Source organism: Diaphorobacter ruginosibacter (assembly GCF_014395975.1).
Lineage (GTDB): Bacteria > Pseudomonadota > Gammaproteobacteria > Burkholderiales > Burkholderiaceae_C > Diaphorobacter_A > Diaphorobacter_A ruginosibacter.
Genome location: NZ_CP060714.1, coordinates 1,306,858 through 1,420,910, shown reverse-complemented (window position 1 = coordinate 1,420,910; position 114,053 = coordinate 1,306,858). Strand labels below are relative to the sequence as shown.

At 64.2% G+C, this 114,053-nt stretch carries 102 protein-coding genes, 2 tRNA genes and 1 pseudogene (2 of these 105 only partly in view); 51 read left to right on the top strand and 54 right to left on the bottom strand.

Annotated elements, in window-relative coordinates:
- The 3 genes from H9K76_RS06515 to H9K76_RS06505 form a co-directional block, all read right to left on the bottom strand.
- Positions 1-1,173, bottom strand: the 5' portion of a protein-coding gene (locus tag H9K76_RS06515; protein WP_187598912.1) for an SWIM zinc finger family protein. 600 nt of this gene lie to the left of the window's left edge; the window shows 1,173 of its 1,773 coding nt (coding positions 1-1,173); its start codon is at positions 1,171-1,173; the stop codon falls past the left edge of the window.
- Positions 1,174-1,180: 7 nt separating this feature from the next.
- Positions 1,181-4,261, bottom strand: coding sequence for a hypothetical protein (locus H9K76_RS06510; protein WP_187598910.1), 3,081 nt, complete (start codon positions 4,259-4,261; stop codon positions 1,181-1,183).
- A gap of 136 nt (positions 4,262-4,397) precedes the next feature.
- Complete coding sequence (locus H9K76_RS06505) at positions 4,398-5,240, bottom strand: LysR substrate-binding domain-containing protein (RefSeq protein WP_246475346.1); 843 nt, start codon at positions 5,238-5,240, stop codon at positions 4,398-4,400.
- 177 nt (positions 5,241-5,417) lie between these two features.
- Between H9K76_RS06505 and H9K76_RS06500 the strand changes: the two genes are divergently transcribed.
- From H9K76_RS06500 to galU, 10 genes and pseudogenes are all read left to right on the top strand, one after another.
- Positions 5,418-6,620: a CaiB/BaiF CoA transferase family protein gene (locus tag H9K76_RS06500; protein WP_187598906.1), complete on the top strand. Its 1,203-nt coding sequence runs from the start codon at positions 5,418-5,420 to the stop codon at positions 6,618-6,620.
- A 52-nt stretch (positions 6,621-6,672) separates the two neighbouring features.
- Positions 6,673-7,734 (top strand): annotated as a pseudogene (locus H9K76_RS23400) (acyl-CoA dehydrogenase family protein); the annotation flags it as partial.
- 183 nt (positions 7,735-7,917) lie between these two features.
- The gene (acuI, locus tag H9K76_RS23395) at positions 7,918-8,886 is read left to right on the top strand and encodes an acrylyl-CoA reductase (NADPH) (protein WP_246475490.1); all 969 of its coding nucleotides are present in this window, start codon (positions 7,918-7,920) and stop codon (positions 8,884-8,886) included.
- Positions 8,887-8,981: 95 nt separating this feature from the next.
- Entirely contained in the window at positions 8,982-9,950 is a 969-nt protein-coding gene (locus H9K76_RS06490) for a tripartite tricarboxylate transporter substrate binding protein (protein ID WP_187598902.1), read from the top strand.
- A 219-nt stretch (positions 9,951-10,169) separates the two neighbouring features.
- Positions 10,170-10,802 carry a VOC family protein gene (locus H9K76_RS06485; RefSeq protein ID WP_187598900.1) on the top strand — a complete coding sequence of 211 codons (633 nt, stop codon included), beginning with the start codon at positions 10,170-10,172 and terminating at the stop codon, positions 10,800-10,802.
- Positions 10,803-10,916: 114 nt separating this feature from the next.
- A complete protein-coding gene (locus H9K76_RS06480) occupies positions 10,917-11,675 on the top strand; it encodes a gluconate 2-dehydrogenase subunit 3 family protein (protein WP_187598899.1) in 759 nt (252 codons plus the stop codon).
- A 5-nt stretch (positions 11,676-11,680) separates the two neighbouring features.
- Positions 11,681-13,468, top strand: a complete 1,788-nt coding sequence (locus H9K76_RS06475; protein WP_187598897.1) for a GMC family oxidoreductase — start codon at positions 11,681-11,683, stop codon at positions 13,466-13,468.
- An 11-nt stretch (positions 13,469-13,479) separates the two neighbouring features.
- Positions 13,480-14,958, top strand: coding sequence for a cytochrome c (locus H9K76_RS06470; protein WP_246475345.1), 1,479 nt, complete (start codon positions 13,480-13,482; stop codon positions 14,956-14,958).
- Positions 14,959-15,116: 158 nt separating this feature from the next.
- A complete protein-coding gene (locus H9K76_RS06465) occupies positions 15,117-18,023 on the top strand; it encodes a valine--tRNA ligase (protein ID WP_187598896.1) in 2,907 nt (968 codons plus the stop codon).
- 101 nt (positions 18,024-18,124) lie between these two features.
- Complete coding sequence (gene galU, locus H9K76_RS06460; RefSeq protein ID WP_187598894.1) at positions 18,125-19,012, top strand: UTP--glucose-1-phosphate uridylyltransferase GalU; 888 nt, start codon at positions 18,125-18,127, stop codon at positions 19,010-19,012.
- A 53-nt stretch (positions 19,013-19,065) separates the two neighbouring features.
- On the opposite strand, the gene H9K76_RS06455 is transcribed toward galU, so the two are convergent.
- Positions 19,066-19,950 (bottom strand): DMT family transporter, encoded by an 885-nt coding sequence (locus H9K76_RS06455; RefSeq protein WP_187598892.1) that lies wholly within the window; start codon positions 19,948-19,950, stop codon positions 19,066-19,068.
- Positions 19,951-20,051: 101 nt separating this feature from the next.
- On the opposite strand from H9K76_RS06455, the gene H9K76_RS06450 reads away from it, so the two are divergent.
- Positions 20,052-21,380, top strand: a complete 1,329-nt coding sequence (locus tag H9K76_RS06450) for an aminotransferase-like domain-containing protein (RefSeq protein WP_187598890.1) — start codon at positions 20,052-20,054, stop codon at positions 21,378-21,380.
- A 30-nt stretch (positions 21,381-21,410) separates the two neighbouring features.
- Here the strand turns inward: H9K76_RS06450 and H9K76_RS06445 are convergent, their stop codons facing one another.
- From H9K76_RS06445 to cysM, 3 genes are all read right to left on the bottom strand, one after another.
- Positions 21,411-21,638, bottom strand: coding sequence for a sulfurtransferase TusA family protein (locus H9K76_RS06445; RefSeq protein ID WP_187598888.1), 228 nt, complete (start codon positions 21,636-21,638; stop codon positions 21,411-21,413).
- Between the two features lie 485 nt (positions 21,639-22,123).
- Entirely contained in the window at positions 22,124-22,675 is a 552-nt protein-coding gene (locus H9K76_RS06440; RefSeq protein WP_187600485.1) for an NUDIX hydrolase, read from the bottom strand.
- Between the two features lie 83 nt (positions 22,676-22,758).
- A complete protein-coding gene (gene cysM / locus H9K76_RS06435; RefSeq protein WP_187598886.1) occupies positions 22,759-23,664 on the bottom strand; it encodes a cysteine synthase CysM in 906 nt (301 codons plus the stop codon).
- 53 nt (positions 23,665-23,717) lie between these two features.
- Between cysM and H9K76_RS06430 the strand changes: the two genes are divergently transcribed.
- Positions 23,718-23,802, top strand: a tRNA-Leu gene (locus tag H9K76_RS06430).
- Between the two features lie 299 nt (positions 23,803-24,101).
- On the opposite strand, the gene H9K76_RS06425 is transcribed toward H9K76_RS06430, so the two are convergent.
- The 3 genes from H9K76_RS06425 to H9K76_RS06415 are packed head-to-tail and all read right to left on the bottom strand — an operon-like array spanning position 24,102 to position 26,584.
- Entirely contained in the window at positions 24,102-24,494 is a 393-nt protein-coding gene (locus H9K76_RS06425) for a hypothetical protein (RefSeq protein ID WP_187598884.1), read from the bottom strand.
- A 3-nt stretch (positions 24,495-24,497) separates the two neighbouring features.
- Positions 24,498-26,231, bottom strand: coding sequence for an RHS repeat-associated core domain-containing protein (locus H9K76_RS06420; RefSeq protein ID WP_187598882.1), 1,734 nt, complete (start codon positions 26,229-26,231; stop codon positions 24,498-24,500).
- A gap of 8 nt (positions 26,232-26,239) precedes the next feature.
- Positions 26,240-26,584, bottom strand: a complete 345-nt coding sequence (locus H9K76_RS06415; RefSeq protein WP_187598881.1) for a hypothetical protein — start codon at positions 26,582-26,584, stop codon at positions 26,240-26,242.
- A 351-nt stretch (positions 26,585-26,935) separates the two neighbouring features.
- Between H9K76_RS06415 and H9K76_RS06410 the strand changes: the two genes are divergently transcribed.
- A complete protein-coding gene (locus H9K76_RS06410) occupies positions 26,936-27,367 on the top strand; it encodes a hypothetical protein (RefSeq protein ID WP_187598879.1) in 432 nt (143 codons plus the stop codon).
- Between the two features lie 102 nt (positions 27,368-27,469).
- On the opposite strand, the gene H9K76_RS06405 is transcribed toward H9K76_RS06410, so the two are convergent.
- Positions 27,470-27,829 (bottom strand): hypothetical protein, encoded by a 360-nt coding sequence (locus tag H9K76_RS06405; RefSeq protein ID WP_187598877.1) that lies wholly within the window; start codon positions 27,827-27,829, stop codon positions 27,470-27,472.
- Between the two features lie 108 nt (positions 27,830-27,937).
- Here H9K76_RS06405 and H9K76_RS06400 point away from each other — a divergent pair, with 108 nt between their 5' ends.
- Both H9K76_RS06400 and H9K76_RS06395 read left to right on the top strand, forming a co-directional pair.
- Positions 27,938-28,327 (top strand): VOC family protein, encoded by a 390-nt coding sequence (locus tag H9K76_RS06400; protein WP_187598875.1) that lies wholly within the window; start codon positions 27,938-27,940, stop codon positions 28,325-28,327.
- Positions 28,328-28,354: 27 nt separating this feature from the next.
- A complete protein-coding gene (locus H9K76_RS06395) occupies positions 28,355-28,786 on the top strand; it encodes a hypothetical protein (protein WP_187598873.1) in 432 nt (143 codons plus the stop codon).
- 38 nt (positions 28,787-28,824) lie between these two features.
- Here H9K76_RS06395 and H9K76_RS06390 read toward each other — a convergent pair whose 3' ends face one another.
- Together H9K76_RS06390 and H9K76_RS06385 are read right to left on the bottom strand one after the other, a co-directional pair.
- Positions 28,825-29,895, bottom strand: coding sequence for a linear amide C-N hydrolase (locus H9K76_RS06390; protein ID WP_187598871.1), 1,071 nt, complete (start codon positions 29,893-29,895; stop codon positions 28,825-28,827).
- Between the two features lie 47 nt (positions 29,896-29,942).
- Positions 29,943-30,347 (bottom strand): hypothetical protein, encoded by a 405-nt coding sequence (locus H9K76_RS06385; protein WP_187598869.1) that lies wholly within the window; start codon positions 30,345-30,347, stop codon positions 29,943-29,945.
- 260 nt (positions 30,348-30,607) lie between these two features.
- On the opposite strand from H9K76_RS06385, the gene H9K76_RS06380 reads away from it, so the two are divergent.
- The gene (locus H9K76_RS06380; protein WP_187598867.1) at positions 30,608-31,042 is read left to right on the top strand and encodes a tetratricopeptide repeat protein; all 435 of its coding nucleotides are present in this window, start codon (positions 30,608-30,610) and stop codon (positions 31,040-31,042) included.
- A gap of 109 nt (positions 31,043-31,151) precedes the next feature.
- Here H9K76_RS06380 and H9K76_RS06375 read toward each other — a convergent pair.
- The 3 genes from H9K76_RS06375 to H9K76_RS06365 all read right to left on the bottom strand — a co-directional run bounded on the left by H9K76_RS06375 (position 31,152) and on the right by H9K76_RS06365 (position 32,761).
- Positions 31,152-31,228: transfer RNA gene (locus H9K76_RS06375), tRNA-Met, on the bottom strand.
- 116 nt (positions 31,229-31,344) lie between these two features.
- On the bottom strand, positions 31,345-31,533 hold the full coding sequence (locus H9K76_RS06370; RefSeq protein WP_187598866.1) for a hypothetical protein: 189 nt from the start codon (positions 31,531-31,533) through the stop codon (positions 31,345-31,347).
- Between the two features lie 235 nt (positions 31,534-31,768).
- Positions 31,769-32,761, bottom strand: a complete 993-nt coding sequence (locus tag H9K76_RS06365) for a Bug family tripartite tricarboxylate transporter substrate binding protein (protein WP_187598864.1) — start codon at positions 32,759-32,761, stop codon at positions 31,769-31,771.
- Between the two features lie 283 nt (positions 32,762-33,044).
- On the opposite strand from H9K76_RS06365, the gene H9K76_RS06360 reads away from it, so the two are divergent.
- Positions 33,045-34,298: an NAD(P)/FAD-dependent oxidoreductase gene (locus tag H9K76_RS06360; protein ID WP_187598862.1), complete on the top strand. Its 1,254-nt coding sequence runs from the start codon at positions 33,045-33,047 to the stop codon at positions 34,296-34,298.
- A 17-nt stretch (positions 34,299-34,315) separates the two neighbouring features.
- Here H9K76_RS06360 and H9K76_RS06355 read toward each other — a convergent pair whose 3' ends face one another.
- On the bottom strand, positions 34,316-35,221 hold the full coding sequence (locus tag H9K76_RS06355) for a LysR substrate-binding domain-containing protein (protein ID WP_187598860.1): 906 nt from the start codon (positions 35,219-35,221) through the stop codon (positions 34,316-34,318).
- A 238-nt stretch (positions 35,222-35,459) separates the two neighbouring features.
- Here H9K76_RS06355 and H9K76_RS06350 point away from each other — a divergent pair, with 238 nt between their 5' ends.
- Positions 35,460-36,410: a Bug family tripartite tricarboxylate transporter substrate binding protein gene (locus tag H9K76_RS06350; protein ID WP_246475343.1), complete on the top strand. Its 951-nt coding sequence runs from the start codon at positions 35,460-35,462 to the stop codon at positions 36,408-36,410.
- Positions 36,407-37,867, top strand: a complete 1,461-nt coding sequence (locus H9K76_RS06345) for an amidase (RefSeq protein ID WP_187598859.1) — start codon at positions 36,407-36,409, stop codon at positions 37,865-37,867. The genes H9K76_RS06350 and H9K76_RS06345 overlap by 4 nt, the downstream gene beginning before the upstream one ends.
- A 218-nt stretch (positions 37,868-38,085) precedes the next feature.
- On the opposite strand, the gene H9K76_RS06340 is transcribed toward H9K76_RS06345, so the two are convergent.
- Both H9K76_RS06340 and H9K76_RS06335 read right to left on the bottom strand, forming a co-directional pair.
- Positions 38,086-38,307 carry a hypothetical protein gene (locus H9K76_RS06340; protein ID WP_187598857.1) on the bottom strand — a complete coding sequence of 74 codons (222 nt, stop codon included), beginning with the start codon at positions 38,305-38,307 and terminating at the stop codon, positions 38,086-38,088.
- 149 nt (positions 38,308-38,456) lie between these two features.
- Entirely contained in the window at positions 38,457-39,392 is a 936-nt protein-coding gene (locus H9K76_RS06335; protein WP_187598855.1) for a LysR family transcriptional regulator, read from the bottom strand.
- Between the two features lie 165 nt (positions 39,393-39,557).
- Between H9K76_RS06335 and H9K76_RS06330 the strand changes: the two genes are divergently transcribed.
- A complete protein-coding gene (locus tag H9K76_RS06330) occupies positions 39,558-40,754 on the top strand; it encodes an acyl-CoA dehydrogenase (protein WP_187598854.1) in 1,197 nt (398 codons plus the stop codon).
- Positions 40,755-40,900: 146 nt separating this feature from the next.
- A complete protein-coding gene (locus tag H9K76_RS06325; protein ID WP_187598852.1) occupies positions 40,901-42,154 on the top strand; it encodes a CaiB/BaiF CoA transferase family protein in 1,254 nt (417 codons plus the stop codon).
- A 62-nt stretch (positions 42,155-42,216) separates the two neighbouring features.
- Here the strand turns inward: H9K76_RS06325 and H9K76_RS06320 are convergent, their stop codons facing one another.
- Positions 42,217-43,464 carry a sugar transporter gene (locus H9K76_RS06320; protein ID WP_187598850.1) on the bottom strand — a complete coding sequence of 416 codons (1,248 nt, stop codon included), beginning with the start codon at positions 43,462-43,464 and terminating at the stop codon, positions 42,217-42,219.
- Positions 43,465-43,735: 271 nt separating this feature from the next.
- Positions 43,736-44,386 (bottom strand): NAD(P)-dependent oxidoreductase, encoded by a 651-nt coding sequence (locus tag H9K76_RS06315; protein ID WP_187598848.1) that lies wholly within the window; start codon positions 44,384-44,386, stop codon positions 43,736-43,738.
- 125 nt (positions 44,387-44,511) lie between these two features.
- Between H9K76_RS06315 and H9K76_RS06310 the strand changes: the two genes are divergently transcribed.
- The 3 genes from H9K76_RS06310 to H9K76_RS06300 all read left to right on the top strand — a co-directional run bounded on the left by H9K76_RS06310 (position 44,512) and on the right by H9K76_RS06300 (position 47,138).
- Complete coding sequence (locus tag H9K76_RS06310; protein WP_187598846.1) at positions 44,512-45,447, top strand: LysR family transcriptional regulator; 936 nt, start codon at positions 44,512-44,514, stop codon at positions 45,445-45,447.
- A gap of 193 nt (positions 45,448-45,640) precedes the next feature.
- Positions 45,641-46,303, top strand: coding sequence for a hypothetical protein (locus H9K76_RS06305; protein WP_187598844.1), 663 nt, complete (start codon positions 45,641-45,643; stop codon positions 46,301-46,303).
- Positions 46,304-46,409: 106 nt separating this feature from the next.
- On the top strand, positions 46,410-47,138 hold the full coding sequence (locus H9K76_RS06300) for a DUF4124 domain-containing protein (RefSeq protein WP_187598842.1): 729 nt from the start codon (positions 46,410-46,412) through the stop codon (positions 47,136-47,138).
- On the opposite strand, the gene H9K76_RS06295 is transcribed toward H9K76_RS06300, so the two are convergent.
- Entirely contained in the window at positions 47,135-48,133 is a 999-nt protein-coding gene (locus tag H9K76_RS06295; RefSeq protein WP_187598840.1) for an NAD-dependent epimerase/dehydratase family protein, read from the bottom strand. The genes H9K76_RS06300 and H9K76_RS06295 overlap by 4 nt on opposite strands.
- A 105-nt stretch (positions 48,134-48,238) precedes the next feature.
- Between H9K76_RS06295 and H9K76_RS06290 the strand changes: the two genes are divergently transcribed.
- Positions 48,239-49,300 (top strand): CDP-6-deoxy-delta-3,4-glucoseen reductase, encoded by a 1,062-nt coding sequence (locus H9K76_RS06290; protein ID WP_187600483.1) that lies wholly within the window; start codon positions 48,239-48,241, stop codon positions 49,298-49,300.
- A gap of 7 nt (positions 49,301-49,307) precedes the next feature.
- On the opposite strand, the gene H9K76_RS06285 is transcribed toward H9K76_RS06290, so the two are convergent.
- On the bottom strand, positions 49,308-49,658 hold the full coding sequence (locus H9K76_RS06285) for a four-helix bundle copper-binding protein (protein WP_187598838.1): 351 nt from the start codon (positions 49,656-49,658) through the stop codon (positions 49,308-49,310).
- A gap of 173 nt (positions 49,659-49,831) precedes the next feature.
- Here H9K76_RS06285 and H9K76_RS06280 point away from each other — a divergent pair, with 173 nt between their 5' ends.
- Positions 49,832-50,815: a Bug family tripartite tricarboxylate transporter substrate binding protein gene (locus tag H9K76_RS06280; protein ID WP_187598836.1), complete on the top strand. Its 984-nt coding sequence runs from the start codon at positions 49,832-49,834 to the stop codon at positions 50,813-50,815.
- A 108-nt stretch (positions 50,816-50,923) separates the two neighbouring features.
- Here H9K76_RS06280 and folK read toward each other — a convergent pair whose 3' ends face one another.
- Genes folK through hda form a run of 4 tightly spaced genes read right to left on the bottom strand, consistent with a single transcriptional unit; the run spans position 50,924 to position 54,527 of the window.
- Positions 50,924-51,451, bottom strand: coding sequence for a 2-amino-4-hydroxy-6-hydroxymethyldihydropteridine diphosphokinase (gene folK, locus H9K76_RS06275; protein WP_187598834.1), 528 nt, complete (start codon positions 51,449-51,451; stop codon positions 50,924-50,926).
- Positions 51,451-53,079: a polynucleotide adenylyltransferase PcnB gene (gene pcnB, locus H9K76_RS06270; protein WP_187598832.1), complete on the bottom strand. Its 1,629-nt coding sequence runs from the start codon at positions 53,077-53,079 to the stop codon at positions 51,451-51,453. The genes folK and pcnB overlap by 1 nt, the downstream gene beginning before the upstream one ends.
- Positions 53,076-53,777, bottom strand: coding sequence for a histidinol-phosphatase (locus H9K76_RS06265; RefSeq protein WP_187598830.1), 702 nt, complete (start codon positions 53,775-53,777; stop codon positions 53,076-53,078). Before H9K76_RS06265 ends, pcnB begins: the two co-directional genes overlap by 4 nt.
- Before the next feature lie 54 nt (positions 53,778-53,831).
- On the bottom strand, positions 53,832-54,527 hold the full coding sequence (hda, locus tag H9K76_RS06260) for a DnaA regulatory inactivator Hda (protein WP_187598829.1): 696 nt from the start codon (positions 54,525-54,527) through the stop codon (positions 53,832-53,834).
- Between the two features lie 409 nt (positions 54,528-54,936).
- Between hda and purM the strand changes: the two genes are divergently transcribed.
- The 3 genes from purM (at position 54,937) to H9K76_RS06245 (ending at position 57,791) form a co-directional block, all read left to right on the top strand.
- Complete coding sequence (gene purM / locus H9K76_RS06255; RefSeq protein ID WP_187598827.1) at positions 54,937-55,986, top strand: phosphoribosylformylglycinamidine cyclo-ligase; 1,050 nt, start codon at positions 54,937-54,939, stop codon at positions 55,984-55,986.
- Between the two features lie 20 nt (positions 55,987-56,006).
- On the top strand, positions 56,007-57,119 hold the full coding sequence (locus H9K76_RS06250) for an AI-2E family transporter (RefSeq protein ID WP_187598825.1): 1,113 nt from the start codon (positions 56,007-56,009) through the stop codon (positions 57,117-57,119).
- Positions 57,120-57,398: 279 nt separating this feature from the next.
- On the top strand, positions 57,399-57,791 hold the full coding sequence (locus tag H9K76_RS06245; protein WP_187598823.1) for a universal stress protein: 393 nt from the start codon (positions 57,399-57,401) through the stop codon (positions 57,789-57,791).
- A 101-nt stretch (positions 57,792-57,892) separates the two neighbouring features.
- Here the strand turns inward: H9K76_RS06245 and ppk2 are convergent, their stop codons facing one another.
- The 3 genes from ppk2 to murJ form a co-directional block, all read right to left on the bottom strand.
- Positions 57,893-58,807 (bottom strand): polyphosphate kinase 2, encoded by a 915-nt coding sequence (gene ppk2 / locus H9K76_RS06240; RefSeq protein WP_187598821.1) that lies wholly within the window; start codon positions 58,805-58,807, stop codon positions 57,893-57,895.
- Between the two features lie 124 nt (positions 58,808-58,931).
- Entirely contained in the window at positions 58,932-59,795 is an 864-nt protein-coding gene (locus H9K76_RS06235; protein ID WP_187598819.1) for a SirB1 family protein, read from the bottom strand.
- A gap of 109 nt (positions 59,796-59,904) precedes the next feature.
- Positions 59,905-61,470 carry a murein biosynthesis integral membrane protein MurJ gene (murJ, locus tag H9K76_RS06230; RefSeq protein WP_187598817.1) on the bottom strand — a complete coding sequence of 522 codons (1,566 nt, stop codon included), beginning with the start codon at positions 61,468-61,470 and terminating at the stop codon, positions 59,905-59,907.
- A gap of 232 nt (positions 61,471-61,702) precedes the next feature.
- Here murJ and rpsT point away from each other — a divergent pair, with 232 nt between their 5' ends.
- Positions 61,703-62,002, top strand: coding sequence for a 30S ribosomal protein S20 (gene rpsT, locus H9K76_RS06225; RefSeq protein ID WP_187598815.1), 300 nt, complete (start codon positions 61,703-61,705; stop codon positions 62,000-62,002).
- A gap of 189 nt (positions 62,003-62,191) precedes the next feature.
- Here rpsT and H9K76_RS06220 read toward each other — a convergent pair whose 3' ends face one another.
- Together H9K76_RS06220 and H9K76_RS06215 are read right to left on the bottom strand one after the other, a co-directional pair.
- Entirely contained in the window at positions 62,192-62,803 is a 612-nt protein-coding gene (locus H9K76_RS06220) for a nitroreductase family protein (RefSeq protein WP_187598813.1), read from the bottom strand.
- Positions 62,804-63,005: 202 nt separating this feature from the next.
- A complete protein-coding gene (locus H9K76_RS06215) occupies positions 63,006-63,320 on the bottom strand; it encodes a DUF3579 domain-containing protein (RefSeq protein WP_187598812.1) in 315 nt (104 codons plus the stop codon).
- Between the two features lie 330 nt (positions 63,321-63,650).
- Here H9K76_RS06215 and H9K76_RS06210 point away from each other — a divergent pair, with 330 nt between their 5' ends.
- The 5 genes from H9K76_RS06210 (at position 63,651) to H9K76_RS06190 (ending at position 68,394) form a co-directional block, all read left to right on the top strand.
- Positions 63,651-64,862 (top strand): aspartate aminotransferase family protein, encoded by a 1,212-nt coding sequence (locus H9K76_RS06210; RefSeq protein ID WP_187598810.1) that lies wholly within the window; start codon positions 63,651-63,653, stop codon positions 64,860-64,862.
- Positions 64,859-65,782 (top strand): ornithine carbamoyltransferase, encoded by a 924-nt coding sequence (gene argF, locus H9K76_RS06205; protein WP_187598809.1) that lies wholly within the window; start codon positions 64,859-64,861, stop codon positions 65,780-65,782. The genes H9K76_RS06210 and argF overlap by 4 nt, the downstream gene beginning before the upstream one ends.
- 18 nt (positions 65,783-65,800) lie before the next feature.
- Positions 65,801-66,085, top strand: coding sequence for a hypothetical protein (locus H9K76_RS06200; RefSeq protein ID WP_187598807.1), 285 nt, complete (start codon positions 65,801-65,803; stop codon positions 66,083-66,085).
- Positions 66,086-66,186: 101 nt separating this feature from the next.
- On the top strand, positions 66,187-66,543 hold the full coding sequence (locus H9K76_RS06195) for a YkgJ family cysteine cluster protein (protein WP_187598806.1): 357 nt from the start codon (positions 66,187-66,189) through the stop codon (positions 66,541-66,543).
- 189 nt (positions 66,544-66,732) lie between these two features.
- Entirely contained in the window at positions 66,733-68,394 is a 1,662-nt protein-coding gene (locus tag H9K76_RS06190) for a tannase/feruloyl esterase family alpha/beta hydrolase (RefSeq protein WP_246475341.1), read from the top strand.
- Positions 68,395-68,418: 24 nt separating this feature from the next.
- Here the strand turns inward: H9K76_RS06190 and H9K76_RS06185 are convergent, their stop codons facing one another.
- From H9K76_RS06185 to H9K76_RS06170, 4 genes are all read right to left on the bottom strand, one after another.
- Positions 68,419-69,243: a sulfite exporter TauE/SafE family protein gene (locus H9K76_RS06185; RefSeq protein ID WP_187600481.1), complete on the bottom strand. Its 825-nt coding sequence runs from the start codon at positions 69,241-69,243 to the stop codon at positions 68,419-68,421.
- 191 nt (positions 69,244-69,434) lie between these two features.
- A complete protein-coding gene (locus tag H9K76_RS06180; RefSeq protein WP_187598805.1) occupies positions 69,435-69,707 on the bottom strand; it encodes a hypothetical protein in 273 nt (90 codons plus the stop codon).
- A 28-nt stretch (positions 69,708-69,735) separates the two neighbouring features.
- Positions 69,736-71,646, bottom strand: a complete 1,911-nt coding sequence (gene feoB, locus H9K76_RS06175; RefSeq protein ID WP_187598804.1) for a ferrous iron transporter B — start codon at positions 71,644-71,646, stop codon at positions 69,736-69,738.
- 44 nt (positions 71,647-71,690) lie between these two features.
- Positions 71,691-72,002, bottom strand: coding sequence for a FeoA family protein (locus tag H9K76_RS06170; protein WP_187598802.1), 312 nt, complete (start codon positions 72,000-72,002; stop codon positions 71,691-71,693).
- A 195-nt stretch (positions 72,003-72,197) separates the two neighbouring features.
- Between H9K76_RS06170 and H9K76_RS06165 the strand changes: the two genes are divergently transcribed.
- Entirely contained in the window at positions 72,198-72,527 is a 330-nt protein-coding gene (locus H9K76_RS06165) for a YkgJ family cysteine cluster protein (RefSeq protein ID WP_187598800.1), read from the top strand.
- A gap of 81 nt (positions 72,528-72,608) precedes the next feature.
- A complete protein-coding gene (gene kynB / locus H9K76_RS06160) occupies positions 72,609-73,268 on the top strand; it encodes an arylformamidase (RefSeq protein ID WP_187598798.1) in 660 nt (219 codons plus the stop codon).
- Here the strand turns inward: kynB and H9K76_RS06155 are convergent.
- Positions 73,263-74,684: an L-lactate permease gene (locus tag H9K76_RS06155; RefSeq protein WP_187598796.1), complete on the bottom strand. Its 1,422-nt coding sequence runs from the start codon at positions 74,682-74,684 to the stop codon at positions 73,263-73,265. The genes kynB and H9K76_RS06155 overlap by 6 nt on opposite strands.
- A 72-nt stretch (positions 74,685-74,756) precedes the next feature.
- On the opposite strand from H9K76_RS06155, the gene H9K76_RS06150 reads away from it, so the two are divergent.
- On the top strand, positions 74,757-75,341 hold the full coding sequence (locus H9K76_RS06150; protein ID WP_187598795.1) for a helix-turn-helix domain-containing protein: 585 nt from the start codon (positions 74,757-74,759) through the stop codon (positions 75,339-75,341).
- A 74-nt stretch (positions 75,342-75,415) separates the two neighbouring features.
- Positions 75,416-76,273: a tryptophan 2,3-dioxygenase gene (gene kynA / locus H9K76_RS06145; RefSeq protein ID WP_187598793.1), complete on the top strand. Its 858-nt coding sequence runs from the start codon at positions 75,416-75,418 to the stop codon at positions 76,271-76,273.
- 51 nt (positions 76,274-76,324) lie between these two features.
- Here kynA and H9K76_RS06140 read toward each other — a convergent pair whose 3' ends face one another.
- A complete protein-coding gene (locus tag H9K76_RS06140) occupies positions 76,325-76,936 on the bottom strand; it encodes a TetR/AcrR family transcriptional regulator (RefSeq protein ID WP_187598791.1) in 612 nt (203 codons plus the stop codon).
- Between the two features lie 94 nt (positions 76,937-77,030).
- Between H9K76_RS06140 and H9K76_RS06135 the strand changes: the two genes are divergently transcribed.
- Complete coding sequence (locus H9K76_RS06135) at positions 77,031-78,242, top strand: MFS transporter (RefSeq protein ID WP_187598789.1); 1,212 nt, start codon at positions 77,031-77,033, stop codon at positions 78,240-78,242.
- Positions 78,243-78,251: 9 nt separating this feature from the next.
- Here the strand turns inward: H9K76_RS06135 and H9K76_RS06130 are convergent, their stop codons facing one another.
- The 9 genes from H9K76_RS06130 to H9K76_RS06090 form a co-directional block, all read right to left on the bottom strand.
- Positions 78,252-79,301 (bottom strand): adenosine deaminase, encoded by a 1,050-nt coding sequence (locus tag H9K76_RS06130; protein WP_187598787.1) that lies wholly within the window; start codon positions 79,299-79,301, stop codon positions 78,252-78,254.
- 2 nt (positions 79,302-79,303) lie between these two features.
- On the bottom strand, positions 79,304-80,290 hold the full coding sequence (locus tag H9K76_RS06125; protein WP_187598785.1) for an aromatic ring-hydroxylating dioxygenase subunit alpha: 987 nt from the start codon (positions 80,288-80,290) through the stop codon (positions 79,304-79,306).
- A gap of 237 nt (positions 80,291-80,527) precedes the next feature.
- The gene (locus H9K76_RS06120) at positions 80,528-80,881 is read right to left on the bottom strand and encodes a cupin domain-containing protein (protein WP_246475340.1); all 354 of its coding nucleotides are present in this window, start codon (positions 80,879-80,881) and stop codon (positions 80,528-80,530) included.
- A 133-nt stretch (positions 80,882-81,014) separates the two neighbouring features.
- The gene (locus H9K76_RS06115; protein ID WP_187598784.1) at positions 81,015-82,169 is read right to left on the bottom strand and encodes a BMP family ABC transporter substrate-binding protein; all 1,155 of its coding nucleotides are present in this window, start codon (positions 82,167-82,169) and stop codon (positions 81,015-81,017) included.
- A 289-nt stretch (positions 82,170-82,458) separates the two neighbouring features.
- Positions 82,459-83,610, bottom strand: coding sequence for a BMP family ABC transporter substrate-binding protein (locus H9K76_RS06110; RefSeq protein WP_187598782.1), 1,152 nt, complete (start codon positions 83,608-83,610; stop codon positions 82,459-82,461).
- A gap of 63 nt (positions 83,611-83,673) precedes the next feature.
- On the bottom strand, positions 83,674-84,594 hold the full coding sequence (locus H9K76_RS06105) for an ABC transporter permease (RefSeq protein ID WP_187598780.1): 921 nt from the start codon (positions 84,592-84,594) through the stop codon (positions 83,674-83,676).
- On the bottom strand, positions 84,594-85,685 hold the full coding sequence (locus tag H9K76_RS06100) for an ABC transporter permease (protein ID WP_187598778.1): 1,092 nt from the start codon (positions 85,683-85,685) through the stop codon (positions 84,594-84,596). The genes H9K76_RS06105 and H9K76_RS06100 overlap by 1 nt, the downstream gene beginning before the upstream one ends.
- Positions 85,672-87,186, bottom strand: coding sequence for an ABC transporter ATP-binding protein (locus H9K76_RS06095; protein ID WP_187598776.1), 1,515 nt, complete (start codon positions 87,184-87,186; stop codon positions 85,672-85,674). The genes H9K76_RS06100 and H9K76_RS06095 overlap by 14 nt, the downstream gene beginning before the upstream one ends.
- A 288-nt stretch (positions 87,187-87,474) precedes the next feature.
- Positions 87,475-88,407 carry a LysR family transcriptional regulator gene (locus tag H9K76_RS06090; RefSeq protein ID WP_187598774.1) on the bottom strand — a complete coding sequence of 311 codons (933 nt, stop codon included), beginning with the start codon at positions 88,405-88,407 and terminating at the stop codon, positions 87,475-87,477.
- Positions 88,408-88,663: 256 nt separating this feature from the next.
- On the opposite strand from H9K76_RS06090, the gene xdhA reads away from it, so the two are divergent.
- The 3 genes from xdhA to H9K76_RS06075 all read left to right on the top strand — a co-directional run bounded on the left by xdhA (position 88,664) and on the right by H9K76_RS06075 (position 93,846).
- On the top strand, positions 88,664-90,172 hold the full coding sequence (xdhA, locus tag H9K76_RS06085; RefSeq protein ID WP_187598772.1) for a xanthine dehydrogenase small subunit: 1,509 nt from the start codon (positions 88,664-88,666) through the stop codon (positions 90,170-90,172).
- Complete coding sequence (gene xdhB / locus H9K76_RS06080) at positions 90,169-92,511, top strand: xanthine dehydrogenase molybdopterin binding subunit (RefSeq protein WP_187598770.1); 2,343 nt, start codon at positions 90,169-90,171, stop codon at positions 92,509-92,511. Before xdhA ends, xdhB begins: the two co-directional genes overlap by 4 nt.
- Before the next feature lie 93 nt (positions 92,512-92,604).
- Positions 92,605-93,846, top strand: a complete 1,242-nt coding sequence (locus tag H9K76_RS06075; RefSeq protein WP_187598768.1) for a multidrug effflux MFS transporter — start codon at positions 92,605-92,607, stop codon at positions 93,844-93,846.
- Positions 93,847-93,865: 19 nt separating this feature from the next.
- Here the strand turns inward: H9K76_RS06075 and H9K76_RS06070 are convergent, their stop codons facing one another.
- From H9K76_RS06070 to H9K76_RS06060, 3 genes are all read right to left on the bottom strand, one after another.
- Entirely contained in the window at positions 93,866-95,956 is a 2,091-nt protein-coding gene (locus H9K76_RS06070) for a sensor domain-containing diguanylate cyclase (RefSeq protein ID WP_246475339.1), read from the bottom strand.
- A gap of 949 nt (positions 95,957-96,905) precedes the next feature.
- On the bottom strand, positions 96,906-97,628 hold the full coding sequence (locus tag H9K76_RS06065) for a class I SAM-dependent methyltransferase (protein ID WP_187598766.1): 723 nt from the start codon (positions 97,626-97,628) through the stop codon (positions 96,906-96,908).
- Positions 97,629-98,166: 538 nt separating this feature from the next.
- On the bottom strand, positions 98,167-98,790 hold the full coding sequence (locus H9K76_RS06060; RefSeq protein ID WP_187598764.1) for a Crp/Fnr family transcriptional regulator: 624 nt from the start codon (positions 98,788-98,790) through the stop codon (positions 98,167-98,169).
- Between the two features lie 265 nt (positions 98,791-99,055).
- On the opposite strand from H9K76_RS06060, the gene H9K76_RS06055 reads away from it, so the two are divergent.
- Complete coding sequence (locus tag H9K76_RS06055; protein ID WP_187598762.1) at positions 99,056-100,081, top strand: porin; 1,026 nt, start codon at positions 99,056-99,058, stop codon at positions 100,079-100,081.
- Between the two features lie 129 nt (positions 100,082-100,210).
- On the opposite strand, the gene H9K76_RS06050 is transcribed toward H9K76_RS06055, so the two are convergent.
- Positions 100,211-101,572, bottom strand: coding sequence for a glycerate kinase type-2 family protein (locus H9K76_RS06050; RefSeq protein ID WP_187598760.1), 1,362 nt, complete (start codon positions 101,570-101,572; stop codon positions 100,211-100,213).
- Positions 101,573-101,684: 112 nt separating this feature from the next.
- Here H9K76_RS06050 and H9K76_RS06045 point away from each other — a divergent pair, with 112 nt between their 5' ends.
- The 7 genes from H9K76_RS06045 to H9K76_RS06015 all read left to right on the top strand — a co-directional run bounded on the left by H9K76_RS06045 (position 101,685) and on the right by H9K76_RS06015 (position 110,995).
- Positions 101,685-102,149 (top strand): HIT family protein, encoded by a 465-nt coding sequence (locus H9K76_RS06045; protein ID WP_187598758.1) that lies wholly within the window; start codon positions 101,685-101,687, stop codon positions 102,147-102,149.
- 104 nt (positions 102,150-102,253) lie between these two features.
- The gene (miaA, locus tag H9K76_RS06040; protein WP_187598757.1) at positions 102,254-103,234 is read left to right on the top strand and encodes a tRNA (adenosine(37)-N6)-dimethylallyltransferase MiaA; all 981 of its coding nucleotides are present in this window, start codon (positions 102,254-102,256) and stop codon (positions 103,232-103,234) included.
- Positions 103,235-103,248: 14 nt separating this feature from the next.
- Positions 103,249-103,917, top strand: coding sequence for an ABC transporter ATP-binding protein (locus tag H9K76_RS06035; RefSeq protein ID WP_425489679.1), 669 nt, complete (start codon positions 103,249-103,251; stop codon positions 103,915-103,917).
- A complete protein-coding gene (locus H9K76_RS06030; protein ID WP_187598753.1) occupies positions 103,917-106,472 on the top strand; it encodes an ABC transporter permease in 2,556 nt (851 codons plus the stop codon). Before H9K76_RS06035 ends, H9K76_RS06030 begins: the two co-directional genes overlap by 1 nt.
- Positions 106,473-106,506: 34 nt before the next feature.
- A complete protein-coding gene (locus tag H9K76_RS06025) occupies positions 106,507-107,586 on the top strand; it encodes a PLP-dependent cysteine synthase family protein (protein ID WP_187598751.1) in 1,080 nt (359 codons plus the stop codon).
- The gene (locus tag H9K76_RS06020) at positions 107,586-108,773 is read left to right on the top strand and encodes a lipocalin-like domain-containing protein (protein WP_187598749.1); all 1,188 of its coding nucleotides are present in this window, start codon (positions 107,586-107,588) and stop codon (positions 108,771-108,773) included. The genes H9K76_RS06025 and H9K76_RS06020 overlap by 1 nt, the downstream gene beginning before the upstream one ends.
- Before the next feature lie 317 nt (positions 108,774-109,090).
- The gene (locus H9K76_RS06015) at positions 109,091-110,995 is read left to right on the top strand and encodes a PAS domain-containing hybrid sensor histidine kinase/response regulator (protein ID WP_187598748.1); all 1,905 of its coding nucleotides are present in this window, start codon (positions 109,091-109,093) and stop codon (positions 110,993-110,995) included.
- A gap of 76 nt (positions 110,996-111,071) precedes the next feature.
- Here the strand turns inward: H9K76_RS06015 and H9K76_RS06010 are convergent, their stop codons facing one another.
- The 3 genes in view from H9K76_RS06010 to H9K76_RS06000 are tightly spaced (at most 37 nt apart) and all read right to left on the bottom strand, a layout consistent with a single transcriptional unit that may run on beyond the window.
- Positions 111,072-112,070: a branched-chain amino acid ABC transporter permease gene (locus tag H9K76_RS06010; protein ID WP_187598746.1), complete on the bottom strand. Its 999-nt coding sequence runs from the start codon at positions 112,068-112,070 to the stop codon at positions 111,072-111,074.
- Between the two features lie 15 nt (positions 112,071-112,085).
- The gene (locus tag H9K76_RS06005; RefSeq protein ID WP_187598744.1) at positions 112,086-112,970 is read right to left on the bottom strand and encodes a branched-chain amino acid ABC transporter permease; all 885 of its coding nucleotides are present in this window, start codon (positions 112,968-112,970) and stop codon (positions 112,086-112,088) included.
- Positions 112,971-113,007: 37 nt separating this feature from the next.
- Positions 113,008-114,053 carry the 3' portion of an ABC transporter substrate-binding protein gene (locus H9K76_RS06000; protein WP_187598742.1) on the bottom strand. It continues 160 nt past the right edge of the window, so 1,046 of the gene's 1,206 nt are visible here — the last part of the coding sequence; its start codon lies beyond the right edge, outside the window — the gene reads right to left on this strand; it ends in the stop codon at positions 113,008-113,010.

The following is a 114,053-nucleotide window of genomic DNA, read 5'->3' as shown; positions in this document are numbered from 1 at the left end:
GTCGTTGGCGCTCCAGCCCGACAGACCGAGCGTGACCGTCACCAGCCCCATGTCGATCACCCAGAAACTCGGCATGCCGGTTCCCAGCAGGTGCACGCGAACGCTCCTGGCCTGCGAGATCAGGCGCTCGAGCATCAGCAGGCGACGGCGCCCCCAGATGCGGATGGTGGTGGGCGTCTGCGCTCCCTCGCCGGCACCTGCGCTGGCACCCGCACCGGCACCCGCATCACCCCCGCGGGAAACCACGCGCGAGCGCTTGGTCTGCAAACGCTTGTTCCATGGCTCGAAGACGATCTGCGGCGCCCCTTGCGGCGCAAGCTCGAATCGCAGCGCACGCGGGCCATGCTTTTCGCGCTGGCCTCGCAGCTGCGCGCAGATGTTGAACAGATCCATCGGATGCAGCTCGACCACCGTGGCCGGCAGCGCCATCGCGCTCGATACCTGCAGGAAGCCACGCAGCCAGCTGTCGGGCAGATCGATCTTTTCCTCGCGCAGCGCTGGATCGTTGCCAACGGCCACGTCGAAGCCCGAGGGATCGAGCTGCAGCCGCGTGTCCTTGTAGTTGCGGATCTTCTGGAACTCCTCGTACAGGCTGGCCGAGTAATCGATGTTGGTCGTGCCGCACACCATCTCGCCCGCATGGTCGAAGGCTTCGTGCCGGATGCTGACCGCGCAGTAGCTCGACTCGTCCTGGCTGAACGCCTCGAACAGCAGGCGGTCGGGATGCACGGTGATCACCGGATCGAGCACGTACCAGAGATCGCGGTTGTGCTGGTAGAGCCAGTCGAAATACTTGCGCTGCGCCTTGTAGAAAGGCCCCAGCACCTGCGCCTTGATACCGCGCAGTGATTTGAGCTCGGCCCAGATCTGTTCGGCGCGCTTTTGCAGGCCGCCGGTGTCGGCCATGAATCCGGCCAGCAGCTGCGATTCGTGTTCCGCAAGCCATTGCCGGTAGGCGCTCTTGTCGCGGCCGCGCGTGCGCATGTCGCTGACCACCACGCTGTGCAATGCGGAGAGCGCCTCGCGCACCTGCAGGAAGCCCTGGCCGTCGCGCCGCAGCGTGCCGTCGAACCGCGTGGGGGGCCTGAGCAGGTCCGGGGCGAACGAGAAGTTCTGCGCCTGCGCGGTATCGCTGACCTGCGTCGCGCCGTAGTACTGGTATTGGAATTCCATCGCCACCTCACATGCGCACGACGCCGCGCGCATGCGCCCGTCGCTCGCCATCCACTCTCTGCATGAAGCTCTGCGCCAGTTGCGGATGCCGCGCCACGATGTCGCGCAGCCCCGCCACGTAGTCGGGCTGATCCGTCAGGCTGGCGCTGACCACCTGCCGCGCGAAGATGCCTGCCACCACCCGGGCAGTGGCTTCCGAGTCGGTCTGTGCGCGCAGGAAGCCCAGCACCCGCGTCTTGCTGGCACGGGCACGATGCACCTGGCTCAGCACCGCCAGGAAATAGGGCTCGAGCTCCTGCAACCGCGCCGCGCGTTCAACGGCGGACTCATCCGGCAGGCTCAGCAGCCACTGCGTCACGAACAGCTGAACGCTGGTCGATGGATGCTGTGCGAGCCGACCAAGGCAAAGACTGGCCTCCGGCGCGCTCATGTGCTGCGTGAGACGCTGCCGGCCCAGCGCCTGCACCCAGGCCTGGGGATGGTCGACCCACGCAATCAGCAGCTCGGGCGAGAGCGCCGACGAGGGCAGGCGCTCACCGAAAAGGCTTTGCGCATAGCGCTGCGTATCGGCAAACTTCGCGTCGGCCAGCGGCAGCAACTGCTCGGCCTGCTCGGGCGTCGTCCGCTCCATGGGCGTCAGCCGGGTATCGAGGGTCGTTCGGCTGCGCGAGCGCACCTCGGTGTCGGCATGGCGTGCCAGCGTGGACCACTGGCGCAGTGTGTATGCGTCATCACCCAATGGTCCGAGCGCCCACGCACCGTAGCGCTGCGCACCGGTGGTGCGGGCCTGCAGCGCACGCCATACGCCCGAGGCATCACGAGCGGGTGCCACCCCTGCAAGCGGCCCGGTGAGCAGGGCCAGCACATCGGCATGCGCGCCCTCCCCGGCCTCGGCCCGGAACAGCGCGTCATGCAGTTGCACCGCGATACGCGCATTGCAGCGCGTATCGCCTGCCAGCCTCGTGATGAGCGGCGCCACGGCCTTGCGCAACTCCGGATGCGCAGACACGGCGAACTCGGCCAGGACATCGGCCTGCTCGGACAGCACATCATCGGACAGACTGTCCATGAGGCGGATGCCGCAGGCCACGCGCGCAGGTTCGTCCGATGCCAGCAATGCGCGCAGCGAGCTCGCTGGCAGCGTCGCCAATCCCGAAGGATGCACCAGCAGCCAGGCCGTGGCGATCTCGACCAGCGGCGTGAGCGAATGCTCGAGCAGGCGATGCAGCGGCAGCGGAGGAACACTGCCCGCATCACGCGACAGGGGTCCCTGGCGGTTCAACAGCGAGACCAGGTTGTCGCGAATCTCTGACAGTGCCGCGGTCGATTCATCCAGCGTCGGCACCACGGCCAGCAGGGCCAATGCCACCGCTGCGCCGTTGGCGAAGGCCAGCAGCGCAACGCCTTGCGTGCGCAGCACCGCCGCTGGCGAGACCAGCAATGCGGCCACCAGGTCGGCATCCGCAGCCGCACCCAGGCGGTCGCGCGTGAGCCAGTGGCTGAGATAGTCCGCAGCCGGACCATCAGGGCATTGGGCCAGCGCCAAGATCCAGGGGCGTAGCGCCTGCATGTCGCCGGACTGCGCCATGTGGTGCTGGGCAGTCTGCAGGCCAAGGGCTGCCGCAGGGGCGTAGGCATGGTGCAGCAGCGGCGCGATCTGCGGCGCCTCCTGCGCATGCAGGAAAACGGTCTGGTCGCTCAGCGCGCGTGTCAGAGACCACAGCAGGACGCGCGATTGCCCCTGCGTGACCAGCGCGAGCAGATGATGCGGATTCGCATCCCACATCTCGCCGAGGCCCTCCACGCGGTTTGCAGGAAGTTCCGCGAAATTCAAGGGCTCGTCCAGGCTCCAGCGCCACGCACGATGCGATGCACGCAGCCCTTCCCAGTGGGGCAGCAGCAATTTCTGGGCGAGCAGCCACTGGGTCTCGGGCAGGCGGCCATTCCTCTCCTGCCCCTGCGGACTGCAAAGCCGGTCGAGTTGCAGGAGCAGCGCCACCGCGAGCGCGGGTGCCTCGCTATGCTGTGCCGCCGCCAGGCGCCGCAGATGGCGCCAGCCACGAAGCCGCATGTACATCAGGGTGTCCAGCTGCATCGGTGCATTGCGGCGCCGGTCGTTGTCGCCATCGAACCGTGCGTGCAGGATGGCCAGGGTCGCGTGGTCGTTGCGCCACTGTGCGCGCTTGTAGATGCGCTTGACGACCGGCCACCAGTTGAAACCCAGCGCCACCTCGGCGAGGTGCTGGCGCACGGCCTGTGCGACCAACGGGTCGTTCAGGCCTTGCTCATCCGCCTGCAACAGCGCCTGCGGATCGGTGATCACGACAGGCGCCTGCGATGCATCTGCCGCGGCATCGCCCGCCTGCACCCCCTGTAGCGCGAGCCATGCCTGCCGGGCCATGTCACGCGTCGCGGCACTGCGCCCACGCCCGGACAGCGCCTGCATCGCCATCGCCGCGCCCGGATCGCCCAGCTTGCCGATCAGGGCAGCCAGGCAATAGTCGAGCAGATCCTCGCCGCGCTCGAGCAGCGCGATCAGGCGCGGAACCTGCGCATACAGAAGCTGCTGCGCCGCGCCACCGCGTGCGGGATCGGCCAGTTCGGAGAGCCGCCAGATCGCTCGCCCCTGCTGGTCCGAGGACAGCCGACGCCATGCATTGCCATCGAGCTTCGCGCACAGTGCGGCAATGGCCCGGGCCTGCGCGGGCGACTCCGGCATGCCTCCCTCGGCGGCCGTCGCCCGGTCGGGGAGCTGCTGCGCTTGTTCTGCGCGCGTGCCACCGGGAATGTGAATGGCATCGTCGAAGCCCTGCTGCGAGACCAGCCGGTCGCCCGCGGCGAGGCGCTGTTGCAGGTAGCCCACGGCCCGCTGGCGCGCGAGCGCCAGCGCCACCGGCATGGGAGTGAGCGTGCTTTCGTCCACGCGTTCGGCCAGCCCCGCCTTGAGGTGCGTGATCTGCAACGTGACGACATGCTGCGGGGCGGAACTGCCTGCCGCTGCATCGAGTGCCACCACGCGCAGCGTGCCGATGCGTTCATTGTTGGGGCCTTGCTGCCTGGACAGTACGGCTTGGGCAATCAGGTTCATGCGGTTGGCGTCATGGGATGCGAGCGGCGCACAGTCCGGCGGATCGGCACGCGGCTCGCTGGTGAAGGATTCGGAACGTCGTCTGGAGTGTAGTTCAGCTCCGAGACGTGCCTTGGCTCACTGCTCACTCTGGGGCTCATGCCGCAGCGGCCATCTGCGCATCGAATTCCGCGCCCTGCGCCAGAAGCCAGTCGCAGAATGTCTTGACCACGGGATCGTGCTGTCGCTCCGCTCGCGTGATCAGGAAATAGCCCGGCGTGGGCAGCACCACGGGGCCGAACGGAGCGACCAGCCGCCCCGCGGCAAGGTCCGTGGTGACCAGGGTGGAGTAACCCATCGCCACGCCGATGCCGTCAATGGCCGCCTGCAGGCAGAAATACAGATGCTCCAGCTCCAGCGACTGCGCGGGCACCACGCGGCTGTGGTGCGCCATGGTCAGCCACTCGTCCCATGCCGCGCGCCGCGCCGGGCAATGCAGGATGGTGTGATGCTGCAGATCGGCGATGTCCTTGAGAGGCAGGCGCTCGAGCAGCCCCGGCGCGCAGACCGGAAACGCGGTCTCCGACACCACGCGCGCCTTGTGCAATCCCGTCACGTCGTGCGGCTCCCGGCGGATCACCACATCGATGTTGGCGGGCAGCCTGCTCATCGGCTCCAGCCCGGTGCTGATCTGCACCTCGATGTGCGGGTGCAGCGCGCGAAACTGCGCGAGCCTCGGAAACAGCCAGCGCATCGTGATCGTGGGCAGCGCGTTCACCCGCAGCACCTCGTGCACGCTGATGCTGCGCGACGCCGAGGCGATCGCCGCCAGCGCGGGGCTGATCGAGTCCAGGTACAGCCGTCCCTGGTCGGTGAGCGCAATCGACTTGCCCAGGCGGCGGAACAACGGCACCCCCACCCATTCCTCCAATGCCTTGATCTGATGGCTGACCGCGCCGTGAGTGACCGACAGCTCATCGGCCGCACGGGAAAAGCTCATGAGCCGTCCGGCAGCCTCGAAGGCACGGATCGAAGACAGTGGCGGGAGCTTGTGCATGCTGTGAGATTTACTAACAAGACATCTCAGTTTATATCGTTTGATTTGCCAAATCTCTCGCTGTCTAATTTCCAAACAGCACTTCGATGTGAGTATTTTTATTAGTGGAGACAGGTTTTCATGCTTTCAGGCAAACGCATTCTCGATCTCAGCTGGGTGCTCGGCGGCCCGTTCGCGGGCCAGCTTCTGGCACAGCTCGGGGCGGAGGTCATCAAGGTCGAGGCGCTGGAGGGCGATTTCGCGCGACGCGTTCCACCGGTGCTGGAATCGGGCGACACGCCGTTCTTCCTGTCCGTCAACCGGGGCAAGCAGAGCATCGCGCTCGATCTCAAGTCGACCGAGGGCAAGCAGGCGCTCAATGACCTTGTGCGCGAATGTGATGCCGTCATCTATGGTTTCGCACCCTCGGTCCCCAAGCGGCTCGGCCTCGACTTCGAGACGCTCAGCGCGATCAATCCGCGCATCGTCGTGGGACAGCTCATCGGCCTGCACGACCAGGGCGAGTGGGCCGACGCGCCGGCGTTCGACCTGATGCTGCAGGCCATGAGCGGCGTGATGAGCATCACCGGCGAAGAGAACGGGAAACCGGTGCGCTTTGGCTACCAGGCAGCCGATCTCGTCGGGGGCCTGTATCTCGCGCTGGGCACGGCGGCCGCGCTCGCCAAGGCGCAAGCCTCGGGCAAGGGCGAGGCCGTCCAGGTCTCGCTGTTCGACGCGCAGATCGCCATGCTCACCTGGCAGGCCCAGGGCTGGCTCACGGGTGGTCCCCTGCCCAGGGCCACGGGCGCGCGCCACGCGATGATCGCGCCCAGCGATACCTACCTGGCCAAGGACGGCAAGTGGATCGCGCTGGCACCCACCGGCGAGCCCTTCTGGATCAAGCTGTGCGAGACCATCGGCAAGCCCCACCTGCCCACCGATGAGCGCTTCTCGACGGGCGCCGCGCGCATCGCCAACATCGAGGCATTGACGCAGGAGCTGGGCGAGGCCATCCGTACGCGCACATCGACGGAATGGCTTGCCGTCTTCCGACAGGCGCGCGTGCCTGCCGCCTTGGTCCACAACGTCGAGGAAGCACTCGAACACCCGTTGACGACCGCCAGGCGGATGGTGGAGGACGTGCCGCGCCCCGGCTCCGACGAGACGGTGAAGCTGCTCGGCAATCCGTTCAAGTTCACGGGCATGCCGGAGCTCTCCTACCCGCCGGCCTTCGCGCAGGACACGGCCTGCGTGCTGCAGCGCATCGCCGGCTATTCCGAGGAACGGATCGCGGCGCTGGCGCGCTCCGGCGCCATCCGCATGCCAGCCGCCGCCGAGGCCTGATCCCGCGGAAGCCTCCAGAGACCCAAGAGACACAAGACATACGAGAGACAAGATGACTTCAGCACACCGCATAGAGAGCAATGCACAGCTCGCTGCCGCCCTGCGCGCCTTCGCGGACCGCGTGGTGGCGCCCCTGGCCGCGCGGCCGGCCCACGAGCAGTCCTGGGCGGGCGACGCCATCCGCCAGGCCTGCCGCGAAGGCCTGGGCGGCATGGAGGTGCCCGCCGACCAGGGCGGGCTCGGCCTGCCGTTTCAGGCACGCATCGAGGCCGCGCAACTGCTGGCCGCCGTCGACTTCGGCTTTGCGTTCGGCTTCATCAACCACCACAACGCCGTGCTGCGCATCGCCGAGAGCGGCACCGACGCGGCACGCGCGAAATACGTCCCGGCCATGCTGCGCGGCGAGCTCATCGGCTGCACCGCGATGACCGAGGACGGCGCGGGCAGCGACTTCGCGGCCATCCGCATGACGGCGACAAGGGTGGACGGAGGATGGGAGCTGAACGGCGCCAAGCAATGGATCGCGAACGTACAGGGCTGCGAAGTCGCGCTGGTCTTCGCCCAGACCGACGCGGCGCAGGGTGCCGCTGGCATCGCCTGCTTCATCGTGCGGCTGGACGTGCCACAGTGCCGCCGCATCGTCGATCGCCCGATGGACGGCATCGCCATGGGCGGCGTGGGCGGTTTCGAACTGAGTGGATACATCGCGGCAGACAGCGACATGCTCTATGCACCGGGCTCCGGCTTCAAGCAGGCCATGGCGGGCGTGAACAAGGCGCGCGTGCATGTGGCGGCCATGGCGTCGGGCATGCTGCGCAGCGCGCTGTCGCAGGCCTCCGCGCATGCGGCAGCGCGCATGGTGTTCGGCCAGCCGGTGCTCAACCAGCAGGGGTTGCGCTGGTCGCTGGTCGATGTCTCGATGGTCGACGGCATCCTGCAGATGCTGATCGATCGCGCTGCCGCGCTGATCGCAAGCGGCAGCGAGGACGCCGTGGAAGCCGCCGCCATGGCCAAGCTGTATGCAGGCAACGAGACGCTGGACGCGATCGCGGCCTGCATCCAGGCGTTGGGCGCACGCGGCATGGCCCATGGCGAAGGACTCACGCGCAAGCTGCTTGCGGCCAAGGCGCTATGCCTCGCCGACGGCTCGAACGAAATCATGCGGGACCGGCTGGGCGTCACGCTGTCCCAGCGCTATGCGCGCAGCCACCTCCAGGCCCGGAGCACGCCACCCACGGTCACCGGCACCGTGACTGGGGCGGGCACGCAGGCCACGGACCAATTCAGGGCCGTCTTCATCACCAAGCCCGAAGGCGGCAGCCACCAGGCGGAGCTGCGCACGCTGGGCCAGGCCGACCTGCCCGACGGCGAAGTGCTGGTACGCGTGAGCCACTCGACGATGAATTACAAGGATGCGCTGGCCATCACCGGCAGGTCGCCCGTGGTGCGCAAGTACCCGATGGTGCCGGGCATCGACTTCGCAGGCGTGGTCGAGCGCAGCGCCGACCCGCGCTTCCAGCCGGGCGATGCGGTGCTGCTCAATGGCTGGGGGACCGGCGAGCTGTACTGGGGCGGCCTCTCGCAATATGCCACCACGCGAGCCGACTGGCTGATCCGCCAGCCCGAGGGTATGAGCGCCGAGCAGGCCATGTCGATCGGAACGGCCGGCTACACCGCCATGCTGTGCGTGATGGCCCTGCAGTCGCACGGCCTCACGCCCGAATCCGGCCCTGTGCTGGTCACTGGTGCCAATGGCGGCGTCGGCAGCATCGCGATTGCGCTGCTGTCGCACCTGGGCTTCATGGTGACTGCATCCACCGGCCGCATGGAGGAAGCCCCCCACCTGCAGGCGCTGGGCGCCAGCGCCGTCATGGATCGCCAGGCCTTGAGCGCACAGGGCAAGCCCCTGCAGAAGGAAAACTGGGCCGGCGCGGTCGACGCCGTGGGCAGCCACACGCTTGCCAACGTGCTGGCCACCATGCGCTACGGCGGCGTGGTGGCGGCATGCGGGCTGGCGCAGGGCATGGACCTGCCCGCCTCGGTGGCACCGTTCATCCTGCGTGGCGTCTCGCTGATCGGCGTGGACAGCGTGTATGCGCCGATGCCGCGTCGCCAGACCGCGTGGGATCGCCTCGCGAAGGAGCTGCCTGCCGAAGTGCTGGCCGGCAATACGCGCCTCATCGGCCTGTCGGAAGTGATTCCGCTGGCCGGCGAACTGCTGGCCGGAAAGGTGCGGGGACGCGTCGTCGTGGACGTGAACCGCTGAGCCCCATACCGCAATTCGGCCGAAGCCGGGAATACATACCGCTTCAACGATCGACCACGGAACACCCATCACAAGAAACCCAAGGAGACAACACCATGCAACGCAGCATCTTCACACGCAGCGCCATCGCGCTCGCCCTGTGCGCCACCGGCCTCGGTGCCTTCGCGCAAGGCAACTACCCCACCAAGCCGATCCGGCTGATCGTGCCCTTCCCGCCCGGCGGCTCGGTGGACTATGTGGCCCGCACCATCTCGCAGAAGCTTGCCGAGAACATCGGCCAGAGCGTGGTGGTGGACAACAAGGGCGGCGCCTCGGGCACCATCGGCACTTACGAGGCCTCACGCGCCGCACCCGATGGCTACACGCTGCTGCTGGTGTTCGATTCGCACGCGGTGAACAGCAGCCTCTATGACATCAAGTACGACACCTTCAAGTCGTTCGACTATGTGAGCCTGATCGGCACCATGCCGATGGCGCTGGTCACCTCGAAGAAATCCGGCTTCACCTCGGCCGAGGCGCTGATCAAGGCCGCCAAGGCCCACCCCGGCCAGATCAACTACGGCTCGTCGGGCGTGGGCGGCTCCAACCACCTGCAGCCCGTGGCGTTCGCGCGCGCGGCCGACGTGAAGCTCACCCATGTGCCGTACCGCGGCGGCGGCCCCATGCTGTCGGCGCTGCTCGGCGGCGAGGTGGACATGGTGATCGGCAGCCTGCCCACGGTGATCAACTACGCCAAGTCGGGGCAGGCCAACGTGGTGGCGATCGGCACCAGGGAGCGCATCAAGCAGTTGCCCGACCTGCCCACCATCGATTCCGCCGTCCCGGGCTACACCGCGCAGTCGTGGGTGGGCATGATGGCTCCCGCGGGCCTGCCCAAGCCTGTTTTCCAGCATGTCCAGGCGGCACTGCAGAAGACGCTGGCCGATCCGGCCGTGAAGACCAAGATGGAAAACGACGGGTTCAACATCGTCAACAGCAGCCCCGCCGACTTCGAAGGCCTGGTGCGCAGCGAATCCAGGCGCTGGGCGGAGATCATCAAGGCCGAGGGCATCAAGGTGGATTGATCGCGCAGGGCAGCAGGACCTCCAGTTCCTCACACGGCGTGCAACCCGGACATCCGCGGGTTGCACGCCGTTTTTTCGTCTGCGCCGGACGGTGCGGGAGGCAGGGCCGGTCTATCCAGCCGTGCGGCTGTCCACCACCCATGACCCCGTGTGATTTATTTCTCTTTCGTAAATCAATTTCGATTAGTAGAATAATCATCACCATCCAAGGAGCCATCCATGAACGCCCCTCTTTCCGCGGCCGCGCTGAAGCAACTTCCCGAGCCCGCCACCATCCAGCAGCTGCACCACTACGCCTACAAGGCCCGTGACGCAGAGGAAACCCGGCACTTCTACGAGGACATCCTGGGCCTGCCGCTCTACCACATCATCCAGAGCGACTACGTGCCGTCGACAGGCGAGTACTGCCCCTACACGCACTTCTTCTTCCGCCTCCAGGATGGGTCGTTCATCGCCTTCTTCGACATCGGCGACGACGAGAAGGCCCTGCCCTCGCCCAACACGCCGCTGTGGGTGAACCACATCGCCTTCCGCGTGGATACGGTGCAGGAACTGCAGAACACCAAGGCGCGGCTTGAGGCGCACGGCGTGGAGGTGCTGGGCGTCACCGACCACCACATCTTCAAGAGCATCTATTTCTTCGACCCGAACGGCATCCGCCTCGAGCTGTCGGCGCAACTGGCCAGCGACGCCCTGATGGCCCGCGAAAGCCGCACCGCGCACGCCCGGCTGGCCGAGTGGACGGCGCGCAAGCAACAGTGGCGCAAGGAGCGTGCCGCGGGTCTGGAGCAGGAGCCACTCAAGCCGCAAAGCAATGATCGACCGGAGTTCGTGCCGGACGCAGAGGCCTGACGCAGCCCTGGCTCCAGAGCACAGAACGTCCTACAGGACAAATTTGTCCGAACCTACATCAGGGGAGCGTTCACGGCGTCAATGATTCAGCCATTGGCCCCTACGAACGCCCCCATGATCCAGAACGAGAAGCCCGGCAACCCAGCGCGCCGGGCATTTTTTCGCAAGTCGCTGCCCATCGTCCCCGTCACCGCGCTTGCGGCAGCCGGCGGAGCCACCGCCCTGGTGGCTTCCAGCGGAAACCACCTTCCCGAGGTGCCCGGGCCCGCGGTGAACACCAGCCTCGCCAGGGCCGCCGACTACCACCCCAGCTACTTCAGCGCCGACGAATACCGCTTCGTGCAGGCCGCCGTCGCCCGGCTGATCCCCCAGGATGAACTCGGCCCCGGCGCGCTCGAGGCCGGCGTTCCCGAGTTCATCGACCGGCAGATGAACACGCCCTACGCCTCGGGTGCCAACTGGTACATGCAGGGCCCGTTCGAGCCTTCCGCGCCGCCGGAGCTCGGCTACCAGCTCAAGCTCAATGTGCGCGAGATCTACCGCCTCGGCATCAGCGCCGCCAACCAGTGGTGCTCCCGGAACCTGGGCAAGGCCTTTGCGGATCTCCCGCCCGAGCAGCAGGACAAGGCGCTTGCCGCCATGGAGCACGGAGCCGATGGCTTCGAGAACCTGCCCTCGCGCACCTTCTTCTCCATGCTCTGGGGCAATACCCGGGAAGGCTTCTTCAGCGACCCCATCCACGGAGGCAACAAGGACATGGTGGGCTGGAAGCTCATCGGCTTTCCCGGCGCACGCGCGGATTTCATGGACTGGATCGAGCGCGACGAAGCCTACCCCCAGCCCCCCGTTTCCATCGAAGGCCAGAGAGGATAAGCAAGATGGCAAAGACTCTGCCCAAGAAGGACGTGGTGGTGCTCGGGTTCGGCTGGACCGGCGCGATCATCGCCAAGGAACTGACCGAGGCCGGCCTCGACGTGGTGGCGCTGGAGCGCGGGCCGATGCAGGACACCAATCCCGATGGCATCTACCCCCAGACCATGGACGAGCTGACCTACAACTCGCGCAGGAAGCTGTTCGCGGATCTGTCCAGGGAAACCGTCACGATCCGCCACACGGCCAGGGACACGGCACTGCCCAATCGCCAGCTCGGCGCTTTCCTGCCGGGCAACGGCGTCGGCGGCGCAGGCTTGCACTGGTCGGGTGTGCACTTCCGCGTGGACCCGATGGAGTTGCGCATGCGCAGCCACTACGAAGAGCGCTACGGCAGGAAGTTCATTCCCGAGGACATGACGATCCAGGATTTCGGCGTGACCTATGACGAACTGGAGCCCTACTTCGACTTTGCCGAAAAGGTGTTCGGCACCTCCGGCACGGCCTGGACGGTCAAGGGCCGGAATGTGGGTGCAGGCCAGGGAGGCAATCCCTTTGCGCCCGACCGATCCCACCCGTTCCCGCTGCCTGCACAGATGAATTCCGTCTCGGCCAGGCTGTTCGGCCAGGCAGCCGAGGCGGTGGGCTACCACCCCTACAACATGCCTTCGGCCAACACCTCCGGCCCCTATACGAACCCGTATGGCGCACAGATGGGGCCCTGCAACTTCTGCGGCTTCTGCAGCGGCTATGCGTGCTACATGTATTCCAAGGCCTCGCCCAACGTGAACATCCTGCCCGCGCTGCGCATGGATCCGCGTTTCGAGCTGCGCACGCAATGCCAGGTCACGCGCATCAACCTGGCCGCCGACGGCAAGACAGCCACGGGCGTGACCTATGTGGACGCCGCCGGGCAGGAAACCATACAGCCCGCCGACATCGTGGCGGTCTGCATGTTCCAGTTCAACAACGCGCGCATGCTCCTGCTTTCGGGCATCGGCAAGCCTTACGACCCCGAAACCAACACCGGCGTGGTCGGCAGGAACTTTGCGTACCAGAACATGGCGACGATCAAGGTCTTTTTCGACAAGAGCCAGCACACGACCAACCCCTTCATGGGTGCGGGCGGCAACGGCATTGCCGTGGACGACTTCAATGCCGACAACTTTGACCACGGCCCCGCGGGCTTCGTCGGCGGATCGCCGTTCTGGGTGAACCAGGCGGGCACGAAGCCCATCTCGGGAACCACCGCGCCACCCGGCACGCCGAGCTGGGGCAGCGGCTGGAAGAAGGCCGTGGCCGAGGCCTATACGCACCACGTCTCCATGGATGCGCACGGTGCGCACCAGAGCTATCGTGCCAATTACCTGAGCCTGGACCCCACCTACAAGGACGCCTACGGCAACCCGCTGCTGCGCATGACCTTCGATTGGCAGCCCAACGACATCAGGATGAACCTCTTCATGCAGGACAAGATGAGCGCCATCGCCAAGGCCATGGGCGGCAAGGCCATGAGCCTCTCGGGCAAGAAGGACGGCTCGCGCTTCGACACCAACAGCTACCAGACCACCCACCTGAACGGCGGCGCGATCATGGGCTCCGACCCTCGCACCAGCGTGGTGAACCGCTACCTGCAGTCCTGGGACGTGCACAACGTATTCGTACTGGGTGCGTCCGCCTTCCCGCAGGGGCTGGGCTACAACCCGACGGGCCTGGTCGCCGCGCTGGCCTACTGGTCCGCAAGAGCCATTCGCGACCAGTATCTGAAACAGCCCGGCGCACTACTCAAGGCTTGAAGACGATGAGCATGAAACACAACACCCCGAGCTGGACGGTGGTGGCGCGCGTCGGCCTGGTGATGACCGTGCTGGCCGCGGGCGCTGCCGGAATCAGCGCCTGGGCGCAAAAGGACACCGCCGCCGCGCGTCCCGTGTCATCCAATGTCACCGCGCCCCTGGGCCAGGTGGGCCCGCAGCCCATGGTGACGGCCGAGCCGCATCGACCCGCGCCGCCCATCGAAGGCGCCACCTCCAGGGACCCGCTGGTGCGTGGGGAGTATCTCGCGCGCATGGGTGACTGCGTGGCCTGCCACACCGTGAAAGGCGGCAAGCCATTCGCGGGCGGCGCGCCCTTTGCGTCGCCCATCGGCACCATGTATTCGAGCAACATCACGCCGGACAAGGAACATGGCATCGGCAGCTACAGCTTCGAAGACTTCGACCAGGCCGTGCGCCATGGCGTTGACAAGAAAAAAGGCAGCCTCTACCCCGCCATGCCCTACCCGTCCTATGCGCGGGTGAGCGATCAGGACATGAAGGACATGTACGCCTATTTCATGCAGAAGGTGCAGCCGGTGGCATCGGACCCGCCGAGGAACGGCATCACCTGGCCGCTGTCCATGCGCTGGCCGATGGGACTCTGGCGCGCCATGTTTGCGCCGGACCCCGCCAAGGTCCAGGTCCAGGCGGCCGCCGTGGCGCCGACGGCCGACCCCAAGGTGCGCGGTGCCTATCTTGTCGAAGGACTGGGCCACTGCGGAGCCTGCCATACGCCGCGCTCCGTCACCATGGCCGAGAAGGCGCTGACCGATGCCGACCCGCTGTTCCTCTCCGGCAGCGACCAGCCCATGGACGGCTGGACCGCCAAGAGCCTGCGGGGCGATGCCTCCGGGCTCGCAAGCTGGAGCGCGGCGGACATCGTGGCGCTGCTCAAGACCGGCCGCAACGACCACACCGCCGTCTTCGGCGGCATGAGCGAGGTGATCGAGCACAGCACGCAATACGTGAGCGACAGCGACCTGCAGGCGATCGCCGCCTACCTGAAGAGCCTGGGCCCCGGCAAGGACGGCAGCGGCAACGCGGCGACCGCCTTCGCGGCCAGCCCGGACACCGCCAACGCGCTCTGGCGCGGCGACACCCGCCAGCGCGGCAGCGCCCTCTACCTGGACAACTGCGCGGCCTGCCATCGCAGCGACGGCAAGGGCTACAGCCAGGTCTTCCCCGCTCTCGCCGGCAACAGCGCGGTGCTTGCCAGCGACCCGCAGAACGTGATCGCCATCGTGCTCCAGGGCCACACCGTGCCGCCGACCACCACGCGGCCCTCCACCTTCACCATGCCGGCCTTCGCCTGGCGTCTCACGGACGAACAGGTGGCCGATGTGAGCACCTTTGTGCGCGGCAACTGGGGCAACAACGCTCAAGCAGTCACGTCGGCGCAGGTGGCCAAGGTGAGAAAACCGCTGGGCGAGCAGGCCAGGCCGGTCTCGGAGCGAGCAGCGGCCAAGTGAAAGGAACGGAAAGGGAGTGAACGGAGGCGAGAGGGCGAAGGTGAGAGGGGTGTTCAGCCGCAGGCAACAGGCACTTTCCAGAACGCATAAAATGGTGCCAACCCTCCGACCATTGCCACAACGGCATCCCACGGGATGCCGTTTTTCATTGCATTGCCATGAGCGACTCCAAGATTGCACAACCAGGCCTCGACAGCCTCTCCAAATCATTTGAACCCGCAGCCATCGAGGCCCAGTGGGGTCCCGAATGGGAAAAGCGCGGCTACGGCAGCGCGGGCTACCGCGGCACGGGCGCGCCGAATGCGGAGTCGGTCGCCGAACACAGGAATTTCTCCATCCAGCTGCCGCCTCCCAACGTGACGGGCACGCTGCACATGGGCCATGCGTTCAACCAGACGATCATGGACTCCCTCACGCGCTACTACCGCATGAAGGGCTACAACACGGCCTGGGTTCCCGGCACCGACCACGCCGGCATCGCCACGCAGATCGTGGTCGAGCGCCAGTTGCAGGACCAGGGCGTGAGCCGCTACGACCTGGGCCGCGAGAATTTCGTCTCCAAGGTCTGGGAATGGAAGGAAAAGAGCGGCAACACCATCACCACGCAGATGCGCCGCCTGGGCGACACCGTGGACTGGAGCCGCGAATACTTCACCATGGACGACAAGCTCTCCAAGGTGGTGACCGAGACCTTTGTGCGCCTGTACGAACAGGGCCTGATCTACCGAGGCAAGCGCCTCGTGAACTGGGATCCGAAGCTGCAGTCCGCCGTGTCCGACCTGGAAGTGGAAAACGAGCAGAAGGACGGCTCTCTCTGGCACATCGCCTATCCGCTCACCGACGGCTCGGGCCAGCTCGTGGTGGCAACGACCCGCCCGGAAACCATGCTGGGCGACGTGGCCGTGATGGTTCACCCCGAGGACGAGCGTTACCAGCACCTGATCGGCAAGACCGTGACGCTGCCGCTCGTGGGCCGCGAGATCCCCATCATTGCCGATGACTACGTGGACCGCGAGTTCGGCACCGGCGTGGTGAAGGTCACGCCCGCGCACGACAACAATGACTACGCCGTGGGCCAGCGCCACAAGCTGCCGATGGTCGGCGTGCTCACGCTCGCGGCCACCATCAACGAAAACGCGCCCGAGACGTACCGCGGCATGGATCGCTTCGTGGCCCGCAAGGCCATCGTGGCCGATCTGGAGGCCGCCGGCTTGATGGTCGAGATCAAGAAGCACAAGCTCATGGTGCCGATCTGCACGCGCACCGGCCAGGTCATCGAGCCCATGCTCACCGACCAGTGGTTCGTGGCCATGACCAAGGTGGGCGAAGGCGACCCGACCGGCAAGTCCATCGCCGCCAAGGCCATCGATGCGGTGGCAAGCGGCCAGGTTCAGTTCGTGCCCGAGAACTGGGTGAACACCTACAACCAGTGGATGAACAACATCCAGGACTGGTGCATCTCGCGCCAGCTCTGGTGGGGCCACCAGATCCCTGCCTGGTATGACGAGGACGGCAACTGCATCGTCGCTCGCAACGAGGCCGAGGCACAGGCCAAGGCTCCGGGCAAGAAGCTCACGCGCGACGCCGACGTGCTCGACACCTGGTACTCCTCCGCCCTCGTGCCGTTCAGCACCATGGGATGGCCCGAGCAGGGCACGGCCGCGGACTCCGACTACAACCTCTACCTGCCCTCCTCCGTGCTGGTGACGGGCTACGACATCATCTTCTTCTGGGTCGCCCGGATGATCATGATGACCACGCACTTCACGGGCCGCGTGCCGTTCAAGCACGTGTACATCCACGGCCTGGTGCTCGACGCACAGGGCAAGAAGATGTCCAAGTCCGAAGGCAACGTGCTGGACCCGGTGGACCTGATCGACGGCATCTCGCTGGAGCCGCTGCTCGACAAGCGCACGCAGGGCCTGCGCCGTCCCGAGACCGCACCTACCGTGCGCAAGAACACGCAGAAGGAGTTCCCCGAAGGCATTCCCGCCTACGGCGCCGACGCCCTGCGCTTCACCTTCGCCGCCCTGGCCTCGCTCGGCCGCTCGATCAACTTCGACTCCAAGCGCTGCGAGGGCTACCGCAACTTCTGCAACAAGCTCTGGAACGCCAGCCGCTTCGTGCTGATGAACTGCGAAGGCTACGACTGCGGCCTGAAGGAGCACACCAAGGAGCAATGCCAGCCCGGCGGCGAGTTCGCGGGCTACATGCACTTCAGCCAGCCCGATCGCTGGATCTCCTCGCAACTGCAGAAGGTGGAAGCCGAGGTCGCCAGGGGCTTCGCGGAATTCCGCCTCGACAACGTGGCGAGCACGCTCTATGAATTCGTGTGGAACGAGTTCTGCGACTGGTATCTCGAAATCGCCAAGGTGCAGATCCAGACAGGCAACGAATCGCAGCAGCGCGCCACGCGCCGCACGCTGATCCGCACGCTCGAAGCCATCCTGCGCCTCGCCCACCCCATCATTCCGTTCGTGACGGAAGAGCTGTGGCAGAAGGTCGCTCCCGTGGCCGGCCTGCAGGGTGAGTCCGTGGCGGTCGCCCGTTACCCGGAAGCCCAGCCGTCGAAGATCGACGAGGGCTCGATCGCCTACGTGGGCCGCATCAAGCAGATGGTGGACTCCTGCCGCACCTTGCGCGGCGAGATGGGCGTGTCCCCCGCACAGCGCCTGCCGCTGCTGGCGGTGGCCAGCTCCGAGGCCGATGCGAAGTTCCTGCGCGACAACGCCGCCGTGCTGCAGAACCTGGCCAAGCTCAGCGAGGTGAAGGTGTTCGACGATGAAGCCGCCTGGGCCGCAGAGGCGCAGAATGCGCCCGTGGCCGTGGTGGGCGATGCGCGCCTCGCGATGTTCGTGGAAGTGGACGTGGAGGCCGAGAAGGCCCGCCTGACCAAGGAGGCCACACGCCTCGAAGCCGAGATCGCCAGCTCCGAAAAGAAGCTCGGCAACGAGGCCTTCGTCGCCAAGGCGCCTGCCGCGGTGCTGGAGCAGGAACGCACGCGTGTTGCCGAGAAGGGCGCAACCCTCGGGCGCATCAAGGAACAACTGGCGCGCCTGGGCTGATATGCTTGGCCTGATTCAGTAAATAAAAGACAAAGGCGCAGCAACCACTGCGCCTTTTTTCCAGATTCTCCAGATTCGATTGAAGTTCAAGGTTAGCCTGCATGAGTAACAACACCCGCGTTCGCAAAGCCGTTTTCCCTGTCGCCGGATTGGGCACCCGCTTCCTGCCCGCCACCAAGGCATCGCCCAAGGAGATGCTGCCCGTGGTGGACAAGCCGCTGATCCAGTACGCCGTCGAGGAAGCCTACGAAGCCGGCATCCGCGACATGATCTTCGTGACCGGTCGCAGCAAGCGCGCCATCGAGGACCATTTCGACACGGCCTACGAACTCGAGAACGAGCTTGAAAACGCCGGCAAGCAGGCCATGCTGGAGCTGGTGCGCAGCATCAGCCCGGCGGACATGAACTGCCTGTTCGTGCGCCAGCCTCGCTCGCTGGGCCTGGGCCACGCCGTGCTGTGCGCGGAACCCCTCGTGGGCAATGAGCCCTTTGCCGTGCTGCTGGCCGACGACCTGATGCGCGGTGAACCGGGCGGCCCCGGCGTGATGAAGCAGATGACCACGGCGTTCCAGAAACAGGGCCGCTCCCTGCTGGCCGTGCAGGAGGTGCCACTGGAGCAGACCAAGCGCTACGGCATCGTCAAGGGTGAGGCCGCGGGCGGACCGCTGATGCGCATCGACGAGATCGTGGAAAAGCCCGCACCGGAAAAGGCCCCCTCGCGCATGGGTGTTGCGGGCCGCTACGTGCTCACGCCCGCGATCTTCGAGGAAATCCGCACGCAGCCCAAGGGCGCGGGCGGTGAAATCCAGCTCACCGACGCCATCGGCCGCCTCATGGCCACCGAGACCGTCTATGCATTCCAGTATGCCGGCAAGCGCTACGACTGCGGCAGCAAGGAAGGCTTCCTGGAGGCGACGGTGGAACTGGCCCTGCAGCACCCTGACGTGGGTGCGAGCTTCCGCGACTACCTGAAGACGCTGAGCCTCTGATTCGCAGGCACTCCGATCTCCATCCGAACCCGCCTCGCCTCATGACGCCCTCGTCATGAGGCGAATTTCTTGGCCCCTGCCACACACAGGACGACTGCAACGGTCACCCCGAGCATGGCCGCGCTCACAGGTTCGTGCAGCAACGACGCGGCCAACGCCAGTCCGAAGAACGGCTGCAGCAACTGCAGTTGCCCCACCGCCGCAATGCCCCCCAGCGCCAGCCCGCGATACCAGAACACAAAGCCCAGGAACATGCTGAACAGCGCCACATAGGCCAGGCTCAGCCAGCCCGCCGTGCTCACATCGCCCAACCCGGCCGGCCACCACCATAGCGTTGCCAACGCCATGAGCGGCAGCGACAGCACCAGTGCCCACGAGATGACCTGCCAGCCTCCAAGGCTGCGCGCCAGGCGACCGCCTTCCGCATACCCCAGGCCGCACAGCACGATGGCCAACAGCATGAGGGCATCGCCGGCCGGAGCCGCATGGACACCCTCGCGCACAGCAAAGGCGGCGACCAGCGCACTGCCGATCAGCGAAAAAACCCAGAAGGCCCGCTTGGGCCGCTCACCGCCGCGCAGCACGCCGAACAGGGCCGTCGCCAGGGGTAACAGCCCGATGAACACGATGGAATGCGCCGAGGTCACATGCTGCAATGCCATGGCCGTCAGCAGCGGAAAGCCCACAACCACCCCGGCTGCCACCACCGCGAGCGACAGCCATTCACCACGCCGCGGGCGTGACTCATTGCGCCACAGCACCATCACCAGCGCCAGCAGCCCGGCGATGCTGGCACGCGCCACGGTGAGAAACATGGGATCGAAATCCCGCAGCGCGAGCCGCGTCGCCGGCAGCGAGCCGCTGAATATCACCACGCCCAACAGGCCGCTCCACCACCCGCTGCCCGCTGAGTCCTTTGTTGCCGCCAAGGTCGTCATCTTGCTTTCCATAGAGAGTCCGCTGCACGATTGCAGCAGGCGCATGGTAGTGGCATCATTCAATACAATCAAAAAATTGTCATGCATACATTCATCACGCCATGGCTGATGCCCGATACAAGACGCTGGTAGACCAGCTCGCGCAGGAGATCCGCGCAGGCCGCCTGCCCGCGGGCACCCGGCTGCCCACGCATCGCAAGCTCGCCGCGCAGCACGGCCTCGCACTCGTGACCGCCACACGCGTCTATGCGGAGCTGCAGGCCATGGGCCTCGTCAGCGGGGAAACGGGGCGCGGCACGTTCGTGAAGGACCTGTCGCTGCCGCTCGGGCTGGGCGTGGACTATCCCGCGCAGGCCCCAGAGCACGCCGACCTCACCTTCAACAGCCCGCTCATCGCCGGACAGACCGAATTGCTGCGCACTGCGCTGCGCCAGCTGGCAAATGCCGGCGACCTGGAATCGCTGCTGCACTACCAGCCCCATGCCGGCCGGCCCCGCGACCGCAGCACGCTGGCCGAACACCTGGTATCACGCGGCCTGCAGGTCGATGCCTCGCAACTGCTGTTCGTGGATGGCGCACAGCACGGCCTCACGGTCACGGCCATGGGCCTGCTGAAGCCCGGCGACGTGGTGGCGGTCGATGCACTCACCTACCCCGGGTTCAAGCTGCTCGCCCAATCGCTGCGGCTGGAGCTGCAGCCGATTCCGGCCTCGGGGGATGGCCCCGACCTGAAGGCACTCGAAACCCTGTGCTCGCGGCGCAAGGTGCGCGCCATTTATGCCATGCCGACGCTGCACAACCCGCTCGGCTGGGTGATGAGCCTCACGCGCCGGCACAAGCTGGCCGCCATCGCGCGCAGGCACGGCCTGCTGATCATCGAGGATGCCGCCTATGCGTTTCTTGCCGATGCGCCGCCCCCGCCACTGGCCGCGCTGGCACCCGATATCACCATCTATGTGAGCGCGCTCTCCAAAAGCATCGCCACGGGCCTGCGCGTCGGCTTCATCGCCGCGCCGCAGCGGCTGATCCCCACGCTGGAGCGCGGCATCCGTGCCACCACCTGGAACACGGCAGCCATCATGACCACGCTGGGCTGCGGCTGGCTGGAGGACGGCACCATCGCCCGGCTCGAGGCCAGCAAGCGCGAGGACGCCATCGCTCGCCAGGCCATCGTGAGCGAGGTGTTCGCGGGAATGCGCACGGTGCGCCATCCGCATTCGTACTATGTGTGGATTCCGCTGGGCGAAGACCTGCGCGCCGATCAGGTAGCCGCCGCGCTGCTGCAGGAGCAACGCATCGCGGTATCGACGGCCGAACCCTATGCGACCACGGCCTCGGTGCCGCACGCGCTGCGGCTGGCGCTTGGCTCCATATCGCTCGCACAACTGCGCGCTGCGCTGATCAGCATACGCAATGCGATTGCGTACTGACGGAGCGAGCGGGAAAAAACCAGGATCAGATCAGCGGCGCTTGAGCACGTGGATGAATTCATCACCCACGGTCTGCTGCTCCACGAGTTCGTTGCCGGTCTGCTTGGCAAACGCCTGGAAGTCGCGGATCGATCCGGTGTCGGTGGACACGACCTTCAGCAACTGACCGCTCGCCAGTTCCGTCAGCGCCTTCTTGGCGCGCAGGATGGGCAGCGGGCAATTCAGGCCGCGGGTGTCGATTTCTTTGTCTACTTGCATTGTCTTCGTGTGCTGTTCTGTTCAGTTATCCATTGTGTTACTCGTATCGCCTGTGCGTGGGGAGTGGGCTTTTTGGGCGACGGGTCTTTTGCTTAAGGGCGGAGGCCGGGAGTGCCCCCGGCGGGGCAGTAACTTTTTGGTCTTGCCCAAAAAGTCACCAAAAATGCGCTTTCAATACGGGGGCACGCGGTAAAACTCACTTCGCGCTGCGCGCTCCGTTCAGACAGCCACCGCGAGTCAGTTGGGAAGAGGTGTATACGGCACGTCGCTGCGCTCGTGCAGGTCGGTTTCGGCACGCCTGGGTTGGGAATAGTATGCCCGCCACGTATTGCAGAAATTGAGCGCGCCCTAAAAAACTGGCGCGCCCCGCGCGAGAGCAGCCGTGCAAGGGCCGCCCCGCCGCACTGACTGCGTCCCCCTTCCCGGAGCGACGAAGTCGCGTAGAGAGAAGGGGGAAGGCGCAAAGCGCCTCAGGGGGGTGCCCTCTACCCCAATCCACGGCGACGCTCTGCGTTTTCCTCCTCGGTGAAAAACACGGGCTCATAGCCGCGCGATTTCAGCCAGTCGGCCAACGCATAGCCCGTTCCCGCAGGCCAGCACTTGAGCTCACCCAGGTTCACGAATTGGAAGTCGACCAGCTCGGGCGACAGTTTGACCTCACCCTCGGCCACTACGTGGTACGCGATGATCACCTGGTTCATGCGCAGGAACTCGTAGGCCCCGACGATGGAAATCGACTTCACATCGAGATTGGTTTCTTCCTTCACCTCGCGCGCAATGCCCTCCGTGGGCGACTCGCCGGCCTCCATGAAGCCGGTGATCAGCGCAAACATCTTCGGCGGCCACGCCGCATTGCGAGCCAGAAGGATCTGGCCGTTCACCTCGACAATGGCCGCCAGCACCGGCGTCGGATTGTTCCAGTGCGTGAAGCCGCAGGCCGGGCAGCGCAACCGCTCTTTCTCGCCGCCATCCTCCATCAGGATCACGGGTTCGAGCGCGGTGGCGCAATGGGAACAGAAACGTGTCTCGTATTGCATTGTCATTGCGGGATCATGGAGTGCCGTGCTTCTTCGCCCAGCCAAAGAGGTGCCACCGAAGCGATCGATGTCATCACATCAGGTCAGGCAGGAAACACGCCCGTGGAAAGGTAGCGGTCGCCGCGGTCGCACACCACGAACACGATGGTTGCGTTCTCCTCACGCTCGGAGATCTGCTGCGCGACCACACAGGCGCCAGCTGCCGAAATGCCGCCAAAAATGCCTTCCTCGCGTGCCAGGCGGCGCGCCATGTCCTCGGCATCGTCCTGCGTCACGTACACCAGCTCATCGACCAGCGAAGCGTCATAGATCTTGGGCAGGTATTCCTCGGGCCACTTGCGGATGCCGGGAATGCGCGAGCCTTCCGTCGGCTGGGCACCGATGATCTTCACGTCCGGGTTCTTTTCCTTGAGGAACTTCGCCACGCCGGTGATCGTGCCGGTCGTGCCCATCGCGCTCACGAAGTGCGTGATGCGGCCCTCCGTCTGCGCCCACAGCTCGGGCCCTGTCGTCTCGTAATGCGCGCGGGGGTTGTCTGCATTGGCGAACTGGTCGAGCACCACGCCCTTGCCCTGCGCCACCATGGTATCGGCCAGGTCGCGGGCATATTCCATGCCGCCGCTCTTGGGCGTGAGAATCAGTTCGGCACCATAGGCCTTCATGGTCTGCGCACGCTCGATCGACAGGTCTTCCGGCATGATCAGCACCATGCGATAACCCTTGATGGCCGCCGCCATCGCCAGCGCAATGCCGGTGTTGCCCGAGGTCGCCTCGATCAACGTATCACCGGGCTTGATCTCCCCGCGCTCCTCGGCACGCCGGATCATCGACACGGCCGGCCGATCCTTCACCGACCCTGCGGGGTTGTTGCCCTCCAGCTTTCCAAGAATCACATTGCCGCGTGCGGCGTTGTTGGGCGCTCCAATACGTTGCAGCGCAACCAGCGGAGTCTGGCCGATTGCGTCCTCGATGGTCGGGTAGGATTTCATACCCCAATACTGTGCCATAATTCACGCTTCAGCGAGTTCACGCGCCATACATAGCCCGAGTGGTGGAATTGGTAGACGCAGCGGACTCAAAATCCGCCGCCGCAAGGCGTGCCGGTTCGATTCCGGCCTCGGGCACCAACGGTTTGTTGCTATGAAACTTGATAGAGTTTCCGCATAGTTTCACCAACCGCTTCCCCTAAAAAGCCAGCAGATCAAATCAGGTCTGCTGGCTTTTTGCATTGGGGTTTAGGTAACTGGCCCTGCATCCAAGACCTTGGCCGGTACTAGCTTGAGGTGCTTGCTCTCTCACGCATTTCGACTGACGCAGCGCAGTTCGTAGCGAGTACACGGCGCAGGTACCAACAGCAAAGCCACCTGAACCCCAGCCCTTGCGGCTGACGTGGGGTTGCAGGTGGCTTTTGGTTGTAGGGAACGAATTATAAAAATGCGAACCTATTTGCCGTTATCTCCTGATGCAATCTCTTTCGCTCTGCCTCAATGTCCAATCGATCGAAGGATCGAACAAATCGTTCAAGCTTTTCTCCAATATTTATATGGTACTTCCATAACGCTTGTGCACCAATATCCTGGATAAATACCAAAAAATTTACGGCATCAGAGCTTTCATTAAAAGGGCTGTGAGATATTGAAATGCATGCATCGCAATAAGACTTTAAAAAATAGTCATCAGCAAAAAAGTCATTTAATAACTGCTCAGTGTTTGTTGAATTGAATGATTTTTTTGTCAGCATATGCTCAATCATCAAAGATGATGCCCCCCCTTGCGCCAAGTAGTTTTGATAAATTTTTTCAAGACTCATATTTTCCATAAATCATCTCGCAGGCATCAAATGCCACACCTCTTGTGTTGTGGGGTTGTAAACCATTTCCAGCGTGCCATTGAAGTACCTATAAAAACCCGCCATTCGATCTGGAGTAATTGAGGATGCAGTCCCCAACACCTCTTCTGCCTGGAGGAATGGAGCGCCTCTACCGGTATTCCATAGCTTTTTGTAATAGTATTCAGAGAATTTAAACGGAGAACCTGCGGCTTCATAAAATCCATTGGATAATTTGATGGTTCTTCCTGCATTAGCTGAGCAAAATGCACTAGCTTCAGTAGCAGCGGGAGCCTTTGACAAGCCAGCTATATACCTACCAGCACCTCCGACCATTGAAGCGCCGACGGGCCACGATTCAAGAGCACGCATAGCCGCGCTCCATGGCGTTTCTGACTGAAACCCTGCTACTGACGCATCCCACCAACTTTGCCACGTCATCAAACCGAGTGGGTCAGTGCCATTGAGCGGATTCCCCCCCACATAGGCAAACCGATTCCACCCGCCATCCAACCCAATCGGATCAGCCTGAATGTACCTGCCACTGCTCGCATCGTAGTACCGATTGATGTTGTATGCGAGCCCCGTCTCCTGATCCCATTGCTGGCCCGGATACCGCAGGTTGAACGTTACCGCTGGTGCATAGCTCGCCGCGGTGACTGTGCTGCCTGGCTGTAAGTAGCCACCTGCGCCGGTCGTAGGAGACACCTCGCCGAATCCAGTGATCAGCCATTGCCAGGCCACCTGCCCGTCAGCGTTGGTGAGGCGGCGCGGCGTGTTCAGATGGTCCGTGTCGATCGCATAGATGCGGCCATTGATCTGCGCGGCTATGGGCATCAGGCCATTCGCAGTGGGCAGGTACAGGAGCTCGGTCGAGTCATTCTCTCCAGCCGGTGCTGCCGAGTTGCTGCTGCGCTGGCTGCTGTAGAAGCCCAGGGGACTTGTCTCATCATCGTCAGAGTAGAAGGCATGCTCGGACGATGTTGTCCCTGCGGTGCGCGCATCGGTCTTGAGCACACGCTGGCTGGAGCTGTTGTACACGTAGCTGACTGCCAGCGGATCGGTGCTGCTGGAGGTGTTCGTCAGCTTTGCGACCCGGCCATTGGCGCCGTAGTGCAGATACTGCCCCGCCGCATTGGTGAGCGAGCCACTGGCATCGTACTCATAGGTCTTGGCCGGAATAGTGCCGCCTGCGCTGCTGGACGTTGTGACACTGGCCAGTCGATTGGTGCCCGTCGTAGTTGCATAGGTGCGTGTGAGCGTGAGAGGAGTCCCGGTGCCCGTAGCCTTGGTGAAAACTCCGCTCGTGCGGTTGCCATTGGCGTCGTAGCTGTATCCGAGGCTGGTGTAGCCGACCAAGTCGGGCAGCGTGACACCCGCAGGTAGCGTGACAGCCGGTGTGGCCATCAGCGCATGGGCACTCGCAGTGAGGTTGCCAGTGGCGTTGTAGTTGAAGCTGCTGGAGACCATGCCACGCTGCGCGGGATCACTACCGCTACCCGGAATCATGTGACTCTGTGCAATGGCGGTCACGCGACCTGCCGCATCCCATGTGAGGTCCAGCAAACCGCTATGGATGAGTTGACCTGCGGTGTTGTACTGGCGACTCTCCAGAAGAGCGGATGGATCCGTCGGCGACATCTTGATGCCCGGCCATGTCCACTCCGTGGGCACGCCCAGCGGGCTCCACTTGAGGGCAGAGACCAGCGGAGCTCCATTCCACGCCATGCCAGTGATCAGGCCGGTGCTGTCATAGCAGACTCTATCCAAGCATCCAGATTTAATGGCTCAACAGCAGAGTCGACAGTCCAGAAAACTGAGCATATATTTGTTCTATCCTTTGAAAAATACGCAACAGTGGCATCCATGGCTTCTGAAATGCTTCCTCTGTGATTGCCTTCATAGCCGGTTGAGTAAGTAAACTCAGAGAAAAATCGAGGCTTTAGTAGGCAAGTATTTTCTGACTGCCATCCCGTTGGTGGATTGTCCATGCAAATACTCGCATAGGTTTGCGCAGAGGCATTCACAGAGAGTAATAAAAGAGTGGCAATGAATATTAATATTTTCTTTGATATTTTCATTTGTAAAAATCTCCTAATGATTAAGGTAATTATTAATATTCCTCGGAGGCATGAACAAATTACCTACAATATTTTTGCACAATCCTATTTCAAGATGATTTCTTCTGACGCGGGAGGAACCCCTACTAGCCCTAGAGCCGCCAACACGACCACTCAATGAACCGTTGCTTGTAGTTGTAGCCCTTGTTTGCACGCAGCTTGCTTGGTCAGCGCCGTGGTCTACCGCTCAGTCCTTTGACAGCAGACAGGCTCTATATTTTTTTGCAAGCGTTTTCCACCAGAAGTCATGCCGGTTTGCATCGCTCTGTCCTGCAGGTCGCAGGTTCTGTATATTGGGGCCCAGGAGGGTTTATGACGAGATACCGTCGAAGAAACGAGAATGCTGCCACCTGGTTTGGTTGGACCGCGGCGTCCGTGGTTTTTGCGCTCGCAGCCTATGGCATCTACTATCAATTCGTAGTCCATGCTGTCAACAAAATGAGCCAGGATCTCATCGAGTCGAGCAGCAATGCCTCCCAAAAAGCGCTTGCCCGCTCGCGCGAGCTGCAGTTGGAGCAGCAACGCCAGCGAGAAGAGAAGGAAGCAAAAGAGGCCGCTGCCGTCGAAGCCCAGCTACGCATCCAGCGCTTGGTTCAGGCCAAGCTGCAGCAAAAAGAAAAGGCATGGGAGGCTTACTACAAGCCGACACGAAAGTGCATCGAAGACCCCATCACCACAGAATGCGCCAACGCTCATATCCGAGCGAGGAATGCCTTCGAGGCGTCCTATAAAGATCCGGACTGACAGACAGAGAAAGACAGAAGAAAGAGAAAGAAAGAAAGAAAGAAAGAAAGAAAGAGAGAAAGAGAAAGAAAGAGAGAAAGCGAAGGGCAGGCCCCGCTATCCCTATGCCTCATCCCTCGGCATCCCATCAACTCCAAACACCGCCCCGCGCTCTTCCAGCTTTTCGCGCGCCGCGTGGTGCACCACTCCTCGCTTGCGGACATCCGCCTCCAGCAGCCTGCGCAATGTGACCTCGCTGACATTGGCGTTGCCCACCACTTCCATGCGTACGCCCCAGAACCTGTCGTTGGCAAAGCGATCCAGAATCTCCGCGTCCGCATCCGGGTTCATGGCCGCCGTGGCGCGTATGCCCTGGTTGGGGTCGGTCAGGAAAGGCTCCAGTTCCTCCGCGTTGGCCGCGCCGCAGGCTGCGACGTAGCGGCGCTCTTCTGCGGCCTTCTGTTCAGGTGTTTTCTTCGCCATGGTTCTTCCGGGAGTGTGCAATCTGGCACTTCGCTCCCATTGTCAATCAGCGCGCCGCTCCACGTCTTGAAACCGTTGGCCGCCGCGCACGCGTCTATCATCGCCAGCATGAAACTCGGCTACACCATCATCTACGTTCCCCAGGTATCCAAGACACTCGAATTCTTCGACAAGGCGTTCGGGCTTCGCACGAAGTTTCTTCATGAGTCCGGTGACTACGGTGAACTGGACACGGGAGAGACCACGTTGGCATTCGCATCGCACGAGCTGGGCCAGGCCAACCTCCCCAAGGGGTATGTTGCAGCGAGCGATTCCCTGCTGCCATTGGGGTTCGAGGTGGCGCTCACGACGGATGACGTTCATGCCGCCTACGAAACGGCGGTGTCCGCGGGCGCGGCCAGCCTCAAGAAGCCTGAGCTGAAACCGTGGGGGCAGACGCTGGCCTATGTCCGCTGTCCGGATGGAACGCTTGTCGAGTTATGCACGCCCATGGGCTGATCCCCTGCCCTTCACTGCCAGAATCCCATGATGATCTCCTCTTCACTTCGTTCCATTGCCGCGGCGCTCCTGCTCGCTGGTGCAACTACATCCGTCCTTGCCGAGCCCACGGCCCCGCAACGGGAATTTGCCGACACCATGATGCTCTGCAACTCCCACGCGTTGCTCCAGCATATGTATGCCCATGGCAAGCAGCTGCCGGGAGTGCCCAAGGCCGCGGACTACCGGGAGCTGGCCTACCGAGCTGCGGGCAAGGAGTATGTCGATCCCCTGCTCGAATCCAGGGCGGTGCGTGACAAGGCGGTCGAACAGCTGGAAGCGTTGCTGAACACCAAGCCCTATGACGGCTTGAGCGAGAAAGAGCGGGATGACCACATGAACGCCACCTGGTCCAAGGTCATCTCCACCTGCAATGAATGGGCTTCGGCCGGCGTCGGCAAGGCACCGAAGGGAAAGTAGCAAGCAGTGAGCAGCAGGGACGCACGTCCCTGCCTTTCTCAGATTCCCAGGAACTGGAAGGGCTGCGCAGGCTTGAACGCAGCCGTTGCGTCGCCCGCAAAGGGATGGTCCTGGTTCGGCCCGAGGTCCAGCTTGAGCACCTTGCCCTTTTCCCGGCTGAAGTCGATCTTCTTGAGGTCCACCCAGAACGTGTTGGGTGTGAGGGCCGATTCGAAGAAATACAGCTTCCGCTGGTGATCAAAAACGGTACGCCAGCGTGTCGAGGAGATGTTGGGTTCTCCCGGCGTCGTCAGGCCGTAGGGCACGGAGACATTGCGGATGACGCTGAACACGCTGGCCAGCGTCTTGTTCGGCTCCTGGTCCTTCGGGATGGCCTGGATGTAGAACGATGCCCGCGCAAATCGGTCCGCGGCACGGTTGGTGCCCGGCAGCATGGTGGTGCCGCCGATCTGCTTCCAGTAGGTATTGAGTGCCAGTTGCTGCTCGAAGATCGGCGAGTTGGTCATGACCTGGTACTCGCGGCTGTGGTGAATGACCTGCTTGCCTCCGATGTATTCCACGATGGCGCTGTCGCCGCTGGCATCCGAGATGGACAGGTGCAGCGTGGTCAGCCGGTTCTCTCCGGGCACGTTGTCCGAGACGATGGTGAAGGGCTGCTCCTTCAATGCCGTCACCGCTTCCTGGACTGTCGAGAAATTGTCCAGCACATACTGAGCCCATGCCGCAATCGTCAGGCCCGGCTTGCTTGAAGCATCGAATTCAGGATATTGCGACTCCACCAGCCACAGCAGGTTTGCGGCAAGGCCTGCCTCGTTGACGCCATCGGTCGTGGAAATGTCGTAGCCCGAGGTGACGACACTGCCATATTTGGAAGTCCAGCGCAGCGTGTTGGGCCCGGTCTGCCCGGTACGTTCCATGCCGCGCGGCCAGACCCAGAGGTTGCTGACGATGTCGCTTTTCCAATCCATGGAGCGCGCCGTGAGCACCTGTGCATTGTCTCCCACGAAAACAAGCCTCGTGCAGGCAAGCGCAGCAGGGGCCACCTGGGCAACCACCAGACCGACGAGCACCGACCTGGCCAGCGTGGCCAATACCTTGGGTGATTTCATGACAGACATCCTTGGTTGATTGAACTCCATGGCGTAACTATCGAAGCTCAGCCGGGCAGAGAGCTGCCGCTCGCCTTCCAGGAGCCGTCCTCCTGCTGGCAGAACCAGAATTGCCACGTCTCGGACTCACGGCTTCTCGTGACGTCCGCCTTGACAAGGCGGCATGTGTTGGCCGATCGGGTCTGCGCCGTCTGAAGCGACCGGAACTCCACGTTGATCGTCTTGGAGGGCACGGTATGCGCACTGCTCCAGCGCAGTGCGAAACCGTCACTCGAGCCATTCAGGACACTGCCCAGGGCGCTGCGGAACGAAGGCAGGTCCTTGGAGGGAATGTGCCGGATGATGGTGTCGTTCAGAAAGAATGCCGGGGCGGCATGACCCACCAGCGGCAACGCGGCGAGTGCCACTGCGAATGTGGCGACGTGTTTCTTGCAAAAGGTGGTTTTGTTCATGTGAAGAGCTTGATGCGGCTGGGGAAGCAATGAGAAGGTGGGCGATGGGGTTGCGGCGAATGCATGCCCCGTTTTCCATTGCGAAGGGCTTCGGGCCATCGCCATTGAAGCCAATTGATACACATACGTTACCACATGGAAGTCTCATATCTCCCCTTGGTCCACGCACTGCCGCTCGGTCACTTTGTCATGGGTATACGGGAACAGCGGCACCCTGCTTGCATCCCTATGATGGCGGCTCTGCCATCATGAACATCCGCATGCACCCTCTCCATCTCGCACCACTGGCCATGTTGCTCGTGTTGAGCACCGTTTCCTGCACCAGCATCCCCATCCCCTATATCGCGCAATCCCCTCCGGAGACCGGCATTCGATACGACGATGCCCCGTTCTCGGTAGGTATCCGCAGGATGTCGGATGCGGAATTGCACCGCCAGGAGAGTCTGGCGCGCGCCGGTGACAAGAGGGCTGCGTTCAATGTGTATGACCACTACTGGGCCGAGAACGACCGTGCCAGGGCCCGGCAATGGTTGCTGTTCGCCGCGGAGCTGGGGCATGGCTCCGCACAGTACATCCTGGCGCAGAACTACCTGCACGAGAACGATAACGAGAAGGCCATCTACTGGGCGCGGCGATCCCGAGACAGTGGATATCCGAACGGAGCGGAGTTGGTGCAGCGGTTGGAAAATCCATGAAAACCGTGTCTGCAACCATGGCGGCACCATCCCGTGTGCTCCCACTGAATAAGAGGAGCAAAGCAAAGTAAAAGAGCCCTGGCTGTCTCCAGCCAGGGCTCTTTTAACTTGGTTGCGCGAGAAGGATTTGAACCTCCGACCTTTGGGTTATGAGCCCAACGAGCTACCAGACTGCTCCATCGCGCGGTAATTCTTTTGCTGCATCCTGCAAGCCCTTGCTGGCCTGCGATCAACAGAGGCTGGATATTAGCACAGTATGGGTATCCCTGGCCGGGTCATGGCAGTACGGCGGCCGATCGGCGTCAGGGACGCGTCTCGCCCGTGCCGCCGTTACCCGGTCCCGGCATGCCGCTGTTTGGGTTGGCGGAGCCCGGTGCCGGCTGTGTCGTGCCCTCGGGTCCCACGGCCTTCGGACTGGGAGTGGTCTTGGGCTCGCATGCGCTCAACATCGCAGCAACTGCGAGCACGCCCAACATGGTCAGCGTCTTCATGCTCTTTTCTCCTGAACATCAAATGAACATGAAGGCATGGTAGGCCCGGGAAAATGCCTGCCGGGCCGCGTTGTTGCAGCATCAACATTCCGTTGCACGCTTGCGCCAAGGCCGATGTCACCACATAGCGTGCAATGGGACGGTACGGGCGATTTTCCAAACGGCCAGATTGAAGGCTGTTTCGGCTATTTCGTAAGAACCCGGCCAAAGCGTAACCAGGATGGGCTGGTGCGCCTCAATCGCTCTTGTAGCCCGTGGCCTTCACGACGGGTGTCCAATGCGCGCTCAGCCGCTCGCGCAGGCGGGTGACCTCCTCGGGCGTGGAGCCGTTCAGGGGTTCATAACCGATGAGCTGGATCTTCTGCTTTACCTCGGGCCGCGCCAGCACCTTGCGCATGGCGGCGTTCCAGCGCTGGATGTGGTTCGCGGGCGTCTGGGCCGGTGCATAGAGCGAGTAGCCCGAATCGACTACCAGCGTGGGATATCCCAGCTCCGTGAATGTCGGCACGTCGGGCAACTGGCTCACGCGCTGCTTGCTCGACACCGCAAGAATGCGCAGCTTGCGATTGCGGTGGTGCTCCAGGAAAACGCCGATTCCGTCGATGGCCGAGCCGATCTGGTTGCCGATCAGATTGGTCACCATGATCGGCCCACCCTGAAACGGGATGATGGACATGTCCGCGCCGGACTGGCGCGTGAAATCGTAGGCCAGGAAATGCAGCACCGAACCCAGGCCCGACACGCCGAGAGCGGCCACCTGGCTGTCGGCCTTCGCTGCCTTGAGATAGTCGGCAAGCGTCTTGTAGGGAGAACTCGCATTCACCGCGATGCCGTAGGTGAGCTCGGCCACCGAGGTGATGGGCGCGAAGTCCTTCTCGGGGTTGTAGCGCAGGTTGTTGTAGACCAGCGGCGCAATCACCATGGTGTCCATCAACGTCATCAGCACGGTATTGCCGTCGGGCGCGGCGTTCTTCAGGGTCTCTGCGGCAACGCGCGTGCTGGCTCCCGGCCTGTTTTCCACGATCACCGTCTGGCCGATCTCATCCCTGAGGGCATCCACGATCACGCGTCCCATCACGTCGGCGGCGCCCCCTGCGGGAAATGGCACGATGAAACGCGCAGGCACATTGGCCGCGAACGCCTGGGGAGCAAGCTGTGCCGATGCACATGCCGCAGCGCCCAGCGCGACGAACCGACGACGATTCAAAGAAGTGTTCTGAACTGACATGGAATCTCCGGAGCCAATTCCGTCCCCATCGCGCAGCGGGCGTTTGGACGGAACTGAAGATGAACGGGTGTGACGGCCTGATTTGGATACTGCAGCCCGATCATCTGCACGGTGCGCCTGCATGTCGAATCACGATTTCAAATAGCCTATCAGCAAATCGAATTGGCGCTGCCGGTGCTGCATGGGCAACATGACGGCACACACGACATTGCTGCTTGTTCGCCTTTCACCCCCTGCCCTCTTCACAGTCCCCATGCTCCGCCCCACTTCAGACTCCATACCCATGAACACCACGCCGGCGGACATCGTCGTGATCGGCGCGGGCATCGTGGGCCTGTGCTGCGCCCTGTCACTGCAGCGCGCCGGCCTGAAGGTGCTGCTGCTCGATGGCACCGGCGCGGGCAGCGGCGCATCGTTCGGCAATGCGGGGCTCATCAGCACCGGCAGTTGCATACCGATCGCGCTGCCCGGCATGATCCGGCAGGTTCCCGGCTGGTTGCTGGACCCTCGCGGTCCGCTGTCCGTGCGTCCGGGACATGCACTGAAGGCGCTGCCCTGGCTGCTGCGCTGGCTGCGCTCCGCATCTCCCGACAACGTGAGACGCGCATCGGCTGCGCTGAGCGCACTGCACGCACCCGCGTTGCGCTGCTATGAAACACTGCTGGGCCGCGAGCAGTGCGATCAACTCATCGCGCGCAACGGCCAGCTGCATCTCTGGTCTTCTTCGTCGGCAAGGCCATCGCGCGCCGACCGCCTCGTGGAGCAACTGCGCCGCCAGCACCATGTCGCGACGGTGCCCGTGGATCAGGCGGACATACGCCGGCGCATGCCCGCCATCGCGCCCCATGTCCAGGCAGGCATCTGCTTCACGGAACACGCCAACACCGTCAATCCCCAGGCACTCACGCAGGCGCTTCTCGGGCAGTTCCTGGCGTCAGGCGGTACGTGGCAGATTCTCAGGGTCCAGAAGATCGAACGTAGCGCCCGGGGGTTCCGCCTGTGGAGCAGCGCGGGCGACCTGTCCGCCCCGCGTGTCGTGGTGGCGGCAGGGGCACATTCCGCCGAGCTGGTCCGCGGCCTGGGAATGCGCATTCCGCTCGAATTCGAGCGCGGCTACCACGTCGAGCTTCCAGCCCCCGGCGTGCATGTGCCGCAGCCGTTCATCTACAAGGATCGTGCAGTGGCGGTCACGCCCATGCAGCATGGCCTGCGGTTCGCGGGCACGGTGGAGATCGCGGGACTGCACCATCCTCCCGATGCGCGCCGCATCGATGCGATTCTCGATGCAGCCCGCGATCTGTTCCCCGGTATTCGCACGCAGGGCGCGCGCTCATGGTTCGGGCTGCGGCCGTCCACGCCGGACAGCCTGCCGGTCATCGATGAATCACCAAGTCTTCCGGGCCTGTATGTCGCCTGCGGCCACGGACACACCGGCATGACGGGCGCACCGATGACCGGAGAGCTGATCGCGCAGCTCGTCGCGGGCACGCCCACTTCATTGAAGCCCGCGGACTACGCGCTGAGCCGTTTCGACTGAGCTCCGGCGCCACAGGCTCATGCCGCCGCGATGCGCTGCATCTCCTCGCGGGCCAGCGCAATCAGCCGATCGATTTCGTCATGGGGAGCCCGGCCCTTGAGCCGGTAGGCACGGTAGGTGAGCCGGCTCTGCGATACAAAGGGTCGCATCGCCAGGCGCGCCGGGTCGCATACCAGTGAAGGCAGCGCATCGAACAACACAAAGCCGAGCCCCTGCCCGACCATCGCGCAGGCAGAGATCGCGGCCGGGCACTCGATGACCGAGACCGGCATGCGCTCGCAATCACGAAATGCAGCAGTCGCCACCGTGTCGACACCCTCCACGCTGCTGAGCGCGATCATCGGCTCGTCCAGCAGGTCTTCGGCGTGAATCCGCGCCTTCGAGGCAAGAGGGTGCGATGCCGGCAGATAGCACATGATCGGCAGCTCGCCGATCACCATGCTCTCCACGCCGGGCACCTCGGGCACCTCAAGGCCCAAGCCAAGGTCGCACTTGCCCGAACTGACCAGTGCGGCGACATGGTGAGCCACCCGCGAATGCACGGACAGCAGGCTATGCCGCGCCGACTCTCCGGTGGAAGCCACCATGCGAGGCAGCACCGATGCCCCGAAAGCGGGCGTGCACACCACCGACAGCACCCTGTGCCGCTCCATATGCAGCCGCGACGCGAACGCATTGATGGACTCCAGGCCGATGAAGGACCGCTCGATCTCGTTGAACAGGGCCTCGGCGTTGCCGGTCGGAATCAATCGGCCGCCACGCCGCTCGAACAGCACCATGCCGAGACGCTCCTCCGCGTCCTTGAGCACATTGCTCACGGCCGGCTGCGTCACATGCAGGCGCGTCGCGGCGCCCGTGACGGAGCCGGTCAGCACGATGGCATGGATGGTCTCGATGTGGCGAAAGCCCAGTTGTCTGCGCATGGAAGTAGAAGAAAGACGGAGTGCGCGCAGGGCGTGCCGCGCTGGATGAATTGTCTCCTGCATCGGCCGCTCCGCGCAGCTTCGGCGTTCCATCGCGGCATAGGGATATCCATACCGGGCAAGGCCTGTGCATCGACCTAGCATTCCCTCGGAAGCGAATTCGGCGGAGTCTCATTCACCTCGACACATCCTGCGCACCATGTCTTCGGACCTGCGAGCAGGCGAAAGGGAGTCTTTCATGCGCAAGTCACTGGCCATGTTCGCCATGGCACTTACCTGCCTTTCCGCCAGCGCGGACAACTTCCCGAGCCAGCCGGTCAAGCTGGTGGTGCCGTGGCCGCCCGGGGGCTCCACCGACGTCGTGCTGCGCGCCTTCGCGAGCGAGGCGGCCAAGCACCTGGGCCAACCCATCGTCATCGAGAACAAGGCGGGTGTCGGCGGCACCCTGGGACCGCAGATCGTTGCGCGCACGGCGAAGCCCGACGGCTACACCATCACGCAGCATTCGGTCGCCGTCATACGCATGCCCTACATGCAGGACGTCCAGTACGACGCGGTGAAGGACTTCACGCCAATCATCGGACTGACCGGGTACACCTTCGGCATCGTTGCGAACAAGGACTCCAGGTACAAGACATGGGATGACGTCGTGGCCGACGCCAAGAAGAATCCCGGCAAGATCACCTACGGGAGCCCGGGCGTGGGCACCAGCCAGCACCTGGCCACCGAGGCCATTGCCGAGAAGGCCGGCATCCAGCTGCAGCACGTTCCCTTCAAGGGCAGCAGCGAGGTCATGGCGGCGCTGCTGGGCGGCCATCTGGACCTCGGCGTGGACTCCTCCGGCATGGCGCCCCACGTCGACGCCGGGCGCATGAACCTGCTGATCACCTTCGGCAGCGAACGCACGAAGAAATGGAACACGGTGCCCATCCTCAAGGAATACGGATACGACCTGGTGTTCGAGTCGCCCTGGGGCCTTGCGGGACCCAGGGGCATGCCGCCCGAGGTGGTGCAGAAGCTGCACGATGCATTCAAGAAGGCGCTGTTCTCGGACAACATGAAGAGGGTGCTCGAGTCGGTGGACCAACCGCTGGTCTACCTGAATGCGGAGGACTACCGCAAGTTCATCATCGCCACCAACCAGTCAGAAGGCGAGACCTTGAAACGCCTGGGAGTGTTGAAGAAATGACCCACCAAGGAAAGTACGTCCATGCGCTGGCGCGCCAGATCGCCGCCGGCGACATGAGCGCCACCGAAGCATTCCAGGACAGCCTCGCCAAGGTGCGGCGCGATGACGTGCAGGTGAACTGCATGGTGCATGTGAACGAGGAACTGGGACTCGGAAATGCCCGGCGGATCGATGAGGAGCTTGCGCGGCTGAATGGCGAGCAAAGAGCGCAGCTGCTGCGCGACAGGCCCTACCTTGGCGTGCCCTTCGCGGTAAAGGACCTGGGGTTCGGGGTCGAGGGACTGCCATCGAGCTCGGGCTCGCAGCTGTTCAAGGACACCCCATGGAACACCGACAGCGAGCTGGTGCGCCGCTACAAGCGGCTCGGCCTGAACATCTTTGCCCGGACCACCACGTCTGAACTGGGCACCAGCCCCACCACCGAGGCACCGGTCTACGGGCCGCCCACGCGCAACCCGCGTTCCCTCGCGCACAGCGCCGGTGGGTCGAGCGGCGGCGCCGCGGCCGCAGTGGCCGCGGGCTTCATCGAGCTGGCGCATGGCGGAGACGGCGCGGGCTCCATCCGGATCCCGGCGTCGAACTGCGGGCTGTTCGGCTTCAAGCCTTCGCGCGGAATGATGCCCGGAGGGCCGCACAAGGGTGAGGGTTGGGCGGGTCTGGCGGTGGACCATGTGATCACGCGCACCGTCATCGACAGCGCCGTGGTGCTCGACGGCACCTATGGCGCCGATGCCGGCTGCCAGTACATGAACCCCGTCTTTTCGAGATCGTTCGAGGATGTCGTCACGCAGGGGTATGCCACACCAGCCAGGCGGGTCGCATTTCTGCCCGAATCGCATCCGCTCTATCCGAGGAACGAGGAAGTTCGGCAGGCCTACGAAGGTTTCAGGTCGTCGCTGCTTTCGCTGGGATTCGGCGTCCGGGACGCGTTTCCAGCCATCGACCTGAAAGCCATGGTGGCCAGCATGCTGCCGCTGATTGCAGCCAATGCGGCCCACGCGGTGATGAAGAAGGTTGGAGAGGGAACCTATGCCGGGCTCATGCAGCCCACAGGGGTGTCGATGGTCGACTACGCCATGCGACTTGGCGCGATCGACTATGCCCGGTCCATGGATGCAATGAACACCGTCGCGCGGGCCTACGGTCGCTTCTTCGAGGACGAGGGAATCGACATCATTGCCCTGCCCGTTCTGAGCACGCCCCCGGCATTGATAGGAGCCTACGCGGCCAATAACCCGGACTATCTCGATTACCGTCTCGGGGAGCATGGCATCTTCGATTACTCGCCCTACACGCCCCTCGCCAACATGGCGGGTGCGCCGGCCGCATCACTGCCGGTGCATGTGACGCGCGAAGGGCTGCCTGTCGGTATCCAGATCATGGCACCCATCGGCAGGGATGATGTGGTGTTCGAGGTATCGGCGCTCTTCGAAACCAGGGTGGGTTTCAGCGCGTGACTTCAGTGTCTGGCAGGCATGCACGGAATCAAAAATACCCTGCATGCCCGGATCGCAGTGCGCAGGCCGGTGCCGAACCGCCAGCGAATCATTGCCTCGCGCCGCCTGTTGCTGTGCAACGCGGCCGGCCAATCGATTCCCCGGTAATCCGCAGTTGAGGCACGTCGCTCAGCCCAATGCCGCGCGTGGCCTGCCGGAAACGGCGAGGTATCGGGGGGTCAGGTAGCGCGGCGGATCTGCTGTCTTCCAAGATCGGTGATCGTGAACTTGCCGTCGAATGTCTTGCCGACCATGCCCCACTCGAGCAATCGGCCGGAGAGGTGCGTCTTGAGCGCCTCGGTCATGCTCACCAGCTCGCCCATCTCCAGGCGCTTGAGCGTGCTGAGCTCATCCACGGTAGGTTCGAAAGTGCTTGCATGAAAAACAGCATCCAATGCCATGGCAGTACTCCTTGCGTTGTTTGTTGGATTCGAGTGAGCCCGTTCCACGCGGTTCCGAAGGGATGCGCAGACGGGCTGTTCTCCTACAAACCCCATCCACCTTGCAATGCGTTGCAACTGCAGGCTATTCCTTTGTCATGCACCGTCAATCAGGGTAATTGCGGATCACCGGCCATGCGCGCCAGCCAGTCGCCGAAGGCGGTGAGCACGGGGGCTGCAGGCTGGGCAGGTGTCACCAGGTAGTACGCGCGCTCTCCCTGCAGCAGCCTGTCGCAGGCAATGACCAGATCGCCGCGCTCCATTTCCGCCTCGATCAGCATGGGCGGCATGAGCGCAACGCCGAGTCCCATCGTGGCGGCCACGGCCAGCATTGAGAAAAGCTCATACCGGGGCCCATCGAGCGCACGCGGCGCGTCGACCTCCATGGCATGGAACCACTGCTGCCAGCCATAGGGGCGCGTGCTTTGCTGCAGCAGCGGCATCCGCGCGATCGTTGCCGGAGCGACCGGCTGGTGCGCTCGCCCCCTTGCGCGCGGCACGCTCTGCTCGAGCAGGCGCGGGCTGCAGACGGGCACCACGTCTTCCTGCATCAGCATGCGCACATGCACGCCCGGCCAGTTCGCCACCTGCTCCTCGGTACCCGCGTAGAGCGCCGCATCGAAGCCCGTGTCGGAAAAGAGGAACGGACGCGTCCGGGTTTCGATGTGCACGACGATGTCGGGGTGTTCCCTGGCGAGCTGCGGCAGGCGCGGAATGAGCCACCGGGTGGCGAACGTGGGCACCGCGGCAAGTGAGAGCGAACCGCCATGGCCCTGGTGCGCCATCACGTCGAGCGTGTCGCGCTCCAGGCCCTGCAGCCAGCGGGCCACCTGCTTGCTGTAGTGCCGCCCCGCCTCGGTCAGCGTGACGCCATGGCGCGTACGGCGAAAGAGCTGCACACCAAGCTGCTCCTCCAGCGCAAGGATCTGCCGCGACACCGCGCTTTGCGTGAGTGCCAGCTCCTGCGCCGCGCGCGTATAGCTCTCGTGGCGGCCTGCCGCCTCGAAACAGGCGAGTGCCTGGGTGGAAGGAATGTGTCTGCGCATGGGATCGCATTCTATTCATGTATGAGTATTTTGCATTTCTGGATGAAATCAAATCGTTTGCCCCAGGCACATCCCGGGGACTAACATGCGTCCATCGTCCAAGGTCCTGCATGCAGGATCCAGACCCGAATCCCCTCTTTCTTCCTCACTTCGGAGACACGACACATGGCCCACGCACGCTTCCAATGGGACGACCCCTTTCTGATCGAACAGCAGCTGACCGACGACGAGCGCGCGATCCGCGATGCCGCCGCCGCGTACTGCCAGGACAAGCTGGCTCCGCGCGTGCTCGAACAGTTCCGCCATGAGAAAACGGAGGCAAGCATCTTCCGCGAGATGGGTGAAGTCGGCCTGCTCGGCCCCACCATCCCCGAGCAGTACGGCGGCCCCGGCCTGAACTACGTGGCCTATGGCCTGATCGCGCGTGAAGTCGAGCGCGTGGACTCGGGCTACCGCTCGATGGCCAGCGTGCAGAGTTCGCTCGTGATGGTGCCGATCTACGAGTTCGGTAGCGAAGCGCAGAAGCAGAAGTACCTGCCCAAGCTGGCAAGCGGCGAATACATCGGCTGCTTCGGCCTGACCGAACCCGATCACGGCTCCGACCCCGGCAGCATGGCCACGCGCGCCTACAAGGTCGATGGTGGCTACAGGCTCAAGGGCAACAAGATGTGGATCACCAACAGCCCGATCGCCGACGTGTTCGTCGTCTGGGCCAAGGAAGTGAGCGAGGGCGGTGCCGTCGGCCCGATCCGCGGCTTCGTGCTGGAGAAGGGCATGAAGGGCCTGACCGCACCCGCCATCCATGGCAAGGTCGGCCTGCGCGCATCGATCACCGGCGAGATCGTGATGGACGACGTGTTCGTTCCCGAAGAAAACGCCTTCCCCGAAGTGCAGGGCCTGAAGGGTCCGTTCACCTGCCTGAACAGCGCACGCTACGGCATCGCCTGGGGTGCCATGGGTGCGGCGGAGTTCTGCTGGCACACGGCACGCCAGTACACCCTGGACCGCAAGCAGTTCGGCCGCCCTCTTGCCGCCAACCAGCTGATCCAGAAGAAGCTGGCCGACATGCAGACGGAGATCGCGCTCGGCCTGCAGGCAGCGCTGCGTTTCGGCCGCATGAAGGACGAGGGCATCGCATCGGTCGAGGGCACCTCGATCATCAAGCGCAACAACTGCGGCAAGGCCCTGGACATTGCCCGCATGGCGCGCGACATGATGGGTGGAAACGGCATCAGCGACGAATTCGGCGTGGCCCGCCATCTGGTGAACCTGGAAGTGGTGAACACCTACGAAGGCACTCACGACGTGCATGCGCTGATCCTCGGCCGCGCGCAGACGGGCCTCGCGGCGTTTGCCAACTGATTGATCGATTGATCAACGGTTTGACCGGCTGGCGGATTGCCATGCGGTCCCATCCGGTGCACCGCGCCGGCGGGGCTGCAGGCATGCCGGCCTTTCCGTGATGGACCCGGTGCCGCCGCAGGCTGCATCAAGAAACACAACGAGACATGACAACCCATCCAAGAAGTGCGCTTTCCGGCATCAAGGTGCTCGACCTGTCCCGGGTGCTGGCAGGCCCCTGGTGCACCCAGATGCTGGCCGATCTCGGTGCCGACGTGGTGAAGGTCGAACGCCCCCTCGCCGGGGATGACACCCGCCAGTGGGGCCCTCCCTTCCTGCGCGACGACGATGGGGAGGTCACGCAGCAGGCAAGCTACTACACGTCCTGCAACCGCAACAAGCGCTCAATCACCATCGACATGGCAACGCCCGGCGGCCAGCAACTGATACGCCGGATGGCGGCCGAAGCGGACGTACTGGTGGAGAACTTCAAGGTCGGCGGCCTGCGGCAGTACGGGCTGGACTACGAGAGCCTTCGCGAGATCAATCCGCGCCTCGTCTATTGCTCCGTCACCGGCTTCGGCCAGACCGGGCCGTACGCGGAGCGCGCGGGCTACGACCTGATGGTGCAGGCCATGAGCGGCCTCATGAGCATCACCGGCCATGCCGACGGCGAGCCCGGCGGTGGGCCGCTGAAAGTGGGCGTGGCGGTGATCGACGTGCTCACCGGGCTCTATGCCGCCAACGCTGTGCAGGCCGCCCTGCATGCGCGCAACGCGACCGGAGAAGGCCAGCACATCGACATGGCGCTGCTCGACGTTGCCATGGCAATCCAGTGCAACCAGGCATCGGGTTATCTCGCCAGCGGCAAGGCGCCCACGCGTGCCGGCAACCAGCACCCCAGCCTCACGCCCTACCAGGACTTCCCATCCGCCGACGGCAACGTGCTGCTGGCCATCGGCAACGACGGCCAGTTCGCGCGGTTCTGCTCGGCGGTGGATCACCCCGAATGGTCGGCCGACGAGCGCTTTGCCACCAACCGCAACCGCGTCGCCAACCGCCAGGCCCTGCTTGACCTGATGACTCCGGTGATGAAGACGCGCACCACCGGCGAATGGGTGGCATTGTTCGAAGACAAGGCCGTCCCCTGCGGCCCGATCAACACGCTGGCCGATGCATTCGAGGATCCTCAGGTGAAGGCGCGCGGCCTGCGCATCGACCTGCCGCGCTGGGGCGATGCACCGGCACCCGACCATGTGAGCAGCATTCCTGGCGTGGCCAACCCCATCCGCATGTCGGGCACGCCCGTCACCTACCGCAATGCGTCACCAGCGCTCGGGCAACACACCGACGAGGTGCTGCTGGAAATGGGATTCGGCGCTGAGGAAATAGCCCGCCTCAAGGCGGAAAAGATCGTCTGACGAGACGGTGGCGCCAGCGGCTGCATGGGCAGAAGGGATCGCCGGTACAGTCACCGGCCCGCTCACTTCTGCGGCGCAGGGGAAAAGCTCGCGGCCCATTTCCAGCTCGCGAAGACGCACCACACCAGCCCGAGCAGCGCCAGGCTGCCGCCGACCACGCCCAGGTGTTCAAGGCCTGCATGGGTGCCGACCTGGCTGCCGAGCAGCGCACCAGCCCCGATCCCCACATTGAAGAGACCCGAGAACAGGGACATGCCGACGTCCGTGGCGTCGGACGCAAGCCGCAGCACCTTCGCCTGCAGCGTCAATGCCATGCACAGCATGGCCACGCCCCAGACGGCGCAGACGATGTACAGCGCCGGCAGCGATGCCGCACTGGGCAGGAATGCCCACAGGCAGGCCGTCAGCGTGGTCAGCGTGGCCAGCAGGAACGCGCGGGGCCAGCGCAGGCCGAACGCGCTGAAGAACACGCTTCCCACAATCCCCATTCCGCCATACAGCAGCAGCACCCAGGTGGTGGTCTGCGCGCTGAGTCCGGCCACGTTCTGGATCAGCGGCTCGATGTAGCTGTAGACCGTGAACTGCGCGGTCACCATCAGGATGAGCAATGCATAGGTGGCGACAAGGGCCGGCCGCCTGAGCAGCATCGGCACGCTGCTCGCCGAACCCGCATTCTCGCTGGGAAGCGCGGGCAGCAGGCGCCACAGCGCCAGCATGACCGTCAACGCCACCACGCCGATCAGGCCGAACGTCGTGCGCCAGCCCAGCGCCTCGCCCACCACGCGGCCCAGGGGAATGCCAAGCACCATGGCCAGCGTCGTGCCGGTGGCCAGCAGGCTCAGTGCCGGCGCCTTCTTGCCTTCGGGCGCGACACGCACGGCCAGCGCGGCCGTGATCGACCAGAACACCGCATGCGAGAGCGCAATGCCCACGCGGCTGAGCATCAGCGTGAAAAAGCTCCATGCCACCGCCGACAGCACATGGCTCACGATGAACAGCGCAAACACGCCCATCAGCAGCTTGCGCCGCTCCATGTGGCTGGTCATCAACATGCAGGGCAGCGACGTGAGCGCGACGATCCACGCGTAGATGGTGAGCATCAGCCCGACCTGCTCGGTACGCATGCCGAAACTGTTGCCGATATCGCTCAGCAGGCCCACGGGCACGAACTCGGTGGTGTTGAAGACGAACGCGCCGAGTGCCAGTGCGATCACACTGAGCCATGCCTGGCGGTTCGAGCGCTGCGCGCCGCTCCCGGCGACGGAACTGGATGCGATGGAAGGTGACGGGAGTGAATCAGTCGAAGACATGGAAGGAGAAAAAATTCGGCGCCGGCAGCCCGATGGATGGAGCAATGCTGCAGCGCAGCATGCGATTGTGCTCGCATGCCGCAGGTTCTTCATCCCGTGCGCACGATGGCCCTGATGCGGGCCCAGGGATCTTCCGGGCCCTCCCCTGTCTCATGCCTCCGGGGGTATGGCACACCGCCTCGATGTTGTGCCCGTCCGGGGCGAGCACGGAGGCTGCGTAGTCACACTGCCTGCATGCAGATCGCAACGGCCTTGCGGTCCTCTATTACCGTCAATAGGCCACGGTGAAACGTTCGCGCGGATGGAGATGCTTCTCCAGCGCATCCACCAGCGCCACCGCGAGATCGGCCGCGGAGATCGTGCCCGGCTGACCGTCGGGCTGCATCAGCGGTGCGTCCTGCCCCACGCGATACCGGCCCGTGCGCTCGCCGTGCGCGCCAAGCTGCATCGCAATGGGTGGGCTGAGCAATGTCCAGTCGAGCGAGGATTCCGCCTGCAGCTCGGTGAGCATGTCGCGCGCAGCGCTGGCGCCGGGGTAGATGGCGGCCGGAAAGTCCGGCGAATCCACCAGTTGCGCGCCGTTGACGTACAGGCTGCCTGCGCCACCCACCACCAGGTAGCGCTTGACGCCCGCTGCCTTGACCCCGGCGACGATGGCACGCGAGCCCTTCATGAAATCGTTGTAGATGTCCGGGTTGCCCCATCCCGCGTTGTAGGCACTGACGACGGCATCGCTGCCGCTCACGGCGCTCTTCACATCCTCGGCGTTCAGCACGTCGGCCTTCACCACCTTCAGGTGATCGCGCAGAGCGATCTTTTCAGGATGGCGAACGAGCGCCGTTACCTCGTGCCCACGACGCAGAAGCTCCTCCAGCAATGCCGAACCCACAAAGCCTGTTGCGCCAATCAATGCGACCTTCATGTCCTGTCCTTTCAATTCGATGGAAATCATCAATCAATTCAGGCATCAAGGTTACGCACTTATCAATTCAATGATAATCCTGCAAATTCAACCATCACCTTGAAGTATCACTTCACAATTGCGGCATGGATGATTTCAAACGCATGGCCGTCTTCGCCGCCGTGGTGCGCGAGGGATCGATGACGGCCGCCGCCCGCGTCATGGGAATGACGCCCTCGGCCGTGAGCCAGCAGGTCCGCCAGCTGGAGCGCGAGGGCGGCGTCACGCTTATGCACCGCACCACGCGGCAATGGGCGCTCACCGATGCGGGCCAGCGTTTCTATGCCGAATGCGCGCGCATGGTCGAGGCCGCTGCGAATGCCCGCGCCGAGCTGCAGGCGGAACTCCAGGAGCCGGGTGGCGAGCTGCGCATTTCATCCACCGTGGGCTTTGCCAGGCACATCGCTCCCGCGCTCGGCCCCCTGCTGGCCCGCTTTCCCCTGTTGCGCCTCCAGTTGCTGGTGGACGATGCCCAGATCGACCTGACATCCGCACGCATCGACCTGGCCATCCGCTACGGCAACCTGCCCGACTCGCAATGGGTGGCGCGGCGCCTGGGCGCCATGCAGTGGTGGCCCTGCGCAGCACCGCAATGGCTGGCCGCGCAGGGCACGCCCGGCACGCTGCAGGCCCTTTTGGCCGCGAGCTGGCTGGGTCTTCCGTCGTCGCTGGAGTCCCGGGGACTGCAGGTGCGCATTCCGGCGCAGAAGAATGGACAGCCCGTTTTCGAGGAACATGTGCTGCCGATCACGCCGCGCATCTCGAGCAACAACCAGCTGGCCCTGATGCAGATGTGCGAGGCGGGCCTCGGCGTGGCCCTGCTCACCAGCATGGACGTCGAGGAGCACCTGCGTGCCGGGCGGCTGGTGCGCCTGCTGTCCGACTGGGAGTTCGGCCGCGCGGGCGGCCTGCCCATCTGGGGCGTAACGCCGCAGCGCGGCATGCAGCCGGCCAAGGTGCGGCTCGCACTGGAACATCTGGCACAGTACCTGAGGCGGGCACCGGGCGTGTTCCACGCGTGAACTTACACCCGGTCTCGAATGTGAAGAAATGGCAAAGGCTGACAAAGAAACAGCCCCGAAGTCAACGAAAATGCTCGGAAGAACGTCTAACCATCATCAAGGGCTCTCGGGAGACGATTCCCTGCGCCCGCTCACCGTCACTACCGCAGTTCGACGCTTGCGCGTGATTGCACCTACAAAAGGAAGACAGGACATGAACTACTCCACGCTCTCCAAGCTTCTGACGGCAGGCGCGCTGGTCGCATTGACCGCGGGCTGCGTGGCCGTCGACGACCCCTACTACCAGGGCAGCTACGGCGGTTATGGCGGAGGTTATGGCGGCGGCTACACCAGCTACACCACGTACAACAGCTATCCGGCCTGGCAAGGCCCGGGCTACTACTACGACGGCGGCTACTACGCCTACAACCCGGGCATTTCCGGCGCCATCTACATCCGCGACCGCGACGACTGGCGCGCGCGCGACAATGCCCGCCGCAACGACTGGGAGCGCCGCCGCGACCAGGACCGCCGCGATGCCGACCGTCGCCGTGATCATGAGAGGCGCGAGGCGGATCGTCGCCGCGACCAGGAGCGCCGTGAAGCCGATCGCCGCCGCGATGAGGCCAACTGGGCCGCAGGCGGTTACCGCGGCGGCGGCGGACGCCCCCTGCCCTCGAACAATCCCGAGGCCGATCGCGACTTCAACCGCAGCGAGCGCATCCTGCGCCAGCAGGAGAACCGCCAGCTCAACAACCCCGACCCGCGTGTGAACCGCGAGCGCGCCGAGATCTTCGAGCGCCAGCGCCAACAGCGCGAGGCCGACCATCGCAAGAACCAGAACCCCTGGGGCACTGGCAACAGCCAGGGCAACTGAGGCATCATGGCGGCAGCCGACACGCTCCACGGGCAACAGCCCTGGATGAGTCGGCTGCTTTTTCGTTTCACGGCCTGTTGATCGCGTTGAACGCGCACCCACCACCATGAGCATCAGCCGCATCGACCGCCTCGTCCGTCCCTTCGAGCCTTCCCGGTCATTGCGCCGAGCGCTGCTGTGCGGCATGCTGACCGCGTCCGGCGTGGCTGGCGTGTCCGTTACCCACGCCCAGGTGATGCGGTGCACGGATCCCGCCACAGGCAAGGTGAGCTATACCGATGGGAAATGCGCCAGTGGCTCGCGCATGGACGAGATCGAGGCACGCAGGTCGCCCGAGGACATCCAGGCGGAACGCGAACAAGCCGCCCAGGCGCAGGAGCGCCGCCGCGAGCGCCTTGAACTCGACGCGCGTCAGCGCCAGCAGGACGAAACCCGCCAGCGGCAGGAACAGGAGCGCCAGGCGCGCGCCCAGCCTCCGCAGCAGAACGGCGGGCCTGCCAACTCGCCCGAATGCGCACAGGCGCGCCGCAACCTGCAGAGCGTGCAGGACAGCACGGGCCAGGGCATGTATGACGAGGCAGCACGCCTCGAGGATGCACAGCGCAAGGCCGAGCAGGCCTGCCTTACGCCCGACCAATGGGTGCAGGCCCAGCGCGACCGGGAGCGCAACGTCAACTACAACAACGGATATGCCCCCTACGTGGTGCGTCCACCCCACCCGATTCATCCACCGGTTCGACCCCAACCCCAGCCCAAGCCGCCCGTGTTCACGAACTGCAATGTGTTCCGCTGCACCGATGCGGCGGGCAATGTCTATCCGCGAAGAACACCTTAAGCGCTGTGATTCTCATCGCGCATGGACAGGCCCGACAGACCCTCGCGCACGGTGGGATAGCGCAGCACGACACGCAACTCATCGTGCATGCGCGTCGTGTCAAGGCGCCGTGACTCGCTCATGAAGCTCAGCAGCGACACCGGCAACTGCTGCGTCGCGGCATCGCGCGCCACGCGCGGCGGGCGCGGCATGCCGAACAGATCGGCCGCCAGGTCGAAGTAGTCCCCCATCTTCAGGTCGGAGCGATCGCCCACGTTGTAGACGCGCTGCGGCCTGCCACGCCACAGTGCGGCCAGACAGGCAGCAGCGAGATCGTCCGCCTGGATATGGTTGGTGTACACGTCGTCCTGCGCTGCCAGCACGGGCGTTCCGCGCTGCAGCCGCGCCACCGGCGTGCCGCCCTCGCGGTCGAGCCCGTAGATGCCCGGCACCCGCAGCACGCTCACGCGCGTGCCGACCCGTCCCAGATGGCGCATGGCGCGCTCCGCGTTCACGCGCCGGTGCGCACGGGGCGTGGCGGGCGCAACCGGACGGCTTTCGCTTACCGTCGCCCCTTCGCAATCGCCGTACACGCCCGTGGTCGACACATACACCAAGGCATCAGGCAGCGCCCGCAGGCGCAATGCGCGAACCACGCTCTCGCTGCGCCGATCGCGCCACCATCGGGCGCCGGTCTCGCCCTCGCCCGGGGGCGGGGCCAGATAGAGCACACGATGAAAGACCCCGGCAAGGCGCCTGAGCGTCGCCTCGTCGTCTAGATTTCCAAGCAGCGGCTGGATTCCCTGCCCACGTAGCGGCGCACGGCGATCCATGGAGCTCGTCAGCGCGGACAGCGACACCCTGGGGCGCGCAGCCGGCGAGCCCGCGGCGGCGGCGCCTGCCGCCCCCAGCTGCCTTGCCGCGCGCATTCCGACGTCGCCGCAACCGATGATCAGGACACGCATCCGGCGAAAGCGCGCGGGCAACGCGCCAAGGGGACTTTGGTTTGAGGGCAAAATCAAGGCTTTCCCGGAGCAGCCCGACCCATGGACCGGGTGGTCGCGCAGCCCGCGACCGGCACTCCGTGCAGTGTGAACAAGAATTCCAAGGATACCCGCAACATGACGAGCGAGCAGGCTAGCGCCGCCACCTTTACCATCAGCGTTCAACCCAGTGGCCGCACCTTCACCGCCCAAGGCGACGAGATGATCCTTGCCGCCGCGATCCGCAGCGGTGTCGGCCTGCCCTATTCCTGCAAGGACGGCTCCTGCGGCTCGTGCAAGTGCAAGAAGCTCAGCGGCTCGGTAGTACACAAGGAGCACGCCGAGAAGGCGCTGTCCGCCGCCGAGGAGGAAGCCGGCTTCGTCCTGACCTGCAGTGCCCGAGCGCTCACCGACGTGGTGCTCGAGTCGCGCCAGGTCACCGATGAAAGCGCCTTCCCGGTCAAGAAGCTGCCCGTGCGCGTGGCCGCGCTTGAGCGCCTCTCGCATGACGTGATGCGCGTGAAGCTGCAGCTGCCCGCAGCCGATCAGTTCAAGTACCACGCCGGCCAGTACATCGAATTCATCCTGCGCGACGGCGCAAGGCGCGCCTACTCCATGGCCACGGCCCCGCACTTCCAGGAACAGGCACCGGGCGTCGAGCTCCATATCCGCCACATGAGCGGCGGCAAGTTCACCGATCATGTGTTCGGCGCGATGAAGGAGAAGGAAATCCTCCGCGTGGAAGGCCCGTTCGGCAGCTTCTTCCTGCGCGAGGACTCCGACAAGCCCATCATCCTGCTGGCCTCCGGAACGGGCTTCGCGCCCGTGAAGGCGCTGATCGAGCACATGCAGCACAAGGGCACGCAGCGCCCGATCACGCTGTACTGGGGCGGCCGCCGCCCCGCCGACCTGTACATGGACGCATGGGTGCGCGAGCGCGCGGCCCAGATGCCGAACCTGAGCTACGTGCCCGTGGTCTCCCATGCCGAGCCCGACGACCAGTGGAGCGGCCGCACGGGCTTCGTGCACAAGGCCGTCATGGAGGACTTCGCCGACCTGTCGGGGCACCAGGTCTATGCCTGCGGCGCGCCCATCGTGGTGGACTCCGCGCGCAGCGAATACTCCGCCGACCGCGGCCTGCCGGAGGAAGAGTTCTTCGCCGACGCCTTCACATCGGAAGCCGACAAGCACGCGGCCTGATACGGCGTCAGGAAATCAGCTGCCTGCACAGTTCCGCGCAGTGCTGGCAGCTCTCGGCGCAATCCTGGCAATGATCGGCCTCGTGCTTCTCGCATTCGGCGGCGCAGCTCTCGCAGATGCGCGCGCACAATTCGCAGATCGCGGGAACCTGCGCACTGTCCCGCGCCATGGCGGCCGCTGCAAAACGGCACGCATCAGCGCAATCCATGTCGATGGCCACGCAGTTGAGCATGTGCTCCGCGTGCACGTCCCGCAGGCAGGCTGCAGCGCAGAAGTCGCACAGCAGGGCACAGCGCGAACAGGCAGCGATGCACTCCCAGTAGCGGGATTCAGACAGAGAGGTGGGTGCGTCCAGCATGTCACTCCTTTCCGCATGCAATCGTGTACGCGCACGGCAGGGTCGCACGGCGCGCAATTCCGTTTATAGGAAGACTGTGACATGCCGATTTGTAGGACATGACTGCAATCTGCACAGGGAAGTTGCAACCGAAACCCGCCACTTGTCAGATTTTTTTGCACAATAGATAGCTTATGAACCGCAGAAACCTTCTTCTTTCGACTGCCGCCGCCCTGGCGCTTGCAGCCCCACTGGCACCGTTGACCGCGCACGCCGAGCAGGATGCGCCGATCCGCCTTGTCGTTCCCTATGCTCCCGGTGGTCCTCTGGACGTCACCTCGCGCATCCTGGCCGAACGCGTTCGCGACTCCCTCGGTGTGGTGGTCGTGGACAACAAGGCCGGCGCGGGCGGAAACATCGGTGCCGACATCGTCGCCAAGGCCGCGCATGACGGCCTGACGATCGGCCTCGCCGCCACCGCAACCCATGCGGTGAACCCCTGGCTGTTCTCGAAGATGCCCTACAACGCGGACAAGGACTTCGCCGGCATCACGCAGATGGTCCGCGTGCCCAATGTTCTGGTGATCAACGCCGCCCATGCGGACAAGCTGGGCATCCGCTCGGTCGAGGACCTGATCACCTATGCCAAGAGCCACCCCGGCAAGCTGAACTACGGCAGCGGCGGCAATGGCAGCGCCGGCCACCTGGCCGGTGAAATGTTCAAGCAGCGCGCAGGCATCTATGCGCTGCACATTCCCTATCGCGGCGCCAACCCCGCCCAGCTTGCATTGCTGGCCGGAGAGGTCGACTTCAACATCGACAACCTCGCCGCCGCGGCCCCCAACATCAAGGCTGGCAAGCTCAAGGCCCTGGCCGTGACATCGCTGGACGAGTCGCCCATGCTGCCGGGCGTGCCTCCCCTGTCCAAGATCTTCAAGGGCTTCTCGATCGATACCTGGTGGGGCCTGGTCGCTCCGGCAGGAACGCCCAAGCCGGTGATCGACAAGCTCAACAAGGCCTTTACCGACGCACTCAAGTCGCCGGAAACCAAGGCCAAGTTCGCCAGCCTGATGGCCGAGCCCGTGCCCACCACGCCCGAGCAATTCGACCAGTTCATGGCTGCCGAACGCGCCAAGTACCAGAAGCTGGTGAAGGCCTCGGGCGCAAAGGTCGACTGAGACCCGACATCCGGCGCCGAGCGCCGATGCCGCCCCAACGTCAAAGTAAAAGTAAAAAGCAAAAGGCTCCTGCAGTCAGCGGACTGCAGGAGCCTTTTTCATTTTCAGTCAGCCGCCGGCTGGCATCCAATCCGCGGCATCAACCAGGCGCTCGATGCGCTGCTGCGTCACCGCCTGCTTCTGCTCCGGCGAGAGCCGGTCCAGGACGTCGCCTCCGAGCAGTTCCACCATCGGCAGCACCACGAATGCCCGCTCGCTCCATCGCGGATGGGGAAGCGTCAGGCGATCGGTGTTCATGGAAAGGTCCCCATAGCGCACGATGTCGAGGTCGAGCGTGCGGGGAGCGTTGCGGTAGGGGCGCTCGCGGCCCGCATCCAGCTCGATGCGCTGCAGCGCGGCAAGCAGTTCGAGCGGTGAGAGCGCCGTACGGATCTCGGCCACCGCGTTCAGATAGTCCGGCCCGCCCGCATCGACCGGAGCGCTGCCGTAAAGCGACGACACCCGCGCCACGGTGGTCGAGGAGAGCGCCGCAATACGCTGCACGGCGCCGATCAATGCCGAACGCGCATCGCCCAGGTTGGCGCCCAGCCCGATCCAGGCCGTGTGCTCCCCCGCCGGCGTGTGACCCGAGTCCATCAATCCTGGGCACCGCCCGACGCGGAACCCTCGCCTCCCGGCGCCTTGGGTTTGCGGCGACGGCGACGCTTCTTGGCCGCTGCGGCCGGAGGGTCGCCGACTTCGAGATGATCGAAGCCGCCTTCGGGTTCCCGGGGCGTCTTCGGCTTGGCCTTGGGCGCTGCCTGCTGTGCGTCGTCGGCCTGCTGTCCATGGGCCTGGGCAGGGCCGGATTTGGGGGCCCGCTTGGCTGCCGGCTGGGCCTTGCGCTGCTTTGCGCGCTGCTCCTCGCGCGCCTGCTCGATCATGTCGTCGCGGCGCGCATCATCGGCCAGCTGGAACTTCTGCCACCAATCGGCCAGTTGCTCCTCGACCTCGCCCACATCGGCGCGCAGGCGCAGGAAATCGAAACCGGCACGGAAGCGCAGATGGGCGACCATGCCATGCGGTGTCGAGCCCGTGCGCTTTTCAAAGCGCGGCTGCATCACCCAGATCTCGCGCATGTCGGCCGCCAGCTTGCCGCGGCCCGACACGTCGCCGATACGCTTGTCGAACACGTCGTCGATCGCATCCTGCAGGGCGGGGAAGGCGTGCTGTCGCTGCATGCGCTGCTCCCAGCCTGTCTTCACGTCCTGCCACAGCACACAGGCCAGCAGGAAGCTGGGCGCCACCGTCTTGCCCTCGCCCACGCGGCGATCGGTATCAGCGAGCGCGGCCTGCACGAAGGGGTTGTCCGCGCGCTCCACCACCACGTCGAGCAGCGGGTAGATGCCCTTGGCAAGGCCCAGCGCCTTCAACTGCTCGATGGACGCGATGGCATGACCGGTCTGCAGCAGCTTGAGCATTTCGTCGAACAGCCGGCTTTGCGGCACGTCGTTCAGCAGGTGCTCCGACTCGACCAACGGCTTGGCGGTCTTCGCGTCGAGCTTGAACCCGCGCTGCGAGAGCTTGGCCGCAAAGCGCACGGCACGGATGATGCGAACGGGATCCTCGCGGTAGCGCGTGGCCGGGTCGCCGATCATGCGCAGCACCTTCTTCTTGGCGTCCTCGATACCCTTGTGGAAGTCCACGACGACCTGGGTCTCCGGGTCGTAGTACATCGCGTTCACGGTGAAGTCGCGGCGGGTGGCGTCCTCGTCCTGCGGACCCCAGACGTTGTCACGCAGCACACGGCCGCTCGCGTCCACCGCATGCTGCATGCTGGCGAGCTGCGCCTTGCTGGTCTTCTCGTTGCCCGACACCAGTTCGGCAGCGGAATTGTCGAGATAGGCGCGAAAGGTGGAGACCTCGATCACCTCGTGCTCGCGGCCTCGCCCGTACACCACGTGCACGATGCGAAAGCGCTTGCCGATGATGAACGCGCGGCGGAACAGGTTCTTGACCTGCTCCGGCGTGGCGTTGGTGGCCACGTCGAAATCCTTGGGACGCAGGCCCAGCAGCAGGTCGCGCACCGCGCCGCCGACGATGTAGGCCTCGAAACCCGCCTGCTTCAGGGTGTGGACGACGTCGCTCGCGCGCTTGTCCACCAGTTCCGGGTCGATGCCGTGCACCGAGACGGGCACATCCACGCGCTTGCCGAAGCGGTTCTTGGTGCGGGTGCCGCCGCCGGACGATTTGCCCAGCAATTTGTCGATGAAGGTCTTGATCATGGCTCTTGTGGGAACAGGTCCAGAATGCGCCAGCCCTTTTGCTGCGCCAGGGCGCGCAGGCGCGCGTCGGGATTGGTCGCAACCGGATGTTGCACCTTTTCCAGGAGCGGTACATCGTTCATGGAATCGCTGTAGAACGTGCACTCCACATCGTCCCACCCCAGATTGCGTTCCTTGAGCCAGGCCTCCATGCGATGCACCTTGCCCTCGCGCATAGAGGGGATGCCTTCGATCTCGCCCGTGATCCAGCCCGCCTCGTCGCGGCTGAGCTGCACCGCGATGAGGTGCTTCACGCCCAGTTCGCGGGCGATGGGTGCGGTGACGAACTCGTTGGTGGCGGTGATGATGACGATCTCGTCGCCTGCCTCCAGGTGGGAGCGCAGCAGATCGCGGGCGACCGGCTTGATCGCCGGGCGGATCACCTCGTCCATGAACCGCTCGTGCGCCGCGGCCGCCTGTTCGGCACCGCGCACGCGCACGGCCTCGGTGGCGAAGCGGACATAGTCGTGCACGTCGAGGCGGCCGGCAAGGTAGTCGTCGAAGAAGGCCTGGTTGCGACGGCCGAACTCGTCCTTGTCGGCCCAGCCGATGCGGATGGAGAACTCGCCCCATTCAAAGTCGGAGTCGAGCGGGAGCAGAGTGTGGTCCAGATCAAACAGTGCCAGTCGCGGCCGTTGCACCTGAGTTGTTGAATTCATTCTTGTTGATATGTTGATGAGGCCGATCTGGCTTGCCAGTACCCGGCGCCCGGGTCATTCGTGCTGCAGCATGTCCTTGAGCAAGGGAATGGTGATGGCGCGCTTCTCGCGCAGCGAATAGCTGTCCAGCTTGCCCAGCAATTGCATCAGGCTGCCCAGGTCGCGCGAGAAACGCTTGAGCATGTAATCCATCACCTCGTCCGAGAGGAACACGCCGCGCGCATCGGCTTCCTGGCGCAGCACCTTGCGGCGCTCGGTTTCGTCCAGGAAATGCAGCTGGAACACATGGCCCCAGCCCAACCGGCTGCGCAGGTCGTCGCGCAGCGGCAGATCGGCCGGCGGCAGTTCGCCCGCCGCCAGCACCCAGCGCGGATTGCCCGACGCCGGGTTCAGCGCGTTGATGAACCAGTTGAAGGCCGCCGCCTGCTGCTTGCTGTTGTAGAAATGCACCTCATCCATGATGACGGCCACCCAGCGCTCGCTGAAGGCCGCCGGATCGCTCACGGAGGCATCCAGCCAGCCGACCGACTGGCCCTGTTCGCGCAATGCTTCGTATGCGGCACGCAACAGATGGGTCTTGCCGCATCCCGACTCGCCCCACAGATAGGTGGGAACAGGCGAGCGCACATAGTTGTGGCCGGAGCCGACCGACAGGCGCAGGTGCGCCAGCGCCTCCTCGTTGGTGCCAACGAAGAAACGGTCGAAGGTCGGTCCCGGCGCGAGGCCGATGTCCAGCGCCAGCTGCTTCACGCCGCCCTCCCGCAGACCGCCCGCGCACGGGCATGCAGCCGGATTACGGCGGAATGGACTGTGACGACGTTCTCAGGATGAAGTGGCATGGAGCAAACAACCGGGGCCATGCAGCCGGCAACTGCACCGTGAAAAGAGGAGCGATCCACTCGCCACGGTACCGGTTGAGCCGGCGCAGCCCACAATGACGGCAGGCGGAATGTCGTTGATTTTAGTGCCATGAGGCGGGTCATCCTTTCAAGAGATGAAATTGGGAGCAAAACAGCACCGCAAGCGTCTCCTTTGCCGCACGATTGCCAGTGGATTGCCAGTGGGAAGGCGCACGGTATTTCCGGCAGATGAGGCAAGCCCTTAAAATCCCCCTGTTCTGCCTGCCGCGCAGGCTCCAAGCCCCCCTGAATTGCGATCCATGAGCTCCTCCACTCCTTCCACTCCCATTTCCTACAAAGACGCTGGTGTCGACATCGATGCGGGCGACGCGCTCGTCGAACGCATCAAGCCGCTGGCCAAGAAGACCATGCGCGAAGGGGTGATGGCCGGAATTGGCGGCTTCGGTGCGCTCTTCGAGGTCCCCAAGCGCTACAAGGAACCCGTTCTGGTCTCCGGCACCGACGGCGTGGGCACCAAGCTCAAGCTGGCCTTCGAATGGAACATGCACGACACCGTGGGCATCGACCTCGTGGCCATGAGCGTCAACGACGTGCTGGTGCAAGGCGCCGAGCCGCTGTTCTTCCTTGACTACTTCGCCTGCGGCAAGCTGCATGTGGACACGGCGGCGGCGGTGGTCGGCGGCATCGCCAAGGGCTGCGAGCTCTCCGGCTGCGCGCTGATCGGCGGCGAAACCGCCGAAATGCCCGGCATGTATCCCGATGGCGAATACGACCTGGCCGGCTTCGCCGTCGGTGCAGTCGAGAAGTCGAAGATCCTGACCGGCCAGGACGTGAAGCCTGGCGACGTGGTCCTGGGCCTCGCCTCTGCGGGTGTTCACTCCAATGGTTTCTCGCTGGTACGCAAGTGCATCGACCGCGCCGAGAGCCAGGCAAGCATTCCCGCCACCCTCGACGGCAAGCCGTTCAAGCAGGCCATCATGGAGCCCACGCGCCTGTACGTGAAGAACGTTCTGGCGGCCCTGGAAAAGCACCCGATCAAGGCACTGGCCCACATCACCGGTGGTGGCCTGCTCGAGAACATCCCGCGCGTGCTGCCCGAGGGCACGGCCGCCCACCTGAAGGCCGGCAGCTGGCCCCAGACCGAACTGTTCGCCTGGCTGCAGAAGACCGCCGGCATCGATGACATCGAGATGAACCGCACCTTCAACAACGGCATCGGCATGGTTGTCGTCGTTCCCGCCGAAGCCGCCGAGGCCACCGCGGCGACGCTGCGCTCGCTCGGCGAAACGGTGTACCAGATCGGCGCGATCGCCGAGCGCGGCAACGGCGCCGCCGTGGTCGTGGCCTGATTCCCGACGCGTCGCCGCCCATGCAGCCCGCGTCGCCTCCGCCAGCGCACGACACCGCGCACACACCGCCCGAGCCGACGCCCTCCCCGGGCGCGGGCTCGCCCCGGGGCTTCCACGGCACCCAGGGCGTGAAGATCGCCAGCTATCTCCTGATGGCGGCCACGCTCCTCATGGTGCTGCACTACAGTCTGCTGCCGGGCCTGCTGAGCGTCTGCCTCGGCTTCCTCGTCACGCGCTGGCTGGCGGTCAAGTTCACCTGGGTGCGACGCCGCTTTCCGCGCAAGCCCGGCAAGGTGGGCTTCGGCCCCGCGCTCGCCGCCACCCTCGTGGTGCTGGCGCCCATGCTGCTCGTGGCGCTTGCGCTCTCGCACTCGCGCACCTACATCGTCGATGCGCCCCAGCAATACCGGGAACTGCTCGACTATCTGGCCGACACGGTGCTGGAACTGCGCGACAAGCTGCCCTCCGATCTCGGCGCCACCCTGCCCGACGGTGCGGAAGAGCTGCAGAAGATGATCGCGGGCTACCTCGCGGCCAAGGCAGGCGCCCTCGCCATGGCCGGCCGGGCATGGCTTACCGGACTGCTCTACGCCTATGTGGGCCTGCTGATCGGCGCGCTGGCCGCCGTGCGCCACATCAGCCCGCGACGCGGACCCCTCGCCGTGCAGCTCATCAAGCGCATCACCCTCTTTGGCGAGGCCTTCCGGCAGATCGTGGCGGCACAGTTCTGGATTGCCTCGTTCAACACGGTGCTCACGGCGCTCTTCCTGCTGGCCATCCTGCCCGTATGGGGTCTGAAGCTGCCCTACACCCCCGCGCTGATCACCCTCACCTTCTTTGCCGGACTGATCCCCATCGTCGGCAACCTGCTCTGCAACGCGGTGATCACGCTCGTCGGGCTGTCGGTGTCCCCGGTCGCTGCAGCGGCCTGCCTTGCGTTCCTGATCCTGATCCACAAGGCCGAGTACGTCATCAACGCCAAGGTGGTCGGCACGCGCACGCACATGGGGGTCTGGGAGCTCCTGGCCGTGATGTTCGTGGCCGAGGCCATCTTCGGTCCGTCCGGCCTGGTGGCAGCGCCACTGTTCTATGCCTACCTGAAGAAGGAGCTGGAAGCGGAGCGCCTGGTCTGAGCGCTGAAGAACGCTCCGGTCGCCCGCCACCCGGCCACCCGGCCACCCGGCCACCCGGCCACCCGGTGAACATCACCGATTGATTAACGTCAATCCGGTGATGTGCCGCCCCTGATTGGACTCTCGAGGCTTCCATTCTGGTGCAGGCATCGGCTATGCTGGTGCCCGTCCATGGAGTTTCAAGGCCCCGATGACGGAGGTCCGGCATGGAGACTCCATGGGATCCATTACCAACGGACAGCTGCTGTCCGAATTCCTCAGAGACACTGGAGACTTTGCATGACCATTCTGGTTGCCTACGTCGCACGCCCCGAAGGCCGCGCGGCCCTCGACAAGGGGATTGAAATCGCTACCCGCCGCAATGAAACGCTGGTGGTCGTGAATGCCGGCCCCGGCGGCCATCAGGAAGATCCCGCGCTGATCAGTGGCTATGAGGCCGAGCGCGTCGAGGAGCGTCTGGCATCCCTGCCGATCAAGGCCGAGTTCAAGCAGTTCGTGCGCGGCAAGAGTGCGATCGATGAAATCGACGACCTGGTCAAGGAGCTCCAGGTCTCCGTGCTGGTAATCGGCCTGCGCAAGCGCACCGCCGTGGGCAAGCTGCTGCTGGGCAGCATGGCGCAGGAAATCCTGATGAACGTGGATTGCCCGGTGCTCTGCGTGAAGGCCAGCTGAGAGCCCCACGCACCCCGCCCTTCCATGAAAAAACTGCGCGGCCCCTGACAGGGCCACGCAGTTTTTCTGTTTGGCGGGTTCCCGCAGTTCCCCCGCCCCGCTCAGTATGTCTGCGGCACGATCATGCTCTGCGGCACGGGCTGGCGGATGTAGTCCGGGTGGCGCACACGCTCTGGCAACACCACCTCCGGGTGCTGCACCTCCGCGTAGGGCATCTGCGACAGCAGGTGCGAAATGCAGTTCAGGCGCGCCTTCTTCTTGTCGTCTGCCGGCACGACCCACCAGGGCGCCTCGGGGATGTGCGTGCGCTCCAGCATGACTTCCTTGGCCTTGGTGTACTCCTCCCAGCGCACCCGGCTTTGCAGGTCCATGGGGCTCAGCTTCCACTGCTTGAGCGGGTCGTGGATGCGGCCGAGGAAGCGCAGGTGCTGCTCTTCGTCGGTGATCGAGAACCAGTACTTGATGAGGCGAATGCCCGAACGCACGAGCATCTTCTCGAACTCCGGCACGCTGCGGAAGAACTCCTCGTATTCGTCGTCGGTGCAGAAGCCCATCACATGCTCGACACCCGCGCGGTTGTACCAGCTGCGATCGAACAGGACGATCTCGCCGGCGGCCGGCAGATGCGACACATAGCGCTGGAAGTACCACTGCGTGCGCTCGCGGTCGTTGGGAGCAGGCAGCGCCGCCACCCGGGCCACGCGCGGATTGAGGCGCTGGGTGATGCGCTTGATGACCCCGCCCTTGCCGGCCGCGTCGCGGCCCTCGAACAGGATCACGACCTTTTGGCGCGACTGCTGGACCCAGTCCTGCAGCTTGACGAGCTCGCCCTGGAGGCGGAAGAGATTCTTGAAGTAGTTGCGGCGCGCCTCGTTGTCGAGCAGCGGCCTCTCGCCGTTCTCGTCGAGATAGCGATCGTCGATTTCCTGCTCCAGCTCCTCGTCATAGCTGTCCATGAGATCGTCCGCCATGCGTTGCATGAAGTCTTGAGGTTCGAGTGCAGAATTTTGAAACATAGGGATTGCCTATAAACACACTCAAATCATGCAAGGAGAGCATGACATACATATGACATTTCGGCGTCTGTCACATGATCGACACAATCACCCGCACCCGCCAGTCCCGGGGCGTACGGCCGGCTCAGCTCTGGGACTCGCGCAACCGCAGCAGCAGTTCCTGGATGGCATCGGCATCGATCGAGGAGCCCTCGTGCGCCAGGTAGGTCTCCAGGTCGCGGATCGCCTCCTGCATGTGGCCGCGCTCGACGTGGGCAAACCCGCGATCACGCCATTCATTCCAGGCCTGCGGCAGCAATGCGATCAGTCGGCACTCGACATCGATCATGCGCTGCCAGTCGCCCTCCGCACGATGGATTTCCTTGAGGTTGCGCAGCATGCGCACCAGGATCTGGCGCGGGGAGGCGGCGCGCAGATAGTCCGAGAGCTCGTGCGCACTGCCATCCACGTCGTCGACGCTGTTCGGCACGAAGGTATCGATGCGCTCGCTCAGCTCCTCGCGCGACAGCGATCGTCCCGTGGTCGGGTCGATCACCACCTGCCCTTCCGGCAGTTGTGCCTTGACCAGGAAATGCCCCGGAAAGGAAATGCCGTGCACGCGCAGGTTGACGCTCTGAGCAAGCTCCAGCCACAACACGGCCAGCGAGATCGGAATGCCGCGCCGCGTGCGCAACACCGCATTCAGGTAGCTGTTGTCCGGATCGTAGTAGTTGTTCAGGTTGCCGCTGAAGCCCAGTTCGGAAAAGAAGAACTGGTTGAGCGCGTTGAGCCTGCGCATGGGCTCAGCGCCCGGCGGGATGGACCGCTTGAGCCGCAGCTGCAGCTGGTCCACTTCGTCGAGCACTTCCTGCACGTCCAGCTGGGGATAGGCATCCTGGGAAATGCAGACAGCTGCTTCGAGCAGGGGAATGGTTTCATGCCGGTTTCCCTCCTGCACCAGGCAGGCAAAATATTCCAGCGGTGTGGGGACGTTGAATTGCAGTGCCATGATCGTTGCCTCAGCTTCTGAACGTTGGTGTGCGAAACACCCCGTTCAGTTCCTTTCTCCAGTCGAACATCGGCCCGGAGAGCCGTCCTGCTGTCCGTTTGCACAAGAATTATCTGCGCAAAATCTGCCGCAGATTCAGCCTGACCGCCCAGAGCACTCCGAAGTACACCACCATAGCCCCAATCAACAGGGCCGCCAGTAGGCCAACACGCCACAATGCGTGCGCCCGCAAGGCAATCCAGTCGAAGTGCTGGTTGCCCCACCAGAGAAAGAGGGTGAGCAGCACGCTCGCCGCGAGCACCTGCAGCAGGAACCGGCCCCAGCCCGGCTGCGGCTGGTAGCTGCCGCGCCGCAGCAGTCCGATCAGCAGCCACGCGGCATTGAGCAGCGCCCCCAGTCCGATCGACAGCGCCAGCCCGGCATGGGCGAGCATGGGCACCAGCACCACGTTGAGCAGTTGCGTGACGATGAGCACGGCAATCGCGATCTTCACCGGCGTGCGGATGTTCTGCGCCGCATAGTAGCCCGGTGCCAGCACCTTCACCGCCACCAGGCCGATCAGGCCCACGCCGTAGCCTTGCAGCGCGATGGTGATCTGGCGCACGTCGCCGTCGGTCAGCTTTCCATGATGGAACAGCGTGGCTACCAGCGGCTCGGCGAAGAACAGCAGGCCGATGGCGCACGGCACGCTCAGCAGCACGACGATGCGCAGGCCCCAGTCCAGCATGGCCGAGTATTTCTGCTGGTCCCCGGTGGCCCTGGCCGTCGCGAGCTGTGCGGTGAGCACCACGCCGAGCGCCACGCCCAGCAGCGCAGTGGGAAACTCCATGAGACGGTCGGCGTAGAACAGCCAGGTCACGCTGCCCTGGGTCAGGTAGGACGCAATCTGCGTATTGATCATCAGCGAGAACTGGGCAACTCCCACGCCCAGCAGTGCCGGCACCATGAGCTTGAGGATGCGGTGCACACCCTCGTTCGCCGCGGCCTCGCGGATCGCCGACCACGACACCCCGATGCGCGGCAGCATGCCGAGCCTGGCCAGCGCCGGAAACTGCACCGCCAGCTGCAGGATGCCGCCGATGACGACGCCACCCACCATCGCGTAGATCGGCTCGATGCCATGGCGCGCGAAGATCGGCGCACCAATGACGGCAGCCGCGATCATGCTCAGGTTCAGCAGCACGGGGGTGAGCGCGGACACCGCATAGCGGCGCCAGGTGTTGAGCACTCCAGCAGACAGCGCCACCAGCGACATGAACCCGATGTAGGGGAACATCCAGCGCGTCATCAGCACTGCCGCCTCCATGCCCCCCTGCTCGGTACGCAGGCCGCTTGCCAGCAGCCACACCAGCACCGGAGCACCCACCACACCCAGGATGCAGGTCACCAGCAGAATCCAGAACAGCACGGTGGCGACCGCATTCACCAGTTGCCGGGTGTCCTCGTCCCCGTTCTGCGCCTTGTGCGTGGCAAGCACCGGCACGAAGGCCTGGCTGAACGCTCCTTCGGCGAACAGTCTACGGAACAGGTTGGGTATGCGAAAGGCGACGTTGAACGCGTCGGTCAGAACATTGGCCCCGAACATGGAGGCCATGAGCAAATCCCGCACCAGCCCCAGAACGCGCGAAGCGAGGGTGAGCAGCGAGACGGTGGAGGCGGCTTTGAACAGTGACACGAGCGCCAGTGTATGCGCATATGCACAGGCAATCCGCACCGGATGGCTTGTCCAGAATGCCTCCAGAGGTACCCAATGTCACGGAAAAATCTGCTGACACCTTGCCGGCCGACCCGCCGCCGTCCTCCCCTCCAGGCACCTCCCGCCCGTGCGGTGTCGCACGCAAGAAGGTTTCGGGCTATAATGCTTGGCTTTGCTGACATCATCCTCAGACATTTAAGGAATACATACCATGGCATCCAAGCCAAAGAAAAAGAACCCCCGCCTTGCCTCCGGCCGCAAGCGCGCACGTCAGAACGTCAAGCTGAACGCAGCCAACACTTCGCTGCGTTCGAAGTACCGTACAGCAGTCAAGAACGTCGAAAAGGCTGTTCTGGCTGGTGACAAGACCAAGGCAACCGAACTGTTCGCCAAGGCCCAATCCGTGCTGGACACGATCGCCGACAAGGGCATCTTCCACAAGAACAAGGCAGCTCGCGACAAGAGCCGCCTGTCCGCCAAGGTCAAGGCCCTGGCAGTCGCAGCCGCCTGACTCTCTTCAGGCAAACACAGCCCGGGTAGTTGAACGACAAGAACAATTACCCGCCGTTTGCAACGGGTGCGCTGTCAGCAAAAACGAAGAAACCGCCGAAAGGCGGTTTTTTTGTTGCTGGGGTCTTCTTTTAGGACAGAGGCCGGGAGTGTCCAGCGCCGCGAAACCCGCAACACCACCCGGTCCGCATCAACGGAAGATCTTGAAACGCTCCTCGTCCGACATGAAGGACTTTTCACCAAACGGCTTCTCATTCGAGCCGAACGGCATCTGCGCACGCAGCGCCCACGACTTCGGAATGCCCCAGGTGCTGGCGACCTGTTCGTCGATCACCGGGGAATAGTGCTGCAGGCTGGCACCGATGCCGACATCCGCCAGCGTCGTCCAGACAGCGTACTGCGCCATGCCCGCGGAATGCTCCGAGAACATCGGGAACTTGTCCGCATACAGCGGGAAGTTCTGCTGAAGCGTCTTCACCACGTCCTGGTCCTCGAAGAACAGCACCGAGCCCGCGCCAGCGGCAAAGCTGCTCATCTTGTTGTCGGTGTTGGCGAAGGCATCGGCCGGCACCATGGGACGCAGCACTTCGCGCGTGATGTTCCACAGCTTCTCATGCTGGGCGCCCCACAGGATCACCACGCGCGAGCTCTGCGAGTTGAATGACGAAGGTGCCTGGCGCACCGCTTCGCGGATCAGGCCTTCCACCTCGGTTTCGGAGATGGGGAGATGCTTGCCGAGGGCGTATTGCGTGCGGCGCTTGGTAAACAGCGAAATGGCGGTGTTGGTGGCAATGTTGGTCATGGAAGTCCAGTGAAGTGTCAAACCCAAAACCCATGGCCGAGGGCAGTGCCCGCAGCCCATGGGATCGAATCAGTCTATTGCACAGCTGCCCTACACGCGTGAAACCAGCATACATGCCCGTAAATGCACGGGGATTTGCGCGCCCCATCCTCGCAAAGCGCACTTTTCCATCATTACGCCGGAAATCAAAAAGGCCTGAGATTCAGGCCTTTGGATCGGGGAGATAGCATGCTTCGGCTATCTGCAGGTTGTTGTCTCTGGCGAAATTCAGCACAAAATCCCATGCCATGGGCTCGTACGCCTGCAACTCGCGGTTGACCACCACGCATTTCACGCCGTTCATGCTGGTGGGAATGCACCAGGGCGAGTAGCTCAGGTGGCTCCCGGGGCTGGCGCCACCGGGCCGGAATTGACTCATCACCCCCGCCAGTCGCTCGGCCCAGTCGCTTGGGCGGAAGGTTCTCCCCTCTTGGGTGATACCTTGAATGAAGACTTCTTTTGCGTCGGGAGAGACCATCGGTGAGGCGTCGTGAATTGTGATCCGCGGCATCGTGCGCCGCGTGGGGGAATTCTAACTCTTATATAAGAGACAAGACCGAATGGCCTTGCAAAGCCCTTTTGCAATAAAAACGATGCATTGATGTATGCATTTCACACATAAGCACACCTTCACGGGCATGAACCGGTGAAATGGGTATCTCCGCAGCGCCGCGGCACCGTGCCGCCACGCATGACAGTGATGCGGAATACTCAACGAAGATGTCTTGAGCAACCCCTAGAATTGCATCTCGTTCGATCGGCGATAGTGCCGATCTTGTGTTTCTCAGCTATGTCAGGAGATTTCCGCATGACCGCTTTTGTCGAGGCAGCCTCGCCCCACGTGATGAACACCTATGGCCGCGTTCCAATCGCCCTGGAACGAGGACAAGGTGTGCGACTGTGGGACGTGAACGGCAAGGAGTACCTCGACGGACTGGCAGGCATCGCCGTGAACACGCTGGGCCACAACCACCCCAAGTTCGTCCCCGCGCTGCAGGACCAGGTCGCCAAGCTGATCCACACCTCCAACTACTATCACGTGCCCGGCCAGGAAGTGCTGGCCAAGCTGCTCATCGAGCGCGCGAAGATGGACAACGTGTTCTTCTGCAGCACCGGCCTTGAAGCCAACGAGGCAGCGATCAAGATCGCCCGCAAGTACGGCGTGGACAAGGGCATCGCCAACCCGGTCATCGTGGTGTACGAGCATGCCTTCCATGGCCGCTCCATCGCCACCATGACGGCCACCGGCAACCCCAAGGTGCGCAACGGCTTCGGCCAGCTGCTCGACGGCTTCCTGCGCGTGCCCGTGAACGACATCGAGGCGCTCAAGAAGGCCACCGAAGGCAACCCCAATGTCGTCGCCGTGATGATGGAGCCGATCCAGGGCGAAGGCGGCCTGCACCCGATGCGCGTCGAGTACATGCAGCAGGTGCGCGCGCTGTGCGACGCCAACGAATGGCTGATGATCTTCGACGAAGTGCAGGCGGGCATGGGCCGCACCGGCAAGTGGTTCGCGCACCAGTGGGCCGGCATCGTCCCCGACGTGATGACCCTGGCCAAGGGCCTGGGCTCGGGCGTGCCGATCGGCGCCGTGGTGGCGCGCGGCAAGGCATCGACCGTGCTGCAGCCGGGCAACCACGGTACCACCTTCGGCGGCAACCCGCTGGCGATGCGCGCCGGTGTGGAAACCATCCGCATCATGGAAGAGGACAAGCTGCTGGAAAACGCCGCCGACGTGGGCGCGCACCTCAAGGCGGCACTGCAGCAAGCCCTGGGGAATGTGCCGGGCGTGGTGGACATCCGCGGCCAGGGCCTGATCATCGGCATCGAGCTCGACCGCCCCTGCGGTGTGCTGCTGAACCTTGGTGCCGAGGCCGGCCTGCTGTTCTCGGTGACCGCGGACACCGTGATCCGCCTCGTGCCGGCCCTGATCCTCTCGCGCGCCGAAGCCGATGAGATCGTGGCGCGCCTCACTCCGCTGGTCACGAAGTTCCTCACCGAAGGAGCCGCACAGCAATGAAGCACTACCTGCAGTTCTCCGACCTGACGGCCGACGACTACAACTACCTGTTCTCGCGCGCGGCCATCATCAAGGGCAAGTTCAAGAGCTACGAGAAATATCACCCGCTGTTCGACCGCACGCTGGCCATGATCTTCGAGAAGGCCAGCACGCGCACCCGCGTGAGTTTCGAGGCGGGCATGTACCAGTTGGGCGGCAGCGTGGTGCACCTGACCACGGGCGACAGCCAGCTGGGCCGCTCCGAGCCCATCGACGACAGCGCCCGGGTGATCAGCCGCATGACCGACCTGGTGATGATCCGCACGTTCGAGCAGAGCAAGATCGAGCGCTTTGCCGCCAACTCGCGCGTGCCGGTCATCAACGGCCTGACCAACGAATTCCATCCCTGCCAGATCATGGCCGACATCTTCACCTTCATCGAGCACCGCGGCTCGATCGCGGGCAAGACCGTCGCCTGGGTGGGTGACGGCAACAATATGGCCAACACCTGGCTGCAGGCGGCCGAGCTGCTGGACTTCACCGTCCACGTGAGCACGCCGAGCGGCTACGAAGTGGACGAGAAGCTCGCCTTCGGCGGACGCACGCCACGCGAAGGTTGCTACAAGGTCTTCGCTGACCCGATGGAAGCCTGCAAGGGTGCCGACCTCGTCACCACGGACGTCTGGACCAGCATGGGCTATGAAGCCGAGAACGAAAAGCGCATGAAGGCCTTTGCCGACTGGTGCGTGGACTCGGACATGATGGCCGCCGCGAAGTCCGATGCCCTGTTCATGCACTGCCTGCCCGCACATCGCGGCGAGGAAGTGATGGCCGATGTGATCGACGGCCCACAATCCGTCGTCTGGGACGAGGCAGAAAACAGAATGCACGTGCAAAAGGCACTCATGGAGTTCCTTTTGCTCGGCCGCATCTCGGCCTGATCACGCACATCCGTCATCATGGTTCAGGCACATCTTCACACCAAGACCCTGAACCACAACACCACCCCAGGTACGCCTGGCCCCGGCCTGCCCTCACGGTCTCCGTGCGGCAGGCTTTTTCTTTGCCCCCTGCGCATCGAGCGCCTGCAGGGCGATCGCCGCAAGCTCACGCGGCTGCGCCATATCCGCGCCTCGCGCATTCCGGGCCACTACGGTCCGCGTGAACACCTCACGCTGGCCGTGCGTGCGCTGCATGTACGCATTCATACCTTCACGCTGAAGTTTCTCCAGGGACATACCTGAGTCTTCCGGACCGACTCCTCCAACGCACCTTCTGGCCGCGCATTTCCACGCGGCCGGCGGGCGTGTCGACGACCTCCAGAACAACTCCGCTATCTCCCATCATGTCCAACGACACGAACACCCTTCACCCGTGCGTCACCTGCGGCGCCTGCTGCCACAACTACCGCGTGGAATTCCCGATCTATGAACTGCTGTCGATGGGCGGCAGCGTGCCCGACGAACTCACCCATGTGGTCAACGGCAACCGCGTGCGCATGAACGGCACCGCACAGTTTCCGGTGCGCTGCGAGGCACTGATCGGCGCCTGCGGTGAGCAATCGATCTGCAGCATCTACGAACAGCGCTCATCCACCTGCCGCAACTTCGAATTCGACACCGACCGCTGCCATGAGGCACGCGCCAGGCATGGCCTGCCGCCACTCACGCCCATCGATCCCATCTGGCCGCTCGCGGCGTGAGTTCTTTCGGCATTTTTTCTCTCCCATTAACTCAGTCAATATCAAGAACAATCATTACCTCACACAATAATCATAAAACAATCAAAATTCATAAAATCGCTTTTTCATAAACATAGATTTAATCAAATCAAATAAATTATTTTTAATAAAATTTAAAACAAAAAGTCTGTTCCCTGACAGACCCACGACTTGAAGATATTTAAATTCAATTCCGCATATCCCTCAATTAATGACAGGAGACATACGGTGATATCTTCAAGACAAATTGGCATTTCAAGGATTGCAATTCACTCCATTATTTTCAGCACCATGCTGAGCGCATGCGGGGGAGGCACAAGCAAGGCCCCTGGCCATTTTTCCGATGTTTCATCTCAACAGGCCTGCAACCTGCTCAACGGGAAAACCGTGGGCGAGGCGGCCATGCAAGCGACATCCGTTCCAATGCAAGCCGGTACGCCGGCATATTGCAAAGTCCAGGGCCTGATCAGCCCATCCTTGCGATTTGAATTGCGCCTGCCCGAGCGCTGGAATGGCAAGCTGCATTTTTGGGGCGGAGGCGGATACAACGGCTTCGTTCAGCCATTGACGGGCGCCAACGCCAATGCTCAGCGCCCACTCGTGGCCCTGAAGGCGGGGTATGCGACGGTCTCGACAGATTCAGGACACCAATCGGCAAGCAATCGCGATGCAAGCTTTGCGCTCAATGATGCTCATGCCGCGGAGCTGTTTGGCAGTCTGGCGGTTCCGACAGTCATGTCCAGCGTTGTCAAGGCACTGGCCCAGGCCTATGGCAGCACCCCGAGCCGCTCTTACTTCGAGGGCTGCTCCAATGGCGGAAGAGAAGCAATGATCAATGCACAGCGCTTCCCCGAGCTCTTCGATGGCATCATTGCCCGCGCGCCAGCCTATCCGTGGGCCGCACTCATGGGGCATTTCCACACCAACATGCTCGCCCTCTCGAAGCCTGGCGCGATGTTCTCCCCAGCCAAGGTTTCGCTGCTTGCCGGACATGTTCGCGCAGCATGCGATGCGCTTGACGGGGTCGAGGATGGCGTCGTCTCCCACACCCAGGCCTGTACAGCCCAGCTCGTCAACATCCAGGCCCTGCGCTGCAAGGGGGGAATGGAAGACGGAGACTCCTGTCTCTCCGACGCACAGTTGGCCGTCGTGCAGGAATGGACATCAGACGCGCAATGGCCCGGCACCCCAGGCCTTCGCGCAGCCGGCTGGAGCCTGAACGGCAACGAGGATGGCCCCAGCAACTGGGCGACCTGGCTGCTGGGCAATGGTCAGGTCACCCAGGCCATCCAATACCTCTACCAGGACTCCACGTTCAAGAACTATCTGGCCAAGAATCCTGGGGCAGATTCACTCCGTCAGGGCAACTGGGAACGGGATCCCGACGCGCTCAAGATGCTGTCCAGGCTCAACGACGCCACCAATCCGGACCTCCGTCCTTTCCTGAACCGGGGAGGAAAGTTCATCATGTGGCACGGGACCAGTGATCCCGCCATCAGCAAGAACCTCAGCCTGGAATACTTCCGCAATATGCGCAATGCCGTAGGCACCGCACAGTCTGACGCCTCCACGCGCTTGTATCTTGCACCGGGAGTCGACCACTGCAATGGCGGTGCAGGAGCCGACTCCAGCGACCTGCTTGCCGCACTGGATCGCTGGGTCGCACAGGGTGCAGCGCCGCAAACACTTCTCGCAGAAAAACTTGACGGCAACGGCGCCCCCGTCCTTGCACGCCCCCTATGCGCCTATCCGCAGTATCCGCGCTACGTGGGGCCCGCAGCAGACGCCGCCGCGGCACGGCTCGCATCCAACTATGTGTGCGACCGCCCGTAGGCCCTTTGGTTCGCTCGCCCCCACTCACACCAGCATGCCCAGCATGACCACCGCCAGCAACGTCACGTAGATCTGCGCATGCAACCGGTCGGGAATCCGGCCGATCAGCGGCGCGGCCAACCGCATGCCGATGAGCGAGCCCGCCACCAGCAGCGCGAATGCGGAAAGGTCCACGTAGCCCCAATGCAGGCCCGGCAGGGTCGGGGCGCTTTGCAGGCCGACGAGCAGGTAGGTGGCGGCGCCAGCGATGCCGACAGGCAGCGTCAGGGGGTTGGCCATGGCGGTGGAGACGGTCATGCTGAGCCCGCGGCGGCGCATCAGGGGCACGGTCATCACGCTGCCACCCACCCCCAGGCAGGAGGCGATGACGCCGATGCCCATGCCGAGGAACGCGGTGGTGGTGGACGAGGGAATCGGGGCAGGCTCGGACTCGCTCTGCCGGGTGCTTCTGATGAACCCCGGGCGCAGCAGGCAGTCGATGATCGTGACCAGCAGGTAGATGACGAAGGCCCAGCGCACCCATGCGCCCTTCACGACCATGGCCAGAATGGCTCCGCACACGGCACCGACGCCGATCCAGAGCACCAGCGGCCAGAGCTGCTCCCGCACGATGTTGCCCTTGCGGGCATGGCGCCGCGTTGCCAGCGCCGACGACACCACCATCACGCAGACCGACGTGGCCACCGCCACCTGCATGGCAGCTCCGGCAGCGGCCGCGTTGTCTCCCGCCAGCGCCTTCATGACGTGGTAGAGCAAGGGCACGATCACGAAGCCTCCTCCAAATCCGAACAGCACCGTGCTCACTCCGGCCAGAACGCTTGCAACGGCAAGCAGCGCATAGATCAACATCATCGACATGAACGGGCAACTCCTTTGCGATCAAGGATAGGTTGAAGTCCCGGAGCCCGAATGCGCAAAACGGACAACTAAATGAGCAAATGCGCCAATGAGGCCGTTATCAAAAGCGGACGAATGCCCAGCAAAAAAGCCCTGCACGATGCCGTGCAGGGCTTGCTTTCAGGATCAAAGAACAGGTTCGATCAGCCGTTGCGCGGCTCTTTCACGTGTCCATGGAACACGATGGGCTTCGAGTCCTGCGCATCCAGCGAACCGCCGGAACTGTGGCACGAGCCACCACCACCCGATCCGGCGGGGCTGTCGCAGCTGCTGCAGCCACTGCCGCACCCGGAGACCTGCGCCAGCTTCGGATTGATCCGCCCGAGCGGGTTGCGCCATTTCTGCGGCATGTAGCGCCACAACAGGTACAGCGCGGCGACCGCGATGATCAGGGCGACGATGAGCGATTGGGACATGATGGCATCCTCCTGCAAACTGGAAAAATCAACCCGCTCCCATTGCAACGGCTACGTGGTAGACGATGAAGCAGGCGATGTAGGCCAGGCCGAACAGGTAGCCCGCCATGATGGCCACATAGCGCCAGCTGTTGGTCTCGCGGCGCACCGTGGCCAGCGTGGCAAGGCATTGCGGGGCGAAGATGAACCAGGTCAGCAGCGACAGCGCCGTGGCCAGCGACCACTGGTCGGCGATCAGCGGGCCGAGCTGGGCCGCCGTGTCGTCGGCGGAGGCGGACAGCGCGTACACCGTCCCGAGCGCGCTCACCGCCACTTCACGCGCGGCCATGCCGGGCACCAGCGCAATGCAGATCTGCCAGTTGAAGCCGATGGGCGCGAACACCAGCGCCATGGCCTCGCCGATGCGGCCCGCCAGGCTGTAGGTGATGGCGGGTTCGGTCGCTCCGTCGGGCGCGCCTGGGAACGATGACAGGAACCACAGCACGATGGTCAGCGCCAGGATGATGCCACCCACGCGCTTCAGGAAGATCACCGCACGTTCGTACAGGCCGATGACCAGGCTTCGCAGGCTGGGCCAGCGATAGGCCGGCAGCTCCATCAGCAGCGCCGCCCGTCCCTGCCGCGCACCGAAGCGCTTGGCAACGAAGGCCACGGCCATCGCGCTCACGATACCCGCGACGTACAGCGCGAACAGAACCAGGCCCTGCAGGTTGAAGATGCCGCCGATGGTGCGCGCGGGAATGAACGCGCCGATCAGCAGTGCATACACAGGCAGGCGTGCCGAGCAGGTCATCAGCGGAGCGATCATGATGGTGACCAGGCGGTCGCGCCAGCTTGGGATGGAGCGTGCTGCCATCACGCCCGGAATGGCGCAGGCAAAGCTCGAGAGCAGCGGGATGAAGGAGCGGCCCGACAGGCCCACCGTTCCCATGAGGCGGTCCAGCAGAAAGGCGGCACGCGGCAGATAGCCCGAATCCTCCAGCACCAGGATGAAGAAGAACAGGATCAGGATCTGCGGCAGGAACACGATGACGCCGCCGGCGCCCGCGATCACGCCATCGGCCAGCAGGCTGCGCAGCGGCCCATCGGCCATGTGCCCGTTCAGCCACTCGGCTGTCTGGGCCGTGGTCGCATCGATGAAATCCATGGGCACCGCGGCCCAGGCGAACACGGCCTGGAAAATCAGGAACAGCAGAGCCGCCAGCAGCACCAGCCCCCACACGGGGTGCAGGACCACCGCGTCGATGCGGTCATCGCGCGCCAGTTGCACCGGCGGCGCCTTCACGGCCAGATCGAGGATGCGGCGCACCTCGTCGTGCAGCGCAAGAACCCGCTGCTGCGCATCGCCCTGCGGCTCCTCGCGGCGTGCGGGCTTGAGGGCCTTCACCTGACCGGAGTCGATCCACTTCAGCAGGTTCTGCGCGCCATCGGTCTTCACGGCAACGGTCGAGATCACAGGCACGCCCAGCTCGCGTGAAAGCACCTCCTCGTCGATCTGGATACCCTGCTTGCGGGCCATGTCGCTCATGTTGAGCACCAGCACCATGGGCAGGCCCAGGTTGCGGGCCTCGAGGACGAGGCGCAGGTTGAGGCGCAGGTGGGTCGCATCGGTCACGCAGGCCACCAGCTCGGGCAGGGGCTCACCCGTGCGACGCCCCAGCAGCACATCGCGCGTGACGGCCTCGTCCAGGCTTTGCGCATGCAAGCTGTAGGCACCTGGAAGATCCAGCATGCGCACCCGCCTGCCGCCGGCGGTCGTGAACCATCCTTCCTTGCGCTCCACGGTCACGCCGGCATAGTTGGCCACTTTCTGCCGCGCGCCGGTCATCAGGTTGAACAACGCCGTCTTGCCGCAGTTGGGATTGCCCAACAGCGCCACATGCAACGGGGCACCTGTGGAATCTCCTGGCGATGTGGTGGTGGTCGATGCACTGCTCATCTGTTCTTGCCCTCGTATCCTGTTCTGTCTGGCTTGCTCATCATTCATTGCGCCGGCTGAACCAGCACAAATGCCGCCTCGTCACGGCGCAGCGCGAATGTCGCCTGCCCCACGCGAACCGCCAGCGGATCAGCTCCCGGCACGCCAGTTGCCAGCACACGCACCGGCTCTCCTGGCAGAAAGCCGATCTCCATCAACCGCAGAACCATGGCCTGCTCACGCTCATTGCCCGCTGCACGCAGGCCCACGACCAGGCCGTTCTGGTGGCGCGGCAAGCTGTCCAGCCCCATGCCGGCGGACGTCGAAAGAGAGCCGGCAAGTGGCTGGCTCCTGGATTCTTCAGGTTGAACTCGCATGACAAACTTGATTTTTTCTATAAATGGTTTTAATTCTCATTCTAAAGTAGAGCAGCACTGGAGCGACTGGTTCCGCTCAAGTGTCCCTTTCTCCATGTCAATGGTCGGCCATCGCAGTCAGCAGACTTGCACTGCCCCATGCGCCACGCGGGCACCGAATCGCGCAAAATGGCGCACCCCGCCTGAGTCACGTCCATGTCTTCGCTTCACCCCTGCCTTACTTGCGGCGCCTGTTGCGCCAGCTTCCGCGTTGATTTTTCCATCGAGGAAACCCAGGAGCACGGGGGCAGCGTTCCCGATGGACTGGTCGTGCCCGTGACCGAATTCACGTCGCGCATGCGTGGCACCGACCATGCGTCACCACGTTGCGCAGCGCTCACCGGCAAGATTGGCGAGAAAGCCGCCTGCGGGATCTATGAGTGGCGACCCTCCCCCTGCCGCGAGTTCGAGGCGGGCTCCGAAGCCTGTATCCGGGCCCGCACCCGCAGGCAATTGCCGCCGTTGCCGGACGACTTCGTGGTGTGACCGGCACCGTGCCGCCATGCACAGACTCCGCCCAGACTCCATCTACACTGCGTCCATCCTATGGAGACAAGCACCCGCGCCATGAACAGCAGCAAGCCCGTCCATCCACGCCAGCGCCGCATCTGGGACATTTCCGCCCCGGTGCGCGTGGGCACCCCCGTCTTCCCTGGCGACACCGAGTACGCGCAGGAATGGAATGCCACGATCTCGCCGAACTGCCCGGTCAACGTCGCTACCATCACCCTCTCGCCGCATGTCGGATCGCACGCCGATGCACCGCTGCACTATGACCCCAATGGCGCCACGATCGGCGATGTACCGCTCGAGGCCTACATCGGCCCCTGCCGCGTGATCCATGCGATCGGTTGCGGGCCGCTGATCCAGTGGGAACACATTGCGCATGCCGTGGCCGATCTACCGGAACGTGTGCTGGTGCGGACCTACAGGAACATGCCGGTCGATCGCTGGGACCCGGAACTGACCGCCTATGCGCCGCAAACCATCGAACGCCTGGCCGACCTGGGCGTGAAGCTGATCGGCATCGACTCCGCCAGCATCGACCCCGCCCCTAGCAAGACGCTCGACAGCCACCAGGTCATCCGCCGCCGCGACATGCGGGTGCTGGAAAACCTCGTGCTCGACGAAGTGGAGGAAGGCGACTACGAGCTGATCGCGCTGCCGCTCAAGCTGGTGACGGCCGATGCATCGCCGCTGCGTGCGATCCTCAGAGCGTGTTCATAGGAACAGGTTGATCACCGCCATCAGTGCCACGGCCGCCAGGTCGATGCCCAGCACGACCAGCTGAATCCAGCGGCGATGCTGCACCGCCTCGGCCGGTGCAAGCTGGCATGCCATCTCGATCTTGCCCGGGGATCCCATGAGCAGCAGCGCCGCACTCACGTTGTGCACCGCCATGAATGGCAGCACCGGCACGGAAAGCGCCTGGGCAATCTCGGCCTGCGTGGCCGCGAACATCGCATTGGCGCCCGTGTTGGAGCCCGTGACGAAGCCGCCCAGGGCGCCCACGAAAGGTGCGACAAACAGATACCAGCGCCCTCCGGAAGCCAGTGCATGCGCCAGCTGGGTGGCCATGCCCGAAACCGCCATCACCACCCCCATGGCGATGAAGAGACCGGTGACCGGCGCGACCTGGGTCCATGAACGCCACGCCGTGCGCAGCGACTGCGACGGCAGCGCTGCCCGCGTGAAGAACAGCGTCGCCACGAACAGCCACAGCGCGGGAGAGGCCAGCATGCGCCACAGAGGCGGCAGATGCATGGCGCGAACCACGAGCCCCGCCAGAAGCACGCCCGCCAGCAATACGCCATAGGCGGCCAGTGCGCGTTGCGCGATGGGTGCGAGGGGCGCAAGCGAAGCATTCGGGGCCGTCGCCCCGGCATCCGGCTTGCGGCTGCCGCGCCACAGATGCAGCGCGATCATCGCCAACGCACCCAGCGCACCTGCGGGTGCAGTGCCCACGGTGGCGTTGAAGAAGCTCACTGCCAGCGTGAGCAGCAGCCCGGATACCGTGCCCATCAGCAGTCCGCGACCACGCTCGCCCGCGGGACTGGCCATCCACGCGGCGACCGCTCCCGTCACCACGAACGGAATCACGCTCACGTAGGCGGATGCCAGTCCCAGTGCATCGAGCGGCAGCCCCGCCATGGTTGCCGCGATCAGCGTGCCCGGCCCCATCGAGCCCCAGGGCACGGCACACAGCCCCAGCAGGCCGATGACCGCCACCTTGCGCGCAGGCAACCCGCAGTGCACGAGCAGCGGAATGCCGATGGTGATGCCGATGCCGAATCCGGTGAGCGACTCCGCAAATGGCGTGACGCCGTGCACCACCAGCAGCACCGCTGCCGCGCCGTTGCCGGTGCGGCCCAGGACCCAATGCGCCAGCGCCTTCTGCGCCCCGGCGGCGCGCAGCACCTCGGAGAGCAGCAGCCCGCCGCCTACGATCAGCAGCACCTCGACCAGCACGGGCAACCACAGCGCCGTGGCCTGCCACGCGGTGGCGGCATCCAGCGGAAACGCGAGCACCATGGCCAGCGCCGACAGCAGCACGCCTGCCAGCGCCGCATGCAGCGAACGCATTCCCAGCAGCAGCGCAACGATCACTGCCAGTACAGGCAGGGCACTCAGGAAAAGCGACATGGTGTGGTATTTCCGTTTGGTTTAAAATTGCTTATACGCAAGTTTATTTGCATAAACGAAATTTTTCAAGCCATGAACAAAGCCATCCCCACCGAAACCCCGGAAGCTCCCGATGCTGACCTCCAGTTCGGCCTGGCCGTGCGGGCGCGCCGCGCGCAACTGGGCATCACGCTCGATCAACTGGCAGAGGCCAGCGGCGTCTCGCCGGGCTCGCTGTCGCGCGTGGAGCGCGGGCTGCTGAGTGCCAGCCTGCGCAACGCCATGGCGATTGCGCGCGGCCTCGGATGCGACATCGGAGAGTTGCTGCAGGAGAGCGACGGTCCGCAGGTCACGCGTGCGAGCGAACATCGGCGCATCGTGCACGAGGACACCGGCGTTGCCCGCATCGCGCTCGCCAAGCCCGCGCCCGGGCTCTCCGTCATTCAGTACGAAGTGCCGCCCGGAGCCGAGTCCAGCCATTTCGCCGCACACCGCGCCGGTACGCGCGAGATGTTCTACATCCTCAAGGGCAGCGTGCGCGTTTTCGCAGGCACGGAAAGCGTGCTGCTGCGCACAGGCGACACCGCGGTGCTCACCATGGATTCGGAACATCGCTTCATCAACGAGGGCGCAACGCCGGCCAGGCTCATTCTCATCGTCTCGACGCCGGTTTCCTGAGCCCGGATCCGGGTACGATGGACCGCGGTGCATCGCTAGAATCGGCCATTTCGTCCAGAGACATCACCCGCGCCATGCAAGACCCGAACAACAACGCCAGCACCGAATCCATCGTCCGCGACGAAAAAGCCAAGCTCGATTTCAGCAAGGACATGAGTTATGGCGACTACCTGCACCTCGACGAAATCCTGAACGCGCAGCACCCGCTCTCGCCCGCACATGACGAGATGCTGTTCATCGTGCAGCACCAGACAAGCGAGTTGTGGATGAAGCTCATGCTGCACGAGGTGCGTGCCGCCACCAACGCGATTGCAGGAGGAACGCGCGCCGATGCCTTCAAGATGCTGGCGCGCGTGAGCCGCATCATGGAGCAACTGGTGAGTGCCTGGAGCGTGCTCTCCACCATGACACCGCCCGAGTATTCGGCCATGCGCCCCTACCTCGCCAATTCAAGCGGCTTCCAGAGCTACCAGTACCGCTGCATCGAGTTCTCGCTGGGCAACAAGAACGCCGCCATGCTCAAGCCGCATGAGCACCGCGACGACCTGCTTGCGCAGGTGCGCGCGGCCTACGAGGCACCTTCGCTTTATGACGTATCGCTGCAGCTGCTCGCCCGTGAAGGCCTCGACGTGCCCGCCGATCGCCTGCAGCGCGACTGGACGCAGCCCTACGAATACAGCGAGGGCGTGGAGGCCGCATGGCTCGAGGTCTACCGCGACCCGCACAAGCACTGGGACCTGTACCAACTCGGCGAAAAGCTCACCGACATCGAGGACGCGTTCCGGCTCTGGCGCTTCCGCCACGTGACCACTGTCGAGCGCGTGATCGGCTTCAAGCGCGGCACGGGCGGCACAGGCGGCGTGAGCTATCTGCGCAAGATGCTCGAGGTCGTTCTGTTCCCCGAGATCTGGCGGTTGCGCACGGCGCTCTGATGGCCCCACGGCCGGTGGTCTGCGGCGAGGGCCACTGACGGCCCCCGTCCCTCACTGCGGCTCATTGTCGCCACTCTCGCGATTCATGCGGCGCGTGCGAAGCAGCGCGCGCACGCGGCCCAGCAGCACCTGGGCGTAGGCCGGCTCCGGCGGCAGGTCGAAAAGTGCCCGATAGGCGATCGGCGTGGCCAGCAGGTCCAGCAAGGTGTCCGCATCGAGCGCGACCGCCTCGCCACGCGCTTCGGCGCGATCCAGGATCACCTGCAACTGCCCGCGCAGGATCTCCACGCAGGCGCATGGCACGCGGTCGTCGCCATAGGCAGCCGCCATGTCCCGCAACATTGCGCGACCCAGAGGCGAGACCGATTCCTCCAGGAACTGTTCCAGCCACCCACTGAGGTCGCCGCCCAGGCTGCCGGTATCCGGCGGCGGAGCGGTGGGGCGGATGATCTCCACGGCCACGTCGGCCAGCAATTGCTGGATGTCACCCCAGCGCCGATACAGGGTAGATGGGGTGACGCCCGCCTGCGCCGCAATCAGCGGGAAGGTCAGCTCCTCGCGCGACAAGGTCTTGAGCAATTCCTTGACGGTCTCGTAGACCGTTGTCTGGATGCGCGCGCTGCGCCCGCCAGGGCGGCTCTGGGAAGGGACTTTTGCGATCATGGTTATTAAAGCTAAAAATTTGCATTAACAAAGTTTCATTCGACAATCCGCAAACGCAAATATTTTGCTTTTATTGTGCATGAGTCCATTAACCATGTCATCCTCGCAAGCATCCTCCCCCACCGCCGCCTGCACGACCTGCACGGCCGGCGCCGCCCCTGTCCGCGGCCTCGCCACCCTGGCGCTCACGCTCGGCACCTTCTTTGCGGCCTCCAGCGCCCCCACGCCGCTCTACCGGCTGTACCAGCAGTCCTGGGGATTCTCCTCGGGCACGCTCACCCTGGTATTCGCCGTCTACGCCTTCAGCCTGCTGCTGGCGCTGCTCACAACCGGCGCGCTGTCCGACCACCTCGGGCGCAAGCCCGTGATACTGACCTCGCTGGTGCTGGAGGTCGCTTCCCTCGTCGTCTTCGCCCAGGCCGGCGACGTGCGCATGCTGTTCGCGGCCCGGCTGCTTCAGGGATTTGCCACCGGCATGGCAAGCGCCGCCATTGGTGCCGCGCTGCTGGACCTGCACCGCGAGCGCGGCACCCTGATCAGCACCATGTCCCCGATGCTCGGCATGGCCGTGGGCATTCTGGTCGCGGGTGAGTTCGCACAACTGTGGCGGAATCAGCTTGGACTGGTGTTCTGGCTGCTGGTGCTGTTGCTGGTCGCCGCCGGAACAGCCGTGCTCGCCATGCCCGAGACGGGCCTGCGCCGGCCCGGGGCGCTGGCCGCCATGCGGCCCCGCGTGCGCATTCCCGTGCAGGCGCGCCAGGCCTTTTTCCAGATGCTGCCCATGAGCATCGCGGTATGGGCGCTCGGCGGGTTCTATCTGTCGCTCGGTCCATCGATGATCCGCTCCGTCACGGGCTCCGAACTGGCCGCGAGTTTCGGGATCTGCATCAACATGCTGAGCGCGGCCGCCGGCATCTGGACACTGCGCGGCCACGCCCCCCGCACCATGCTGCGCTTTGGCGGAGGCGCGCTCTTTGCGGGCGTGGCCCTGATGCTGGCGGGTGCGCATTTTCACAGCCTCGCCATGGTGCTCGGCGCATCCGTCGTGGCGGGCACGGGCTTCGGCTCGGGCTTCCAGGGTGCGCTGCGCAGCATGATCCCGCTGGCCGCGGCACACGAGCGCGGCGCCCTGCTCTCGGCCATCTACATCGCCAGCTACCTGGCCTTCAGCGTGCCCGCCATCGTGGCAGGCGTATCGGCCGCGAAGCTGGGGCTCATGCCCGTCACCTACGCATATGGCTCCATGCTGATGCTGTTTGCGGCGCTGGCGCTGGCGGGAACCTGGAGAGCCGGCGCATCGAGATGAAGAAGCGTGTCAGGCCTTCTCGAACACGGAGCGCAGTTGCTGCTGCCAGCGCTCCTTGTCCGCCCGCTCGGCAAAGCTTGCCTCCAGGCTGTTGAAGGCCAGTTGGTAGGCGTGCCGGGCCGTGAGCCCGGGCGCCTCGGCGAACAGCCGCGTGAAGTTGGTGTTCATGTAGCCACCGAAATACGCGGGGTCGTCGGAATTCACGGTCGCGACCAGGCCTGCATCGAGCAGTTGCCTGATGTTGTGATCGGCCAGCCGGGGAAACACACAGAGCTTCTCATTCGACAGCGGGCACACGGTCAGCGCGATGCGGTCCTTGGCCAGCCGCTGCATCAGCGCGGGGTCGCGCACGGACTGCACGCCGTGATCGACGCGCTCGACATGCAGCACGTCGAGCGCGCTCCAGACATACTCCGGCGGCCCCTCCTCGCCGGCATGCGCAACGAGGTGCAGGCCCAGTTCCCTGCAGCGAGCGAACACCCGTGCGAACTTCTCGGGCGGATTGCCCACCTCGCTGCTGTCGAGTCCCACGCCGATGAACCTGTCGCGAAAAGGCAGCGCGGCCTCCAGCGTCTGCAGCGCGGAGTCTTCCGACAGATGGCGCAGGAAGCACAGGATCAGTGCGGCAGAGATGCCCTGCTCACGCTCCGCGTCCACACAGGCGCGGTGCAGGCCGTTGATCACCGTCTCCATCGCCACGCCGCGTTCGGTATGCGTCTGGGGATCGAAGAACATCTCCGAGCGCACGACGTTGTCCGCCACGGCGCGGTCGAGATAGGCGCGCGCCATGTCGTAGAAATCCTGCTCCGTCAGCAGCACGCTCGCGCCCGCGTAGTAAATGTCGAGAAAGCTCTGCAGGTCGGTGAAGGCATAGGCCTTGCGCAACTCTTCGACGCTGGCATAGGAGAGTTTCACGCCGTTGCGCTGCGCGAGCCTGAAGATCATCTCGGGCTCGAGCGAGCCTTCGATGTGCATGTGCAGTTCGGCCTTGGGCATGGCTTCGAGCAGCGCGGGCAGGCGCGAGGCCTCGATGTCGGGAACCTGGAACGTCGTCGTCATGATCAGCAAACTCCAAACGTGATGCCGCCAGCCTTCAGATACCGGCGGTATGCGGAGGACATGCGGTCCGCCGCCGAGTGCATCTCGGCACGCGGATCGAGCGGCAGCGCCTTCGGCAATTGTGATTCAAGAACCGGCTGGTCCTGAACGAAAATCGTGTGCTGGAATTCCCTCAGCTGCTCATCGCTCGATTCGAAATCGGCCACGGCGAGGCGGAACCACACGCGCGACGTATCGGGCGTGACCGGGCAGATGAACAGGCCGATCTGCTCGCGCCAGCCTTGCCTGGATGTACCCTCTTCCGGGATCTTGGTGAGCACGGCCGCATAGGGCGCGGTCACCTCGTAGGTGTACTCGACCTCGGCGGCCTGTGTCGAGTGCAGGTTCGATTGCGGCTGCACCGCCTTGCACCCGGTGGCCAGCACGCCGGTGGCCGTGGGCTCGACCTTGTAGGTGGGGATCGCGGTCGTTTCACGGCTGCCGAGCCAGCCTTCGTGCACGAAGCCGAAGTGCGACATGTCGAGGAAATTCTCGATGATGCGCGGCGCGCTCGCCGCCACGTCATAGGGGCCGCAGTTCACCTTGCGCAGGTGCTCGTCGGCCTCTGCAGCGAATGCGGGCAACTGCTCGCTGGCAGATTCGCCCTCCTGCAGGCGCACCCAGACCAGGCCGCAGGCTTCCTGCACGGCAAACGACTTCACGCATTGCGACGGCGGCGGAACGAAGTCGGGCACGGCGGGAATCTTCACGCATTGGCCACCGGAGGCGAACTGCCAGCCGTGGTACGGGCATTCGAGGTTGCCGTTCTCGATGCGGCCCATCGACAGGCGCGCGCCGCGGTGCGGGCAGCGGTCGACAAATGCCTGCGCCACGCCTTCGGCATTGCGCCAGAGGACCACGGCCTGCTCGAGCAGCTTCACGGACAGCGGAGTGTCCTGGAGCACCTCGTGCGACTGCGCGACGGGATGCCAGAGGGTGTTTTCGATCATGGGGAGAAGCACCTGAGATTCTTGAAGCCTGTTGACGGTTCCTGCGCGAAGGCCGCTCCTGCACCCTCGCGTGGAGATCATCAACAGGCTCCTGTTTTTGTTCCAAATACAAAAAGCCGCCCGGGGGCGGCCTTTGGAGCGTGCGGGCGATCTTACGCCAGGAGTGCGGAAAACCGCTCGCGGCAGCCACATGGCCCAGCGCCTCACTCGGCCGATCGGGGCCGGCAGCGCGCGGCTTCACACCATCACATAGAGCTTGCGCACGGTCTCGCGGATATTCCAGGTGCCGCGCGTGAACGGAGGAAAGAACAGCGAGTCGCCCGCCTTGAACTCGAAGGTCTCGGCCCCTTCGCCATCGGGTGTGAATGAGCCCGCACCTTCGAGGATGTACATGATCTCACCGGTATCGACCGGACGGCGGAACTGCCCGGGAGTGCACTCCCAGAACCCGGTATCGACCGCCGGCCGCTCGGGGATCGCCACATCCACCCCGCGGATCATGCACACGGGCTCGCCCACCGGTATCTTGACTGGACCACGGTCCTTGAGCGCAGCCAGGGCGGCCTGCGGGGAAATGACTTGAATACTCACGGGATGGCTCCTTGTTCTCTGAAATGGGACCTGAGCTTGGACGGCCCGGCGATAAAAAAGGCTGCCCGGGGGCAGCCTTAGTGAAGGGCAATCTTACGTCAGCCCCTGATGCCGGCGACGCAGGCAAAGCGGATCACTTGCCGCCTGGCACCTTGCCTTCCACGCCCTGCACGTAGAAGTTCACGCCGCGCATGAAGGCGTCGTCGGCCACCTTGTCGGCTGGCAGCAGCTCCTTGCCGTCGTTGCTCTTGAGAGGACCCTTCCAGATGGCGAACGTGCCGTCCTTCAGGCCCTTCTTGACTTCTTCCAGCTTGGCCTTGGCGGCGTCGGGAACATCGGGTGCGAGCGAGACGATGTCGATCGCATCTTCCTTCACGCCCCACCAGGTTTCCTGGCTCTTCCAGGTGCCGTCCATGACTTCCTTGACGGTCTGCACATAGAAGCCCGATGGCTTGAAGATCGCCGAGCCCAGGTGCGCCTTGGGACCGTAGGCGGTCATGTCGGAATCCCAGCCGAAGGCGCGCTTGCCCTTCTCTTCCGCGGTCTTCAACACGGCGGGGGAGTCGGTGTTCTGGAACAGGATGTCCGCACCGCCATTGATCAGCGATGTCGCGGCTTCGGTTTCCTTGGGAGGTGCGAACCACTCGTTCACCCAGACCACCTTGGTCTTGATCTTCGGGTTCATGGACTGGGCGCCCATCGTGAAGCTGTTGATGTTGCGCAGCACTTCGGGAATCGGCACCGAGCCCACCACGCCCAGCGTGTTGGTCTTGGTCATGGCACCGGCCACCACGCCCGCCAGATAGGCGGCTTCGTAGGTGCGGAAGTCATAGGTGCTGGCATTGGGCGCGGTCTTGTAGCCGGTGGCGTGCATCCACTTCACGTCAGGGAATTCGGGGGCCAGCTTCTGGATCACGTCCATGTAGCCGAAGGTGGTGCCGAAGATCAGCTTGTTGCCCTGCGTGGCCAGGTCGCGCAGCACGCGCTCCGCATCGGCGCCTTCCGGCACGCTTTCCACGAAGGTGGTCTTGATCTTGTCGCCGTATTCCTTCTCGAGCGCCTGGCGGCCCTGGTCATGCGCATAGGAATAGCCGCCGTCGCCCACCGGGCCGACATAGGCGAAACCGATCTTCAACGGCTCGGCGGCAGGCGCTGGCGCAGCAGCCGGAGCAGGGGCCGGTGCGGGCGCAGGAGCTTCCTCCTTCTTGCCACAGCCAACCAGCGCGGCGGCGGCCACGGCGGAGAGCGCGGCAACCTTGATCAGGGAACGTTTTTGAAGATCGGTCATGAGATGAATCCTCTGTTGAATAGTGGGGTGCACGGAAAACCGGAGAACGGAAAGACGAAAAGGCAGCAGGAGCGCGTTGGCGCCCCTGCAAACAAGCCCCCGTTCATTCCCATTTCAGGCGTGTCGCAAATATATGCACAAATCAGGCCAGGGCTGCTATCTGTGACATATTTTTGAATAGCCTGTTGTTTACATGCGCATAGAGCGATAGCACCCTCCATCACCCTTTCGCAGAAACACGGAGGCCCTCGCTCAGGAGGGCCTCATCAAAGCAACGAAGGGGAACGGCTTACTTGGTGCCTGGAACCGTGCCTTCGATACCGTTCACGTAGAAGTTGATGCCGCGCAGGAAGGCATCGTCGGCCACAGAACCTGCCGCCAGCAGTTCCTTGCCGGTGTTGTCCTTGATCGGGCCGGTCCAGACGGCGAACGAGCCATCCTTGAGGCCGGCACGCGCCTTCTCGACCTTGTCCTTGACCTCCTGCGGCACATCGTCGGCGATCTTCTTCAGGTCGATCGCGCCTTCCTTCACGCCCCACCAGAAGTTGCCGGTCTGCCACTTGCCGGCGAGCTTGTCCTCGACCACCTTGGTGTAATAAGGAGTCCAGTCGATCACGGCCGAGCCCAGGTGGGCCTTGGGCGCGAAAGCGCTCATGTCGCCATCCTTGCCGAAGGCGCGCACGCCGCGCTCCTCTGCGGTCTTGAGCACGGCGGGCGAGTTGGTGTTCTGGTACATCACGTCCACGCCGCCGTTGATCAGGCTGGTGGCGGCTTCGGATTCCTTCGGAGGCGCGAACCATTCGTTCACCCACACCACCTTGGCCTTGATCGACGGATCCACGCTCTGTGCGCCCAGCACGAAGCTGTTGATGTTGCGGACCACTTCGGGGATCGGCACGGAGGCGACCACGCCGACCGTCTTGGTCTTGGTCATCGCACCCGCGACGATGCCCGCAAGGTAGGCACCCTCGAAGGTCTTGGTGTCATACACGGCCACGTTGTCGCCGGTCTTGTAGCCGGTGGCGTGTTCGAAATTCACGTCCTTCAGATCACCCGCGACCTTCTGCACGAACTCCTGGTAGCCGAAGCTGGTTGCGAAGATCAGCTTCTTGCCCTGGCCGGCCATGTCGCGCATCACGCGCTCCGCATCGGCGGACTCGGGCACGCTCTCGACCATCGAGGTCTCGATCTTGTCGCCGAACTTCTCCTGGATCGCCTTGCGGCCCAGTTCATGCTGGAACGTCCAGCCGCCATCGCCGATCGGGCTCACGTAGACAAAGCCGATCTTCAGCTTGTCGCCGGCCGGAGCCGGGGCCTGCGCGGAAGGAGCCGCTGCGGGCGCCGGGGCCTCGTCCTTCTTGCCGCACGCGGTCAAGGCCGCCACGGAAACTGCCGACAGGCCGATCATCTTGATCAGTGCACGCTTGCTCACATTGCTCATGGATTGACTTCCCTTTTCTTGAAACTTCGACTCGAACGGAAATGGGTCCGCTGTGATTCTTCTTTATGAACCCGGATAGAACGGCTTACCCAGCGAGGCTGGCATGTTCGCGCGGATCCACGCGGGATTGCGCGAAATCAGCACCAGCACCACGATGGTCGCCAGATACGGCAGCATGGAGAGCACCTGGCTGGGCACCTGCACGCCCGTGGCCTGGAGGTGGAACTGCAGCATCGTCACGCCACCGAACAGGTAGGCGCCCAGCAGGACGCGCGCCGGACGCCAGGTCGCGAAGGTGGTGAGCGCCAGCGCGATCCAGCCGCGGCCGGAGACCATGCCCTCCACCCACAGCGGCGTGTAGACCGTCGAGATGTAGGCACCGGCAAGGCCGCACATCGCGCCACCGAACATCACCGCCATCAGGCGGATGCGGCGCACGGGATAGCCCAGGGCGTGTGCGGAACTGGGCGACTCACCGACCGCGCGCAGCACCAGTCCGGCACGCGTGCGGTACAGGAACCAGACGAGCAGCGCGGCAATCACGACCGTGCCGTAGACCAGCGGATGCAGCGTGAACAGCGCCGGCCCCACCACGGGCAGGTCCGCCAGGCCGGGAATCGCGTACTTCGGCAGCTCGGGCAGGCGGGCCTGCACGTAGTTCAGGCCGATGAAGGCCGAGAAGCCAGCACCGAACAGCGAGAGCGCCAGGCCCGTCGCATACTGGTTGGTATTCAGCCAGATCACCAGCAGGCCGAAGATGCCCGCGAGCAGCGCACCCGTGAGCATGCCTGCACCGAAACCGATCCAGGTGCTGCCGGTATGCACCACGGTGGCGAATCCGGCGATCGCGGCGCACAACATCATGCCTTCCGCGCCGAGGTTGACGATGCCCGACTTCTCATTGATCAGCAGACCGAGCGCGGCAAGCGCCAGCACCGTGCCGGCGGAGAGGGTCGAGCCCAGGAGCAGTGCGTAGGACTCCATCAGTGTGCTCCCTTCGCAGCAGCAGGCCTTGCGGTGCCGGAGATCCAGCGCACGCGGTAGGCCACCAGCGTGTCGCACGCCAGCAGCGTGAACAGCAGCAGGCCCTGGAACACCCCGGTCAGCGCCTTGGGCAGGCCCAGGCGCGATTGGGCGAGTTCACCGCCGATATAGAACATGCTCATGAGAATCGCTGAAAACACCATGCCGACGGGATGCAGCCGGCCGACAAACGCCACGATGATCGCGGCAAAACCGTAGCCTGCAGGCACGTAGGGAGTGAGCTGGCCGAGCGGCCCTGCCACCTCGAGCGCGCCGGCAAGACCTGCCGTGGCCCCGGAGACCAGCAGCGCGGTCCACAGCGCCCGGCGCGAGGAAAAGCCCGCATAGCGGGCAGCCGCCGGAGCGATGCCACCCACCTGCAGCGCGAATCCCGCGCGCGTGCGGAACAGGAACACCCACAGCAGCGCGGCCCCGGCGAGACCGATGATCACGCCGATATTCATGCGCAGCCCCTGCACCAGCCTGGGGATCTGGGTGACGCGCTCGAACATCTTGGTCTGCGGGAAGTTGTAGCCCATCGGATCTTTCCAGGGGCCGTACACCAGGTAGCCAAGCGTCAGCGTGGCAACGTACACCAGCATCAGGCTCACCAGAATCTCGTTGGCGTTGAACCGGTCACGCAGCAGCGCGACGATGCCCGCCCAGACCATGCCGCCGACCATGCCGGCGACCAGGATGGCGGGAACGATCCAGGGCCCGGTGGTCTTGTCGGCCAGCAGTGCGATGCCGCCTGCGGCCACCGCGCCGATGACGAACTGTCCTTCCGCGCCGATGTTCCAGACATTGGAGCGAAAGCACACGGCCAGCCCCAGCGCGATCAGCAGCAGCGGCGTGGCCTTCATCGTGAGTTCGGCCAACGCGTAGCCGGACTTGATTGGCTCCCAGAAGAAGGCCTGGAGGCCGCGGATCGGGTCCTTGCCGAGAATCGCGAACAGGCACACGCCGATCACCACGGTGATGGCGAGCGCGAGGATCGGCGAGCCGTAGGTCCAGTGCCTCGACGGTTGCGGGCGTTGCTCAAGCTTGAACATGCGCGCCTCCCGACATCCTGGCCGCACTGTGGTCCCACAGGCCGCTCATCCATTCACCGATCTGCTGCACGGTCGCATCCTCACGCTGGATCGAGGGCGAAAGCTGCCCCTTGGCCACCACATGGAGGCGATCACATATTTCAAACAATTCGTCCAACTCCTCGCTGAGCACCAGTACGGCACAGCCGGCATCGCGCAGCTTCAGGATCTCGCCGTGGATCTGTGCCGCGGCACCCACGTCCACGCCCCAGGTGGGCTGCGAGATGATCAACAGGCTGGGCTGCGCATCGATCTCGCGGCCGACAATGAATTTCTGCAGGTTGCCGCCCGACAGCGACTGCGCGGCGGCGCCCGGCCCTCCGGCCTTCACGTTGAAACGCGAGATGATGTCGCGCGCCTGGTACTGCAGCCTGCCCATGCTGATCCAGCCGCCCTTGCCCACCGCCGTCTTGCGCGTAAGCAGCAGGTTGTGCGCGAGGCTCATGCTTGGCACGGCGCCGCGCCCCAGGCGCTCCTCTGGAACGAAATGCAGGCCCAACGTACGCCTGCGGCCCGGACCCATGCGGCCCGCGTTCTTGCCAGAGACCTGGATCATCTGGGGCGCCGCCCGCGTGTCCTCGCCCGAGAGCGCATACAGCAGCTCGCGCTGGCCGTTGCCCGACACGCCGGCGATGCCCACCACCTCGCCTTCGCGCACCTCGAAGTCGATGCCTTGCAGGTCGATGCCGAACTGGTCGAGGCGCGGCAGGCTCAGCCGGTTCACCTTCAGCACCACAAGCCCCGCGTTGGAGGCACGGTGCTCAAGCTGCGGCGGCTCGGAGCCGATCATCATGCGCGAGAGCGATGCATTGGTTTCCTGCGACGGATTGCATACCCCCGTCACCACGCCGCCACGCAGCACTGTGCAGGCGGTGCACAGCGAGCGGATTTCGTGCAGCTTGTGGCTGATATAGAGGATCGAGCAACCTTCGGCGGCAAGGCGGCGCAGCACGACGAACAGTTTCTCGACGGCCTGCGGCGTGAGCACCGACGTGGGCTCGTCCAGGATCAGCACGCGCGGCCGCGTCAGCAGCGCACGGATGATTTCCACGCGCTGCATCTCGCCCACCGAAAGCGTGTGCACCGGACGGTGCGGGTCGACCTCGAGGCCGTATTCCTTGGCGGTGGCATCCACGCGCTGGATCACTTCGGCCAGCGGGATGCTCTTGTCCAGTCCCAGCCAGACGTTCTCGGCCACGGTCAACGTGTCGAACAGGCTGAAATGCTGGAACACCATGGCGACGCCCAGTTGGCGCGCCTCCTGCGGATTGCGGATCTGCACCGGCTTGCCGTCGACGACGATGCCGCCCTCGTCGGGCTTCACCGCGCCATAGATGATCTTCATGAGCGTGGACTTGCCCGCCCCGTTCTCGCCCAGAATGGCGTGGACTTCTCCTGGAAGCACCGTAAGCGATACTGCATTATTAGCAACAACGGCAGGGTATCGCTTGGTAATACCCATCAGTTGCAATCGAGGCACTGATGAGGGTGAAAAATTCTTATCCGAAAAAGTCATGCGCGAGATTGTCTCTTAGTTGTTGATGGTTATGCCGCAAAACAGACATTGCATGCCCACTCCGCATATCTCGACGGCCGGCGAAGCCCTGCATGACTCCAACCGGCGCGCGCGGCGTTGAAAATTCTCGCAACAGCTACCGCTGTGCCGGCGGTTTTCGCCTTGGCGAGCCTCTCGAACCGCGCAAGCGGCCTGTCCTTCCATCCATGCATGACCTCCCCATGTAGAAGCTGCCTAGGTTTTTCGTAGCGACTCCGCCACCGTTCTTACGCCATTGCGCAACCAGACCGCCGCGGCGGAATGGTGGGACCGGGAATGCCAGAGCTGGTAGTAGTCGATCGGCGGAAACTCCAGCGGACACGGCAGCACCGTCACGGGCAGCCGGTCTACATAGCGCTGGCAGAACTGGCGCCCGGTCGTCAGCACAAGCAAGCTCGATGCCACGATGTCGGGAATGATGCTGAAGTGCGCGCAGCGCGCAGCGACGTTGCGGGTGAGGCCCATCTCGTCGAGTTGTATGTCGATCACGCCCTTGGCGCCCGGAAAGGTCGGCGTAGGTGCGATGTGCTCGGCCGCCAGCCAGGCTTCGAGGTCCCAGCCCCGGCGCACGGCGGGATGGTCGTTCGACACCAGGCAGACCACGTCGTCGGAGAACAGCCGCCCCAGGTGCAGGTCGTCAGGCGGCTTGGGCCAGTTGGCGATCACCAGATCCACCTCGCCCTGCGCGAGGTGCGCCTGGTAGTGCACGTCGGGCGACAGCGGAAGCACCTCGATGGGGCACAGAGGCGCCTCCGACTTGATGAGTGCCACAAGCCGGGGCAGGAACAGCGGATCCAGATAGTCGTTCGCCATCACGCGAAACGTGCGCGTGGCGGTGCGTGGGTCGAAGCCGCGCGCATCGGAGAAAAGCGCCTCGGCCGAACGCAGGATGCGGGCCGCCGGCTCCACCATGCGCAGCGCGGTATCGGTGGGCAGCATGCTCACGCCCGAGCGCACCAGCAACGGATCGCCCGAGAGGTCGCGCAGCCGCTTGAGCGCAGCCGATACCGCAGGCTGGTGCATGCCCAGCCGGATCGCCGCCTTGGATACGCTTCGTTCGATGAGCACGGTATGCAGCACCCTGATGAGATGGAGGTCTATCTTGTCGAAAAGGTATTGGTCTCTCATACGTGGAGCTGCATTCACGCCATATGTATTGGCTTATATTGTTCGAGGAGGAGCGGCGGGCGTCACCGGCCATAGGGCCCATGGAGGCCAGGATGCGATCCCGCGCCGTGCACGCACCGTGCGCGGCGGGGACATAGTGTTGCAGACATTGGTCGTATATCACCATCCATATGCATGCCGAGTCATTCCGCACTTACCCTAAGAGAGTGTTTTCCCAGATGGAAGTCTTCATCCAGCCCACAGGATCGATCCCGCCATGAGCCACACCCGCCCCCTGCGCTTCGTCCGTCGCGGCAAGACCGTGACGCTAGAGGGCATCGCGCCCGACCGCACGCTGCTCGAGGTGCTGCGTGAAGACCTGGGCTGCACTGGCACCAAGGAAGGCTGCGGCGAAGGCGACTGCGGTGCCTGCACCGTGGTGCTGGGCTCCGAGCGCGACGGTGCGGTGCAGTACCAGGCCATCAACAGCTGCATCCGGCTCGCGCACTCCATCGATGGCATGGCGCTGTGGACCTCGGAAGACCTGGCCTCCGATCCCATGATCCGGCCCGTGGACAGGCACAGCAGCCCCGACCTGCATCCCGCCCAGCAGGCCATGGTCGACTGCCACGGCTCGCAATGCGGCTTCTGCACGCCCGGCTTCGTGATGAGCCTGTTCGGCATGTACCAGAACCATGTCTGCAAGGGCGCCGCGATCACGCGCGAGGTGGCCGTGGAGGAACTCTCGGGCAACCTGTGCCGCTGCACGGGCTACCGTCCGATTCTCGATGCCGCGCAGCACATGGGCACGTTGCCGCGCATGCAGGTGGACGAACGCAACCTGCTTGCGCAACTGTCCGCGCTGAAGCACGCGGCGCATGCAGCGGCAGAGCCCGGCAGCGGCTACATGGCGCCCGACACGCTGGACGAGCTGCTGGCCGCGCGCGCCGCACACCCCGATGCACTCATCGCCGCAGGCACCACGGACGTGGGCCTGTGGATCACCAAGATGCACAGGCAATACGCGCAGATTCTCGACGTCACGCGCGCCAGGGAACTGCGCAAGGTCGAGGTCTCCGCAACCCGCATCCGCATTGGTGCTGCCGTCACGTTGACCGATGCGTTCCATGCGCTCGAACAGCACTGGCCGCAGCTGCATCGCTTTGCCTCGCGCTTTGCTGGCATGCCGGTGCGCAACTCCGGCACGCTCGGCGGCAACGTGGCCAACGGCTCGCCGATCGGCGACTCCATGCCGCTGCTGATCGCGCTCGGCGCCGGCATCACGCTGGCCAGCACGCGCGGCGAACGCAGCATGCCGATCGAGGACTTCTACGTTGGCTACCGCAAGAACCTGCTGGCCCAAGGCGAGCTGCTCACAGCCATCGACGTGCCCATGCCGTCACCCCACCAGACGCTGGCCGCCTACAAGATCTCCAAGCGTTTCGACGACGACATCTCCGCGGTCTGCCTCGCCCTGAACCTCGATATCGAGAACGGGATCGTCACAAGGGCACGCATTGGCGCGGGAGGCGTTGCGGCAACGCCTGCACGCGCACGCGGGACGGAGGCCGTGCTCATCGGCAGGCCCTGGAGCGAGGCCCTTGCGACCGAGGCCGGCAAGACGCTGCAGGCCGAGTTCAATCCGATCTCCGACATGCGCGCGAGCAGCGCCTACCGCCGCGAAGTGCTGGGGGCGCTGCTGCGGCGCTTCTGGCTCGAGCACTCGGGCGAGACGGCCGTGCGCCCTGCCCTGCACACCCTGCAACCCATGGAGGTGCCGACATGAACACGCGCGACAAGAATCTCCTTAACGGCGGCGCACTGCAGAAGCACCGACCCGCCGTGGGCACATCGCATGCGCACGAAAGCGCGCGTGCGCAGGTGGCAGGGGCCGCGGCCTACATCGATGACATCGCGGAGATCAAGGGCACGCTGTACGCCGCGCCGATCCTCTCCCGCGTCGCACATGGCAGGCTCAACGCGGTGGATGCCAGCGCGGCGCTCGCCATGCCCGGTGTGCGCGACGTGGTGTTCCCGGACGACATCCCCGGAGACAGAATCCTCGCCGCGTTCGCGCATGACGAGCCGGTCTTTGCCATCGATACGGTGCAGTTCGCCGGCCAGGTGGTCGGCCTCGTCATCGCGGAGACCGTGATGCAGGCACGGCGCGCGGCGCGTGCCGTCAAGCTCGACATCACGCCGCTGCCTGCGGTGCTTTCGGTGAAGCAGGCGATCGCGGCCGAAAGCTACGTGCTGCCGCCGGTGCGTGTACGCCGCGGCGATGCGCAAGCGGCGCTTGGCCGGGCAAGGCACCGGCTGCAAGGCACCCTCGAGGTCGGTGGACAGGAGCACTTCTATCTGGAGGGCCAGATCGCCTACGCGCTGCCGCTTGAACAGAAGCAGTGGTGGATCTATTCGAGCACGCAGCATCCGGGTGAAGTGCAGCACTGGGTAGCGCACGCACTCGGGCTTGAAAACAACGCGGTACGCGTGGAATGCCGGCGCATGGGCGGCGGCTTCGGCGGCAAGGAAACGCAGGCCGGCCACCTCGCCGTGTGGGCGGCGATAGCGGCCCACAAGACGGGCAAGCCGGTGAAGCTGCGCCTCGATCGCGACGACGACTTTCTCATCACGGGAAAGCGTCATCCGTTCGAGTATGAGTATGACGTGGGTTTCGACGACACCGGCCGCATCACCGGCCTGAAGCTGCAGCTCGCGGCCAACTGCGGGTTCAGCGCCGATCTCTCCGGCCCGGTCGCCGACCGTGCAGTCTTCCACAGCGACAACGCCTATTTCCTGGAGGACGTGGACATCACGTCGCTGCGCTGCAGGCTCAACACGCAGAGCCATACGGCCTACCGCGGCTTCGGCGGACCGCAGGGCGTGATTGTGATCGAGGCCATTCTCGGCGACATCGCGCGCGCGCTGAACCAGGATGCGTTCGACGTACGCATGCGCAATCTCTACGGCATCGAGGACCGCAATGTCACCCACTACCAGATGAAGGTGGAGGACAACATCCTGCACGCCTTGCTGCCGCAGCTGGAGCAGACTTCCGGCTACCGCAGCCGCAGGCAGGCGGTCAGCGAATGGAATGCGGACAACGCCGTACTCAAGCGGGGGCTGGCGATCACGCCCGTCAAGTTCGGCATCAGCTTCACGGCCACGCTCTTCAACCAGGCCGGCGCGCTCGTGCATGTCTATACGGACGGCAGCGTGCAGGTGAACCATGGCGGCACCGAAATGGGCCAGGGACTGCACACCAAGGTGGCGCAGATCGTGGCCGACGAACTGGGCGTGCCGTTCGAGCGCGTGATCGTCACTGCCAGCGACACAGGCAAGGTGCCCAACGCCAGCGCCACGGCCGCCTCGAGCGGCACCGACCTCAACGGGCGCGCGGCACAATTCGCGGCACGCAACATCCGCGACAACCTGGCCGCCTACGTGAGCGGCCTGGATGCCGTGGGCGCCGGAGCCGTGCAGTTCACGGGCGGCAAGATCATCACACCCAAGCAGGTGCGCGACTGGGATGACGTGGTACGCGAGGCCTATGCCAATCGCATCCAGCTGTGGAGCGACGGCTTCTACCGCACGCCCAAGATCCACTACGACAAGACCACGCTCACCGGACGGCCGTTCTACTACTTTGCCTACGGAGCCGCCTGCACCGAGGTAGCGATCGACACCCTGACCGGCGAATCGCGCGTTCTCGCGGTGGATATCCTGCACGACGTGGGCCGCAGCATCAACCCGGCGATCGACGTGGGCCAGATCGAGGGCGGCTTCGTGCAGGGCATGGGCTGGCTCACCACAGAGCAACTGGTGTGGGATGAGGGTGGTATGCTTCTCACCCACGCGCCGAGTACCTACAAGATTCCCGCCACCGGCGATATCCCCAGGCACCTGAACATCGCGCTCTGGCACGAAGCCAACCGCGAGGACAACGTCGGAGGCAGCAAGGCCGTCGGCGAGCCACCATTCATGCTGGCCATCAGCGTCTACGAGGCACTGCGCGATGCCATTGCATCCGCCGGCAAAGCAGACGAATCCGTGGTGCTCAACGCTCCCGCGACCGCAGAAAACGTGCTGCGAGCGCTAGGGAAGCTCGGCACGAATCGATCCTGAAATCCGGTCGTCACGGGGGCCCGGCACCATCCATTTCCCGGCGCGCGGATCGACTCCCGCTCCGCCCATTCTTCCGCGACCATCGCGCCCACTATGTCAGTCCCTTCGTCCAACCCGTCTTCGTCGTCCTCTGTTTCGTTGCGCATGGTGCTGATCCTTGGCCTACTTTCGGCCATCGGCCCCTTCGCCATCGACATGTACCTGCCCGCGCTGCCCCAGATCGGCGCCAGCCTGGACGCGCCCGTCGGGGCCGTGCAGGCCAGTCTCACCGCGTTCTTCATTGCACTGGGCGTCGGACAGCCGGTGTTCGGCTCGCTCTCGGACATGTGGGGCCGGAAGAACCCGCTCTACCTGGGCCTGGTGATCTTCGTGCTCGCCAGCATCGGCTGCGCACTTGCCCAGGACATCCACACGCTGGTCATCCTGCGCTTCGTGCAGGGCCTGGGCGCGGCCGCCGGCATGGCGATCCCGCGTGCGGTGGTGCGTGACCTTCATACCGGGCACGAGGCCGCACGCATGATGTCCCTGCTGATGCTGGTGTTCAGCGTGTCGCCGATCCTGGCTCCGCTCGCGGGCAGCGGCGTGATCGCGATCGGTGGCTGGCGGCTCGTCTTCTGGGCCGTCACGATGGCCGCCGTACTGGGCCTTGCCGCGATGGTGCGCGGCCTGCCAGAAACGCGGGACGCTGCGGCGCGCCTGTCCAGCAGCGTCTCCGACGCGCTGAAGGCCTATGCCCTGCTGATGCGCGACTGGCACTACCTGGGCCTCGTCTTCATCGGCGCATGTGCGCTGGCCGGGTTCTTCGTCTACCTGGCAGGCTCGCCATTCGTGCTGATCAACCACTACGGACTCAGCACCACGCAGTACAGCGTGGCGTTTGCGCTGAACGCAGTGGCCTTCATCGGATCGGCGCAGTTCACGGGGGCGCTGGGCAAGCGCTTTGGCCTGGTGAACGTCGTGAAGGTCGCCGCGTCCGCAAGCGGCGTGGTGATGGCCAGCCTGCTCGCCTACTACCTGCTGGGTGGCGAGAAACTGGCCGTGTTGATCGGGCTGTATTTCGTCGCCAGTGCACTGATGGGACTCGTGATCCCGACCACGTCCGTACTCGCGCTCGAGGAGCACGGCGAGATCGCGGGCACGGCATCCGCCCTGCTCGGCACACTGCAGATGCTGACCGGCGCCGTGGCGATGCAGGTGGTGGGCGTGTTCTCCAACGGCAAGCCGCTGCCGATGGTGATCGGCATGGCGGCGGGTGCGCTGTGCGGGGTGCTGCTCACCTGGATCACGCTGGGCGGCGACAACCGCACCACGCGCGCCGCAGACGCCCAGGACTGAGGCACCTCTTCAGGCCGGGTCAGGCGGACGCCTTGTCCGCCACCTCGCGGACCACCACGCGATTGCGCCCCGCCCGCTTGGCGTAGTAGCAGGCCATGTCGGCCGCACGCAGCCATGGCGTGACCTCTTCCAGGTCGGCCGGCGCCACCACGATGCCGATGCTGACCGTGGTGATCGACGCCTCTCCCTCGTAGACGAACTCCCACTCCTCGACCGAAGCGCGGATGTGCTCCGCAATCATTTCGGCCCTCGCGGCCGTGCAGTCGGGCAGCACCACGGCAAACTCGTCGCCGCCCAGCCGCGCAGCCCAGCCCACGTGCCGCACCAATTCCTCGAGCAGACTGGAAAACTGCTTGAGCAACATGTCCCCGGCCTCATGGCCCAGCCTGTCGTTCACCAGGGTGAAGTGGTCCACGTCAATGAACAGCAGCGCCACCCCGCTGCCCGCGGACAGCTGCTCGGCCCTGGCCAGCTCGGCATTGCGGACCAGCTGCGCCTTCAGGCGCTCGAGGAAGGCCGTGCGGTTGGGCAGGTTGGTCAGCGCATCGTGCGAACGGCTCCATTGGGGACTGTGGCGCTCCTCATGCGTGGTCGCCATGTCCTCCAGCACCCAGACCGCCGCCATCGCCGATGTGCGGTCAAAGGCCATCCGGCCCAGCACACGCGCCCACAGCAGGCTGCCATCCTTGCGTCGCAGGGCGAATTCGCCTTCGTAGCCGCCGCGCGTGATGGCCCCCTCGCGCATCTGGCGCTCCAGTGTTTCGAACTGCGCTTCGTCCGCGAACAGCCGCTTGACCAGTTGGCCCTCCAGCTCGGCACGGGAGAAGCCCAGCATCAGGCTGGCCTGCTGGCTGAGCAGCTCCAGCTGATCATTGCGCGTGATGACGATGCCCACGGGCGCCTGCTCGAGGATGCCCTGCAGCTGCAGCCGCGAGAACTCGGCCTGATGGCCATGGTGCAGTTGCTGCGCCTCGAGATGATCGAGCGCACCGCTCAGCAGATCCGACTCGGCCGAAGTGGGGGGCTGGCTGTCCGGCAAGCCCTGCGTCAGCAGGATCGACTGCGCGCGCCGGTGCAGTCGCGTGAGCGGCGCGGCCACCCAGGCCATCGCCAGCATCGCCAGCAGGCCGACGGCGGTCACGCAGGCTGCCGCGGTCCACCAGATGCTGCGATGCGTTCCGTGCAACGGAGCAAGGAGGGCATGCGACTCGGTCACTCGGGCCACCCACCATTGAGGCATGGGAACCCCCGCCATGCTGATCAGGCGATCCTGCACCACGACCGTATCGCCCCGGCCGGTGGAAATAGGCTTGAGCTCACTACGCCACTGTGCGTAGGCCTTATCCAGCCCGGGCTCGCTGCGCACATTACCCATGACACGCTCGAGCTGCGGGTGCGAAAGAATCACGCCATCGGATGTGAAGACGATCAGCCGCGAATCGTCGCGCGCAGGCAGCCCCAGCGAGTGCGGAAGCAGCCCCTGGGACTGCAGCCGGAGCACGCCGCCCACCACGCCGACAACCTTGCCATCGTCGGCGACAAGGGGCAATGTGAACATGACACGCGCCGACGCAGCCGCCGTGCCGAGCACGCCCGAAACCAGCGGCTTGCCCTGCACCATGGTGCGCAGCAGGATGTCCCGCTCGTCCATGTCCACGCTGGCCGCGGGCTCCATCTTTCCACTCTGCAGGTTCAGAATCAGGCGGCCGTCCGCACGCGCGATCTCCATGGCATCGAAGAAACGTACAGCGGGCAGCCCCTGCTTCAGCACCCATTCGAGCAGCGAGGGCGACTGCAGCATCTGCGGCGTGATGCCCTCGGCCACGGTACCGAGCACCTTCTGGCTCTGCTCGACCTTGCTGGCCAGCAGGCGCGCCACGAGCTCCACCTCGTCGGTCTGCTGCCGCACGAGGCGCTCGGTCATCTCTTCCCCCGATGCGTGCGAGATCACCCAGGCCGCCAGCCCGCCCGCCAGTGCCACGCACAACAGGGCAATCAGCATCATGCGGCGAACCAGCGGACCCGGCACATGGAGCTCCGACAGGAGTGTTCCGTCGATCTCGGAGTCCGGATCGTCGTGCTCGGTCGGCGCGGGCGCGGGATGTCTCATGTCGGCAATGCCTGCCTTTCTTCTGCGGCAAACAATCGATATGCAATGGCGATGAAGTTCATGACAACCGTTGGGTCACACAACATGGACACACGCCACGTCTTCGCTGATCAATATACGGTTGCCCTGTCGCGCAGCTGGTTGGGATTACTACCCGATTCAGCGAAATCCCTTAGCAGGCCTTCGCAAGTGTTGCGAATGGTTTCCAGGCCCCTCATGAGAGCGCTCGAACAACGCCACGCAGGCGTTCCCCAAAGCGGAAAGCCCCTGTCCATGCGGGTTTCAAGTGTGCCGCTGATCGCACCATTTTTTTGACGACCAGCAATTGCCCGCAGCAAAAGCTATCAGCGCCTAAAGGTCCATCAAACTATATTCAGTGACTCGAGGCGGTATGAGTCCCTGTGCAGCACCGGCCAACACCGGCCAATTGCCGACTTCTGCAATGAAGCACAAAACACGATTGACGCGTCCATGCGGAGGGACCCTTGAGCGGCGCCGATTCTTGCGAGGGCCGCCTCCATCTTTCACACGGATATGGGTTTTTGAAGAATCGAATACCCTCTTCTCGAAGCCTATGTGCGCGCGGGCGTCAACACCGAGGGCGCATAAGGGTCACGGCCGACGAGGCGCGGCGAGTGCAAGAAATAGGGAGGGCTATAGAACGCGATGCCAAGGAAGTGTCCGGGCCACCCAGCTCCTCAGGCTGGCCAGTCGCCCAAGCGAAGTTGGATCGCTGTTTGAAGCCCTGAAAGATTGCCTCGACAAGCATTCGCGGCACGTTGGAAAGCCTCCTCGCGAGTCGATTCGAACCGATCGCGTGCGCGTAGCGACAAGCGATGCCAGAACACCCGCCGAACCACTTTGATCAGCGGTTCCGAGCAGAGCGCCCACCTCCTTGGTGGAATTTTTCAGAATGGAAACTGATGCCAATATCAGTTCCTTCATCCATCTAACCGGCCAAGAGCTTCTTGCCCCAGATCATCAGATAGAACTCATTATCTGGGGACGGTTCTTCCTTGTACAGCCTCGAATTACTGGCACTGACCTCGGCCACCAATGATTCGACCTGCTCACGGGTCAATGGAGATGGATGCATCTTGCAATGCTCCTCGGTACGAGGAAAGTCCTCTTTGACCGTATTGACTTGAAGAATAAACCGTCCGCCCGGCCTGATTTTTGAGAAGAAGAGACGAAACCAATGCGCCGCATCATCCGTGTGATCCAGCACATTGAAACAGATACCCAGATCAACCAGAGGCACATCATTCATCTGGGATACATCTGAAAGATGAACAATAGATTTCTCGCGAACCTTTCCAAAAAGTGATCCATAGTATTCATTGTTCGGATCAAAAGCCCAGCGACTCGCGGCAGGTATCGTTTCTATCATACCCAAGGGGCCGCAACCCAACTCAAATACGGTGCTTTTGGAGAACATCTCCACATCCCACCCTGTGCTATCAAAGCACCCTCTCATTAAATCACGCTGAAACGCGACAAATTGCTCTGGATTTTTTCCCTCATAGCCCTCGTACGCAACCCATCGCCAAAATGCGAGTTCACGCAATTGGGCATCCTCTTTCGGATTTTCTGGCACATAGCTTCCTTCAAACAGAGACGCTATTTTTTCAACCACATCCCGCGGCAAATCGCTTCCCGTTATTGGATTCATATTTCTAGCTTGACAGTTGATCTAAAATTTAACGACAAGCATTCGATATCAATTTTCAATCAATCACAAGAATGATAATTTTTCAAAAATTCGCACCAAACGCTCTTAAAACAATCGGATGGTAGCTGCATCTCCGGAAAATTAAAAAAATAATAACTATCAAAATCCACAAAACTTCCTGAGACCCAAAAAATGCAACACAGGGTGCTCATACCCAATAAAATATAGATTTTATTGATTAATTAAAAGAAATTAGTTTGTAATAATTTTCGTTAATCAGTGCATTACGCATCCGATTTTTTCTCCATCGGATCACTCTCGCCTGAGCGATGCCCGCGAGAGTCTGTCGGGGCGAAACCAGCCTCAAGCGACGAAGTCGCTTCCTGGGCCCGAGCGAGAAGATGATGGTCAGGACATGCAAACGGCCGGTGACTGCGTGATGTATGCATGCCCCATCGTCACTCGATTTCTCGATTGAAGAATGTCCAAGACAAGGTTCGGAGAGCAGCCCTCTTCTGCACCTCTTGAACAGGCACTTTCAGCAGCGCGCCACGTTCTGCAGTGCGGTTGGCTGGGGCAGGCTCAGGACATTGCCTGTTCCGGCAATCAGGCCATGCTCTCGCAGATGGCGAAGCACCCTGGAGAAGGTTTCCGGCGCAATGCCCAGTTGGGCGGCAATCAGACGCTTGCGCTGCTGCAGCGTGACCTGCAGGCTGCCATCCGCGGCAGGTGCCGCATGGCGCAGCAGCCATTGCGCGCAGCGGGCCTCCGCGTCCTGGGCCAGGCGGCTCACGGCCAGTTCGGTCTGCTGGAAGTAGCCGGCGGCCATGTCTCGGATGAGGGTCTGCGTCTCGGGATTGAGCGCGGCATAGGCTTGGCGGAATTCGACCAGCGTGATGCGGCGAAGGCTCACCTGGGTGTCGGCCACGATGTCCAATGGATAGGGCTGTTCCATGAGCACAGGCGCTACGTCGAGCCACACCGGCCCCTCCACCATGCCGAGCTGGTGGCGAAGTTGACCGGACTCGAGGAGTCCGAAAAGCACCCGGCCGCTATCCAGATAGATCACGCTGTCAGGACGCTGCGAGCGTTCACGCAGCACACGGCCAGCTTGGACGATTTCCGGCAGGTTCGCAGAATGGAATGAGGACAATGGGACCATGGGGCCGTACTTTGCAGCCCGCACCCGTCTTCGATATTGAGACAAGTCAAAACACATGTTCCCAGGCATCGGGGATGGGCAGATCCCCTTAGTGGTGCGTAACAAACAACACTTCACGAGAAAAACTCAAAAAAAACTGGCGGCACGATGTTTGCTTTTCGACAATCTGCCCCGTCGACACATTTTCGTCATCTATTGGGGAGTCCGATGACGGGAGCGACATGCGCCATCCCCATGGCGGCCTAACTTCACAGCAGGAGAACTCATGAAAAAAAATATGCTGGCCTTTGCGGCCGCACTTTGCTGCACCACAGGTGCATTCGCCCAGAGCTCGGTCAAGCTCACCGGCATCAGCGATATCTACGTCGGCTCCATGAAAATGGCAGGTGATGCCGGCCGCACCAACGTCGTGAACAGCGGCGGCCTGACCACGTCCTGGTTCGGCTTCACCGGCACCGAAGACCTCGGCAGCGGCCTCAAGGCCAGCTTCCAGTTGACCTCGTTCCTGCAGACCGATACCGGCACGCAGGGCCGCTTCCCGAACGACACCTTCTTCTCGCGCGATGCGAACGTCAGCCTGTCGGGCGGCTTCGGTTCCGTGATGCTGGGCCGCTGGATGGCGCCCAACTTCCTTCCTTCCGTGCTGGCCAACCCGCTGGGCGACTCGTTCGTCTTCGCTCCGCTGATCCTGCACATGAACGTTCCCCTGTTCAACCAGACCGGCTGGAAGGCCACCACGCCGGCCGACACGGGCTGGAGCAACCAACTGGTCTACAGCACGCCAGACATCGGCGGCTTCAAGGCCAACCTGCAGTACCAGTTCGGTGAAAAAACCGGCGACGACAAGAACAAGAAGAACGTTGGTGCCAACTTCTTCTACTTCGGCGGCCCGCTGATGCTGACCGGCTTCTATGAGCGCGCGCAGATCTCCAATCCCGGCTCGGGCGACTACCTGGGAACCACCAAGACCGCGTGGATGATGGGCGGCGCCTACGACTTCAACATGGTCAAGCCCTACCTGACATACGGCGAGTCCAAGGCCGACAATACCGACGTGAAGGCCAAGACGCTGCAGATCGGTGCATCCGTGCCGGTGGGCGCCGGCAAGGTGATCGGCTCCTGGGCCCAGACCAAGCTCTCCGGTGCGGACACGAACCGCAAGACGTTGACCGTAGGCTATGACTACAACCTGTCCAAGCGCACCGATGTGTACGGCATGGTCATGAACGACAAGATCACCCACTACGACGCCGGCACCAGCTTCGGCATCGGCATCCGCCACCGCTTCTGATCCGGCGACCGTCCGAACACCATCATCGGGCGGCCTTCGCGAGGGGCCGCTCGACGAGCCCTCCAAGGCCTGCGCGCGCTCACCTCCCCGGAGTCTGCGCGCGTTGTGCTTTCTGGACCGCCCGCGCGCTCAGAGCACGAGGATGGCGCGGAAGTCGTTCACATTGGTGTTGGTCGGTCCGGTGACGAGCAGGTCACCGATGGCCGCGAAATAGCCGTAGGCGTCGTTGCGATCCAGCGCATCCGCCACCTTGTACCCCGCCGCCTCTGCGCGCGAGAGGGAGTCCGGCGTCACGAAGGCGCCCGCGTTGTCCTCGACTCCGTCGATGCCGTCGGTATCGGCGGCCAGCGCCCAGACACCCTGCCGCGCCTGCAGCGCCTGCGCCAGTCCCAGGCAGAACTCGCCGGCACGGCCGCCGCGGCCCCTGGGCGCTCCGGCAGGCTGCGGCCGGATCGTCACCGTCGTCTCGCCACCGCTCAGGATCACGCAGGGCGCACGGAAGGGTTCTCCGCCCCGGCTCGCAGCCCGCGCCAGCGCGGCATGGACCCGTCCCACATCGCGCGACTCGCCCTCGATCTCGTCGCTCAGCACATGGACTGCTAGCCCGGCCGCGCGCACCGCGGCAGCTGCGGCATCGAGCGACTGCTGCGGGGTTGCAATCAGGTGCACGCCATGGCCCTCAAAGGCCGCATCGCCCGGCTTGGGTGTCTCGAGTTCACCGCGCTCCAGCTGTTCGCGCACCTCTTGCGGAATGGTGATCGCATAACGCTGCAGGATGGCCAGCGCATCGGCGCATGTGGTTGCGTCGGCCACGGTCGGCCCGCTTGCGATGATCGCAGGATCGTCGCCCGGCACGTCGCTGATGGTCAGCGTGACGACCTGCGCGGGCGCGCAGGCTGCCGCAAGCCTTCCGCCCTTGATGCGCGAGAGATGCTTGCGCACGCAGTTCATCTCGGCGATGTTCGCTCCGCTCTCCAGCAGCGCCCGGTTGATCGCCTGCTTGTCGGCGAGCGTGAGACCTTCTGCAGGCAGGGTGAGCAACGCCGAGCCGCCACCCGAAATCAGGCACAGCACCAGGTCATCGGCCGTCAGTCCCTGCACCGTCTTCAGGATGCGCCGAGCCGCTTCCAACCCCGCCGCATCGGGAACCGGATGCGCGGCCTCCACCACCTCGATACGCTCCGCCAGGCCATCGGGGCGCTCGGGAATATGGCCGTAGCGCGTCACGACCAGCCCCGACAGCGGCGCGTCCGCGGGCCACAGCGCTTCCACCGCCTGCGCCATCGCGGCACCGGCCTTTCCGGCACCGATCACGACCGTGCGGCCTTTCGGGGGCGCAGGCAGATGCTCCTTGAGCGTATGCAGTGGCTGCGCCCTGCGCACCGCAACGGCGTACAGCGAGAGCAGGAAGCCGCGAGGATCGCGACGGAAATCCGGCGCAGGCACAGCCGCGATGGATTCGAGGGAGATGAAGGCTGGATGGGATGGCATGCGCAAATTGTACGAAGCTGCACGAGAAAATCCGCTGTCGCCGGCATCACTGTCCACGCACTTTCCACATTGCGTAGACTCGGACGGAAACAACCACTCCCAGGAGACCCGAATGCCGAACTTCGTAGACACGTCCCCGCCCGGCCAGTGCATCTTCTGCCGGCTTGTCGCCCGCGAGATTCCCGCGGCCATCGTGCACGAGGACGAGTTGACCATCACCTTCATGGACATCGGCCAGGTCAATCCCGGCCATATGCTGGTGGCCACGCGGCGCCACGCCGCCAATCTGTTCGAGCTGACCGAAGAGGAAGCCGGCGCCGTCATGCGAACCAGCCGCCGCATGGCGCTCGCGGCGCAGGCGGCGTTCCCTTCCGCCGGGCTGACGCTGCTGCAGGCCAATGGCGCTGCCGGTGGGCAGACCGTGGGGCACTTCCACATCCATGTCGTGCCCCGGCACGAAGGCGACGGCATCGAACTCACCTGGCCACGCAAGGAGCCGCCCGCCACCGTGCTCGCCGATTATGCGGCGCGGCTGAAGGCTGCTGCGGCGGATCTGGCGGATGCCGACACGCCATGACCTGATCCCTGCACGCCAATGGGTAATTGCCAACAACCAATGGCCCATGGCCATTTGCACCTGTCGCTGCATTTCGTGCCGCCACGCTGCGCGACAATGGCGGCATGACCGATCCGCTCCCTCCGTCCTGCATTGCCATCGCCGGACCCACCGCTTCCGGCAAGACCGCCGCGGCGCTGGAACTGGCGCACAGACTTGCCGGCCACATGCCGGTGGAAATCATCAGCGTGGACTCCGCGCTGGTCTATCGCGGCATGGACATCGGCACCGCCAAGCCCACTCGCGATGAATTGGCGCAGGTGCCGCACCACCTCATCGACATCCTCGACCCGCTTGCCGCCTACAGCGCCGCCGAGTTCGTGGCAGACGCCACACGGCTGATCGCGGAAATCCGGACGCGTGGTGCGCTGCCCGTGCTGGTGGGAGGCACCATGCTGTATTTCAAGGCGCTGATCGACGGCATCGACGACATGCCGGCCGCCGACATGCAGGTGCGCGAGAGACTGGACGCGCAGGCCGCGGCCATCGGCTGGCCCGCAATGCACGCCGAGCTCGCGAAGGTCGATCCCGTCACCGCTACGCGGCTGGCGCCCGGCGACAGCCAGCGCATCCAGCGCGCGCTCGAGGTCTGGCACGTTTCCGGCCAGCCCCTGTCGAGCTTTCATTCGCGCCAGTCCAACCGGTCCAGCCACGGCCCGCTCGCGCCCGATGCGCTGTATTCGCTCGAACCCGACGACCGGGCCTGGCTGCACGAGCGCATTGCCCAGCGTTTCCACCTCATGCTCTCACAGGGCTTTCTTGAGGAGGTGAAGGCTCTGCGCGCGCGCGGCGACCTGAATCCCGAGCTGCCGTCGATGCGCTGCGTCGGTTATCGCCAGGCATGGGAATCCCTGGACGGCACGCAGCCGATGGCCACGCTCGCCGAACGCGGCATCGCGGCCACCCGCCAGCTCGCCAAGCGCCAGATCACCTGGCTGCGCAGCATGCCCCTGCGCCATGTCGTCGCATGCGACCGGCCGGGAGCGACGCACACGCTGGTACAGGCCATCGTCGCACGCGTGGGTCCCGCCGGAGCCTTCCGTTGAGGCCTATGCCGCCGATGCCTCCCTTGATGCGGTTGCGCGGGCTCACACGCCGCTATGGCGAGTCGGTCGTGTTCGGCGATGTCGATCTCGATGTGCACCCCGGCGAGTTCATCGCCGTGATCGGTGACTCCGGCGTCGGCAAGTCCACGCTGCTCAACTGCATGGCGGGACTGGACCACTGGGATGCGGGCACCGTCGTGCACGAGGGCGCCGACCTTGGGGCCATGGACGATCGCGCGCGTGCCATCTGGCGGCGCAGCCATGTGGGGTTCGTGTTCCAGGCCTTTCACGTACTACCCCATCTCGACGTCGCGCAGAACGTGGCCCTCCCACTGGTGCTGCTGGGCCAGCGCGACGATGGGCGCGTCGAGAAGATGCTGGCCTCCGTCGGACTGGGCGGCATGGGGGCACGACTGCCGCAGGAGCTGTCGGGCGGCCAACTGCAGCGCGTGGCGATTGCACGCGCGCTGATTCACCGCCCTCCCCTGCTGCTGGCGGATGAACCCACGGGCAACCTCGATCCCGACACGGCTGCGCGCATCATGGACCTGCTGATCGCCCAGACGCGCGAGCATCACGCCGCCCTGGTGCTCGTCACCCATGCGCACAGTGCCGCCGCGCGTGCCGACAGGACACTGCGCCTCACGGCCGGCGGCATGGTCAACGAGCCAGCGGCGGGCTGATGCTGTCGCTGCTGCGCACCATCTCGTGGCAGAGCATGCGCCATCATCCATGGCGCACCCTGGCAGCCGTGGCGGCTGTCATGCTGGGCGTGGCCCTGGGGCTGTCGGTCCAGCTGATCAATGCATCGGCGCAGAGCGAGTTCTCACGCGCGGTGCGCACCGTGCAGGGGCAGCCCGATCTTGCGCTGAGCGCCTCCCACGGCATGCTGCCGGCCTCTCTCTTCGCCGAGGCCGGCACCCGTGCGGATGTGGCGCTGGCGATCCCGTGGCTCGAGGCCAGCGTGTTGGTGAGGAATGCGGGCGGGCAGGAAAAACCTGTCGCCGTGCGGCTGCTTGGCACCGACACGCTTGGTGTCGCGGCACTCGCGCCTGCCATGATGCCGCGTGTGGCCCGAGGAGCAGACCGGCTTGCCATCATCGCGCCCGACACGCTGTTCCTGAATGCCTCGGCCATCGAGGCACTCGGACTGACGGAGGACACGCTGCCGGACGCACGCATGCAGATCGCGATCGCAAGTGGCCGACACGAGGTGCGGGTGCAGGGCACGATCGCCGCGCCCGGGGCACCAACGGCGGTGATGGATATCGGCGCCGCGCAGGATCTCCTGCAACGCCATGGCGAACTCAGCCGCATCGACCTGCAACTGCAGGACGGCTCGGACATCGACACGGTGCGCCGTGCGCTGCAGCGCGGCTCCGTGCTCGCCAGCGTACCGGGTGACTCGACGCAGCGGGTGGACAACCTCTCGCGCGCCTATCGCGTGAACCTCACCGTGCTCGCTCTGGTGGCGCTCTTCACCGGCGCATTCCTGGTCTACTCCGTGCTCGCACTCAGCGTGGCACAGCGTGCGCCGCAACTGGCCCTCCTGGCGGTGTTGGGCGTCACGCCCCGGCAGCGGCTCGCCCTTGTGCTGGCCGAGGCCGGGATCATCGGCGTCGTCGGCAGCGCAGCAGGCGTGGCGCTGGGCTCGCTGCTGGCGGCCCTGGCCCTTCGGCTGCTGGGAGGCGATCTGGGCGGCGGGTACTTCGCGGGGGTCCAACCCGAACTGCAGTGGAATGCCGTGACCGCGGGAATCTATGGCGCACTCGGTCTCGCCGCTGCCTGCGTCGGCGGATGGTGGCCCGCCCGCCAGGCACAGGCCCTGCCGCCCGCGCAGACGCTCAAGGGACTTGGTGCGATGGCACGCACGCCGCATCGACCCTGGCCGGCTCTGGCCCTGCTGCTGGCCAGCGCCCTGCTGGCGCTGGTTCCACCCGTCGCGGGGCTGCCGATCGCAGCCTATGTCGCCGTGGGATGCCTGCTGGTCGGCGGCATCGCCCTGCTGCCGTGGGTCGTTCAAAGCCTGCTGAAGGCCGTATTGCCTCTGTCTCGCGGCCATGCGCTTGCCATGCTCGCGCTCGAGCGCCCGCATCGCATGCGCGGCGTGGCGGCGGTCGCGGTCGGAGGGGTGGTCGCCAGCCTGAGCCTCGCGGTGGCGCTCACCGTGATGGTGACAAGCTTCCGCACATCGGTGAGCCAGTGGCTGGAGACCGTCGTGCCCGCACCGCTGTACGTGCGCGCCGCAGGCCTGCCCGCAGGTGACGATGCGGTCATCTTCGGTCCGGGCCAGATGATGGCGATCTCCCGCCTGCCGGATATCGAGCGCCTGCAGGCTCAGCGCGTGAGCAGCCTGCGCCTGAGCGCCACGCAGGCCGCGATCACGCTGATCGCGCGCCCCCTGGGCACCGACCCGGAGCAGGTCCTGCCCATGGTCGCCACGCCAGAGAAGATATCGCCCGACACTCCGTCGCAGGGCATTCCTGTCTACGTCAGCGAAGCGATCGAGGCACTGTACGGCGTGCACCAGGGAAGCGAGTGGCCCGCTCTTGCCAATGCCATGAAGGCCGATGGACAACCACCGCCCCGCTTTGTCGTGGCCGGCATCTGGCGCGACTATGTCCGGCAATTTGGCGCCGTTGCGATCGACAGCGCGGACTATGCACACCTTACCGGCGATGCGCGCACCAGCGACCTCGCGATCTGGCCGCGCCCCGATGCCGATCTCGCGCGGCTGCAGCAGCAGATCACGGCCACCATGCCCCAGGCGGCGCTCGAGTTCACCACCTCGGGGGCCATACGGGCACGCTCGCTCGCCATCTTCGATCGCACCTTCGCGGTGACCTACTGGCTGCAGATGGTCGCCATCGGCATCGGGCTGTTCGGTGTGGCGGCCAGCTTCAGCGCGCAGGTTCTGGCGCGCCGCAAGGAGTTCGGATTGCTGGCCCATCTCGGCTTCACGCGGGCGCAGATCCTGGGGGTTGTCGCAGCCGAAGGCGCGGCGTGGACGACCGTGGGCGCCGTGGCCGGAACCGGCCTGGGCGTGGCCGTGGCGGCCGTGCTGATCCATGTGGTCAATCCCCAGAGTTTCCACTGGACGATGGACCTGCGGCTGCCGTGGCCGCGCCTTGCCCTGCTCGCATCCGCACTCGTGGCTTCGGGCACGCTGACCGCCTGGATTGCCGGCCGCGCGGCGGCAGGCCGGTCTGCGATACTCGCCGTCAAGGAAGACTGGTGAGCGCATGCCCACCCCGCACACATTGGAAGACCCCATGCATTCCACCCACCCAGCAAGCCCCCCCACATCCGGCCCCTGGCTGCACAGCGCCATCGCCCGCATCGAGGCCGACTACCAGCGCAGTGCCGACACGCACCTGATACCACTGCCCCTGCCGTCCTTTGCCGACCATGGCATCGATCTCTATCTCAAGGACGAATCCACCCATCCAAGCGGCAGCCTCAAGCACCGGCTGGCACGCTCATTGTTCCTGTATGCGCTGTGCAATGGCTGGATCCGCGAAGGCTCGACCGTGGTCGAGGCCTCGAGCGGGTCGACCGCGGTGAGCGAGGCCTACTTCGCGCGGCTGCTGGGCCTGCCCTTCGTCGCGGTGATGCCGCGCACCACGTCGGCGGAGAAGATCGCGCTGATCGAGTTCTATGGCGGCCGTTGCCACTTCGTCGACAAGGCCGGCGAGGTGTATGGCGCTGCGCGTGAAGTGGCCGCGCAGACCGGCGGCCACTACATGGACCAGTTCACCTACGCGGAACGTGCGACCGACTGGCGCGGCAACAACAACATTGCCGAGAGCATGTTCACGCAGATGCAGCGCGAGCGCCACCCCGTTCCATCGTGGATCGTCGTGGGCGCCGGCACGGGCGGCACGAGCGCGACGATCGGCCGTTATGTACGCTTCCAGCAGCACGCCACGCAGCTGTGCGTGGCGGACCCGGCGGGCTCGGTGTTTGCGCAGTACCACCGGACAGGCGACGACACGCTCACCGCACCCGGCTCGCGCATCGAAGGCATCGGCCGTCCGCGCGTGGAACCCAGCTTCATCCGTACGCTGGTCGACCGCATGGAAGAGGTGGCCGACACCGATTCGATCGCCGCCATGCGTGCGCTCTCTGCCCTGCTCGGCCGGCGCGTGGGTCCCTCCACCGGCACGAACTTCATTGCGATGCTTCGGCTGGCCTGCGAGATGCGCGCGGCTGGTGAGCAGGGATCCATTCTTTCGCTGCTCTGTGATTCCGGCGAGCGTTATCTGCCCACCTATTTCAACGACGAATGGGTCATGAACTGCATGGGTGAATGCCAGTCCGCGGGCGAGCGCCTGCGCACGCAGCTCACCTGATGCCGATGCGCGCCAACGCCGGCCTTCGCCGCCGCGACTGGGTGGCGTTCGCCGCGCAGGCCCTCGTGCTTCCATCGATGGGGGCGTTCACCGGAACGGCCGCGAATGCCCTGCCCGCTCGCACCCTCTCGTTCCCACGCGACCACGCGAGCCATCCGGAGTTGCAGACCGAGTGGTGGTACATCACCGGGCATGTGCACGCGGGCGCGGCTGATCGGGGCATTGAGCGGGGCACCGGGCGGGAGCTCGGCTTCCAGGTCACCTTCTTTCGCTCGCGCGTCGCGGCAACGCAGCAGATGCGCTCGGAATTCGCGGCACGCCAGCTCCTCTTCGCGCATGCGGCCGTCACCGACCTGGAAGCCGGTGTGCAATACCACGACCAGCGCATGGCACGTGCCGGCTTCGGCATTGCACAGGCGTCCGAGGCCGATTGCAGCATTCGCCTGCGTGACTGGTCACTGCAGCGGCACACCCCCGATGGCCAGCACGATGCATCCGCCCACAGCACATTCACCACCGCCATCCGTTCGCGCGATTTCACGCTCGACCTGACGCTTGCCAGCACACAGCCGCTGATCCTGCAAGGAAAGGACGGCCTGTCGCGCAAGGGGCCACAGGAAGACCAGGCCAGCTACTACTACAGCGTTCCCCAGCTTGCAGTAAGCGGAGAACTCCAGGTCAAGGGCGCTCGTCATCGCATCGAAGCCCGGCAGGGCGATGCGCGCGGCAACCGCGCATGGATGGATCATGAATGGAGCGAGGCACTCATGCATCCGGACGCCGTGGGCTGGGACTGGATCGGCATGAACCTGTTCGACGGATCGGCGCTCACCGCATTCCGTTTGCGGCGCGCCGACGGCAGCACGCTGTGGACCGGCGGCTCGCTGCGCGCACCGGGTGCCGTGCAGGCCCGGATATTCGCGCCGGGGGAAGTCCGGTTCGATCCCCAGAGGCGCTGGCGCAGCCCGCACAGCGGCGCGCATTACCCGGTGCAATGGCAGGTGGATACGCCGGAAGGCTCCTTCGCCGTCGACGCGTTGCTGGACGACCAGGAACTGGACAGCACGGGATCCACCGGCGCCGTCTACTGGGAGGGCATCAGCGACCTCAAGGACCGATCCGGAACCACGGTAGGCCGTGGTTACCTGGAGATGACGGGGTATGCCGGCGGCATCCGGCTGAGCTGACGCACTGGCTGCCCGCCTCAACACATGGACGATCCACCCTGTTGGCCAATGCGCCGGAATTGAAACAATACCAAAGTAAAATAGATTAAACCAATGTCAAAATATTAATTGATAGAGAATTACACACTTTTGCCATGATGCCTCCGCGAGGGTATCCTGAGCCGTCAGGCCACATCGCGGAAGGCTGTTCCGGCGTTGATTTCCCCCATTCGAAAGACCGGCTCCCCATGAACGACCAGGTTCTATGCGTTTTGACCGAGACCATGCGAGGGTCGAGGGTCGCGCACGCCCTGCTGGATGCGGTGGAGTGCTCGCCGATGTCCGTGAACGAAGCCCTCGAAGCCCTCATCAAGGACCACCAGATCATCACGGGCCGCAACCTGCTCGGTGCCTATCCCGATATCCATGCGCAGATCAGGCGCTGCGCCAGCGAGCCCTGCAGGTCCACCTACCGCCATGCCCCCTCTTCCCTGCTGCTTGAACTGACCCCCGTGCGGGGCGCGGGTGGCTCCGTGCTGGCTGTCCAGTTGATCGCCCTGGCCGACCCTGCCGCTGAGGCGCAGGCCAAGCCGCTGGAGAAGCGGTTCCAGCGGGCGCTCGAAGGGTTTCCGCTGAATGCGTGGATGTGCACGCCCAAAGGGGACCTCTTCTGGATCAACCACACGTCCAACCAGTTCTCGCACGGCCGGCCCGTGGTGAACGATGTGTCGAACACGTACTGGATCTCCAAATTCCACCCCGATGACCTGGCCAAGGCCAGCAAGGTGCTCGCGCAGGCCATGGTCGATGGTGTGGCACGACCGTTCCGTTACCGCATACGCGACTGGGAGGGCCACTACCACTGGCATCTTGCGCAGTACGCGCCTATCCGCGACGAAAGCGGCGAGATCATGTACTGGGTGGGTGCGGGCATCCGGATCCAGTCGTTCGTCGAGTCCGAAGAAAACCTGATTGCCCAGATCGAGGCTCAGAAGGCCGACCACCTGAGCGACAAGCGGCGACTGCGCAATGCCAACAACCTGCTCGAGAGCGCGCAGAAGATGGAGCTGGTGTCCAACCTCGCAGGCGGCGTCGCGCATGACCTGAACAACCTGCTGTTCATCATGGGGATGAATGCCGAGCTGCTGTTCAAGAACCTCAAGAACCCGATCTACAAGGAGTATGCGGACGGGATCCGGGTCAACATCAAGAAGGCTGCGCGGCTGTCGTCCCAGCTCATGGGCTTCAGCGGCCGCAAGCCGCAGAGCGTGTCGGCGGTCGAGCCGGGCAAGCTCATGGACGAGCTTCGCGACCTGCTGGATAAAGCCGTCGGCGCCGAGGCCTTCCTCACCATCCGGGTCGAGGAGGACGTTGCCCCTGTGCTGGTGGACCGCATGTATCTGGAGAACTCACTGATCAACCTGGCCATCAATGCCCGCGATGCCATCGCCGGCCGCGGCACCCTGATGCTCTCCGTGGCCAACGAGCGCGTGCAGCGCAAGGGCTTGCCCACGCCATGGCATCCCGCGGCACAGGAAGAGCATGGATCAGCCAGGGCTGGTGGAGACTACGTGGTCTTTCGCATGCATGACGAGGGAATGGGCATGTCGGAGGACGTCCAGGCACGCATCTTCGAACCGTTCTTCACCACCAAGGGCCCGAACAAGGGGACCGGCCTGGGCCTGCCGATGGTGAAGAACTTCGTGGAGAACTCGGGCGGCTTCCTGAATGTGAAGTCGGAGCTCGGCGTGGGGACCACCATCTCGATGTACCTGCCGCGCTCCGAACTCATCGCTGCCGACGAGGACAGGCAGCCCGGCACGGTGATCGAGGTGGGCGGCGAATCCCTGCTCATCATCGACGACGACATCGGCGTGCGCAACGCCCTGGCCAATGCGCTCTACGATGTGGGCTACCAGAACATCACCACTGCCTATAACTGCGAGTACGCCATCGAGTTCCTGGGCAATGGCCTGAAGGCCGATGTGATCATCTCCGACGTGAGGATGCCGGGTCGCATGACCACCTCGCAATTTCTCGCCAAGCTGCGGGAAATGAAGAACGATGTCCCGGTCATCTTCGCCACGGGCTACTCGGAAGATGTGGTCATCGAGCAGGGGCTCGTCGATGGTCGCCACCCCGTGCTGTTCAAACCGTTCACGCTGGAAGAGCTGTTCACGCAGATCCGCGATGCGGTGCAGGGCCGCCGGAGAACGGAAGGCTCCTCGCCCCCCGGACAATGACGGGCTGAAAACGAAAAAGCCGCTGGGAACCAGCGGCTTTTTCGTTGCCAAGGCAGCGCCTTGGTCCTGCTCGGCGTCAGTGTGCCTTGCCGCCCGTGCGGCGGCGCTCCAGCCAGGCGATGAGCTCGCCCATCAGGCCCTTGCGGAATGCTAGCACGCAGACCACGAAGATCAGGCCGGTGACAATGGTCACCGACTCGCCCAGCGTGTTGAACCACTCCACGCCCGTGAGGTGGGCGAGGAAGTTGCCGAAGTCACCGATCTTGTTTTCCAGCATCACCACCACGGCAGAACCGAGGATAGGGCCCGACAACGTTCCGAGGCCGCCCACCAGCGTCATCAGCACGACGTGGCCAGAAGCGCTCCAGTGCACGTCGGAGAGCGTGGCAAAGCCCAGCACCAGCGTCTTGAGCGAGCCCGCAAGGCCGGCGATCGCTGCCGAGATCACGAAGGCCAGCAGCTTGAAGCGGTTGGTGTCGTAGCCCAGCGAGATCGCGCGCGGCTCGTTCTCCTTGATGCCCTTGAGCACCTGGCCGAAGGGTGAATGGATCGTGCGCACGATGACCAGGAAGGCCAGCACCACCACCACCAGGCAGACGTAGTACATGGTCATGTCGCTGCTCAGGTCGATCAGGCCGAACAGCTTGCCGCGCGGCACGCCCTGCAGGCCGTCCTCACCGCCCGTGAATGGCAACTGCAGGCACGCGAAGAACAGCATCTGGGCCAGCGCCAGCGTGATCATCGTTGCGTAGATGCCCTGGCGGCGGATCGCAAAGAAGCCCATCACCAGGCCCAGCAGCGCACCGGAGATCGTCCCCAGGATCAGGCCGATCTCGGGCGTGACGCCCCAGACCTTGATGGACTGGCCCGTGATGTAGGCCGCTCCGCCCAGGAAGGCGGCGTGGCCGAAGGACAGCAGGCCGGTATAGCCCAGCAGCAGGTTGAAGGCCGAAGCAAACAGCGCAAAGCACAGCAGCTTCATGATGAACACCGGGTAGGCACCGGCGAATGGTGCAATGATCAGGCCGAGCAAAAGAAGGCCATAACCGATCGGAGCAAATTTCTTCGTATTCATGTGACTGTGCCCCTTTTATTTCTCTTTGCCGAACAGACCGGCGGGGCGGATGAGCAGAACGATGGCCATGATGACGAACACCACGGTGGACGAGGCTTCCGGATAGAACACCTTGGTCAGGCCCTCGATCACGCCGAGGCCGAGACCCGTCAGGATGGAGCCCATGATCGAGCCCATGCCGCCGATCACGACCACGGCGAACACCACGATGATGAGGTTCTGCCCCATCAGCGGGGTCACCTGGTAGACCGGCGCGGCCAGCACGCCGGCAAAGGCAGCCAGCGCGGCACCGAATGCGTAGGTCAGCGTGATCATCACCGGCACGTTGATGCCGAAGGCTTCGACGAGGCGCGGGTTCTCGGTACCGGCCCGAAGATAGGCGCCGAGCTTGGTCTTCTCGATCACGAACCAGGTTGCCAGGCACACCACGATGGAGGCAACGACCACCCATGCACGGTAGTTGGGCAACATCATGAAGCCGAGGTTGGTCGCACCTTCCAGCAGTTCGGGAGTGTCGTAGCCCAGGCCAGAGACGCCGTAGATCGAACGGAACACGCCCTCGATGATCAGCGTGAGGCCGAGCGTGAGCAGCAGTCCGTAGAGGTGGTCGAGCTTGTAGATCCAGCGCAGCATCGTGCGCTCGATCACCACGCCCAGCACCCCCACGATCAGTGGCGAGAGAATCAGCATCACCCAGTAGTTGATGCCGAAGTAGTTCATGGCCATCCAGGTGAGCAGCGCCCCAAGCATGAACAGCGCGCCATGCGCGAAGTTGATCACGTTGAGCAGGCCGAAGATCACGGCCAGGCCCAGACTGAGGATCGCATAGAACGAGCCATTGACCAGCCCCAGGAGGAGCTGGCTCAGCATGGCCGGTAAAGAGACACCGAAGATTTCCATGGGTAGCAAAAATTAAGGGTTCAGCTCTGTTGCCGGGTCATTTCCAGAGAGCGCACTTGCTCTCGGCCTTGGTGGCGAACACTTGCTCGCCCGGCAGCTTCTTGATCAGCTTGTAGTAGTCCCAGGTACCTTTCGATTCCGAGGGGGCCTTCACCTGCATCAGGTACATGTCGTGAACGTAGCGACCATCGGGACGGATCTGGCCCGCACCGAAGAAATCGTTCATCTTCATGTTGCGCCACGTCTCCATCACCTTGTCGGCGTCGGTGGTCTTGGCGGCTTCCACGGCCTTCAGGTAGTTCATGGTGGCCGAGTAGTCGGCCGCCTGGATCTCCGTGGGGCGGCGGTTGGTCTTGGCCATGAACTTGTCGGCGAACTTGCGCGTCTCGTCGTTCAGGTCCCAGTACCAGCTGGTGGTGAACTGCATGCCCTCGGTGGTCTTCAGGCCCAGGCTGTGGATGTCGCTGTAGAAGATCAGCAGGCCGGCGAGCTTCATGCTCTTGCCGATGCCGAACTCCTTGGCGGCCTTGATCGAATTGATCGTGTCGCCGCCCGCATTCGCAAGCCCCAGCACCTGGGCCTTGGAATTCTGCGCCTGCAGCAGGAACGAGGAGAAGTCCGACGCGTTCAGCGGATGGCGCACGGCCCCCACCACGGTGCCGCCCTTGGCCTTCACGATGGCGGAGGTGTCCGCCTCCAGCGAATGGCCGAACGCGTAATCCGCAGTCAGGAAGAACCAGGACTTGCCGCCCGCATCCACCACGGCAGCGCCCGTTCCCTTGGCCAGGGCGACGGTGTCGTATGCATAGTGCACGGTATAGGGCGTGCAGTTCTCGTTGGTGAGTGCCGACGTCGCCGCGCCGTTGTTGATCATCACGCGCTTCTTTTCCTGGGCGATCTTGGCCAGCGCCAGCGCGGTACCGGAATTGGTGCCGCTGAAGATCATCGTCAGGCCTTGCGTGTCGATCCACTCGCGTGCCTTGGAGGCCGCAATGTCCGCCTTGTTCTGGTGATCGACGGTCAGCAACTCGATGGGCATGCCCAGCACCTTGCCGCCGAAGTCATCGATCGCCATCTGGATCG

Coding starts and splice junctions, on each gene's coding strand:
- H9K76_RS06180 (WP_187598805.1), bottom strand. CDS start 69,707: ATGTCCCAATCGCTCATCGTCGCCCTGATCATCGCGGTCGCCGCGCTG.
- purM (WP_187598827.1), top strand. CDS start 54,937: ATGAGCTCCTCCACTCCTTCCACTCCCATTTCCTACAAAGACGCTGGT.
- H9K76_RS06305 (WP_187598844.1), top strand. CDS start 45,641: ATGAACTACTCCACGCTCTCCAAGCTTCTGACGGCAGGCGCGCTGGTC.
- H9K76_RS06015 (WP_187598748.1), top strand. CDS start 109,091: ATGTCCGTGAACGAAGCCCTCGAAGCCCTCATCAAGGACCACCAGATC.
- H9K76_RS06420 (WP_187598882.1), bottom strand. CDS start 26,231: ATGGCGTGGAATGGAGCTCCGCTGGTCTCTGCCCTCAAGTGGAGCCCG.
- H9K76_RS06025 (WP_187598751.1), top strand. CDS start 106,507: ATGCATTCCACCCACCCAGCAAGCCCCCCCACATCCGGCCCCTGGCTG.
- H9K76_RS06050 (WP_187598760.1), bottom strand. CDS start 101,572: ATGCCATCCCATCCAGCCTTCATCTCCCTCGAATCCATCGCGGCTGTG.
- H9K76_RS06135 (WP_187598789.1), top strand. CDS start 77,031: ATGTCATCCTCGCAAGCATCCTCCCCCACCGCCGCCTGCACGACCTGC.
- H9K76_RS06200 (WP_187598807.1), top strand. CDS start 65,801: ATGGTTCAGGCACATCTTCACACCAAGACCCTGAACCACAACACCACC.
- H9K76_RS06425 (WP_187598884.1), bottom strand. CDS start 24,494: ATGGAAAATATGAGTCTTGAAAAAATTTATCAAAACTACTTGGCGCAA.
- H9K76_RS06310 (WP_187598846.1), top strand. CDS start 44,512: ATGGATGATTTCAAACGCATGGCCGTCTTCGCCGCCGTGGTGCGCGAG.
- H9K76_RS06445 (WP_187598888.1), bottom strand. CDS start 21,638: ATGCAAGTAGACAAAGAAATCGACACCCGCGGCCTGAATTGCCCGCTG.
- argF (WP_187598809.1), top strand. CDS start 64,859: ATGAAGCACTACCTGCAGTTCTCCGACCTGACGGCCGACGACTACAAC.
- H9K76_RS06340 (WP_187598857.1), bottom strand. CDS start 38,307: ATGGCATTGGATGCTGTTTTTCATGCAAGCACTTTCGAACCTACCGTG.
- cysM (WP_187598886.1), bottom strand. CDS start 23,664: ATGAAATCCTACCCGACCATCGAGGACGCAATCGGCCAGACTCCGCTG.
- H9K76_RS06140 (WP_187598791.1), bottom strand. CDS start 76,936: ATGATCGCAAAAGTCCCTTCCCAGAGCCGCCCTGGCGGGCGCAGCGCG.
- H9K76_RS06480 (WP_187598899.1), top strand. CDS start 10,917: ATGATCCAGAACGAGAAGCCCGGCAACCCAGCGCGCCGGGCATTTTTT.
- H9K76_RS06330 (WP_187598854.1), top strand. CDS start 39,558: ATGGCCCACGCACGCTTCCAATGGGACGACCCCTTTCTGATCGAACAG.
- kynB (WP_187598798.1), top strand. CDS start 72,609: ATGAACAGCAGCAAGCCCGTCCATCCACGCCAGCGCCGCATCTGGGAC.
- H9K76_RS06155 (WP_187598796.1), bottom strand. CDS start 74,684: ATGTCGCTTTTCCTGAGTGCCCTGCCTGTACTGGCAGTGATCGTTGCG.
- H9K76_RS06395 (WP_187598873.1), top strand. CDS start 28,355: ATGATGATCTCCTCTTCACTTCGTTCCATTGCCGCGGCGCTCCTGCTC.
- H9K76_RS06290 (WP_187600483.1), top strand. CDS start 48,239: ATGACGAGCGAGCAGGCTAGCGCCGCCACCTTTACCATCAGCGTTCAA.
- H9K76_RS06455 (WP_187598892.1), bottom strand. CDS start 19,950: ATGACGACCTTGGCGGCAACAAAGGACTCAGCGGGCAGCGGGTGGTGG.
- H9K76_RS06210 (WP_187598810.1), top strand. CDS start 63,651: ATGACCGCTTTTGTCGAGGCAGCCTCGCCCCACGTGATGAACACCTAT.
- H9K76_RS06090 (WP_187598774.1), bottom strand. CDS start 88,407: ATGAGAGACCAATACCTTTTCGACAAGATAGACCTCCATCTCATCAGG.
- H9K76_RS06165 (WP_187598800.1), top strand. CDS start 72,198: ATGTCTTCGCTTCACCCCTGCCTTACTTGCGGCGCCTGTTGCGCCAGC.
- H9K76_RS06245 (WP_187598823.1), top strand. CDS start 57,399: ATGACCATTCTGGTTGCCTACGTCGCACGCCCCGAAGGCCGCGCGGCC.
- H9K76_RS06365 (WP_187598864.1), bottom strand. CDS start 32,761: ATGTCAGTTCAGAACACTTCTTTGAATCGTCGTCGGTTCGTCGCGCTG.
- xdhA (WP_187598772.1), top strand. CDS start 88,664: ATGAGCCACACCCGCCCCCTGCGCTTCGTCCGTCGCGGCAAGACCGTG.
- H9K76_RS06020 (WP_187598749.1), top strand. CDS start 107,586: ATGCCGATGCGCGCCAACGCCGGCCTTCGCCGCCGCGACTGGGTGGCG.
- miaA (WP_187598757.1), top strand. CDS start 102,254: ATGACCGATCCGCTCCCTCCGTCCTGCATTGCCATCGCCGGACCCACC.
- xdhB (WP_187598770.1), top strand. CDS start 90,169: ATGAACACGCGCGACAAGAATCTCCTTAACGGCGGCGCACTGCAGAAG.
- H9K76_RS06060 (WP_187598764.1), bottom strand. CDS start 98,790: ATGGTCCCATTGTCCTCATTCCATTCTGCGAACCTGCCGGAAATCGTC.
- H9K76_RS06355 (WP_187598860.1), bottom strand. CDS start 35,221: ATGCGCAGACAACTGGGCTTTCGCCACATCGAGACCATCCATGCCATC.
- H9K76_RS06500 (WP_187598906.1), top strand. CDS start 5,418: ATGCTTTCAGGCAAACGCATTCTCGATCTCAGCTGGGTGCTCGGCGGC.
- pcnB (WP_187598832.1), bottom strand. CDS start 53,079: ATGATCAAGACCTTCATCGACAAATTGCTGGGCAAATCGTCCGGCGGC.
- H9K76_RS06325 (WP_187598852.1), top strand. CDS start 40,901: ATGACAACCCATCCAAGAAGTGCGCTTTCCGGCATCAAGGTGCTCGAC.
- H9K76_RS06415 (WP_187598881.1), bottom strand. CDS start 26,584: ATGAAAATATCAAAGAAAATATTAATATTCATTGCCACTCTTTTATTA.
- H9K76_RS06390 (WP_187598871.1), bottom strand. CDS start 29,895: ATGAAATCACCCAAGGTATTGGCCACGCTGGCCAGGTCGGTGCTCGTC.
- H9K76_RS06250 (WP_187598825.1), top strand. CDS start 56,007: ATGCAGCCCGCGTCGCCTCCGCCAGCGCACGACACCGCGCACACACCG.
- H9K76_RS06195 (WP_187598806.1), top strand. CDS start 66,187: ATGTCCAACGACACGAACACCCTTCACCCGTGCGTCACCTGCGGCGCC.
- H9K76_RS06370 (WP_187598866.1), bottom strand. CDS start 31,533: ATGAAGACGCTGACCATGTTGGGCGTGCTCGCAGTTGCTGCGATGTTG.
- H9K76_RS06220 (WP_187598813.1), bottom strand. CDS start 62,803: ATGACCAACATTGCCACCAACACCGCCATTTCGCTGTTTACCAAGCGC.
- ppk2 (WP_187598821.1), bottom strand. CDS start 58,807: ATGTTTCAAAATTCTGCACTCGAACCTCAAGACTTCATGCAACGCATG.
- feoB (WP_187598804.1), bottom strand. CDS start 71,646: ATGAGCAGTGCATCGACCACCACCACATCGCCAGGAGATTCCACAGGT.
- H9K76_RS06215 (WP_187598812.1), bottom strand. CDS start 63,320: ATGGTCTCTCCCGACGCAAAAGAAGTCTTCATTCAAGGTATCACCCAA.
- H9K76_RS06280 (WP_187598836.1), top strand. CDS start 49,832: ATGAACCGCAGAAACCTTCTTCTTTCGACTGCCGCCGCCCTGGCGCTT.
- H9K76_RS06185 (WP_187600481.1), bottom strand. CDS start 69,243: ATGTTGATCTATGCGCTGCTTGCCGTTGCAAGCGTTCTGGCCGGAGTG.
- H9K76_RS06380 (WP_187598867.1), top strand. CDS start 30,608: ATGCACCCTCTCCATCTCGCACCACTGGCCATGTTGCTCGTGTTGAGC.
- H9K76_RS06285 (WP_187598838.1), bottom strand. CDS start 49,658: ATGCTGGACGCACCCACCTCTCTGTCTGAATCCCGCTACTGGGAGTGC.
- H9K76_RS06490 (WP_187598902.1), top strand. CDS start 8,982: ATGCAACGCAGCATCTTCACACGCAGCGCCATCGCGCTCGCCCTGTGC.
- H9K76_RS06300 (WP_187598842.1), top strand. CDS start 46,410: ATGAGCATCAGCCGCATCGACCGCCTCGTCCGTCCCTTCGAGCCTTCC.
- kynA (WP_187598793.1), top strand. CDS start 75,416: ATGCAAGACCCGAACAACAACGCCAGCACCGAATCCATCGTCCGCGAC.
- H9K76_RS06335 (WP_187598855.1), bottom strand. CDS start 39,392: ATGCGCAGACACATTCCTTCCACCCAGGCACTCGCCTGTTTCGAGGCG.
- H9K76_RS06315 (WP_187598848.1), bottom strand. CDS start 44,386: ATGAAGGTCGCATTGATTGGCGCAACAGGCTTTGTGGGTTCGGCATTG.
- H9K76_RS06005 (WP_187598744.1), bottom strand. CDS start 112,970: ATGGAAATCTTCGGTGTCTCTTTACCGGCCATGCTGAGCCAGCTCCTC.
- H9K76_RS06265 (WP_187598830.1), bottom strand. CDS start 53,777: ATGAATTCAACAACTCAGGTGCAACGGCCGCGACTGGCACTGTTTGAT.
- H9K76_RS06405 (WP_187598877.1), bottom strand. CDS start 27,829: ATGGCGAAGAAAACACCTGAACAGAAGGCCGCAGAAGAGCGCCGCTAC.
- folK (WP_187598834.1), bottom strand. CDS start 51,451: ATGGACTCGGGTCACACGCCGGCGGGGGAGCACACGGCCTGGATCGGG.
- H9K76_RS06125 (WP_187598785.1), bottom strand. CDS start 80,290: ATGATCGAAAACACCCTCTGGCATCCCGTCGCGCAGTCGCACGAGGTG.
- H9K76_RS06065 (WP_187598766.1), bottom strand. CDS start 97,628: ATGAATCCAATAACGGGAAGCGATTTGCCGCGGGATGTGGTTGAAAAA.
- H9K76_RS06070 (WP_246475339.1), bottom strand. CDS start 95,956: ATGAGACATCCCGCGCCCGCGCCGACCGAGCACGACGATCCGGACTCC.
- H9K76_RS06440 (WP_187600485.1), bottom strand. CDS start 22,675: ATGCAATACGAGACACGTTTCTGTTCCCATTGCGCCACCGCGCTCGAA.
- H9K76_RS06115 (WP_187598784.1), bottom strand. CDS start 82,169: ATGACCGATCTTCAAAAACGTTCCCTGATCAAGGTTGCCGCGCTCTCC.
- H9K76_RS06055 (WP_187598762.1), top strand. CDS start 99,056: ATGAAAAAAAATATGCTGGCCTTTGCGGCCGCACTTTGCTGCACCACA.
- H9K76_RS06170 (WP_187598802.1), bottom strand. CDS start 72,002: ATGCGAGTTCAACCTGAAGAATCCAGGAGCCAGCCACTTGCCGGCTCT.
- H9K76_RS06510 (WP_187598910.1), bottom strand. CDS start 4,261: ATGAACCTGATTGCCCAAGCCGTACTGTCCAGGCAGCAAGGCCCCAAC.
- galU (WP_187598894.1), top strand. CDS start 18,125: ATGAGTAACAACACCCGCGTTCGCAAAGCCGTTTTCCCTGTCGCCGGA.
- H9K76_RS06470 (WP_246475345.1), top strand. CDS start 13,480: ATGAAACACAACACCCCGAGCTGGACGGTGGTGGCGCGCGTCGGCCTG.
- H9K76_RS06410 (WP_187598879.1), top strand. CDS start 26,936: ATGACGAGATACCGTCGAAGAAACGAGAATGCTGCCACCTGGTTTGGT.
- H9K76_RS06010 (WP_187598746.1), bottom strand. CDS start 112,070: ATGAATACGAAGAAATTTGCTCCGATCGGTTATGGCCTTCTTTTGCTC.
- H9K76_RS06475 (WP_187598897.1), top strand. CDS start 11,681: ATGGCAAAGACTCTGCCCAAGAAGGACGTGGTGGTGCTCGGGTTCGGC.
- H9K76_RS06075 (WP_187598768.1), top strand. CDS start 92,605: ATGTCAGTCCCTTCGTCCAACCCGTCTTCGTCGTCCTCTGTTTCGTTG.
- H9K76_RS06095 (WP_187598776.1), bottom strand. CDS start 87,186: ATGGGTATTACCAAGCGATACCCTGCCGTTGTTGCTAATAATGCAGTA.
- H9K76_RS06100 (WP_187598778.1), bottom strand. CDS start 85,685: ATGTTCAAGCTTGAGCAACGCCCGCAACCGTCGAGGCACTGGACCTAC.
- H9K76_RS06385 (WP_187598869.1), bottom strand. CDS start 30,347: ATGAACAAAACCACCTTTTGCAAGAAACACGTCGCCACATTCGCAGTG.
- H9K76_RS06350 (WP_246475343.1), top strand. CDS start 35,460: ATGCGCAAGTCACTGGCCATGTTCGCCATGGCACTTACCTGCCTTTCC.
- H9K76_RS06110 (WP_187598782.1), bottom strand. CDS start 83,610: ATGAGCAATGTGAGCAAGCGTGCACTGATCAAGATGATCGGCCTGTCG.
- H9K76_RS06345 (WP_187598859.1), top strand. CDS start 36,407: ATGACCCACCAAGGAAAGTACGTCCATGCGCTGGCGCGCCAGATCGCC.
- H9K76_RS06465 (WP_187598896.1), top strand. CDS start 15,117: ATGAGCGACTCCAAGATTGCACAACCAGGCCTCGACAGCCTCTCCAAA.
- H9K76_RS06035 (WP_425489679.1), top strand. CDS start 103,249: ATGCCTCCCTTGATGCGGTTGCGCGGGCTCACACGCCGCTATGGCGAG.
- H9K76_RS06150 (WP_187598795.1), top strand. CDS start 74,757: ATGAACAAAGCCATCCCCACCGAAACCCCGGAAGCTCCCGATGCTGAC.
- H9K76_RS06045 (WP_187598758.1), top strand. CDS start 101,685: ATGCCGAACTTCGTAGACACGTCCCCGCCCGGCCAGTGCATCTTCTGC.
- H9K76_RS06130 (WP_187598787.1), bottom strand. CDS start 79,301: ATGACGACGACGTTCCAGGTTCCCGACATCGAGGCCTCGCGCCTGCCC.
- H9K76_RS06450 (WP_187598890.1), top strand. CDS start 20,052: ATGGCTGATGCCCGATACAAGACGCTGGTAGACCAGCTCGCGCAGGAG.
- H9K76_RS06030 (WP_187598753.1), top strand. CDS start 103,917: ATGCTGTCGCTGCTGCGCACCATCTCGTGGCAGAGCATGCGCCATCAT.
- H9K76_RS06505 (WP_246475346.1), bottom strand. CDS start 5,240: ATGAGCTTTTCCCGTGCGGCCGATGAGCTGTCGGTCACTCACGGCGCG.
- H9K76_RS06235 (WP_187598819.1), bottom strand. CDS start 59,795: ATGGCACTGCAATTCAACGTCCCCACACCGCTGGAATATTTTGCCTGC.
- rpsT (WP_187598815.1), top strand. CDS start 61,703: ATGGCATCCAAGCCAAAGAAAAAGAACCCCCGCCTTGCCTCCGGCCGC.
- H9K76_RS06320 (WP_187598850.1), bottom strand. CDS start 43,464: ATGTCTTCGACTGATTCACTCCCGTCACCTTCCATCGCATCCAGTTCC.
- H9K76_RS06485 (WP_187598900.1), top strand. CDS start 10,170: ATGAACGCCCCTCTTTCCGCGGCCGCGCTGAAGCAACTTCCCGAGCCC.
- H9K76_RS06105 (WP_187598780.1), bottom strand. CDS start 84,594: ATGGAGTCCTACGCACTGCTCCTGGGCTCGACCCTCTCCGCCGGCACG.
- H9K76_RS06360 (WP_187598862.1), top strand. CDS start 33,045: ATGAACACCACGCCGGCGGACATCGTCGTGATCGGCGCGGGCATCGTG.
- H9K76_RS06400 (WP_187598875.1), top strand. CDS start 27,938: ATGAAACTCGGCTACACCATCATCTACGTTCCCCAGGTATCCAAGACA.